We start from the raw sequence: 112,917 nt of genomic DNA, 5'->3' as shown, positions 1-112,917 counted from the left end.
TTCGGTGCGCAGCCAGCGGCACAGCGACAGGCCATCCTCGCCTGGCAGCATCAGGTCCAGGACCACCACATCGAAGGTTTCCAGTTGCAGGGCCTGACGCATTGCCGCGCCGTCGGTGACCCCAATGCCCTGGATGCTGAAACGGGCCAGGTAGTCGATCAGCAGTTCACGGATCGGAATATCGTCGTCGACGATCAGCGCGCGGACATTCCAGCGCTTGTCATCGCCCGGCGATAGCGTTTTGTTGACATCGGCCAGAGGAGCGGGAGTGTTCTGCATGCGTGTGATTATCTGCCGGTAAAGCCGCGAAGCGGGAAACGTTCCGCGAGGTTGTTGCACGTAGGGAGGGCCCGGCCCGCAGGCACGAGTGTCCATTTCAAGTGTAGCCGCGCGAGACGCTACAGGCGTCGCATGTTGAGCGGTTGTCGGTTATGTAACAGTTTCGACATAAAGCCCCGGCATCCGGCGCCCTGGCTGCGGGTTCCGGGGGTAGCGCCCTGCCGATTCTAGGGCGTAATGCCTCTGTAAACTGACTCTTTACGCCTTCTTTACGTATCGCCCCAGGCGTCGCTCTCGTTCCTTTACGGCCTTCCTTCCGACAATGCTCCCACACGCGGCAATCGCCGTATCACGGAGAAATCCCATGGGCATTCTGGACGCGGTGTCACTGCTGCTGGCAGTGGCGCTGTTCATCTATCTACTGGTTGCGCTGTTGCGCGCGGATCGGAACTAGGAGCGGCGGTTATGCAGGCTTATGACTATTGGCTGATCTTGGCCTTCCTGGCGCTGGTGCTGTTGCCTGCGCCCGCTCTGGGGCGGTTTTACTACAACGTGATGGAGGGGCGGCGTACCTGGCTGACGCCGGTATTGGGGCCGGTGGAGCGGGTCTGCTATCGCCTGTCCGGTGTCGATGACAAGGAGGAACAGAGCTGGCAGAAGTACACCCTGGCCCTGCTGGCCTTCAACTTCGCCGGTTTCGCACTGCTGTTCGCGATCCTGCTGTTCCAGCAATACCTGCCGCTCAACCCGCAGAACCTGCCGGGTCAGGAGTGGACGTTGGCGTTCAATACCGCGGTCAGTTTCATGACCAACACCAACTGGCAGAACTATAGCGGCGAGGCCTCCCTCAGCTACCTGAGCCAGATGGCCGGCCTGACCGTGCAGAACTTCGTCAGTGCCGCCACCGGCCTGGCTGTGCTGGTCGCGCTGTGTCGGGGTATCGCCCGTCGTTCGGCGGCAACCCTCGGCAACTTCTGGGTCGACATGACCCGCGCCACCCTCTATGGCCTGCTGCCGCTGTGTCTGTTGCTGGCGCTGTTCCTGGTATGGCAGGGCGTGCCGCAGACTTTCGCGCACTACGTCAATGCCGTGACCCTGCAGGGTGTCGACCAGGTGATTCCGCTCGGCCCGGCGGCCAGCCAGATCGCCATCAAGCAGTTGGGTACCAACGGCGGCGGTTTCTTCGGTGCCAACTCGGCGCACCCGTTCGAAAACCCGACGGCCTGGAGCGACCTGATCGAACTGGCCTCGATCATTCTGATCCCGGCGGCACTGGTGTTCACCTTCGGTCACTACGTCAAGGACCTGCGCCAGAGCCGCGCGATTCTCGGTTGTATGCTGGCCCTGCTGCTGATCGGTGGCGCGGTCTCGCTGTATGCCGAGTACCAGCCGAACCCGACGCTGAACAACCCGCTGGTGGAGCAGACCGCGCCGCTGGAAGGCAAGGAAACCCGTTTCGGCACCACCGGTACGGTGCTCTGGGCGGTGACCACCACCGCCGCGTCCAACGGTTCGGTCAACGCGATGCACGACAGCCTCAACCCGCTGAGCGGCATGGTCGCGCTGGTCAACATGATGGTCGGTGAAGTGATCTTCGGCGGCGTCGGCGCGGGCCTCTACGGCATGTTGCTGAACGTGCTGATCGCGGTGTTCCTCGCCGGCCTGATGATCGGTCGGACCCCGGAATATCTGGGCAAGAAACTCCAGGCCCGGGAAGTGCAACTGCTGGTGGTGACCCTGCTGGTGATGCCGATCGGCACCCTGGTGCTCGGTGCCATCGCCGCCAGCCTGCCTGGCCCGGCTGGTGCGGTCAGCAATCCCGGCGCCCATGGTTTCAGCCAGTTGCTGTACGCCTACACCTCGGCCAGTGCCAACAACGGCTCGGCGTTCGGCGGTTTCAGCGGCAACACCTCGTTCCACAATCTGATGCTGAGCCTCGCCATGCTGTTGGGTCGCTTCGGCTACATCCTCCCGGTGCTGGCCCTGGCAGGCAGCCTGGCTCTGAAGAAAACCGTGCCGGTCGGGCAGAACAGCTTTCCAACCCATGGCCCGCTGTTCGTCACCCTGTTGACCGTGACGATCCTGCTGGTGGGTGGCCTGACGTTCCTGCCGGCCTTGGCTCTGGGACCGATTGCAGAGCATTTGAGCCTGATTGTGCCTGGACTGAAGAACTGAGGATCTGATGATGAACATGCCGCTTCCCGCAACAAAACCGGCTGTCGTCGAACAGCCCAAGACCACTTTTGCCGACCTGTGGCGGCCGGCGCTGGTACAAGCTTTCGTCAAGCTCGACCCGCGCCAGTTGCAACGCGCGCCGGTGATGCTGGTGGTGGAACTGACAGCGATCCTGACCACTGTCCTCTGCCTGATCCCCAACAGCGCCGTGCCGACCTTCGTCGCGGTGCAGATCGCCATTTGGCTGTGGTTCACCGTGCTCTTCGCCAACTTCGCCGAAGCCCTTGCCGAAGGGCGGGGCAAGGCCCGCGCCGACAGCCTCAAGGCCGGCAGCGAGGGCTTGAGCGCACGGCGGCGCAAGGCTGACAACAGCTTCCAGGTGGTGCCCGCCAACAGCTTGCGCAAGGGGGATGTGGTGCGCGTCGAAGCCGGCGAAATGATTCCCGGCGACGGCGAGGTGATCGAGGGCATCGCCGCGGTGAACGAAGCAGCGATCACCGGTGAATCGGCACCGGTGATTCGCGAATCCGGCGGCGACCGTTCGGCTGTCACCGGCAACACTCGGCTGGTATCCGACTGGTTGTTGATACGCATCACCAGCAACCCCGGTGAGTCGACCCTGGACCGCATGATCGCCCTGGTGGAAGGCGCCAAGCGCCAGAAGACGCCCAATGAAGTTGCGCTGGACATCCTGCTGATCGGTCTGACGCTGATCTTCCTGCTGGTGGTGGTGACCCTGCAGCCGTTCGCCCACTTTGCCGGTGGCAGCCTGCCGCTGGTGTTCCTGGTGGCGCTGCTGGTGACGTTGATCCCGACCACCATTGGCGGTTTGCTGTCGGCCATCGGTATTGCCGGGATGGACCGCCTGGTGCGTCTGAACGTGATCGCCAAGTCTGGCCGGGCGGTGGAGGCGGCCGGCGACGTGCATGTGCTGTTGCTGGACAAGACCGGCACCATCACCTTCGGTAACCGCCGTTGCAGTGCGATTCATCCGGCGCCGGGTGTGCCGGTGCGCGAGTTGGCCCAAGGCGCCTTGCTGGCCTCGCTGGCCGACGAGACCGCTGAAGGCAAGTCGATCGTCGAATACCTGCGTGATCTTTATCCACAGCCGGAACCGGCGGCTACCGAACTGACCGCCGTGCCGTTCAGCGCCGAAACCCGCTTGTCCGGTGTCGACCATCAGGGCCGGGTGTATCGCAAGGGTGCGGTGGATTCGCTGCTGGCATTCCTGGGTCAGCAACGCAGTGACCTGCAACCGGCGCTGTCCCGGGAGATCGACAAGATTGCCCAGAGTGGCGGCACTCCCTTGCTGGTCTGTGGCGAAGGCAAGCTGCTTGGCGCTATTCATCTCAAGGACGTGGTCAAGCCGGGCATCCGCGAGCGCTTCGCCGAACTGCGCAAACTGGGGATCCGCACCGTCATGGTGACCGGCGACAACCCGCTGACGGCGGCGGCGATCGCTGCCGAGGCCGGGGTCGATGACGTACTGGCCGAGGCCACGCCGGAGAAGAAACTGGCGCGTATCCGTCTGGAACAGAACGACGGTCGCCTGGTGGCAATGTGCGGCGACGGCGCCAACGACGCCCCGGCACTGGCTCAGGCCGATGTCGGCATGGCGATGAACGATGGCACCCAGGCCGCGCGGGAAGCGGCGAACATGGTCGACCTCGACAGCGATCCGACCAAGTTGCTGGACGTGGTGCAGATCGGCAAGGAGTTGCTGGTGACCCGGGGTGCGTTGACCACCTTCTCGATCGCCAACGATGTGGCCAAGTACTTCGCGATCCTGCCGGCGCTGTTTGCGGCGATCTATCCACAGCTCGGGGTGCTCAACGTCATGCAGTTGGCCAGTCCGCAGAGCGCGATCCTCTCGGCGATCGTCTTTAACGCGCTGATCATCGTCGTGCTGATCCCGCTGGCGCTGCGTGGCGTAAGAGTGCAGGCGGCCAGCGCCGCGCAGCTGCTGCGACGCAACCTGCTGATCTATGGCCTGGGCGGGATTCTGGTGCCGTTCGTGGGCATCAAGGCCATCGACCTGCTGCTGACCGCGTTGCATCTGGTGTAGCCCCTCCAGCCCGCTCCCTTGCAGGCGCGGGCTGGCCTGGCCCAATCGCTGCATTACCCGAATTGAGGAACTGAACATGTCTACCGTATGGCGCCCAGCCCTGAGCCTGTTGGCCCTGATGACCCTGTTGACCGGTATTGCCTATCCGCTGGTGGTGACCGGTGTGGCCCAGGCCGTTTTCCCCGACCAGGCCAATGGCAGCCTGCTGATCGATGCCGATGGCAAGGTCCGCGGTTCGTCACTGATTGCCCAGGACTTCACTGGCGATGCCTGGTTCCACCCGCGCCCATCGGCCGGGGCCTTTGCCACGGTGTCCAGTAGCGCAAGCAACCTGGCCCCGAGCAACCCGGCGCTGGCGACGCGAATTTTCGATGATGCGGCCAAGCAGGCCGTACCAAGCCAGGGGCCGGTTCCCCTGGCGCTGCTGACCACGTCTGGCAGTGGCCTTGATCCGCACTTGCCACCCGCCGCCGTTCGCTATCAACTGGCGCGGGTGGCGCAGGCGCGCAACCTGCCGGCGGCCACCGTCGAAAAACTGCTGGAGGCGCACATCGAACAGCCGTTGATTGGCCCGCCGGTGGTCAATGTGCTTGCATTGAATGCGGCGCTGGCCGATCTCTCGAAATAACTCGGTGAGTGCTGTTGTTTGTGGGAAATTGGACAAGGTTGGCTGGCCTCTTCGCGGCTAACCGCCGCGAAGAGGCCTTCCAGCCCGACCCAAAACCCTAACCCCCTATCCGGGTGGCAGTATCCGTTCCAACAGTGAGAACCCCATACATGAGTGATTCCGGTCGCGCCGACGCGCTGTTAGCCGAACTGCCCCGCACCGGCCGTGGCCGGCTCAAGGTATTCCTGGGGGCCGCGCCGGGAGTGGGCAAGACCTACGCGATGTTGCAGGCGGCGCATACGCAATTGCGCCAGGGTGTGAAGCTGATCGTCGGCGTGGTCGAGACCCATGGCCGGGCAGAGACCGAGATGCTGCTCACCGGGCTGCCGCAACTGCCTCAGGTACGCTCCGAGTATCGTGGCGTACAGCTTGAGGAAATGGATCTCGACGGCCTGCTCAAGGCCCGCCCGACACTGGTGCTGGTCGACGAACTGGCCCACAGCAATGCCCCAGGCAGCCGCCATCTGAAACGCTGGCAGGATGTCCAGGAACTGCTCGCCGCCGGCATCGACGTGTTCACCACGGTCAACGTTCAGCACCTGGAAAGCCTCAATGACCAAGTGCGCGGCATCACCGGCGTGCAGGTGCGCGAGACGCTGCCGGATTGGGTCTTGCAGGAAGCCGACGAACTGTTGCTGATCGATTTGCCTCCACGGGAATTGCTCGAGCGCCTGCGCGACGGCAAGGTCTACGTACCGGAGCAGGCCCGGGCGGCAATCGACGCGTTTTTCACCCAGACCAATCTCAACGCCTTGCGCGAGCTGGCGATGCAGACCGCTGCCGCCCAGGTCGACAATGATCTGGCCCTGGGCTATCGGACCCTCGGTCAGGCCGCGCCGGCCATTCGCGGGCGGTTGTTGGTTGGCGTGGACGGCGATGCCCAGGCCGAGCGCCTGGTGCGGCATGCCAGCCGGGTCGCTCAGCGCCGTCATCTGCCCTGGAGCCTGGTGCATGTGGATAACGGTCGCCATCGTGACGAGCAGTCGCGGCTGCGTCTGCAAAGTGCCCAGCAACTGGCCGAGCGGCTCGGTGGCGAAGTGGTCCTGCTGCGGGCCGGGGAGGTGGCCAAGACGCTGATCCAGCATGCCGCCGAGCGTCGGGCCAGCCTGGTGCTGGTCGGCCAGTCCCGCCAGCGCCTGCGCCGCCGCTTGTTCGGCGGCGGATTGGCCGCGCGGCTGTTGCGTAATGCCCGTGGGCTGGAAATCAACGTCCTCGACAGCCTGGAGGAGCCGCACCCGCCGCGCGTTCGCGAACCCCAGGCGGTGGTCTGGCTCGACTACCTGCTGGCGCTGCTGGCAACGGTGTTGGCCAGTGGCCTGGCCTGGGGGGTGGCCAGTGTGTTGCCGCTGCCGAACATCTCCCTGGTATTCCTCGCTGCGGTGCTGCTGGTGGCGGTGCGCAGCAGTCTTGGCCCTTCCCTGGCCTGCGCGGTGCTGTCGTTCCTGACCTATGACTTCCTGTTCATCCCGCCGAACTTTTCCTTCGCCATCCAGCGCGAAGAGGATGTGCTGACGCTGCTGTTCTTCCTGATGATGGCGGCGTTGACCGGCAACCTGGCGGCCCGCCAGCGCCGACAATTGCAGGCGCTGCGCGATACCCAGGAGGAAACCAGCGAACTGCTCGACCTGTCGCGCAAGTTGACCGCTGCCACCGATCGCCAGGCGGTCATCAGTGCCGCGTCGCAACACCTCAGCGGTTGGGAGGAACTGGAGTTGTGCCTGCTCAATCGTGATGGTCAGGGGGGCTGGACTGTCGAGAGCGGTGGGGCGTTGGTGTTTTCCGAAGCCGAACGTGCTGCCGCCGACTGGGCCTGGCAGCACGACCAACCCGCTGGAATGGGTACCGGCACCTTGCCGTTCGGGCGTTGGTGGTGGTGGCCGCTGTCGGCGGAGGAGGGGCCGCTGGCGTTACTCGGTGTGCGTCCCCGCGAAGGCCAGGCGTTGACCGGCCAGCGCCGTCGCCTGCTGACCGCGTTGAGCCAACCACTGGCCCAGGCCCTGGCCCGGGCGCAACTGGCCGATGATCTGGAGGCGGCGCGTCTGCACGGGGAAACCGAGCAACTGCGCAGTGCCCTGCTGGCGTCGGTTTCCCATGACCTGCGCACGCCGCTGACTTCGATGCGTGGCAGTATCGACAGCCTGCTGGCCCTGGGCGAAGCGATTCCGCCGGACGATCGCCAGGAACTGCTGGAAGGCACCCGCGACGAGGCCGAACGGCTCGACCGCTATATCCAGAACCTGCTCGACATGACGCGCCTTGGTCACGGCGCGCTGAAACTGGCCCGGGACTGGGTAGCGCCGGCGGATATCGTCGGCAGCGCCCTGAATCGCTTGCGTGCGGTGCTGGCGCCGTTGCAGGTCAGCACGCGGGTGCCCGATGAGCTGCCGTTGCTCTACGTGCATGCGGCGCTGATCGAGCAGGCCCTGGTCAATGTCATGGAAAACGCCGCGCGGTTTTCGCCGAGCCAGGGTCGCCTGCAAATCGGTGCGGGAGCTGCCGACGGCGAACTGTTCTTCTCGGTCAGTGATGAAGGCCCGGGTATTCCAGAGGAGGAGCGGAGCAAGATCTTCGACATGTTCTATACCGCTGCTCGTGGTGATCGCGGCGGCCAGGGCACGGGGCTTGGACTGGCGATCTGTCAGGGTATGGTCGGTGCCCACGGCGGGCATATCGGCGTGGCAGAGGGGATCGACGGTCGGGGTACCTGTATCACCTTATTCCTGCCCTTGCAGGAGCAGCCGGGATTTGAAAGTGAAGCCTGATATGCTTCGACGATTCCTCATGACGATGCGCCAACCATGAATCCGATAGCGACCATTCTGGTCATCGACGACGAACCGCAGATTCGCAAGTTCCTGCGTATCAGCCTGGCTTCCCAGGGCTACAAGGTACTGGAGGCGGGTACCGGCACCGAAGGGCTGGCGCATGCCGCCTTGAACAAGCCCGACCTGCTGGTGCTCGACCTCGGGTTGCCGGACATGGACGGCCAGCAGGTGCTGCGCGAGTTTCGCGAATGGTCCGGCGCGCCGGTGCTGGTGCTGTCGGTGCGGGCCAGTGAAGCCCAGAAGGTCCAGGCCCTGGACGGTGGTGCCAATGACTATGTGACCAAGCCCTTTGGCATCCAGGAGTTTCTCGCGCGCATCCGTGCGCTGCTGCGCCAGGTGCCGGCTGGCGAGGTCCAGGAGGCGGCGCTGATATTCGGTCCGCTGACCGTCGACCTGGCGTATCGCCGGGTGTCGCTGGAAGGCGTGGAAGTGGCGTTGACCCGCAAGGAGTATGCGGTGCTTGCCCAGTTGGCACGGCATCCCGGGCGGGTCATCACCCAGCAGCAACTGCTCAAGGACATCTGGGGGCCGACCCATACCGAGGACAGCCACTACCTGCGGATCGTGGTCGGGCACCTGCGTCAGAAACTGGCGGATGACCCGACCTGCCCGCGTTTCATCGTCACCGAGGCCGGTATCGGCTATCGCCTGCTCGATAACCGGGGCTGATAACGGGCTGATTTTGGAGTGAAGGGGCGAGTGGGGCGAGGGCGGCTTGTGTGGCAGGCTGCTCACCTGCAACCTCAGCGGCGCTCCTCCTCGTAGCGATCGAGGGTATCGCGGGCGATCTCGCGCCCCAGGGCGATCAACTCGGGCGCCTTGTAGAACTCGAAGAACCGGCACACCCGCTTGGGCACGTTGATCAGGATATCCGGCGGATAACCGGCGATCTTGTACTGCGCCAGCGACGTCTGCATCACTTCGAAACTCTGGTTGATCAGGTCCAGCAATGACGCCGGGCCGACATTGTCGATGATGAACGAACCGGTCGCGGACTTCGGCGCACCAGCGTCCTGCGGTGCCGCCGCCGGTTGTTGAGCGGTCGGTTCGGCGGGGTCGAGCCAGGCGTTGGTGATGTCTGCCGCGTCCGCGGCGAGGGTCTGCTGCTCCAGGCGCAGCAACTCCTCGGCCTGCTTGCGCCGGAACGGCAGGCGCGAACCCATGGAACTGAGCAGCGCATTGAAGCGGCTCTTGAAGGCGGGCGGGCGCTGGATCACCGGCAGTTGGTACTGCTTCTGGTTGGTGGAGTTGAGGTTGACGGCGATGATCAGGTCGCAGTGGCTGGAGACCACCGGCACGATCGGCAGCGGGTTGAGAATGCCACCGTCGACCAGCATGCGATTACCCTGCATGACCGGGGTGAACAGGCTCGGAATGGCCGCCGAGGCGCGCATGGCCTGGTGCAGACAACCTTCCTGGAACCAGATCTCCTGTTGATTGGTCAGGTCGGCGGCGACTGCTGTGTAGGGAATCCGCAGGTTTTCGATATCGATTTCGCCGACGATCTTGCGGATCTGGCCGAAGACCTTTTCGCCACGGATCGCTCCCAGCCTGAAACTGACGTCGACCAGGCGCAGGACATCCAGATAGTCCAGGCTCTCGATCCAGTTGCGGTACTCGTCGAGCTTGCCGGCAGCATAGATACCGCCGACCACTGCGCCCATGGAGCAGCCGGCGATACAGGCGATCTCATAACCGCGCCTTTCGATCTCTTCGATCACCCCGATATGGGCGTAACCGCGGGCCCCACCCGAGCCCAGCACCAATGCGACACGTTTTTTCATCATGCACTCCTTTCCAGCCGGTCACCCACAATGCACCCAAGGCAGGCTGCGGTACAATCGCCGCGTCCTTGACGAGGACGGGCTGGCGCCGATTTCCATGGATTGGTTAAGCTTGCTGGAGCGGACAAGGCACTTTTTGCCTGGCGCGCCGTCATAAGCTGCACGACTGTTTTTTTCTTGAGGTGTCATCGATGAAAGCCTGGATCTGTGTGCCGTTGATTGCATTGTCGTTGGCCGGTTGTGCGGGCAAGACCGCTTACCGCGAAAGCTGCGGGACCCAGCTGGATGCGGCCTGGCATGAGCTGGACTTGGCCAAGGCCGAAGGCTTTGCCGGGACCGTGAGCTACTCCAAGGCGCTCTCGTTGCTGACCGGGGCCAAGACCCAGCAGCAGTTCGAAGCCTACGAGGGTTGCTCGGCCAAGGCCGAGAAGGCGCGGTTCTACATCCGTGAGTCGCGCGCGGGTCGTTGATCGGTATCGGGAGGCGGGGCGCCTGACGGTGTAGGAGCCCTTTCTCTGCAAGGGATTGGAATGCCTCTTGTGTGGCCGGTTTCATTCGCCAAGAGGGCGACGGGTGTTTTCAGCAAGACCTCGTCATCGTTCTTTGCGGATGAAGCCGGCTCTACAAGGGTAAGAGTGCTTGCCACAACGGCAGGGTAGAGCCTGGTTTTACCGGTTCGGTACTATCCTTGCTGTTTCCCCACGTTTGGATGTCTGCCGATGCGCAGTAAACTGCAAGCCTGCCTGCAAGCCGTCAATCAGGTGATATTGGGCAAGGATGCGCAGGTGCGTCTGGCGCTGACCTGCATTCTGGCCGACGGCCATCTGTTGATCGAAGACCTGCCCGGCATGGGCAAAACCACCCTCAGTCATACCCTGGCCAAGGTCCTTGGCCTGAGTTTCCAGCGTATCCAGTTCACTTCCGATCTGCTGCCCAGCGACATTCTCGGCACTTCGGTGTTCGACAAGGACAGCGGCGGCTTCGTGTTCCATCCCGGGCCGATTTTCGCCGAACTGGTATTGGCCGATGAAATCAACCGGGCCACGCCCAAGAGCCAGAGCGCCCTGCTCGAAGCCATGGAAGAAGGCCAGGTGACCATCGAAGGCGCCACCCGACCGCTACCGTCGCCGTTCTTTGTGATCGCCACGCAGAACCCCAGCACGCAGGGTGGCACCTTTGCCTTGCCCGAGTCGCAGCTCGATCGTTTCCTGATGCGTGTGTCTCTTGGCTACCCGGCCCAGGCGGCGGAAAAGGCCCTGCTGCTGGGGGCTTCGCGGCGTGACCTGCTACCTCGTCTGCCGCCGATCCTCAGTCATGGCGAACTGGCCGCCTTGCAGCAGGAGGTCAAGCAGGTGCGGGCCAGTGATCCGCTGGTGGACTACGTTCTGCGTCTGGTCGGCGCGACCCGTAGCGAAGCACAGTTCGCCTGGGGCCTTTCGCCCCGGGCGAGCCTGGCGATCCTCGCTGCAGCCCGGGCCTGGGCGTTACTGGCCGGGCGCGATTACGTGATTCCGGAGGATGTGCAGGCGGTGCTGCCGGCGGTGGTCGGCCATCGCCTGCGTGAGCGTGCCGACCCGACCGGCCTGGGCGGCGGCGCGCTGGTGCAATGGCTGCTGCGCGAGGTGTCGGCGCTTTGAGCGCCCGGCTGCGCAAGGTCTGGCAAGCCTGGCTGGCCCGGCGTCTGCCGCCGTCGGCACGGGTGGAACTGACCCAGCGGCGCATCTTCATCCTGCCCAACCGGGCGGGCGCGGTATTCGCGGCTCTGCTGTTGCTGATCCTGCTGGTGGCGATCAATTACCAGAACAGCCTCGCCTATGGCCTGTGTTTTCTGTTGTTGTCGGTGTTCGTCGTGGCGATCCTGCACACCTACCGCAACCTGCGGGGGCTGGTACTGAGTGCCGGGGTCGGGCCGGCGGTGTTCGTTGGTGAAGAGGCGCGCTTCGTGGTGCGCCTGGAAAGTACCGGGAAAAGCCATCAGGCGATCCACCTCGGTTGGTCGGCGCAACCGACGCAGCTCGCGGATGTACCGCCGACGGGCGTTCACGAGCTGCATCTGACCCGACCGACCCAGAAACGCGGCTGGCTGGTGGCCCCGCGTATCGGTGTGCACAGCAGTTTTCCCCTGGGTATTGTGCGGGCCTGGAGCTGGGTCGATCTGGGCCAGCAGGTGCTGGTTTATCCACAGCCGCTGGAAGGCGAACTGCCCATCCTGGCCAGCCTGACGGAAGACGAGCCGGAGGAGGGCGTGCGGGCTCACGGTCAGGGTGTCGACGATTATCAGGGCCTCAAACCCTACCAACCCGGCGACTCCTGGCGGCGCTTGCACTGGAAGGCCTATTCGCGTGGGCAAGGCTTGTTGATCAAGGACTTCGCCCGCCTTGAGGGGCAGGAGCATTGCCTGGATTTTCTTGCTTTGGGCGGTGATGTCGAGCAGCGTCTGTCGCGGCTGTGCCATTGGGTTCTGGAACTGACCCGGCGCGAGCAGCCGTTTGCCCTGCAGTTGCCGGGTCAACGTCTGGCGACCGATAGTGGTGCGGCCCATTGCGAGGCCTGCCTGCGCGCCCTGGCGCTGTTCGGAAAACCGGCGTGAACGGTGCGCCGACGATCTCTCGGGCCAGCCTGGTCTGGTTGCTGGTGGCCCAGGCTCTGGTCATGGTGCCGTTCTGGTTCCATGTGCCGGTTTGGATGGTTGCCTTCTGGCTCGGCTGCACGTTCTGGCGTATCCAGGTGTATCGCATGCGGGCGGCGTTTCCCGGGCGCTTGCTGGAATTGCTGTTGCTGCTGTTCACCATCGGCGGCATCTGGCTTTCCCGCAGCAGCCTGATCGGCCTGGACGCCGGCGCGGTGCTGCTGGTGGCGATGTTCATCCTCAAACTGGTGGAAACCCGCACCCATCGCGATGCGCTGGTCCTGATCTTTCTCGGGCTGTTCTGTGTAGCGGTGGCCTATCTGTTCGAAGACAGCCTGCCCTGGGCGCTCTACAGCCTGTTGCCGATCGGCGCACTGCTGGCGGCGCTGATCGGCTTGCAGCAAGGTCCCGAGACCCGGCCGCTGGCGACCTTGAGGCTGGCCGGTACCCTGCTGGCGCAAGCCTTGCCGCTGATGCTTGTGTTGTTCGTGTTCTTCCCGCGGATCGCGCCGTTGTGGTCGTTGCCGCTGCCGAGAGACAAGGGCCTGACGGGGTTGTCCGAGAGCATGTCGCCGGGCGATATCGCCGAACTCGGGCGCTCCGCCGACCTGGCGTTTCGTGCCAGCTTCGACGGTCCGCTGCCTGCGCGCCAGGAGCTGTACTGGCGCGCGTTGACCCTGGAGCAGTTCGATGGTCGACGCTGGAGCCAGTCGGCGGGGATCGCCTCCAGCCCGGCGCCGAAATGGCAGGCCAGTGGTGAGCCCTGGCGCTACAGCATCATCCTGCAACCGAGTGGCAAGCCCTGGCTGCCAACGCTTGATGTGGCCAGCAGCGACCTCGACGATGCGCGCCAGTTGGCGGACTATCGGCTGCAGCGCCAGCGACCGGTGCAGCAGGCGCTGCTCTATCGGACCAGTTCCTGGCCACAGGTGCCGCGCGATCCGCAGCTCGATGAGCGGGCGCGGCGCCGGACCCTGCAGTTGCCGGTCCAGGGCGATCCCCGGACGCGTCAGTGGGCGGCGCAATTGCGGCGCACTTATCCACAGCCTGACGCGTTGGTGGCGGCGCTGCTCAAGCACTTTCACGACGAGCCCTATCACTATACCCTCAGGCCGCCGACCCTGGGCGCCGACAGCGTCGACGGGTTCCTCTTCGACAGTCGTCAGGGCTTTTGCGCGCACTTCGCTGGCGCGATGACCTATGTACTGCGGGCGGCGGGTATTCCAGCCAGGGTCGTGGCCGGTTATCAGGGTGGCGAATTGAACACGGCGGGGCATTTCCTCGCGGTGCGCCAATACGACGCCCATGCCTGGGTCGAGTACTGGCAGGCTGGGCAGGGCTGGCGCAGTGTCGATCCGACCTACGCAGTGGCACCGCAGCGGATCGACCAGGGGCTGGAGCAGGCTCTGGCCGCCGATGAGGGCATGCCGGGCGTCTCGGCGTTCTCGCCGCTGCGTTACCGCCAACTGAGCTGGCTCAATGCATTGCGCCTGGGCTGGGATAATCTCAATTATGGTTGGCAACGCTGGGTTCTGGGTTATCAGGGCGAGCAGCAATTCAGCTTGCTGGGGCGCTGGTTCGGCGATCTGTCCGGGGTGCTGCTGCCGGTCGGACTGGTGCTGATTCTGGCACTCTTGTCGCTGTGGCTGCTGCGTCCCTGGCAGAGCAAGTCCGATCCGCAACTGCGCGCGTTCGCGACCTTCGAGAAGCTGCTAAGCCGTCGCGGCCTGGTGCGTGAGCCGGGCGAGGGCCCGTTGGCTTTCGTCGAGCGCGCGGCCTTGCGGTTGCCGCGCCAGGCGCAGAGTATTCGTGAGTTTGGCGAGTTGTTCGTCGGTCAACGTTATGCTGAACAAACCCCGTCGATGGATGCATTGCAACAGGCGTTGCGGTCATTGCGTCGTAGTCTTGGAAGTTCGATTTGGGAGTGATGTCGATGTCGGCCCTGGTGGATCATTTGGTGGTTCAGGTGGTGAATCTTGAGGTACGGTTGTTGGCCTGTCATGCACGGGTCGATGCGCTGACCGATGACGAAGGGCTGCACGATCTGCGTATCGCCGTGCGGCGCCTGCGCAGCCTGTTGCGGCCCTTGCGCGGTTTGCCGGGCGTCGAGCCATTGGAGCAGGCGGCGGCCGAAGTGGGGCGACTGACCACGCCGATCCGCGATCGTGAAGTGCTGGCAGCCTACCTGCACCGGCAGGGGCATCATGCTGCGGCCACGCGACGGACCGCGCAATTGGCCGAGGATTACTGGAAAGTCGCGCGTAGTCCGGAACTCAAGCATCTGCTCGATGTACTCGATGCCTTCCCTCGCTTCTTGCGGGCCGCTGAGCATCAGGGCCTGCTCAAGGGCTTGCGCAAGCGCATCGAGAATCGCCTGGCCAAGCAATGGCGGGCGCTGGACGAGGCCTTGCACGCTCCGGGTCACGACCGTCATCGTCTGCGGCTGCTGATCAAGCGGGTGCGTTACGCTGCCGAAGCCTACCCTGAACTGGACCGGCTGCCGGCCTCGGCATTGCGGCGGCTCAAGGCTGCCCAGGAAGCCCTGGGTGATTGGCATGACTGCTGGCAGTGGTTGGCCCAGGCGCAGACTCAGGAAGACCTGCAACCCTGCGTCAATGGCTGGCGCACGACCATGGCCCGCGCCGAAGAAAAGGCCGATCGGAGGCTGGAAAAACTCGGCGAAAGCTGCTTTGCCTGAGGCCACGACCTGTTTGACCGGTGATTTGGCGGCAATGGACGCTTTACCCGGCGGGGAGGCTGGTTAAGATCCCTTGTTGCTACGATGCACGCTGTGCAGCGGGTATCAGAGAATTCTTAGCCGAGGTGTGCATGGGTTTTTCAGATTTGCTCGAAGTGGTCCGTCGCGATCCCCAGGCTGTGGTCATTCCGGCCGACTGGGCCCAGGGCCGTGCCAGCTTTGGTGGCCTGGTGGTTGCGCTCCAGTACGAAGCCATGCGTGCGCGGGTGTCGCTCGAGCGTCCTGTGCGTTCATTGGCGGTGACCTTTGTCGGTCCGGTCGAGCCGTTGGTGCCGGTCAGTTTCGAGGTCGAGGTGCTGCGCGAGGGCAAGGCGGTCAGCCAAGTCCTGGGAAGGGCGGTGCAGAACGGCCAGGTGGTGACCCTGGTGCAGGGCAGTTTCGGTGCCTCGCGAGCGTCGGCGGTGGCGGTTGAGGCCGAGCCGGCTCCGCTAATCAAGCACTGGGAACAATGCCAGGAGATACCTTACGTCAAAGGCGTGACGCCGGAGTTCACGCAGCATTTGTCACTGCGTTGGGGCGTTGGTGGCTTTCCGTTCTCCGGCAATACCTCGCGGCAGATGGGCGGCTGGGCGCGCCTGCGCGGTGACGTCAGGGAAGAGCCGTTGAGCGAGACCCATCTGTTGGCCCTTGTTGACGCCTGGCCACCGGCGCTGTTGTCGCATCTGAAGCAGATGGCAGCCGGCAGCAGCCTGACCTGGACCATTGAGTTCGTTCAGCCGTTGCTGGAACTCACGACTCTGGACTGGTGCAAATACCTCGCCGTGATCGAACATGCCCGCGATGGCTACGGACATGTGGCGGCGGCCTTGTGGAGCCCGGACGACCGTTTGATCGCCCTGAGCCGGCAGACCGTCACCATCTTTGGCTAAGGTTGCGCCAGTTTTCGGGAGCCGGATCAAGGTTGCTCTAGGCCTCCAGCATATGGCGCTTGCGCTGCAGGCCGGCGGCGGCAACCAGGCCGATCACGCCGATGGCAACGTTGGTCGGGTCCTGGGTGAAGACCCCGCTGGCCACCAGCAGGAAGGCCAGGGCAAACAGGACCATCGACAGCAGTTGCAGGCCTTCGCGGGTACCGTCGCTCGAAATGCTCGGTGCCACGCGCCATTGCCAGGCGGGAAAATCAGGATGACGTTTGCCCATGGTGATGCTCCTTGGTTCGTTGATTCGATGGACCAAGGATAAGTCGGGCAAACGTCGGCGACGAATCAACTCTTGCTATCGCGTCTATAGCTTGAGTTGACCAATGGCCTTGTTCAATTCACCGGCCAGGGTTGCCAGCTCATTGCTGGTGCTGGTCGAGTCGACGGTCTGTTGTACGGTGTTTTCGGTGACATCGCGGATGCTCACCACGGCGCGATTCATTTCTTCCGCGACCTGGCTCTGTTGCTCGGCGGCCACGGCGATCTGGGTATTGCTCTCGCGCATCTGTGCCACTGCACCGGTGATTTCCGCCAGGGCGGCCCCGGCTTCCTGGGCCTGCTGGACGCAGTCGTCAGCCTTGAGCGAGCTTTCCTGCATGAAGTCCACCGCATCGCGGGTACCGGACTGCAACGCCGAGACCATGGTGGTGATTTCATCGGTGGAGGTCTGCACACGCTTGGCCAGGTTGCGCACCTCGTCGGCGACCACGGCGAAACCACGACCCATTTCCCCGGCCCGGGCGGCCTCGATGGCGGCGTTCAGGGCCAACAGGTTGGTCTGCTCGGCGATGCTGTGGATCACGTTGACCACGCTGTTGATCTTCTGGCTGTCCTCGGCCAGGCGCTGGATCATCTCGGCGGTCTGCTGCACACCGCTGGACAGGCCGGCGATCGACTGCTGGACGCGGTTGACCACTTCCTTGCCGCTGCCGGCCAGGGTATCGGCGGTCTTCGACAGATCGCGGGTAGCGCCGGCGTGCTGGGCAATGTGGTAGACCGTCGCGGTCATCTCGTTGATGGCGGTGGCGGCCTGGTCGGTTTCGCTTTGCTGGCCGAGCATGCCGTGCTGCACGTCGTTCATGCTCGAGGCCAGCCGCGCCGCACCGACATCCAACTGTGCGGCGGTGCGGGCGACGGTGCCGACCACGCGCTGGTAGCCGGCCTGCATGGCATTGAAGGCGCTGGCCATCTGGCCGACTTCGTCCTTGCAGGCCAGCGGTACGCGGGTAGACAGGTCGCCGGTCCGCTCCACGTGCAGCATCACGTCCTTGAGGGTGTTGAGCTGGCTGAGCAGGAAGCGGATCAGCAACTGCGAGGCGCCGAGCATCGCCAGCATCAGGATGAACACGGCCACGGCGTAATGGGTGAAACGGTCGCTGAACACTTGCGCCATGCTGGGCGCATAGGCGAGCACGGCCACCCGCTGGTTGCCATGGCTGAGCACTTCAGCGCCGAGCAGCGGGTTGTCGCCGAACAGTGGCATGTAGTCGTAGGTGACCCAGCCCTGGGCATCAGCCAGGCGTGGCAGCATCTGGCCGTTCAGGCTGGGGGTCTGGCCGCTCTGGAAGACGAGCAACTGGTCATTCTGTGGCAGGGGCTGGCCGGCGGGCCAACTGCCCAGCAGTCGTGCTTCGCTCTGGGCGGCCGTGCGCGCGGCGTCGGTGCGGGCCTGCTGCTCCAGCTGTACCGCGTACAGCACCAGCAACAGAGTGGTGACGAAGGCCACGGCGTTGACGGCCCAGAATTTGTATTTCAGCGAGATGTTGCTAAGCCAGGCACCCATGGAAGGTCTTCTCTGATTGAGCGGAAACAGTATTGGCAAGGTGACATCATTGTGCCACGCCCCCGGCGGTACTTCTTGATGTGGGTCAAGCAATCGATGGCAAACCAAAGAATGCCCGGGCGCAGGCGGTGCTGTGGGCCGCCAGGTCGGCTTCGCTTTCACCGCGATGCAGGGCGACCTCGCGCAGCACTTCAGTGAGGAAGGCCGGTTCGTTGCGACCGCTCTTCGGTTTGGGCCGCAGGCTGCGGGGCAACAGGTAGGGCGCATCGCTCTCCAGCATCAGGCGGCCCCGGGGAATCTCCCGTACCAGTGGGTGCAGGTGAGTGCCACGGCGCTCGTCGCAGATCCAGCCGGTGATGCCGATATGCAGGTCCAGGTCCAGATAGCTGAACAGTGCCCGTTGCTCGCCGGTAAAACAATGCACCACGGCGGCGGGCAGGCGGTCACGGTAGTCGCGCAGGATCTCCAGCATCCGTGAATTGGCATCGCGCTCGTGAAGGAACACCGGCAACTGCAGTTGCGCCGCCAGGGCCAGGTGTTCTTCGAGGACTTTTTCCTGTTGTGGGCGCGGCGAGAAATCGCGGTTGAAGTCCAGTCCGCATTCGCCGACTGCGCAGACATTCGTTTGCGTGAGCAGGTCTTTCAGACGAGCGGCGCTGTCGGCATTCCAGTCGCTGGCGGAATGCGGATGGATACCGGCCGTGGCGAACAGCTGAAGACCGCTTTCATCCAGCGTCCGGCATAGCTCCAGAGCCTGTTCGCTACCCTCGAGACTGGTGCCGGTCAGTACCAGTTGGCAGACCCCGGCGGCCTGGGCGCGGTCCAGTATTTCCCGGTGTTTTCCGGAAAAAGCCGAGTTGGTCAGGTTGACGCCGATATCGATGAGTTGCATGGTTCGTCCTCAGGCTACAGGCCCAAAAGCATATCAGAGCTGTAGATTTATAATAAAAACCAAGAACTACAACGAGTTATGACTGTCTTTCAAGACCGCGAGCCAGTAGCGGCCGTTTTCACGTCCGCTCGCGCCGCCGTCTTGTGCATTTTAATTCGGGTTCAACAGACGCCCGGTTTCCATCGACTCGTATCAGGCCTGGCGGCTTGCGGCGGGACAGTATTCTTTGCGGTGAACGGATGAAGCGAGCCTCGCTGTTGCTCCTGCTGTGCCTGTCCCTGCTGCCGCTGCCGGCGGTTGCGCGCCTGGCCGGCCCCCAGGAAGTCGGTCAGGCGGGGAAGGTCCGCGACCTGGCGGAAATCCGCAGCAGCCGCGTCCTGCGGGTGCTGGTCAACCAGAGTCGCAACAGCTCGGGAGAAATCCAGGGCGAGGCGATCGGTGTCGAGTATCACCGCCTGCGGGCTTTCGAGCTGTACCTGAACGGACATGCCCGGGACAACCAGGAAATCACCCTCAAGCTCATTCCCAAGGCCAAGGACCAGTTGCTGGGGGCGCTGCAGCGTGGTGAGGGCGACCTGGTCGCGCCGGGCGAACTGCTTGAGGCGCAACCGGGGCATGCGGTCAGTGCCAGTGAGCCGATCGGCAACCCGGTGCCGCTGCTGCTGGTGGGGCTCAAGGGCGAAAAGCGCGTTACCCGTGTGGAACAGCTTTCCGGGCGGACGCTGACCCTGAGCACCGGCAGCGCCGCCATCGATGTGCTGAACCAGATCAACCAGAAACTGGCGTTGCACAAGCTGCCACCGGTGAAGGTCGAATGGGTCGACCCGAGCCTGGCGGTAGAGGATGTGCTGGAGATGGTCCAGGGTGGGATCTTCCACCTGACCATCGTCGAACAGCCGATTGCCGAGCGCTGGGCCAAGGTCATGCCCAAGCTGCGTTTCGACCGGCAGATACTGGTCGGCGAGCCGGGACAGATGCATTGGTTCGTGCGGCGTGATGCCTCGATGCTGCTGGCCAGCATCGATCGTTTTTTCAAGACCTACAAATCGCCATCCGACCAGGATGTGGCGTTCCTGCGTATCTATCGACGGCTGTACCAGGTGCATTATCCATTGGCCCGCAGCGATCGGCAGAAGTTGGAGAAGCTGCGGCCGGTTCTGCAACGTCATGCCCAGGCCCAGGGCATCGACTGGTTGAACCTGGCAGCGCTGGCGTTCAAGGAGTCGGCGCTGGACCCCAACGCCCGTGGGGCGAGCGGTGCCACCGGATTGCTGCAGATCACCCCAGCGGCGGCGCAGCGGGTCGGCGTCGGTAATATCCAGAATGTCGATAACAATGTGCAGGCCGGGGCCAAGTACCTGGCGATGATCCGTCGCAAATTCTTCTCCAGCCCCAAGCTCAACGAGCGCGAACGCATGGCCTTTGTCCTGGCGGCCTACAACATGGGGCCCGAACGGGTTCAGGGCATGCGCACCGAGGCGCGGCGGCGCGGCTTGAATCCCAACCAGTGGTTCTTCCAGGTCGAGCGGGTCGCGATGGAGCAAGTGGGAATGGCTCCGGTCAACTATGTTAATAGCGTGAACAAGTATTACCTGGCGTTCGATCGCGAGCGTGGCTCGCTGGAAGGGGCTTCCCTGGAGCGAAATGGACGAAAGGTTGCTTCACGAAAATGATCTAATTTTTAGATTGTTATGTCGGGTTTTTTGCGCTTTTTCAATTTTAAAATCTGATTAATATGGCGCCATCAACTCGACATTTGAAGAAGGATTCAACCATGAGCACTCTGATCCAACGCGTTCTGAACACCCGTGCCGGCTACGGCCTGACTGCCCTGCGGATTCTGGTGGGGGTCATCTTCGCCGCCCACGGCGCCCAGAAACTCTTCGGTCTCTTCGGCGGCTACGGCCTTGAAGGCACCGCCCAATGGATGGAAAGCATCGGCCTGGCGCCGGGTCACCTGATGGCGCTGCTGGCTGGCGGTACCGAGTTCTTCGGCGGCCTGGCCCTGATCATCGGTCTGCTGGCGCGGCCTGCGGCGTTGGGTCTGAGCTTCACCCTGGTGGTGGCGATCTTCTCGGTGCACATCCACAACGGTCTGTTCATGAGTAACAACGGCTACGAATTCGCTCTGGCACTGCTGGGCGGTACCCTCGCAGTCCTGATCGAGGGTGCAGGCAAGGCTTCGATCGACGGTGCGATCAGTCGGTAATCTTTCCCCAAGGCTGCACAAAAATGGCCCGCATTCGCGGGCCTTTTTGTTGTAGGGCTTTTGTAGGACATCTGCCTGGCGCGATTCTTGACAGTGCCCCCAGGGCTTCTCTAGGATGTTCTGCATGCGCCGATTTAAACAGCTACTTGCGGGGCGCCAGAGGAGTCCACAGCACTCCGCCAGAAGCCTGATCCAGGTTTCGAAATACCGCTAAAGCGCTGGTTCGGTGTTGCCTCACACCTGCCCGGCAGATCGTTGAGGCGGAGACACGCACGTTGAACAACCCACGCCCTGTCATACGTCTGGTGCCGATCACGGCCAACCTTCCTGAACGGAATCCGAAAATTCTCCTGTGCGGCGAGAATCAGCCGACGCTGCTGCGTTGCCTGGATGGCTGGCCGCGCCGCAAGGGGCGTGCCTCGGCGTTCCTGATCCAGTTTGTCGACGACGGCGATTCGCTGGAGCGCTTTGCCGATGACAGCTTCGATATGGCGGTGATCCAGTCGCCGAGTGCGGAACAGGCCGAAGCGGTGATCCGCCAACTGACGCGCGTGGCGCGACAGGGACTGATCACCCGGCGTTGACCCTGGGTGGCTCTGTGGGGGCTGGGGTAACAAGCGCCTTAGCGCTCGCAATCCCGCGTGCCGTGGAGTCATCTGATCGTGGTTCGATCGTCCTGAAACCGAAGGCGGTAAAGAGCGTTCGCTAAACAACCCCTCCCGCGCAGGTGTGGCTAGCTGTCCATCATCTCGGCCGCTTGCTGGGTCGCCTGGCTGGTACGGGTGGCCAATTTGCGCACTTCATCGGCAACCACCGCAAACCCGCGCCCGGCATCACCGGCTCGCGCCGCTTCGATGGCCGCGTTCAACGCCAACAGGTTGGTCTGGCTGGCAATGCCCTGGATGGTGGAAACAATCTGCGTCAGCTTGCTGAGGGTTTCCTGCATCACTCGATGTTGTTGGGCCTGAGCCTCGCGCATCGTGCGTTCTTCATGGTGGGCATGGATATCGGTGATGGCGCCCACCACCCGTTGCGGTGAGCCGTCCTCTGCACGACGCGTTTGCCCACGGCCACGAAACCAGCGGTAAGTGCCATTTTTATGTTTGAGCCGATAATCCACATCGAACGGTGTCTTGCCGCTGCGGTCGTCAACATGGGCGATAAACGCATTGATGGCCCGCGCGCTATCGTCGGGATGCAAACGTGAGGTCCAGCTTTCCAGGGTGTTGGGGAATTCCTCAACCGTGTTGCACCCCAGCAGTCGGCGCATTTGCGACGACCACCAAATGGTATTTTTCGGGTTCGCCGGGCCGCCGGCCACCACCTCGATGTCCCTGAGCCCGTCATGCAGCATCTCCCGGGCAATATCGAAACGGGTGGAGGCCAGTTCAAGCGCCTCGTTGTGCAGGTGCTGTTCATGAATGTCACGAACGCTCCCACCGATGGCCAGCGCCACGCCTTGTCCGTCACGTCGGGACACACCGCTGACCCTGTACCAGCGATAGTCACCGCCCGATACCGGCTTCATCCGCACGTCCAACGCAAACGGCGTGCGCCCACTGCGATCGGCGAGATGCCGGGTGAGCGCCTCCCGATGCAGTTGCTGGTCAGCCGGGTGCAGCTGTTCGCTCCAACGGCCCAACTGATCAACACCTTGGACCTGGCTCGACGCAGACCCCGTCCATTGCATCGCACATTCCGGCGCGGGAGCAGTGCTTCCCTCCAGTTCCAGCGCCCAGAACAGTTCACCTGCGCCTTGGGTGATCAGGGCCCAGTGCGCCTCCAACTGGCGCAACTGTCTGTCGCGGTCGGCCAGGCGCTCATTCAATCGGGCGACTTCCTGGGCGAGTGTGTGGGTTTGATCCTTCAGGGTTCGCCGCTCATGCAGCAGTTGGTCTACACCGGCCAGGATGCGGCGTAATAACGGGTTATTCGACGACAGCGGCGTGTTGGCCTGGTCAGGCTGCTCCAGCCTGTTGGCGAGCGGTGCCAATACCCAGCGGGTGGTTCGGCTGAAAAAGAGCATGGAACACCTCTACCTCTTTCAAATGGGATCAACAGCAAGGCTTACGTCGGGCTGGCCGCCATGGCCCTGGTGTCAAAGGCTGTCGCCCCCGGCAGGGTTTGCCAGGTCGACGGGCCGGCGGCTATTTCCTGGACACTGAGCAGGCAGTGGTCGAGTTCGCGCTGCAACGCAGGGATATCGAGATCCTGGCCGATAAAGACCAACTCCTGCCGGCAATCGCCGACAATGCTGTTCCACTTGGTCATGATGCTCTGCAACCGATATTCATCCTGCGGCCACTGCGACTGTTCGATGAAGTTCCACCAGCGCGCGACATAGCCCCACTGGAACTGCCTGCCGCTTTGCACCAGCAGGCCGGTTTCCAGGTGCCGGCTGGCGAGCCAGAAGTAACCTTTGCTGCGCAGCAGACGCCCGTTGCGCCAGGGCTGTTCGAGAAAATCGAGCAAGCGCTGTGGGTGAAACGGAGCACGTTCGCGATACACCCACGATGTCACGCCATAGGTGTCCGACTCGGAGGCCGGTGTGTCGTCGGCCTCCATTTTCTTCATCCAGCCCGGCGATGCCGCAAGGCTGGGCAAATCAAACAGGTGGGTACCGAGGATGTCGGATAACTCAACGTTGCCGTGAGTCATCGGCACGATTCGCGCGCTGGGGTTGAGGCCGGCGAGGATCGCGTGCACGGCCTGGTAAGCAGGCTCATCGATCAGGTCGCGCTTGTTGACGAGAATGACGTTGGCGTACTCCACCTGCTCGAGCAGAAGGTCCGCCAGAGGGCGTCTGGCTGCGTCCTCCTGTGCGTCGTCGCGGGCCACGGTGTCCGGTGACTCCAGCAGCGCCTGAAACCGGCTGCCATCGACCACCGTCACCAGGGTATCGAGCCGCGCCAGTTCGCTGAGGCTGAAGCCCTCGGCGTCAAGGAAGGCGAACGTCTCCGCCACCGGCATCGGCTCCGAGATTCCCGTGGATTCGATGAGCAGGTAATCGAAGCGTTGCTGACGGGCCAGGGCACTGATCTGTTCGAGCAGGTCGGCGCGCAGCGTGCAGCAGATACAGCCATTGCTCATCTCGATCAATTCATCGCGGCCACGGTGCAGTGACACGTCGCGCTGCACCTCTGCGACATCGATGTTGACCTCGCTCATGTCATTGACGATGACCGCCACTCTCAGCCCTTCGCGATTGCGCAGGATATGGTTGAGCAGGGTGGTCTTGCCGGCGCCAAGGAAGCCGGAAAGCACGGTCACCGGCAGTCGGCCCGCCTGGGCGCCGTCAATCATGGGTTCACCGCTGGTTGGCTGGCGGCCTTGTCCAGGTAGCTTTCGAACAGGTCGACCACCACAAAACCCTCATCTGCCGCGTCGCCCCACAGATCTTGCGTGCGGAACTCGACATGGTAGGTCGGCTGATGCGCCGCGCTCGTATCTCCATGACCAATCGCGTCCGGGAATGGCCATTTTTCCGAGGTGCGATGCAACACCACGCCCTGCTTGCCGCGCACATAGGCCGGCATGCGGATATGTCCTGCCACGTACTCGTCCCGCACGACCACCCGGTCGCCGACCTCAAAGGGCGCGCGACCGGTGATCGCCGGGCGACCTGTGGCATGCGCGGGGTTCGCCAGCTTGAAGTGGGAGCCCAGGGCCTGATCAAGCTCGGCCTGGGTGATGACGCCGGTTTCGACCAGCAGCGTGGCGGTCGCAATGACATAGCGTTCGTAGTACTGGGTACCGACATGTTGGCGAACATCCAGGCGTTCGACGGCATGACGTACTTCGTCCACGCTGAATTTTTTCAGGTGGTCGACGCCGATGAACATCAAACTGTAGGCCAAGTGCTCCCAGTCCTGCTTGAACACGGGGTTGTAGCTCAGGCTGTTGATGGTATGGGGAACTTTGCCAAAGCCTTGGAAACCGCCGAGATCGTGGAAACCATCCATTGTGAGTACCTCTGAAAAGTGAAGGAAACAAAGCGTCCCGGCTACGCTACGCGCGGTAGCGCCACGCCGATCAGGACATCCTTGGTGATCAGTTTTCGAAGTGCCTCTTCATCCATGGAGTCGCTGCCCACAGGACGCATCGGCAACACCAGGTAGCGACTTTCAGCACTGGTATCCCACACCTTGACGGTGACCTCGTCCGGCAATTGCGTGCCCAGTTCCCGCAGGACGGTGCGCCCTTCGCGAACCAGGCGGGCACGGAATTCGAAGCCCTTGTACCACTCCGGTGGCAAGCCGAGGACGGGCCAATTGGTACAGGAGCAAAGGCTGCACACAATCACGTTTTTCAGCGTGGGCGTATCTTCCAGGGCAACGATGTATTCGCCCTGAGGGCCGGTATAGCCAAACTGGGCGCACGCGGCGGTACCGTCCCTGAGCAGCAGTTCACGAAATTGCGGGTCCACCCAGGCCTTGGCCACAACCCGAGCACCATTGTCCGGGCTCCATTGGTGTGCCATCAGTTGGGTCAGGTGTTCGATGTAACCCTCGGGGATCAGGTCCTTTTGCTTGAGCACTTGCAATAACGCATTGGCTCGCTCTCCCGGGGTTGATGGGGTGCCTGCATGTTGGGTCATCAATTGATTCCTCATCGTTGAATTTCGAAGCAGCGCCTGACGGCTTTATTGTTTTTGCGCTGCATGGGCCGCACTGGCTAAAGGTTTTTCCAGTCAACCGACGCCTCGAACGCCGCGGCGGCCTGGTAAATCGTGCCTTCGGCATAGTGCTTGCCAACCAGCATGAGCCCGACCGGCAAACAGTCCACCCGGCCACAGGGAATTGACATGGCCGGATGGCCGGTGATGTCCTGGGCCGAGGCATTGCCGATCATTTCCAGTGCTCGAGCCACGTAGTCGGTGATCGAGCAACCCGGTTCCGGGTGAGGCTGGGCAAGTATCGGAACGGTAGGCATCACCAGCAGGTCGTAGCGGGCCAATGCGGCGTCATAACCGGCACTGGCCAGGCGCCTGAGGTTTTGCGCCTTGGCGTAGAAACGGCCGTTGTAGCGCTGAAGGCCGTATTGCCCGACGAACATGCACAGCTTCAGAGAGGCGGACAGATCGTCCGCCTCATCACGCCAGCCGACTTGTTTGTCCAGCAAGGCGACGTCATACAGTCCCTTCCAGTTAAAACCGGCGCCGTTGCCGTGCATCATCTGCATGGTCAGGCCTTCGCAACCGATGGGATGCCACAGCGAACCGGCGATCTTGTGCTCAGGAACGGAGACTTCCTCGACCTGTGCGCCGAGCCGCGCAAACTGCGCGATTGCATTGCGTACCGATGAGGCTACCCGGGGATCGAGGTTGGGCAGTTCAAAGCCTTCCTTCAAGATGCCGATCCTGAGTCCGTTAACGCCACGCTCCAGGTAATCGCTGTAGTTGTCGACCTGGGGCGCGGCCTGGCGAGGATCGAGTTCATCCGGGCCCGCCATCACCTCCAGCATCAATGCGTTGTCCCGCACATTGGCGGTGATGGGGCCGGCATGGTCGATCGTCGCCTCGATGGCCATGATCCCGGTGTATGGCACCAGGCCGTGGGTCGGCTTCATGCCGTAGGTGCCGCAGAACGCCGAAGGAATCCGGATGGACCCACCCTGATCACCGCCAACCGCCAGATCGACTTCGCCCGCGGCAACCAGGACCGCGCTGCCGGAAGAGGAACCCCCGGCAGAAAAACCCTGACGGTGGGGGTTATGCACCGGGGCCGGATCAGAGGTGTGACTGCCGCCGGACAGGCAGTAGTGTTCGCATGTCGCCTTGCCGAGGATGGTTGCTCCGGCATCCAGCAAGCGGCTGACGACAGTGGCATCGAAGGACGGGACGAAGCCTTCAAGTGGCTTGGCACCATTCATCATGGGCACACCGGCCAGTGAGATATTGTCCTTGAGTGCAACGGTCTTACCCGCCAGTTTGCCTTCGCGGGTGCCGTTGACTTCGGTACGGAAATACCAGGCGTTGAACGGGTTGTGCTCAGCCGATGGACGATAGCTGGAACTGCGTTCGTAGCGTACAGGCGGGATGAAGTCGGGCAGTTCGTCAATCAGGTCATAGGCGTCGAAGCTGGACTGCATGAGGGCGAGGTATTCACTGGCTTGCTCGCTGTTGAGCTGCATGTGCAGGCTGTTCGCAATGTCCAGTAGCTGCTCAAGGGTGGGACGAACGATTGCCATGATGGGTTTGTCCTTACGGTAAGTGGCCGAATAGCACTGCAGGCTCGTCAAAGGAGTGGGGCTGGCGCTCAAGATAGTCCGCATCGCCAGTCGCAGGCTTGGTTGAAAAAGACATCGACTTGGTTGAGCCGGACACCCCTGCGCCGAGGCCGCAGGGGGCCTTGCCCGGTTGACGCTTGCGTCAAAAAACGCGGGCGTAACGCAGGTTTATGCGCAAGTCTTCCTTGGGGCCGTTGTCCACCGAGAGGTCCTTGCCCAATTGCAGTTGGATCTGGTCCTTGGGGGTGACGAATTTGGTGGCCGTCAGACGGAAGTTGGTGGTACCCAACTCGTTATCCTGATTGACGTGCTCGACGTTCGTCTCACCTCCCCAGGTACGCCCGAAGCCAATGCCAAATGCCGTGGTGGCGTCTGGCATGTAGCGCCCCATGATCTGTGCTGCGTAGGACACGTCCTGCTTCAGGCGGTCGGCATTTGCACCATAATCAGTGTTGTCGCCATACCATGTGGCGCCGCCGACCAGGTCCATAGCCCATTTTTCCGTGAAGTGCTTGACGTAGGCGCTCTGCAGTTCGAATTTCCAGCGGTTCTCGCCGATATTGAGCGCGTCGTCCTTGTCATAGGTGCCACTGGGGACATACAGATAGGGGGCGATACTGAGGGTGTCGCGGGCTTCGTTGAGCCGCCACTTGACCGGCGCGGTCAGGATCAAGTCGCCCACGCCACGCGTGCTGCCCAGCGCAGAAGCGTCACCTGTGCTGGAGACGTGGCCGAAAGGCAAAAGGAATTGCGGGTCGATGGTGACCGTATCACTGAGCGCGTAGACATGCAGCAGACGCAGGATGCCGACGTCTGAGGTCAACTTGAAGTCGGAGCTGGTCTTGTGCCCGTTGCTGTAAGCCGAGTCGGTGGTGGCGTGCTGGTAATAAATCGCCCCGATGGTCGCGCCGACCGGGTATTGCTCATAATCGCCAGGGGCAACCTCACCGGCGTTTGCGTGAAGCGCGGGCAACAGGGTGGAAAGTGTCAGCAAGCGGATCTTGTTCATCATTTATTTCTCGCACAGGGAGGCCGCACCACCCGAGGAGGGTGGCGAGGAGGCTGAAATTGGGCGGTGAAGGCCGATGGACCTCAGGCTGTTGGCGGCAGTGCGTCGCGCAACATGCCGGTCTGCGAGTGACAGTTGATGTACTCGAATATCTGGCTCTTGGCGTCCGAGACGGACACTTCGTGGTACAGCCGCAACTTTTTCAAACCTGCGGCCACGCGAAAGAACGTGACGAAAATACGCAGATGGGTAGGGTGCGACTCTGCCCAGCGCTCGAGTTTTTCGACTGAGCGCCAGTGACCGATGTTGTAGCTCAGATCGAGAAAGTTGCCATCCATATCGATATTCCGTACGAACCTGTTGCTGTAGCAGCCTAGGGGGCCGCCGTTGTCACGCAGGAAATCCATGCCGTCCTGCAAGGTCGGCAGAATTTCGTCGAGGTACAGCGAGCGCTCGTCCGCTTCGGCATCCGCCCAGTCCTGACCTGAGCGAATCAGCGTGAGATTGTCATGGCCCAGAACCACGACCCGGCCACCCTGGGTCGGGTCACCCACGGCCACTTGCAGCTCATTCGTGGGTTGCATCCAGTCTGTCTGGGAGATCGGGAAGCGGTCGCGCATCGAGCCCCAGTAACCGTGCTCTTCGATCTCGCCACTGATCGTATCCATGACGGCGCCGACACCGGGCAGGTTTTCCTGGAAGGCATACAAGGTCTCGAACTGCTCGGCGCGCGGGGCGGTGATTTCGCGGAAGTAGCCAAGGCCCTCACCCAGCCGCTCCGGCGAGCTCCACCAGTCATTCACCTGGGGTGAACACAACCAGCGGCAGTAGGCTGCAGGGTCTTTCCAGTATCCGACCACAATCAGATTATCAAAGCCGCTGTTGTCGGTGTGGTGGGTCAAGTCATGGGTCTGCGGGCCATCGGCCAGGCTGAAACTGCCGACGATGTGACGCATCGCCTGCAAGGCGGCCTCGCGCTGAGCATCGCCGCGATATTGCACGCCCAGGTAAGCCATCACCACCTGTACCAACTGCTCATCAGCCCGTGCCACCCACATCGGAAACGGCGGCTGGTACTCGTCGGGTACCCGACGGGACAGGGTGCGTGGGCATTTGAGATGTTTGTCGATTGCAGATTCCATCTTGAGCTCCTCGTTATTTTCGTTCAGGCCTACGGCTACGTATCAACGCTTCAGCGGCTGGCTGCGTTTGACGATCTGCCGTTGATGCAGCAGCTTCATGGCCGCCCATTCAATCAACCAATAAGCCGACTCTTCAGGGGCAAGGTCGCGCCTGTGCAGAAGCCAGGAGCAATCAGCCAATCGTTGTGAACACTGTCGATACATGGCGTGCCTCATCAGCGGGGTATGAGCTGCTGTGAGGTGGAAATTAGGCTGTACGCAGAAGGGGCGCTTGGTTCGTCGAGACAACCGTTTGGTTGGAAAAGACAGCTCTGGGCCTGACGCTCCAACGATGATCGGGGTTGGTGCGCCGGTGCCGAAGGTCGGCATTTTGTGCCTTGAAATGGGGAGGGTGAGGGATTCAAGAGTCTCTACGGCGTGGAGACAACCTCGATGAAAAAAACGCCGTTGCCCCCTCAAGGATGCCCGCGAGTGCGCTTGGCCTATTAATTGCTGTCAGTGACAAACCTGTTACACCTTCTCGAGCTCTTATTACGTCGCTGTACCGAGGTCCGTGTCATGAACCCAAGCACTCAGTATTCGACCCTTGCCGTTCCTGCACCACGTCGCTTTGAGTATTGGAAAGAAGTGGTTTGCCGCCATTGCCTGGCGGCCGATAGCAAACCCTTGTCCCAAAGCAGTTTCGATGGTGCACTCGCCGTCAATACCGTCGGCGATCTGGACCTCTGTTCGTTGTCATCGCCACTGCATTACTGGGAACGTTCCGAGCGTCACCTGCGCAGCGGTCCGGCAGAAGACTTATGGTTGGGTTTCGCTCGAAATGGCCATGGCCAAATTGAGCAGGGCGCAAGAAAAGCCAGCCTGGCAGCCGGGAATCTGTTTCTTTATGACGCAACTCAGGCGTTTCGCTTCAGCCTGGGTGGTACCGAAAACCACTTGGTCCGTATTCCGCGGGCCTTGCTCTGCGAGCGGCTACCGCGTATCGCGGAATACACCGCGATGGTCCTCGACGACCGGCGCCCCGGCGTAATCCCCCTGCGCGAGATGCTGCGTCAGGCCGCAAGTACGCCGGAGTCGTTGCAGGATGAGCACATCGCCAAGCGTTATTCCGCGGCGTTGATCGACCTGCTGGTGATCAGCCTGGAACTCCAGGACCTCAACACGACCCACCAGGAGATGGATCTCTACGGCCGCATCATGAAGTACATCCAGCGGCATTTGACCGAGCCAGACCTGTCGATCGAGGTCATCGCCCAGGCCCACAATGTATCCACCCGAACCGTTACGCGGGCGTTCGCGCGCTACCAGAAAACCCCCGTTGCAGAGATCTGGAAAGAACGCCTGAATGCCAGCCGTGAGGCGATCGAACGCGGTCAGGTCCGCAGCGTGTCCCAGGCCGCGCTGGACTTCGGCTTTTCTGACTTCTCCCACTTCAGTCATGCGTTTCGCAAGGCATTCGGCGTCGCGCCCAACACACTGCTACACCGAAATTGAGAGGGGGCGCTCAGGGAGAACCAGCCACCAGGGCTACGCGTGGCTGATGTGGAATTCAGCGCTCGTATGAGATGTGGTTAACGTACCAGGTGGCTTCGCCGTCAGGAATCTGCACGACACATTCATCGCCTTCTTCTTTCTTCAGCAGAGCCCTGGCCATGGGGGAGTCGATGGAAATGTAGTCATTTCTCTCGTAGATCTCGTCATACCCGACGATCCGAAGCTTTTTCTGTTCGCCTTCGTCGTTTTCTATCTCAACCCAGGCGCCAAAGAAGACCTTGCCTTCCTGCTCTGGGGAGTAATCCACGACCTTCACATCCTCCAGGCGTTTGCGCAGATACCTGACGCGTCGGTCAATCTCCCGCAGCAGCTTCTTGTTGTACTGGTAATCGGCGTTTTCGCTCCTGTCGCCCAGCGATGCTGCCCAGGCGACCTTCTGTGTGATCTCTGGCCGATACACGCGCCATAGGTGATCGAGTTCGCCTTTCAGCTTCTCGTGACCGGCTCGGGTGATGATGTTCGTGGCCAATCAATGATCTCCTTGAGGGTGTGTCTGCATGGGGTGAAGCCGTGCCTGAAAGTTTAACTGTCAGGTTATCGGGTGTCTTGAGGTCGGGTGGGCGGGCGCGAGGCTGTCAGCCCTCGCGCAGCACTGTCAGCGGGCTGGCATTCAGCGCCCGGCGGGTGCCGAACACGCCTGCACCGCCGACCAGCAGGGCACCGAGCAGCGGCAGCAGCAACAGCCACGGATGCGGATGCCAGGGCAGGTCGAAGGCGAATCGGTACAGCACCAGGCTCACCAGTTCCGCCCCCAGCGCGGCGAGCAGGCCGCTGGCGGCGCCCAGCAGGCCGAACTCGATACGCCGCGCCTTGACCAGCAACCGCCGCTCTGCACCTAGCGCCCGCAGCAGCGCGCCTTGGCGAATGCGCTCGTCCAGTGTCGCCTGCAGGCCGGAGAAAAGCACCGCCATGCCTGCCGCCAACACGAACAACAACACGTACTCCACCGCGATGGTGACCTGCGCGAGGATACTGCGCAGTTGTTCTAGCAGGGCCTCGACCTGCAGTATGGTCGTCGCCGGGAACGCCCGGGACAGCTCGACGATGTCCTTGTCGTGACCGGGCGCCAGATAGAAGCTGGTCAGGTACGTGGCCGGCAGGTCCTGCAGGGTGCCGGGCTGGAAGATCATGAAGAAGTTTGGCTGGAAGTTGTCCCAGTTGATGCTGCGCAGGCTGCTGACCTTGGCCTCGCGCTGGCTGCCGCCGACACTGAAGACCAGGTGATCGCCGAGCTTGAGCTTCAGGCTGGCGGCGACCTTGGCCTCCACTGACACCTCGGGAATGTCGCCGCCGGGCTGGTTCGACCACCAGCTGCCGGCCGTCAGTGTATTGCCCGGTGGCAGGTCGGCGGCCCAGGTCAGGCTGAGGTCGCGCTGGATCGCCCGGTCGCCGGCAGAGTCCTTGCTGACGATGTCCTGCACCGCCTCGCCGTTGATGCTGATCAGACGGCCTGGCACTACCGGATAGATCGGCGCCGACTGCGCGGCAAGTCTGCTCAGGTGATCGCGAAAGCCATCCTTGTCTGCGGGCAGGATATTCAGGGCGAAGTAATTCGGTGCATTTTTCGGCAACTGGTTCTGCCAGGTATCGAGCAGTTCGCCGCGCAGCAGCGCGATCAGGGCCATCGACAGCAGGATCAGGCCAAAGGCCAGGGACTGGCCGGCGGCGGCCAGTGGATGGCGCAGCAATTGGCCAAGGCCCAGGCGCCAGGGCAGCGAGGCCCTCGCCAACAGCCGGCGCAGGCTTTGCAGGCCCAGCAGCAACAGGCCACCGAGCACCAGCGCAGCAATCACGCCGCCGCCGAGCAGGGCGAAGGTCAGCACCAGGTCCAGGCTCAGGCGCCACATGATCAGGCCAAGCGCCAGCAGGGCCGTGCCGTAGACCATCCAGGTGCTGGCCGGGATCGGCAGCAGGTCGCGGCGCAGTACCCGCAGGGGTGGGACCCGGCCCAGTGCGGCCAGCGGCGGCAGGGCGAAGCCGGCCAGGGCCACCAGTCCGGTACCGATCCCGGCCAGGGCCGGTGTCAGGCCGCCGGGTGGTACATCGGCCGGCAGCAGGTCGTGGAGCAACTGGAACAGGCCCAACTGCGCCAGCCAGCCGAGCAGGGCGCCGCTGATGCTGGCCAGCAGACCCAGGATCGCCAGTTGCAGGCTGAACAGGGTCATGGTTTCCCGACGTGACAGCCCGAGACAGCGCAACAGGGCGCTGGCATCGAAGCGGCGGGCGGCGAAACGGGTGGCACTGAGGGCTACCGCCACACCGGACAGCAGCACCGCGACCAGGCTTGCCATGTTCAGGTAACGCTCGGCCTTGCCCAGCGCGCCACCGATCTGCTGGTTGCCGTCGCGGGCATCCAGCAGGCGCTGGTTTGCCGCCAACCCCGGTTTGACCAGTTCGCGGTAGGTCGCCAGGGCGCTGGCCGGCCCACGCCAGAGTTCGCGGAAAGTGACCCGGCTGCCGGGTTGCACCACGCCGGTGGCTTGCAGGTCCGCCAGGTTGATCAATACGCGTGGAGTCAGGCTGTAGAAATTGCCGGCCCGATCCGGCTCGTAGGTGAGCACCCGGGCCAGGCGTACGGTCTTCATGCCGACGTCGATGCTGTCGCCGATCTTCAGGTCCAGGGCGGTCATCAACCGGGCCTCGACCCACGCTTCGCCGGGCGCCGGACCGCCACCTGCGGTTGCGGCACCAAACGGCGCAGCGGCGCTCTTGAGTTCGCCGCGCAGGGGATAATCCTCGTCGGCGGCCTTGATGCTCGACAGCTGGATACCGTTGTCGGTGGCGATCACGCTGGAGAACTCAACGATCCGTGCGTGCTCGAGGCCGAGTTCGCGACCGCTCTGAATCTGCTCCGGGCGAGCTTGCGAGGTGCCGTCGAGGACCAGGTCGGCGGCGAGGAATTCGGTGGCGCGCAGCAGCATCGCGCCGTTCAGGCGGGCGCCGAAATAACCGATGGCGGTGCTGGCCGCTACCGCGACCAACAGGGCGAAGAACAGCACCCGCAATTCTCCGGCACGGGCATCGCGCTTGAGTTGGCGGACGGCGAGGCTGAACAGGCGCAACAGCGGCAGGCGTGCCATCAAGGCTCCAGGGGCGCGACCAACTGGCCGGCATCAAGGCGGATCAGGCGCCGGCAACGATGGGCCAGGCGTTCGTCATGGGTCACCAGCACCAGGGTGGTGCCGCGCTCCTGGTTCAACTCGAACAGCAGGTCGCTGATGCGCTCGCCGGTATGGCTGTCGAGGTTGCCGGTGGGTTCATCGGCGAACAGCACGTCCGGTTCGGCGGCGAAGGCCCGGGCTATGGCCACCCGTTGCTGTTCACCACCGGACAACTGGCGCGGTGAGTGGCTCAACCGCTTGCCCAGACCGACCCGCTCCAGCAGGCCGCGGGCGCGCTCGCGGGCGTCGCTGCGGCCGTCCAGTTCCAGCGGCAGCATGACATTTTCCAGGGCGTTGAGGCTGTCGAGCAACTGGAAACTCTGGAACACGAAGCCGACATGCTCGGCGCGGATACGCGCGCGCTGGTCTTCGTCGAGGTTGCTCAAGGCGCGTCCGGCCAGCGTCACCTCGCCGCCGCTGGGCAGGTCGAGGCCGGCCAGCAGACCGAGCAGGGTGGATTTGCCGGAGCCGGAGGCGCCGACAATCGCCAGGCTGTCACCTTTGTTCAGGTGCAGGCTAAGGGGGTGCAGGATGGTCAGTTCGCCTTCCGCGCTGGGAACCACTTTGCTAAGGTTCTGCGCGATTAGAATACTTTCGCCCATGGAGAATCCGATGCGAGTTTGGTTTTTGAGTGCCGGCCTGGCCTTGATGTGCATGGCTCAGAATGCGGCGGCGGGCACGGTCCTGATCGTTGGCGATAGTATCAGCGCTGCTTTCGGCCTGGATACCCGTGTCGGTTGGGTGGCATTGCTGGAGAAACGCCTCAGGGACGAAGGTTTCAAGGACCAGGTGGTCAATGCCTCGATCAGCGGCGACACCAGCGCGGGCGGCCAGGCGCGGCTGCCGGCGCTGCTTGCAGAGCACAAGCCTGAGCTGGTGATCATCGAGCTGGGCGGCAACGATGGCCTGCGTGGACAACTGCCGACGCAATTGAAACAAAATCTTGCATCGATGATCGACAACGCCCGCGCCAGCGGTGCCAAGGTCCTCTTGCTCGGCATGCAATTGCCACCCAACTACGGTGCTCGTTATACCAAGGCCTTCGCCGAGGTTTACCCGGCCCTGGCCGAGGAGAAAAACGTCGCGCTGGTGCCGTTTTTTCTTGAAGGCGTGGGCGGCCACCCGGAGCTGATGCAAGCCGACGGGATTCACCCGGGGCCCGCTGGTCAGGACAAGTTGCTCAATAACGTCTGGCCGACCCTGAAACCGCTGCTTTGAGCTTTTTAAGCGGCGGTTTTTCGGCTAAGGTGGCGCCCCCTGTCTGGAGCCCCCGATGCAGCGTCCCGCCTGGTCCCTTTTTGCCTATCAACTGATCGAGCCCGACGAGCAGCTGGATCTGTTCGCCTGCCAGGAAGTGCGGGTGCATCTGGTCGCGCGTCAGTTGGAACTGGGTGGCTCCGCCGATCGCACGCTCTGCGGCACGCTGCTGCCGGCGCAGCCGCGTTGGTCGGGGGTGGACAAGTCGATCTTCCGCGACCAGCGTCTGTGCCCCTTGTGCCGGGCGATTCTCGAATCCCAGAAGCGCGGTACGCCGCCGATCTGGCCGGAATTGCGTTTCGAACTGTAAAACCTGCCTGTCTGCCAGCTGAAGCGTCGCCAATGTCCTGCCGGGCGGCCTTCGGCAGGTGTACAATCTCGCTTTAATTTCTCCGTTGATCATGCGAAGGATTTCCCGGATGCTGTCGCGCTTTCCTGCCGTTACCCGTTGCCTGTCCATTGCCGCACTGTGTGCGGCGGGTCCCGTTTCCGCGCTGGAATTGCCATTGCCGCCGCCGGGCGAGGATATCGTCGGCCAGGTTCAGGTGATCAAGGCCAAGTATGAAGACACCTTTGCCGACCTGGGTACCACCTACGACCTGGGGTACTCGGAGATGGTCGCGGCCAACCCGGGTGTCGATGCCTGGTTGCCGGGCGCGGGTACCGATGTGGTCTTGCCGACCCGTTTCATCCTGCCGCCGGGACCGCGCGAAGGGATCGTGATCAACCTGGCCGAATATCGCCTGTACTACTTCCCCAAGGGCCGTAACGTGGTCTACACCTTCCCGCTGGGTATCGGGCGCGAGGGCTGGGGATCGCCGATCGCCCACACCACCATCATCGCCAAGACGCCGAACCCGACATGGACGCCGCCGGCCTCGATCAAGGCCGAGCACGCCGCCAACGGCGATCCGCTGCCCAATGTGGTGCCGGCCGGCCCGGACAACCCGCTGGGACCGTTCAAGTTCACCCTGGGCACTCCGGGTTACCTGATCCACGGTTCGAACATGAAATTCGGTATCGGTACCCGTACCAGCCATGGCTGCTTCCGCATGTTCAACAACAACGTGCTGGAAATGGCCGGCATGGTGCCGGTCGGCACCTCGGTACGGATCATCAACGAGGCGTACAAGTTCGGTATCAGTGGCGGCAAGGTCTACCTGGAGGCGCATACGCCGCTGGATGACAACGGCAACCCTTCGGTGGTCGACAAGCATACGGCGGTGATCAACGCCCTGCTCAAGCGTGACGACCTGGCCAAGAACCTGCGGGTGAACTGGGACGAAGTGCGCGACGTGGTCGCGGCCGAAGATGGGCTGCCGACCGAAATCGCCGTGCCGGGTACGGCGCCGGTGGCGTCGAACGCTCCGATCGACTTGCAGCAGTAAAAGGCTTCGAACGACCCGCCTGGGCCTTGCGCTTCAGGCGGGTTTTTCATGCCCGAGCACAAAGCGTGCGGGCACAAAAAAGCCGATCCAAGAATGGATCGGCTTGATAACAGCCCCGAGGGACTATTACTTGCGGCTTGCTTTTTCCAGCATACGCAGAGCGCGCTCGTTAGCTTCGTCAGCAGTCTGTTGTGCTTTTTGAGCAGCAGCCAGAGCTTCATCAGCTTTGCGGTAGGCTTCGTCAGCACGAGCCTGAGCACGAGCAGCTGCGTCTTCGGTAGCAGTCAGACGAGCTTCGGTTTCTTTGGATACGCTGCTGCAACCGGTAGCCAGAACTGCGGCCAGGGCCAGAGCAGAGAATTTCAGAACGTTGTTCATCGTGTTCCCCTTCAAGGACTTTCTAGTAATGACCATAACCCCAGAGTGAGGAAATAGTCGGCGTACATACTACCCATTACTTGTAGTAAGTAAACTGACGTTGCGCAAGAAGCAAAAAAAATTCTTGGTACAGAATGTTTTTCAGCTAACTTTTCATGGCGCTGTATAAAAAATATGCAGCTGTAACGCTCGTTCCGAGCGCTTTGTGCGATTTTGAACCGGCCTGATATGCTAGTGATGGCAAGGTCCGGTTTGTCTCCACGAGTCGTTCTAACTGCAGCGAGTGACTCTTGTTCTCTACTGTCGATGTGGCGGGGAGTACCTTTCGCTACTTGAAAAGTGACTTTAACCGCAAGCTTGCGTCATAGAACATGACATTCCGGCAATGTTTCAGGCCGCGTTCAGGTTTTCACCCGCAAGGGCTTGTTGGCCCGCGCTATGATCCGAACGGCGCTGGCTGACGTGACGAGCGTGCCTTGAGCATTTTCGCCAAGGGTGCCTACTATTTGATACGTGCTCGTGTGTTCAGGGAGCGGTCGGCTTTTCTCGTTGTCCAAACAGGCACGGGGTGGCGTAGAGGTTCCTTCGCCGGATAAACATCGGTAAGGTAGGGTCGAATACCAAGACCCGCGAGGAGTAGTGATGAGCGAGGCGTTGTCCATCCACCATGACCAGGCTGGTCATCAGTTCGAGACCAATGTGGACGGTCATCGTGCCTACCTGACCTATATGGATCTGGGTAAGCAGACCCTGGATATCTACCGCACGTTCGTGCCCAACGCGTTGCGCGGCCGTGGCATAGCGGCAGCGCTGACGGAACAGGCGCTGGAGTACGCCGAACGCATGGGCTACACGGTCATCCCTTCCTGCTCTTATGTGGAACGCTACATGGAGCGGCATCAGCGGCACGCCGCGAAGACCTGAGTCCATCGAACACCTGTAAAAACGCCGGGCATTGCCCGGCGTTTTTATTTGCCTGCAGTGGCTGCGCTATATCAGTTGCGGCCACGCTTGGGCAGGACATCCTTGAGCTTGGCATGCATGCTGCGCAAGGTTTTCTCGGTGCTCTCCCAGTCGATGCAGGCGTCGGTGATCGACACGCCGTATTGCAGGTCGGCGAGATCTTTCGGAATCGACTGGCAACCCCAGTTCAGATGGCTTTCGACCATCAGGCCGATGATCGACTGGTTGCCTTCGAGGATCTGGTTGGCGACGTTCTCCATGACCAGGGGTTGCAGCGCCGGGTCCTTGTTGGAGTTGGCGTGGCTGCAGTCGACCATGATGTTGTTCTGGATCCCGGCCTTGCTCAGCGCCTGTTCGCAGAGCGCAACGCTCACCGAGTCATAGTTGGGCTTGCCGTTGCCGCCACGCAGCACCACATGACCGTAGGCGTTGCCCTTGGTGGTGACGATCGAGACGCCGCCTTCCTGGTTGATGCCGAGGAAACGGTGCGGCTTGGAGACTGACTGCAGGGCGTTGATCGCCACGGTCAGGCCGCCGTCGGTGCCGTTCTTGAAACCGACCGCCGAGGACAGACCGGAGGCCATTTCGCGGTGGGTCTGGGATTCGGTGGTGCGCGCGCCAATGGCCGACCAACTGATCAGGTCCTGCAGGTATTGCGGCGAGATCGGGTCGAGGGCTTCGGTCGCGGTGGGCAGGCCCATCTCGGCCAGGTCCAGCAGCAGTTGACGACCGATGTGCAGGCCATCCTGGATCTTGAACGAGTCATCCAGGTACGGGTCGTTGATCAGGCCTTTCCAGCCGACCGTGGTCCGCGGCTTCTCGAAATACACGCGCATGACCAGGTACAGGCTGTCTGACACCTCGGCCGCGAGCACCTTGAGGCGTTCGGCATATTCGTGGGCGGCCTTGATGTCGTGGATCGAGCAGGGCCCGATGACGACGAACAGGCGATGGTCCTTGCCATCGAGAATGTTGCGAATCACCTCGCGGCCCCGGGTGACGGTGCGCAGGGCAGCCTCGCTCAGGGGAATGTCACGCTTGAGCTGATCAGGCGTGATCAGTGTCTCGTTGGAGGCGACGTTAAGGTCGTTGATCGGTAAATCAGCCATCGTGTTACTCGTCAGGTCACGGGTGCCGGTCGCCAGCCCCGCGCGGCGGAGCACAGCGATATGAGCGTGTCGGGGAGCCGAACCTTAGCGCGTTAGGCCGTGGCCGGGCAATGGGCAGAGAACTGTTTAATCCGACAAGGCTCTGGTGACGGTGACAGCCAGCGCAAATACCTGCTTGCGCTTCAGGCGCCAGGCCGGAGTAACATGCGGGCTAGTCTGGGCCCGGAGTACGCATCCGCAGGGCCGAGCCGTTCCGTCAGGCCTGCAGGCTTGCGGCAGACCCTGGCGCGTATTCCCGAGGAATTGCCATGACCGTTTCAACCAACAGGCCGCGTATCGGCATTATCGGCACCGGCGCGATCGGCGGCTTCTATGGGGTGATGCTGGCGCGTGCCGGGTTCGACGTGCACTTTCTATTGCGTAGCGAGTTTCGCGCGGTGGCCGACGACGGGCTGCATATCGACAGTGCCGTCCACGGCCAACTGCACCTCAATCCGGTCCAGGCTTATGTCTCGGCCGAGGACATGCCCCCCTGCGACTGGTTGCTGGTGGGTACCAAGACCACCGCCAATGCCGATCTTGCGCCGTTGATCGCCAGGGCTGCGGCACCCGGCGCCAAGGTGCTGTTACTGCAGAATGGCCTGGAGGTTGAAGAGGCGTTGCGCCCGTTGCTGCCCGACTCGCTGCATCTGCTCGGTGGGTTGTGTTTCATCTGTGTACATCGCCGTGGCCCCGGAGTGGTCGTGCACCAGGCGCTGGGCGCGGTGAATATCGGTTATCACAGTGGTCCGCTGCACAATGATGAAAGCGCTCGGCAGGCGCTGGTCGAAGAGGGCGCCGCGTTGTTCCGTCAGGCCGGCATCGAGTCCCACGCCATGGCCAACCTGCAGCAGGCCCGCTGGCAGAAGCTGGTGTGGAACGTGCCTTATAACGGCCTGTCGGTGTTGCTGCGGGCCAGTACCACACCGCTGATGGGCGATGCCAGCAGTCGCGAGCTGATCCAGACGCTGATGGCCGAAGTGGTGCGGGGCGCGCAGGCCTGTGGGCATGTGTTGCCGGCCGGCTATGCCGAGCATCTGTTCAATATTACGGAAAAGATGCCGGACTACTGGCCGAGCATGTATCACGATTTCGTCCACCAGCGGCCACTCGAGCTGGACGCGGTGTACGCCTGCCCGCTGGCCGCTGCCCGTGAGGCTGGCTGCGAGTTGCCGACGATTCGCGCCTTGTACCAGGCCCTGGGTTTCATCGACGCGAGCAATGCCTGAGGCTACGGATCAGCCCGACAGCAGGGTGCCGCACTGCCCGGCACGCTGCTAAGCTCAATCCATCTCCGCCATTCTGGTAATCGAGGAGGCCCCATGATTCGTTCGATGCTGTATGCCACCGACCTCGGGTTGTATGCACCTTACGTCATGCAGCATGCACTGGGTCTGGCACGAACGTTCAAGGCTGACCTGCATGTGGTGCATGCCGTGGAGCCGATGGGGCTGTTCGCGGAGTCGGTGTTGCAGAGCTATCTGGACGAGCAGGCATTGAACGAATTGCACAGCCAGGGTCTTAACACCGTGATGGCTAATATCGAGCAACGGGTATTGGACAGTTTTCGCGAGGAGTTGGGAGATGGGCAGCAGGATCTGGCAGTGATCCAGTCGGTCCAGGTGATCCAGGGGGATCCTTCGCAGGTCATTCTCGCTCACGCGCAACGGCTGGCCGTCGATCTGTTGATTGTCGGAAGTCACAGTCATGGTTCCGGCGCTGAGGAACACCTGGGTCGTACTGCGGCGCGGGTCGTGCAGTTGTCGCGGGTGCCGGTTTACCTCGTGCCGTTGGTGCAGCGTCGTCGGCATGACGACAGTTGAGGCGAAATTCAGAGGATTTATAAAAAGTTCTAGATTTATTCTTCAAACCTTCCATATAGTTATATATCGCCGCTGCTGCCTGTGGCGTCTACCTGCTTTGAGGGATACATATGAAGCTTCAACAACTGCGCTACATCTGGGAAGTGGCGCACCACGACCTCAACGTTTCTGCGACGGCGCAAAGCCTCTACACCTCCCAGCCAGGTATCAGCAAGCAGATCCGCCTGCTCGAAGACGAGTTGGGCGTCGAAGTTTTCGCTCGCAGCGGCAAGCATCTGACACGGGTCACTCCGGCCGGTGAACGTATCATCACCACGGCTGGCGAGATTCTGCGCAAGGTCGAGAGCATCAAGCAGATCGCCCAGGAATTCTCCAACGAAAAGAAGGGTACCCTGTCGATCGCCACCACCCATACCCAGGCGCGTTATGCCTTGCCGCCGGTCATCAGCAGCTTCATCAAGCAGTACCCGGATGTGGCGTTGCACATGCACCAGGGCTCGCCGATGCAGATCGCTGAAATGGCCGCCGATGGCACCGTGGACTTCGCCATCGCCACCGAGGCGCTGGAGCTGTTCGGTGACCTGGTGATGATGCCGTGCTACCGCTGGAACCGCTGCGTCGTGGTACCCCAGGGGCATCCGCTGACCAAGCTGCCGAAGCTGACCCTGGAGGCCCTGGCCGAATACCCGATCGTCACCTATGTATTCGGGTTCACCGGGCGCTCCAAGCTGGACGAAGCCTTCAGCCATCGCGGCCTGACCCCCAAGGTGGTATTCACCGCCGCTGACGCCGACGTGATCAAGACCTATGTCCGCCTGGGCCTGGGTGTGGGGATCGTGGCGAAGATGGCGGTTGATACCGTGCTCGACAAGGACCTGGTGGTCCTCGATGCCAGCGAGCTGTTCGAATCGAGCATCACCAAGATCGGCTTCCGTCGTGGCACCTTCCTGCGTGGTTTCATGTGCGATTTCATCGAGAAGTTCGCTCCCCACCTGACCCGCGAAGTCATGGCCAAGGCCATCCAGTGCCACAACAAGCAGGAACTGGAAGACCTGTTCGAGGGTGTCGAACTGCCAGTGCACTGATTTTCGGGTGCAAGCGCAGACATGAAAAAGCCCCGACGTGTTCGGGGCTTTTTCATGTCTGCCTGTCAGGGGCGGGCGGTGTGATCAGCCTTTGCTGATCAGGTTGCCGGCATGCAGGCCGCACTCTTTCTGCGTCGCTTCCTCCCACCACCAGCGGCCTTCGCGCTCGTGCTGGTTCGGCAGCACCGGGCGGGTGCAGGGCTCGCAGCCGATGCTGATGAAGCCGCGCTCATGCAGGCCGTTGTAGGGCAGTTCGAGCATGCGGATGTAGCTCCAGACTTCTTCGCTGGTCATCTGGGCCAATGGGTTGAACTTGTACAGGGTGCGTTCCGGGGTCGAGAAGGCGCTGTCGATTTCCAGTGCCGCCACCTGGCTGCGGGTACCCGGGCTCTGGTCGCGCCGCTGGCCGGTGGCCCAGGCCGTCACGTCGGACAGCTTGCGCCGCAGCGGTTCGATCTTGCGCACGCCGCAGCATTCGCCATGACCGTCCCTGTAGAAACTGAACAGGCCCTTTTCCTTGACGAAGGATTCGAGCCGGCTGTGGTCGGGAGAAATCAGCTCGATATCGATCTTGTAGAACTCGCGGACCTGTTCGATGAACCGATAGGTTTCCGGGTGCAGGCGGCCGGTGTCGAGGCTGAACACCTTGACGTTCTTGTTCAGTTTCCAGGCCATGTCCACCAGCACCACGTCCTCGGCACCGCTGAAAGATATCCACAGGTCGTCGCCAAACTGGGAGAAGGCCAGCTTGAGGATGTCCTGGGGTGATTTGTTGGCGTATGTCGCGGCGAGTTCGGCGACGTCGAACGATTGACTCATCAGGCGGTTCCTACAGTCATTGGCGCTTTGCGCTCATATTGGCGGCAATAGTAACAAAATCCTGCCTGTGGGAGATGCCAGGGTTGTGGGCCAGGCGTTGGGGCCTGTTCGCCGGCAAGCCTGGCTCCTGCAGGAGGGGGCGGGTACGCCAGTGGGGCTCAGAGTGTCTGCAGGGTGTCGAGCAGCACTTTGACCTTGGTAATGGATTCCTGGTACTCGGCTTGCCAGTCGGAGTCGGCGACGATGCCGCCACCGCCCCAGCAACTGATCTGGCCATCCTTGACCAGCAGGCTGCGGATCGCGATCGAACTGTCCATCTCGCCACGTACGTCCAGATACAGCAGCGAGCCGCAGTACAGGGCGCGGCGGGTCGGTTCGAGTTCGTCGATGATCTGCATGGCACGGATCTTCGGCGCGCCGGTGATCGAGCCGCCAGGAAAGCTGCCGGCGAGCAGGTCCAGTGCGTCTCGGCCGCTGGCCAGTTCGCCGGTCACGCTGCTGACCAGGTGATGCACGTTCGGGTAGCTTTCCAGGCTGAACAGCTCCGGCACCCGCACGCTGCCGATCTTGCAGGTGCGGCCGAGGTCATTGCGCAGCAGGTCGACGATCATCAGGTTTTCCGCGCGGTCCTTGCTGCTGCCCAGCAGCTCCTTGGCGTTGGCCGCATCTTCGCTGGCGTCGCGACCACGGGGCCGGGTGCCCTTGATGGGGCGGGTTTCCACCTGGCCGGCGCTGACCCGAACGAAGCGCTCTGGCGACAGGCTCAGCACCGCGTTATTGTCCGGCAGGCTCTGGAAGCCCGAGAACGGTGTCGGGCAGGCGGCTCGCAAGGCCAGATAGGCGACCCACGGATCGCCTTGGCAATGGGCCCGGAAACGCTGGGCGAAGTTGACCTGGTAGCAGTCGCCGGCCTGAATGTACTGCTGGATGCGTTCGAAGGCCTGGCGGTAGGCGTCGGCGTCAAGGTCGGCGGCCATCGGTGTCGTCAGTTGGAAGTGGCCTTGCTCGGCGGCGGGCGCCAGGCTGAACAGTTGCAACAGGCGCTGCCGTTCGTTCTGTTCGACGGTGGGATGGAAGACCAGTTGGCTGGTGGCCTGCTGGTGATCGCTGATCAGCGCCCAGGCGTACAGGCCAAAGCGCGCGTCGGGCAAATGCAGATCATCCCGGGCGCGACTGGGTAGCGCTTCGAGATGACGGCCGAAATCGTAGCTCAGGTAACCGATGAGGCCCCCGGCGAACGGCAGTTCGATGCCGGCGGGCAATTCGGCCCGACCCAGTTGCGTCAGGGTGTTTCGCAGGCGTGTGAGGAATACTTCGCCGCCTTCGTTCGGCAAGACCGCCAGTTGCTCCAGCGGCCAGGCGCTGAGCAGGTCATAGCGTCCACGCTCGGCCGCTGGCCGGCCGCTGTCGAGCAGCACCGCGCCGGGGGCGTGACGAATGGCCGCGAAATAACGGGCGGGATCGGGGGCGTAGGGCAGCGGGTGTACGGAGCAGGTCAGCATGCGCAGCGGATCAGCCTTTGGTGCGGGGAGGCGATTGTAGTCTCCTGTAGGAAATGCTCCTAGAGGCATGTCGGTAGTGGTTATATCCATGTCCCGACAAGCCTCCTCCACAGGTGTCAGATATTGTGCGGAGCTACGTGACCGAACAGACCCTGGACATAACGCACCCGCTCCTCCGCGGTTTCGCTGATGCCGGCTGCCGCCAGCTCCTCCAGGTGCGCCTCCACCGCCTGGGCGCGCGTGGTCAGGCCGCAGTCGTTGGCGATCTGGATGTTCAGCCCCGGACGGGCGTTGAGTTCGAGGATCAGCGGGCCCTTGTCCTGGTCCAGCACCATGTCCACGCCGATATAGCCCAGGCCGCACAATTCGTAGCAGCCAGCGGCCAGCTTCATGAAACCGTCCCAATTGGGCAGTTGCACGCCGTCCACTGCATTGGTGGTGTCGGGGTGCTTGCTGATGATGTTGTTCAGCCAGGTGCCACGCAGGGTCAGGCCGGTCGCCAGATCGACGCCGACGCCGATGGCGCCCTGGTGCAGGTTGGCCTTGCCGCTGGACTGACGGGTTGGCAGCCGGAGCATGGCCATGACGGGGTAGCCCATCAGCACGATGATGCGGATATCCGGTACGCCTTCGTAGCTGATGCTCTTGAAGATCTGGTCGGGGGTCACCCGGTATTCGATCAGCGCGCGGTCGCGGTGGCCACCCAGGGAGTAGAGTCCGGTGAGGATGCTGGACACCTGATGCTCGATTTCCTCATGGCTGATGATTCGTCCGGAAATGGTCCGATAACGCCCCTCGAAGCGGTCGGCGATCACCAGGATACCGTCGCCGCCAGCGCCTTGGGCCGGCTTGATGACGAAGTCGCTGCGTCCACCGATGATCTCGCCGAGCTTGTCGATGTCCTTTTCGGTGGAAATCACCCCGTACATTTCCGGTACGTGGATACCGGCGGCAATCGCTCGTTCCTTGGTGATGATCTTGTCATCGACGATCGGATACAGGCTGCGCTTGTTGTACTTGAGCACATAGTCGGCGTTACGCCGGTTGATCCCCATGATGCCCTTGGCTTCCAGGGCCTTCCAGGTTTTCCACAGGCCGAACATCAGGCGTCTTCCTTGAGAAAGGCCTTGAAGCGTACCAGTTCGGTCAGGCGGTAGCCGCGATAACGTCCCATGGCCAGCATGAAGCCGACCAGGATCAGCAGGATCGCCGGGAAGGTGAAGACGAAGTACACCAGTTCCGGCACGCTCATGATCAGGTGCGCCAGCGAGGCAGCGAACAGGGTGCCGATCGCGACTTTCATCGCATGGCCGCCACCGCGCTCTTCCCAGGTGATGGACAGGCGTTCGATGGTCATGGTCAGGATCACCATCGGGAACAGCGCCACCGACAGGCCGCGTTCCAGGCCGAGTTTGTGGCTGAACAGGCTGATGGCGGCGATCAGTACCACGACGAACGTCAGCACCACCGACAAGCGCGGCAGCATCTGCAGTTTCAGGTGTTCCAGATATGAGCGCAGCGACAGTCCGAGCGCAGTGATGATGGTAAATAACACGATCCCGAAGCCCAGCTGGGTCTCGCGAAATGCCAGGGCGATCAGTACCGGAGTGAAGGTGCCGAGGGTCTGCAGGCCGATCAGGTTGCGCAGGATCAGGATCACCAGCACGCCGATCGGGATCATCACCATGATCATGAAGGTCTGCTGGGTCTGCAGCGGCAGGCCGTAGAGCGAGTATTCGAGGAAGTTGGCGTCGGAGTTCTCGTCGGTCAGCTTGGCCAGACGGATGGCGTTCATTTCGCTGTTGTTCAGGCTGAAGTTGACGCTGGCCTTCTTGCCGCCTTCGACGCTGATCAGATTGTCGTCGCCGGTCCACCACACCAGACGGTCTTCAGGCAGGCCCTGTTCGCCGGTGTCCGGGTTGAAGTACAGCCAGTCACTGCCGTTGAAGCTGCGCAGCCAGAGTTCCGGGGTCTGCGGCTGGTCGGCGACCAGGCGGATGGTGTGGACCTTTTCCAGCGGCACGTGGGCAATCGACAGCAGCAGTTCGATGATCTGCGCCTTGTGCGCGGTCGACGGGTCGCCCGCCAGCAGCAGCTTGACGTTGTCGTCGCCGAGGTTGTTGACCCGCTTGATGGTTTCGCCAATGAAGGTCTCGACATCGGCCGAGTGCTGGCGGATTGGTGCCATCAGGGCTTCGGCGGCGACTTTTTCCGGGCCTTCGATGGCCATGCTGTCACGGAAAGTCGGGCCCTTGACCTTGGGCTTTTCGCCGGTATAGCGCTTGGTCAGCACGAGGCGGTAATAGAGTGTCTGTTTGCCGCTGACCCGGCGGGCCGACCAGGTGACCTTGCGGTTGCCGTCGGTGCGGTTGACGCTGACCCCGTAGTTGTTGGAGATGAAGCTCTCGTTGAGGCTCACGTAGTCGCGGCTCAGGGGCGGCACGAACATCTGGATCTTCACCGGGTCCTTGCTGGCGGCGACGAACTCGACCTTGGCGTCGATGTTCCACAGGTCGTCGGTGGCATCTTCGGTGACCGGAATTCCCAGGACAAAAATCTGATAGGCCGTGACTGAAATACCCAGCGCCACCAGGATGGCGATCAGGACTTTCAGATGAAGGGTAAGAGAACGCATGCAAATTACTCGGCGGTTTGAGCGTCGGCGATGCAGGCGGGTTTGCCGGCAGCGTATTTAAGGCTGGGATCTACCAGCGCGTCGAAGCGCTTGAGCGCTTCGGAGCCAATCAGAAGCGGGTATTGGAAAGCACTTCGGTCGGTCAAGTTCACTTCGATCGTGCGCAGGGCCGTACCCATGCAGATATTCAGGGTCACCACCGGACGGGCGGTGTAGGCCTTGCCCTCATCCGGGTCGTAATCGCCGGAGCGGCGCTTGATCTTGCTGACCCGGGCCAGCGGCAGTTCGATGGGGTGTGAATGGGCCGCGTCGATGGCCAGATAGAAGCGTACCCAGCTTTCGCCATCGCGCTTGAAGCGTTTTATGTCACGGGCACTGAGCGAGGCGGTCTTGGCGCCGGTATCGAGCTTGGCCGCGACTTCCAGGTCGATGCCGGCCAGGTTCGCGTATTCGTTCAGGCCGTACACGGTCTTTTCGGCGGCGAGGCCCAGGCCCGGCAGGCCGAGCAGGAACAAAGGCAATAGGGGGAAGGGCTTGAGTTTCATAAGTCCTGGCGCGTATTCAAGGTGACTGGCAATACCGCGCAAGCTTCCTTGTGCGTCTGTCAGATGAAGATGACAGGCATGGCATCGTCAGATGCGCGCGGCATTCTAACATGCTGATTTTATGGCGCCAGCGCCGTGGGTGTAGCGTGTCGAGGGGCTGTGGCATGACACGGTATTGGCCGGCGCTCTTAGACTATTGTCGACAATATCAATTAATTCTTTGACTGGTCTGCTGGTTTTGGCTAGTTTTGTGGTCATTGATCTTGAAGGTGTCGACAATATGTTGGAGCCGCTGCTGACTCTCCAGGAAGATTCGGAAACGCTGTCCGAGAACGTCTTCCGGCGTATCCAGGCGGCCATCGTCAAGGGTGAAATCGCCCCGGGCAGCAAGATCTCCGAACCGGAACTGGCGCGTACCTATGGCATCAGCCGTGGTCCGCTGCGCGAGGCCATTCACCGTCTGGAGGGGCAGCGCCTGCTGGTGCGGGTTCCCCATGTCGGCGCACGGGTGGTTTCGCTCAGTCACGCCGAGTTGATCGAACTCTACGAAATCCGCGAGTCCCTCGAAGGCATGGCCTGCCGTCTCGCCGCCGAGCGCATGACCAATGAAGAGATCGAGGAACTGCGCCAGGTGCTGCATACCCACGAGCGTGATGCGGCGTTCCAGGCCGGTGTCGGTTATTACCAGCAGGAAGGCGACTTCGACTTCCACTATCGGATCATCCAGGGGGCCGGTAACCGTACCCTGACCCAGATGCTCTGTGGCGAGCTGTACCAGCTCGTGCGCATGTACCGCATCCAGTTTTCCGCGACACCCAATCGGCCACGCCAGGCCTTTGCCGAGCATCACCGGATTCTCGATGCCATCGCCGATCGCGACGGTGAACTGGCCGAATTGTTGATGCGCCGTCACATCGGCGCCTCGAAACGCAATATTGCCCGTTACTACCAGGACGGCGCTAAACCGACAGCCACTCCACGAGGTGAGTCATGAGTCAGGGTTCCAACAACAATACGCCCGGCCAGCGTTTCCGCGATGCGGTCGCCAGCGAACATCCACTGCAGGTGGTCGGGGCGATCAATGCCAACCACGCGCTGTTGGCCAAGCGTGCCGGCTTCAAGGCGATCTACCTGTCGGGCGGCGGGGTCGCTGCCGGTTCCCTCGGTCTGCCGGACCTGGGCATCACTGGCCTGGACGACGTGCTGACCGATGTGCGGCGCATCACCGATGTCTGCGATCTGCCGTTGCTGGTGGATGTCGATACCGGTTTCGGTTCCTCGGCGTTCAACGTTGCACGTACCGTCAAGTCGATGATCAAGTTCGGCGCGGCGGCGATCCATATCGAGGATCAGGTCGGCGCCAAGCGTTGCGGGCACCGTCCGAACAAGGAAATCGTCTCCCGGCAGGAGATGGTCGACCGCATCAAGGCAGCCGTCGACGCTCGCACCGATGACAGTTTCGTGATCATGGCGCGCACCGATGCGCTGGCGGTGGAAGGTCTGGAGGCCGCTCTGGACCGGGCGGCTGCGTGCATCGAGGCCGGTGCCGACATGATTTTCCCGGAAGCCATTACCGAGCTGGACATGTACAAGCTGTTTGCCAATCGGGTGAAGGCGCCGATCCTGGCCAATATCACCGAGTTCGGCGCGACGCCGCTGTACACCACCGAACAACTGGCGAGCGCTGACGTCTCGCTGGTGCTGTACCCGCTCTCGGCGTTCCGGGCCATGAACAAGGCGGCGGAAAACGTCTACACCGCCATTCGTCGTGACGGTACCCAGCAGAACGTGATCGACACCATGCAGACACGTATGGAGCTTTACGATCGTATCGACTACCACACCTTCGAGCAGAAGCTCGATGCGCTGTTTGCCCAGAAGAAGGGCTGATTTGTTGCCCCGCCAGGAGCATGGCTTGAGGGCCCTTTCGCGGGCAAGCCGCGCTCCTGCAGGGTGTAGAGGCTGATAGATGCCAATTCCTGACAACCTACAAGAATTTTGGAGAGAGCAATGGCTGAAGCAAAAGTATTGAGTGGCGCCGGTCTGCGCGGCCAGGTCGCCGGGCAAACCGCCTTGTCCACCGTCGGCCAGGCCGGTGCCGGCCTGACCTATCGCGGTTATGACGTGCGTGAACTGGCTGCCGAGGCGCGCTTCGAGGAAGTGGCTTACCTGCTGCTGTACGGCGAACTGCCCAACGCCACCGAGCTGGCGGCCTACATGGGCAAGCTGCGTACCCTGCGCGATCTGCCGCAGGCGCTCAAAGAGGTGCTGGAGCGTATTCCGGCCGACGCCCATCCGATGGATGTGATGCGTACCGGCTGTTCCTTCCTGGGCAACATCGAGCCCGAAGGCGACTTCTCCCGTCAGCATGAAACCACCGACCGCCTGCTGGCCGCGTTCCCGGCGATCATGTGCTACTGGTATCGCTTCAGCCACGACGGCCAGCGGATCGACTGCGTGACCGACGAGGCCTCCATTGGCGGGCATTTCCTGCACCTGCTGCATGGCAAGGCGCCGAGCGAGCTGCACCGCAAGGTGATGGACGTGTCGCTGATCCTCTACGCGGAGCACGAGTTCAACGCCTCGACCTTTACCGCGCGGGTCTGTGCCTCGACCCTGTCCGACCTGTTCTCCTGCATCACTGCGGCCATCGGCTCGCTGCGCGGCCCGCTGCATGGTGGTGCCAACGAGGCGGCGATGGAAATGATCGAACGCTTCGGTTCGGCCCAGGAGGCCATTGACGGCACCCTCGGCATGCTGGCGCGCAAGGACAAGATCATGGGTTTTGGTCACGCGATCTACAAGGACAGCGATCCGCGCAACGAGGTGATCAAGGGCTGGTCGAAGAAGCTTGCCGATGAAGTCGGTGACACCGTGCTGTTCCCGGTTTCCGAAGCCATCGACAAGACCATGTGGGAACAGAAGAAGCTGTTCCCCAACGCCGATTTCTACCATGCCTCGGCGTATCACTTCATGGGCATTCCGACCAAGTTGTTCACGCCGATCTTCGTCTGCTCGCGCCTGACCGGCTGGGCTGCGCATGTGTTCGAACAGCGTGCCAACAACCGCATCATTCGTCCGAGCGCCGAGTACACCGGCGTTGAACAGCGCAAGTTCGTACCAATCGAACGTCGCTGACTGAAGAACGCACGGCCCGAGGCGGCCCTTGTCCTGTAGGCGCCGGGCTTGCCCGCGAAGCTTTTAGCGGTCTCAAGGCCCTCTTCGCGGGCAAGCCCGGCTCCGACAGCAGAGGTCGGGTCGACAAGCCGTGTGTGCTTTTGACTTAACCGTGATCGAGTCCCAGACCATGAATACCCAATACCGTAAACCGTTGCCCGGCAGTCATCTGGACTTCTTCGATGCCCGCGCGGCGGTCGATGCCATCCAGCCGGGTGCCTACGCCACGTTGCCCTACACTTCGCGTGTTCTGGCCGAAAACCTGGTACGTCGCTGCGAGCCGGCGACGCTCACCGATTCGCTCAAGCAACTGATCGAACGCAAGCGCGACCTGGACTTCCCCTGGTTCCCGGCCCGCGTGGTCTGCCACGACATTCTCGGCCAGACCGCGCTGGTGGACCTGGCTGGCCTGCGTGACGCGATCGCTTCCCAGGGCGGCGACCCGGCCCAGGTCAACCCGGTGGTGCCGACCCAACTGATCGTCGATCACTCGCTGGCGGTGGAGTGTGGCGGTTTCGACCCCGATGCGTTCGCCAAGAACCGCGCCATCGAGGATCGGCGCAACGAGGACCGTTTCCACTTCATCGACTGGACCAAAAAGGCCTTCAAGAACGTCGACGTGATCCCGCCGGGCAACGGCATCATGCACCAGATCAACCTGGAGAAAATGTCCCCGGTGATCCAGGCACGTGACGGCGTGGCCTTTCCCGATACCTGCGTCGGTACCGACAGCCATACCCCGCATGTCGATGCCCTGGGTGTGATCGCCATTGGTGTCGGCGGCCTCGAAGCCGAGAGCGTGATGCTCGGTCGGGCCTCCTGGATGCGCCTGCCGGAGATCGTCGGCGTCGAGCTGACCGGCAAGCTGCAACCGGGCATCACTGCCACCGACATGGTGTTGGCGTTGACCGAGTTCCTGCGCAAGCAGAAGGTGGTCGGGGCCTACCTGGAGTTCTTCGGCGAAGGCGCCAGTGCGCTGACTCTGGGCGACCGCGCGACCATTTCCAACATGGCCCCGGAGTACGGCGCCACGGCGGCGATGTTCTACATCGACCAGCAGACCATCGACTACCTGAAACTCACCGGCCGTGAAGACGATCAGGTGCAACTGGTCGAGACCTACGCCCGTCAGGCCGGCCTCTGGGCCGACAGCCTCAACGGCGCGCAGTACGAGCGTGGCCTGCAATTCGACCTGTCGTCAGTGGTGCGCAACATGGCCGGGCCCAGCAATCCGCATGCGCGGGTCGCCACCAGCGACCTGGCGGCCAAGGGCATCGCCGGGCCATGGAGCGAAGTGCCGGGGCAGATGCCCGACGGCGCGGTGATCATTGCCGCCATCACCAGTTGCACCAACACCAGCAACCCGCGCAACGTCATCGCTGCCGGCCTGCTGGCGCGTAATGCCAACCGGCTGGGGCTGACCCGCAAACCCTGGGTCAAGTCGTCGCTGGCGCCAGGCTCCCGGGCGGTGGCGCTGTACCTGGATGAAGCCGGGCTGACCGATGAGCTGGAACAACTGGGCTTTGGCGTGGTGGCTTTCGCCTGCACCACCTGCAACGGCATGTCCGGTGCGCTGGATCCGCTGATCCAGCAGGAAATCATCGACCGTGACCTCTACGCCACGGCCGTGCTCTCGGGTAACCGCAACTTTGATGGGCGTATCCACCCATACGCCAAACAGGCATTCCTAGCGTCGCCGCCGCTGGTGGTGGCCTATGCAATCGCCGGGACCATCCGCTTCGATATCGAGAAGGACGTGCTGGGCCGGGACGCGGATGGCAAGGAAATCCGCCTCAAGGACATCTGGCCGAGTGACGAGGAAATCGATGCGATGGTCAAGGCATCGGTCAAGCCCGAGCAGTTCCGCAAGGTCTATACGCCGATGTTCGCCATTCACGAGGACCGCGGGCCGAAGGTCGAGCCGCTCTATGACTGGCGGCCGATGAGCACCTACATCCGCCGTCCGCCTTACTGGGAAGGCGCACTGGCCGGTGCCCGGCCGCTCAAGGGCATGCGGCCGCTGGCCGTGCTTCCGGACAACATCACCACCGATCACCTGTCGCCGTCCAACGCCATCATGCTTGACAGTGCGGCGGGCGAGTACCTGGCGAAAATGGGCTTGCCGGAAGAAGATTTCAACTCTTACGCGACCCATCGGGGCGACCATCTCACCGCGCAGCGCGCCACCTTCGCCAACCCGAAACTGTTCAACGAAATGGTCGTGGAAAACGGCAAGGTCAAGCAGGGCTCACTGGCGCGGGTCGAGCCCGAAGGCCAGGTCATGCGCATGTGGGAAGCCATCGAAACCTACATGGAGCGCAAGCAGCCGCTGATCATCATTGCCGGTGCCGACTACGGCCAGGGCTCGTCCCGTGACTGGGCGGCCAAGGGCGTGCGGCTGGCCGGGGTCGAGGCGATTGCTGCCGAAGGCTTCGAGCGCATCCACCGCACCAACCTGGTGGGCATGGGCGTGTTGCCGCTGGAGTTCAAGCCGGGGACCGACCGCAAGACCCTCGGCATCGACGGCACCGAGACCTTCGACGTGATCGGCGAACGCACGCCTCGGGCGACGCTGACCCTGGTGATTCAGCGCAAGAACGGTGAGCGGGTCGATGTGCCGGTGACCTGTCGCCTGGATACCGCCGAAGAGGTTTCGATCTATGAGGCGGGTGGTGTCCTGCAGCGTTTTGCCCAGGACTTCCTCCAGTCGGCCACGGCAAGCTGATAACGGAAGCCTTTCAGGCGCCGGCTTGCTGGCGATACGGACGACGCGGTCTGGCAGTTGAAGCGCGTCGATGCCATCACTCGCAAGCCGGCTCCCTCGCAAGAGGGCGAGTTTCCCACTGGATAATTGCCAACCCATTCCGGTCTTGCCGCCAACCTGGCGTCCAGACCCCCGCAGGAGGCTTCATGGCCCACGCAGCACAAGTCCGCATTCCCGCCACCTATATGCGGGGCGGCACCAGCAAGGGGGTGTTCTTCAACCTCGCCGACCTGCCCGAGGCCGCGCAGTTGCCCGGCGCGGCGCGCGATGCGCTGCTGTTGCGGGTGATCGGCAGCCCCGACCCCTATGAAAAACAGATCGACGGCATGGGCGGGGCGACCTCCAGCACCAGCAAGACGGTGATCCTGTCGCGCAGCATCAAGGCTGAACATGACGTCGATTACCTGTTTGGGCAGGTCTCGATCGACAAACCGTTCATCGACTGGAGCGGCAACTGCGGCAATCTGTCGGCGGCGGTCGGCTCGTTTGCCATCAGCGCCGGCCTGGTGGATGCCGCGCGGATTCCACGTAATGGCGTGGCGGTGGTGCGGATCTGGCAGGTGAACATCGGCAAGACCATCATCGCCCATGTGCCGATCACCGAAGGCCGGGTGCAGGAAACCGGAGACTTCGAACTCGACGGCGTGACCTTTCCGGCTGCCGAGGTGCAACTGGAGTTCATGGACCCGGCGGCCGAGGAGGAGGGCGCTGGCGGTTCGATGTTCCCGACCGGCAACCTGGTGGATGACCTGGAAGTGCCAGGTGTCGGCACTTTCCGGGCGACCCTGATCAACGCCGGGATACCGACAATCTTCGTCAATGCCGCCGATATCGGTTACACCGGTACCGAGTTGCAAGGCGATATCAACGCTGATCCCAAGGCCTTGGCGCGGTTCGAGACCATCCGCGCCTACGGTGCGCTGCGCATGGGGTTGATCAGTCATATCGACGAGGCGGCCAAACGTCAGCACACGCCGAAAGTGGCATTCGTCGCGCCGCCGGCCGGTTATACCGCGTCGAGCGGCAAGCCGGTGGCGGCAGGTGATGTGGACCTGCTGGTGCGGGCGCTGTCGATGGGCAAGCTGCACCACGCCATGATGGGCACCGCAGCGGTGGCGATTGGCACTGCTGCGGCGATTCCCGGCACCCTGGTGAACCTGGCGGCGGGCGGCGGCGAACGCAGCTCGGTGCGTTTCGGTCACCCGTCCGGCACCTTGCGGGTCGGTGCCGAAGCGACTCGGGTCGACGGCGAGTGGACCGTGGTCAAGGCCATCATGAGCCGCAGTGCGCGGGTGCTGATGGAAGGCTGGGTGCGGGTGCCCGGTGATGCATTCTGAAGCGCAGGACAATGCCACGCAGTAAGGCTCGTCCTGTAGGAACCGGCTTGTCGGCGATGGCGTCCGCAAGGCTCAAGGGTCCTGTCGCTGGCCAACGGAGCGCCTCGCGGCCAGGTATTTCTCCAGCGGCAGCTTGGTGATCGCAAAACCGATCAGCAGGGTCGCCGAATACAGCATCAGGTCCCCGGACACCGGCAGGTCTTCGTACCAGGCGCCGATCAGCACGGCGAACACCGGGAAGATGATGAAGACGAACGACAGGATCACCGGGCTCAGCCGCTTGAGCAGCAGGAAGTAGACAAGAAAACCGCCGACTGATGCGACCAGCCCCAGGTAGAACAGCGCACCCCACGAACGTGGGGTGATCGCGTCGAAGTGCGGCGACTCGAGCCCCAGTCCCGCGACAAACAGCATCAGGCCGGCAATGCCGATGGGCAGGGTGTTGTAGGTGATCACGCTGATAGCCTGGCCCTTCTGCTTGGTGATCACGTAGCACAAGGCGTGCATCACCGCCGTCGCCAGGATCGCCAGGACCCCGAACAGCTCGGCGTGATCCAGGCGCAGGCCCTGGCTGCGCAGAATCATGAACAGGCTGGCAAACCCCATGACAATCCCGAAGACCTGAGACCGGTAGATCTTTTCCCTCAGCAGCAGCGCCGAGAAAATCAGGATGAACACGGGCATGCAACTGAACAGCAGCGCGCTCAGGCCCGAGGAAACATGCATTTCGCCGTAGTTCAGCAGGTAGTAAGGCAGACTGAAATAGCAGAGGGTGACGAACACGAAAAAGCCGCGGCGTTCCCGGGGAAAGCACAGCGGCTCTCGGCGCCAGACGGCAAAACCGAGGAACAGTGGGAAGGCGATCAGGAAGCGCAGTCCGGCGGCGGTCAATGGCGGTACGCTTTCCACGGCGATCTTGATCCCCAACCAAGTGGTGCCCCAGCACAGGCAGACAATCAGGAACAACAGGCTGGTCAGCAAGGCGGCGGCGTAGCGGCGCCGTTCGGCTGCGGGAAAGGCAAGGTTGGCTAAAATTGACATGGTGTCATTCCTGCGGAAATAGCGTGAATAAACCTTTCAGTCGGCTAATATGTTCAGTCGATGGGGCAAATTCACAGTATTGAGGTCGCCGATGACTGTCAAAAACTATAATGACATGGTGCCAATGTTGCGTGCCGGACTGCTCGACGGCCAAGGACTCAAGTACAAGCGCATCAGTGATGTGATCGAGCGGGGTATTGAAGACGGTGTCATTGTGCCCGGTACCAAGTTACCGCCCCATCGGCGGCTGTCCGACCAACTGGGCGTCACGGTGGCTACTGTCAGCCGCGCCTATGGCGAGCTCGAGCGCCTGGGACGGGTGGTGGCGCGGATCGGCGACGGTACCTTTGTCCGTGATCGTGCTCGCGAGCAGCAGCGCGACCGTGGTTTTCGCCATCCCGGCGAGGGCTCCCAGGCGTATTTCGACATGAGCCGCAACACGCATATTCCCGGTGCCGAGGCGCAGTGCTTTGCCCGTAGCCTGCAGGCTCTGGCCAGCGACCCGCAGGTCATCGCCGCGTTGGCCAACTATGCGCCGGAGGTCGGCTTCGAACGGCACCGCCAGGCCGGTGCCCAGTGGTTGAGTCACGGCGGCTTTGTCGCCAGTGCGCAGCAAGTGGTTTGCGTCAACGGCGGTCAGCACGGCTTGCTCAGTGCGATGCTCGGCTTGTTGAAATCGGGGGATGTGCTGGTCACGGAAAACCTGAGCTATCCGGGCCTGATCAGTGCGGCGCGGTTGTTGGGGATTCGTCTGATCGGCGCGCAAATGGATGCCGAAGGGCTGTTGCCGCAAGCGGTCGAAGAAGTGTGTCGCGGTCACCGGGTTTCAGCCGTGTATTGCACACCGACCTTGCAGAACCCGATCGCCAGCGTGCAATCGTTGGAGCGGCGCCAGGCGCTGGTCGAGGTCTGTCGCCGGCACAACCTGCTGATTATCGAGGATGAAACCCATGGCGTGCTGGTTCAGGACCGGCCGGAACCGCTGAGTTTTTTCGCCCCCGAGCGCACCCTGTTGATTGGTAGTCTGAGCAAGGCGGTGGCTGCCGGCCTGCGGGTCGGCTATGTGCATGGGCCGCAGGCGTTGATTGGACGGCTGGCCGCCGGCCTGCGTGCCAGTTGCTGGATGGCGACACCGTTGATGCATGAGCTGGCGGCACAGTGGATCGAGGACGGTGAGGCACGGGCGCTGCTGGAGCGGCAGGTGCTGGAAGTCAGTCGGCGCAAGGCGCTGGTCGAGGGGTTGCTGGCCGGGTTGGAGTACCGCACTCACCGCAACAGTCCGCATTTCTGGATCAGCGTGCCTGAATCCCTGCGCGCCTCGGAAGTGGAGACGGCGCTCAAGGAGCGGGGCTACCTGATCGCCACGGCGGAGGTCTTTGCCGTCGGTCACAGCGCGGCGGCGCAGTGCGTGCGGGCCAGCGTGTGCAATACCACGGGGGACGACGGGCAGTTGCTGGCCGGCTTCGAAACCCTGGCCCAGGTGCTGGGACAGGGGCGTGTGCCTTTGTACGGCGGCTGATTCGGCGGGGAGAGGCCGCCAGGGCCGACGCATAGCGGCGGCGGGCAAGGTTATTTGAAGCGGCGCTCCACGCCTTTCTCCACCAGAATCTTCGCCGAAATCTCCTCCACGGAAAAATGCGTGGAGTTGATGTGCGGGATATTTTCCCGGCGGAACAGGTTTTCCACCTCACGCACCTCGAATTCGCACTGGGCGTAGCTCGAATAGCGGCTGTTGGGCTTGCGCTCGTTGCGGATCGCGGTCAGGCGGTCCGGGTCGATGGTCAGGCCGAACAGCTTGTGCTGGTGTGCGCGCAGGGCCGTCGGCAACTGCAGGCGCTCCATGTCTTCCTCGGTCAACGGATAGTTGGCCGCACGGATGCCGAACTGCATCGCCATGTACAGGCACGTCGGTGTCTTGCCGCAGCGCGACACGCCGACCAGGATCAGGTCGGCCTTGTCGTAGTAGTGGGTGCGGGCGCCGTCGTCGTTGTCGAGGGCGAAATTCACCGCCTCGATCCGCTCCATATAGTTGGAGTTGCCGCCTATCGAGTGGGATTTGCCTACCGAGTACGAGGAGTGCTCGCTCAACTCCTGCTCCAGTGGGGCGAGGAAGGTGGAGAAAATGTCGATCATGAAACCATTGGACGTTGCGAGAATCTCACGAATGTCCTGATTGACAATGGTGTCGAAGATGATCGGACGGAAACCGTCCCGTTCTGCGGCGCTGTTGATCTTCTGGACCATGGCCCGGGCCTTGTCCACGCTGTCGATGTAGGGTTGCGTGGATTTGGCGAAGGTAATGTTCTCGAACTGCGCCAACAGGCTTTGACCCAGGGTTTCGGCGGTGATGCCGGTGCCATCGGAGATAAAGAAAGCAGATCGTTTCATTTGCGCCTTGGGCCTTAAGCTGATGACGATTCTTGGAGTATGATAGGCGGGATTTGCCGGCCTGGAGTGGCTGGCATTCTCACTTATTTTCCAGGTCCAGGCCACAGAGCGGACAGACCAGCCATCTCAGCATGGCCCGCTCCTGAGCTTTATCCAACACAGTCAGTGGAGAGATCACCTTGGTAGAGTACGTAGTTTCCCTCGATAAGCTCGGCGTCCATGATGTGGAGCACGTAGGGGGCAAGAACGCATCCCTTGGCGAGATGATCAGTAACCTCGCGGGCGCCGGTGTGTCGGTTCCCGGCGGCTTTGCCACTACGGCTCAGGCGTATCGTGATTTTCTCGAACTCAGCGGCCTGAACGACCAGATCCATGCAGCGCTCGACGCGCTGGATGTCGACGACGTCAATGCCCTGGCCAAAACCGGCGCGCAGATCCGCCAGTGGATCATGGAAGCCGAATTCCCCGAGCGTCTCAACAGCGAGATCCGCACCGCTTTCGCCGCGCTGTCGGCGGGCAATCCGGACATGGCCGTGGCCGTGCGTTCCTCGGCCACCGCCGAAGACCTGCCGGACGCCTCCTTCGCTGGCCAGCAGGAAACCTTCCTGAACATCCGCGGCGTCGAAAACGTCATCCGCGCGGCCAAGGAAGTGTTCGCTTCGCTGTTCAACGACCGCGCCATTTCCTACCGCGTGCACCAGGGCTTCGACCACAAGCTGGTGGCCCTGTCGGCTGGCGTGCAGCGCATGGTCCGTTCGGAAACCGGTACCGCCGGCGTGATGTTCACCCTCGACACCGAGTCGGGCTTTCGTGACGTGGTGTTCATCACCGGCGCCTACGGTCTGGGTGAAACCGTCGTGCAGGGTGCGGTCAACCCGGACGAGTTCTACGTTCACAAGAACACCCTGGCTGCCGGTCGCCCGGCGATCCTGCGCCGCAATCTGGGTAGCAAGGCAATCAAGATGATCTACGGCGACGAGGCCAAGGCCGGTCGTTCGGTCAAGACCGTCGACGTCGACAAGGCCGACCGCGCGCGCTTCTGCCTGAGTGACGCCGAAGTCAGCGAGCTGGCCAAGCAGGCGATGATCATCGAGAAGCACTATCAGTGCCCGATGGACATCGAGTGGGCCAAGGACGGTGACGACGGCAAGCTGTACATCGTCCAGGCGCGTCCGGAAACCGTGAAGAGCCGCACCCAGGCCAACGTCATGGAGCGCTACCTGCTCAAGGAAACCGGCACCGTGCTGGCCGAAGGTCGTGCCATTGGCCAGCGCATCGGCGCCGGCAAGGTGCGGATCATCAAGGACGTGTCCGAGATGGACAAGGTCCAGCCCGGCGACGTACTGGTCTCCGACATGACCGACCCGGACTGGGAACCGGTGATGAAGCGCGCCAGTGCCATCGTCACCAACCGTGGCGGGCGTACCTGCCACGCGGCGATCATCGCCCGTGAGCTGGGTATTCCGGCGGTGGTCGGTTGCGGCAACGCCACCGAACTGCTCAAGGACGGCCAGGGCGTCACCGTGTCCTGCGCCGAAGGCGACACCGGCTATATCTTCGAAGGCGAACTGGGCTTCGACATCAAGAAAAACTCCGTCGATGCCATGCCGGAACTGCCGTTCAAGATCATGATGAACGTCGGCAACCCGGATCGTGCCTTCGACTTTGCGCAGTTGCCGAACGCCGGTGTGGGCCTGGCCCGCCTGGAGTTCATCATCAACCGCATGATCGGTGTGCACCCCAAGGCGTTGCTGAACTACGCCGGGCTGCCGCTGGAAATCAAGGAAAGCGTCGACAAGCGCATCGCCGGCTACGACGACCCGGTCGGTTTTTATGTCGAGAAGCTGGTTGAAGGCATCAGCACCCTGGCGGCCGCATTCTGGCCGAAGAAGGTCATCGTGCGTCTGTCGGACTTCAAGTCCAACGAATACGCCAACCTGATCGGCGGCAAGCTCTACGAGCCGGAAGAAGAAAACCCGATGCTGGGCTTCCGTGGCGCTTCGCGCTACATCAGCGAATCGTTCCGTGACTGTTTCGAGCTGGAGTGCCGTGCACTCAAGCGTGTGCGTAACGAAATGGGCCTGACCAACGTCGAGATCATGGTGCCGTTCGTCCGTACCCTCGGCGAAGCCAGCCAGGTGGTCGAACTGCTGGCGGCCAACGGCCTGGCCCGCGGCCAGGACGGCCTGCGCGTGATCATGATGTGCGAGCTGCCGTCCAACGCGATTCTGGCCGACGAGTTCCTCGAACACTTCGACGGTTTCTCCATCGGCTCCAACGACCTGACCCAGCTGACCCTGGGCCTGGACCGCGACTCGGGGATCATCGCGCACCTGTTCGATGAGCGTAACCCGGCGGTGAAGAAGCTGCTGTCCAACGCCATCCAGGCCTGCAACAAGGCCGGCAAGTACATCGGTATCTGCGGCCAGGGGCCTTCCGACCATCCGGATCTGGCGCGCTGGCTGATGGAACAGGGCATCGAAAGCGTGTCCCTGAACCCCGATAGCGTGCTGGAAACCTGGTTCTTCCTGGCCGAAGGCCAGGCGTAATCCGAAAGAGGGGGTACCGGCGCCTCGGCGCGGGTACTTTGTGTCATATGGGGCGAAGCCGCGCAGGCATCGCCCTTTTTTGTGCAAGAGCCTTATGCAAAGCAGCAGTGATCTTTTTCCGGTGGCTTTGCTCAGCGCCGAGCGTCGTGGCGACCTGAGCGAAGATGTCTATCGTTTGAAACCGGGCAACAGCCCCGATCTCACCGTCGAGCTGGCGGTGACCCGCCTTGGGCTGGCCGACGAACCGCAGGCCCGTGGCGTGCCGGTCATTCTCCTGCATGGCAGTTTTTCCAACCGACGTTTCTGGTTCTCGCCCAAGGGCATTGGTCTGGGCGCCTATCTGGCGCGCGCCGGTTTCGATGTCTGGGTTGCGGAGATGCGCGGCCATGGCCTTTCCGTGCGCAACCAGGATTATCGCAAGAACCGCGTCGCCGATTACGCCCGTTACGATCTGCCGGCCATCGCGGCTTTCGTTCGTGAGCAGAGTGGCCAGATTCCCCACTGGATCGGCCACTCCCTGGGTGGCACGACCCTGGCGGCTGCTCTGGGCGGCCAGTACCTGGGCGCGCCAGCAGTGGCCTCGGCGGCCTTGTTCGGTTGCCAGGTCAGTCGTACCTATTGGCCCTTGAAGATTCCGCCGGTGGAGTGGAGCGGGCGTTTGCTGCTCAAGCGCTTCGCCCATCTGTCGGGCTCGCGTCTCAAACGCGGGCCGGAGGATGAGCCGATCGGCCTGGCGTTGGAAAGCATGCGTTGGTATGGCCTGTTCGGTCGTTTCGGTGACAAGGAGCGCAACTGGTGGGAGGGTCTGGCCGAGGTCGATGTACCGGTGCTGGCGGTGAGCGCCGAGGGTGACCGGCAGGACCCGGCATGGGCCTGTCGAAAGTTGTTCGAGCAGATCGGTTCGCCGCTCAAGCGCTTTATCTGCCTGGGTCGCGAGGCCGGGTTCAGCTCGCCATTCGGGCATGTCGAGATGTTGGTCAGCAAACCGGCGCAGGCCGAAGTCTGGCCGTTGGTTGCCGATTGGCTGCGCGATCCGCAGGCTTTTCTGCCGGTTCAGTCAGCCGAGGTTCAGCCAGCGCTCTGACAAGGGCATTTCGCTTCAAGATGGTTGCGGCTAACATATGACGCATTGAGCATTTCTGGTCATTGTCTAAACAATCGACTGGATAGAGCGTTTCTTCAAGCAGGTGCCGAGGATGCTGGGTACCTCGATTACGTTCTTTCACCGACAGGAGTTTGTCCATGAACCATTACGTCACTCCCGACCTGTGCGATGCCTATCCGGAGCTGGTGCAGGTGCTTGAGCCGATGTTCAGCAACTTCGGTGGCCGCGACTCCTTCGGTGGCGAGATCGTGACCATCAAGTGTTTCGAGGATAACTCCCTGGTCAAGGACCAGGCCGAGCTCAACGGCAATGGCAAGGTGCTTGTCGTCGATGGCGGTGGTTCGCTGCGGCGTGCGCTGCTTGGTGACATGATCGCCGAGAAAGCGGCGAAGAATGGTTGGGAAGGGCTGGTGATCTATGGCTGTATTCGCGATGTCGATGTGATCGCGCAGACCGACCTGGGGGTACAGGCCCTGGCCAGTCACCCGATGAAAACCGACAAGCGCGGTATCGGCGACCTGAACGTGCCGGTGACCTTCGCGGGTGTCACTTTCCGGCCGGGTGAATACGTGTATGCGGACAACAATGGGGTGATCGTCTCGCCCACTCCGCTGAAAATGCCTGAGTAATCTTTCGAAATAGACCACAGGGGTAGGGATGTTCGAGGAAGACAACGCGCAATGGGGGCTGGTGCATGCCCTGGTTCTCGATGGTAAGGGTGGTGCGCGCTCGATTGCTCGGACCGAGCTGGATGACCTGCAGTTGCAGCCTCAGGAAAGCCTCTGGCTGCATTGGGATCGCAGTCATCCGCAAACCCAGACCTGGCTGCGTAACTCCAGCGGCCTGAGTGATTTCAGTTGCAACCTGTTGCTGGAAGAGAACACCCGCCCGCGGCTGTTGCCGTTGCCGGACAGCGAATTGCTGCTGTTCCTGCGCGGAGTCAACCTCAATCCAGGCGCCGAGCCCGAGGACATGGTTTCGGTACGGATCTTCGCGGCGGCCCAGCGGGTGATTTCCCTGCGCCTGCGGCCATTGCGGGCAACCGATGAATTGCTGGTGCTGCTGGAAGAGGGACAGGGTCCGAAAACCGCTGCCGAACTCATTCTGTACATTGCCCAGCACCTGACGATGAAGGTTCAGGAATTGATCGGTGAGCTCTCGGAGGTGGTCGATGCCGAGGAAGAAAAGGCGGATTCCGACGAGCGGTATTGTCCCGAGCATGGGGCGGTCGTGCAGATCCGTCGTCGGGCTGCCGGACTCAAGCGTTTCCTCGCGCCGCAGCGGGATATTTTCGGCCAGTTGACGCGGATCAAACTGGGCTGGTTTGCCAGCGACGATGCCGACTACTGGAACGAATTGAACAACAGTCTGACCCGCTATCTCGAAGAGCTCGAATTGACCCGCGAGCGCGTGGGGCTGCTGCTTGAGGCCGAAGACCGGCGTCTGAACCAGCACATGAACAAGATCATGTACCGCTTCGGGATCATCACCGGGATCTTCCTGCCGATGAGTTTTCTCACCGGTCTTCTGGGGATCAACGTCGGTGGGATTCCAGGGTCCCAGGACCCCTATGGTTTTATCATCGCCTGCCTGCTGATCGTCGGCGTGGCGTTTGGGCAATGGTGGTTGTTTCGTCGTTTGCGCTGGTTCTGAAGGATGTTGCATGTGACCCGGAAAATCCCGATCGCGTCTTTTCAAGACAGTCCGAGAGGTGCATATGCACGATCCGTTTGAACAGTCTCTGCGTGACATGCTCAATGCTTCGCCGTCCACTCCACGTGATGACGATGCGTGCCTTGGGCGTGTGCTGAAAACCGCCAACCGCCAAGTTGGCGCGGGCGATCTCTTCAGTCTGCTGGGGCGTTGGTTGCAAGCGCTGATGATTGCCCTGAACAATGGATCGGCCCACGTGATGCCGGTTTCTCGTCGTACCCCTACTAGTCGCAGTGCGGATAAGGCTGATTGAATATGGAACTTGATCTCTGGACTCGGAGTCTGGTGACAGCGATGACAGCGTTGTGGACGAAGGTTGCGAACTTCATCCCGAACCTGTTTGGTGCTCTGGTTGTGGTGCTGCTGGGCTTCGTCGTGGCGAAGCTGCTCGATACCCTGTTGTCCAAATTGCTCGCCAAGCTGGGGCTGGACCGCCTGATGGCCGGTACCGGACTGACCAAGCTGCTCAGCCGGGCCGGCATGCAGGTGCCGATCTCGACGCTGATCGGCAAGATCGTCTACTGGTTCATCCTCCTGGTATTCCTGGTTTCGGCTGCGCAATCGCTGGGGCTGGAGCGTGTCTCCGCGACGCTCGACATGTTGGCGCTGTATCTGCCCAAGGTGTTCGGCGCGGCGCTGGTGCTGCTGGTCGGCATGCTGCTGGCGCAACTGGTCAATGGCCTGGTGCGTGGCGCCGCCGAGGGCGTGGGCCTGGATTATGCCAGCGGCCTGGGACGGGTAGCCCAGGGGTTGGTGGTGATCATCAGTATTTCGGTGGCGATCAGTCAGTTGGAGGTCAAGACCGACCTGCTGAACCATGTGATCGTGATCGTTCTGATTACCGTTGGTCTGGCCGTTGCATTGGCCATGGGCCTTGGAAGCAAGGAAATTGCCGGACAGATTCTGGCGGGAATTTATGTGCGTGAGTTGTACCAGGTTGGGCAACAAGTGCGAGTTGGCGAGGTCGAAGGTCAGATCGAAGAGATCGGCACGGTTAAAACCACACTGCTGACCGACGAGGGTGAGCTAGTCTCTCTCTCCAATCGGATCCTGCTGGAACAGCATGTGAGTAGCCGCTAACCCGGCAAACCCTGCTAATGTATGCCGCCGCAAAAAGCCCCCAGCCTGGGGCCGCGGCGGACATTGACCTGACTGTCGGCACGACTCGTTTTGAATAAAACCCAATCGCTATCCATGCGCTATGACCCCCGCGAGCTCACCGATGAGGAGCTGGTGGCGCGTTCGCATGCGGAGCTGTTTCACGTGACTCGCGCCTACGAAGAGTTGATGCGTCGCTATCAACGAACTTTGTTCAGCGTTTGTTCAAGGTATTTAGGGAACGATCGTGATGCGGACGATGTCTGTCAGGAAGTGATGTTGAAGGTCTTGTATGGCCTCAAGAACTTTGAGGGTAAATCGAAGTTCAAGACCTGGCTGTACAGCATCACCTACAACGAATGCATCACGCAGTACCGCAAAGAACGGCGCAAGCGTCGTCTCATGGATGCCTTGAGTCTCGATCCACTCGAGGAGGCGTCCGAGGAGAAGACACCGGCACCCGAAGAAAAGGGTGGGCTTGACCGCTGGCTGGTGCATGTGAATCCGATCGATCGGGAGATTCTGGTGCTACGTTTTGTCGCAGAGCTGGAATTCCAGGAGATCGCCGACATCATGCACATGGGCCTGAGTGCTACGAAAATGCGCTACAAAAGAGCGCTTGATAAATTGCGTGAGAAATTTGCGGGCATTGCTGAAACTTAGTTCGACGCAAATACCTCTTACGTTCAGACAAGTTCTGCTAGACTTGTCGCCGAGTTGTCCCCCGGTTTGGGGACTGATTCACAATCACCAGATGGGGATTTAACGGATGAAACTGAAAAACACCTTGGGCATTGCCGTTGGTACACTTGTAGCCGCAACTTCGTTCGGCGCTCTGGCACAAGGCCAAGGCGCGGTCGAGGGTGAAGTGTTCTACAAAAAGCAGTACAACGACAGCGTCAAGCACGTTGAAGACGGTTACAACCCAGGCGCTTCGCTGGGCTACTTCATCACTGACGACGTATCGGTCAACCTGACCTACGACAAAACCAACTACACCCGTTCGAACGACGGCACCGGCAGCCAGAAGCTGGGTGGTGACAAGTTCGGCCTGAAAGGTCAGTACCACTTCGGTACCGTTGGCGATGCAATCCGTCCATACGTTGAAGGCGGTGTTGCTCACGGCAGCCTGACCAACGTTGCTGCTGATGGCCACACTGGTCGTGATCAGTCGACTTTCCTGACCACCGGCGCTGGCGCCAAGTGGTACATCACCGACAACCTGTACGCTCGTGCCGGCGTTGAAGCTGACTACAAGCTGGACAACGGCAAGTGGGACTACGCTGCTCTGGTAGGCCTGGGTGTGAACTTCGGTGGCAGCGGTGGCAAGGTTGCTCCAGCACCTGCTCCAGCTCCAGTTGCTCAAGAGCCAGCTCCGGCTCCAGAAGCTCCAGTAGCTGAAGTGGTTAAAGTTGAGCTGGACGTGAAGTTCGACTTCAACAAGGCTGTGGTCAAGCCTAACAGCTACGGCGACGTGAAGAACCTGGCTGACTTCATGAAGCAGTACCCACAAACCACCACCGTGGTTTCGGGTCACACCGACAGCGTTGGTACCGACGCTTACAACCAGAAGCTGTCCCAGCGTCGTGCTGACGCTGTGAAACAAGTTCTGGTCAAGGACGGTATCGCTCCTAACCGCATCCAGTCGGTTGGCTACGGCAAAACCCGTCCAGTGGCTGACAACGCTACTGAAGCAGGTCGCGCTATCAACCGTCGCGTAGAAGCGTCCGTTGAAGCCCAAGCTAAGTAATTAGCCTGGTCGCATGGAAAAGCCCGGCTCAGGCCGGGCTTTTCTTTGCCTGCGATTTGTTCAGAACCTGTCGCTCAGCCTTTCAGTGCCCAGAGTAACAGGCCAAGGTTGACCAGCAGCGACAGCAGCGCCACCGTGCGCCAGACTTTCAGTGGTTCGCGTTCCAGCAAGGGCCGGGGGCGAACGCTCAGTACGTTGCGTTCGGCCTTTTCCAGCACCAGCAACCATTGTTCGGCGGTCTCGTAGCGTTGTCCGGGATCGACTGCGATGGCCTGCTCCAGACTGTGGGCCAGCCAGTCGGGAAGATCCGGGCGATAACGTCCGGCATTGACCGGTGGACCAAAACGCGGGCGTTGGAACGCCTCGATTTCGCCGTGCGGATAGTGTCCGGTCAGCAGGTAGAACAGGCTGACACCGACGCTGTAGAGGTCCTGGCGAACCTGCGGCGGTTGTCCCTCGAACGCTTCCGGAGCGATGTAGCCGGGTGTTCCGGGGAGTTCATGACTGGGCTTTTCGCTCAGGCCCGGACAATAGGCCAGGCCGAAATCCAGCAGACGCAACTCACCATCGGCACCCAGGTGCAGATTTTCCGGCTTGATATCGCGGTGCAGGATGTTGCGCCGGTGCAGCATGCCCACCGCCTGCAGGGTGCGTCTTGCCAGTTCCTGCCACTGCGCCAGCGGCAAGGGGCCCTCCTGCTGGAACAGTTCGGCGAGTGTCTGTCCCGGGTATTCGCGCATCAGGTAATACAGGTGCTGGCGCTGCGTCGCAGGGTGCACTTCGGGAAAGCAGCGCCCGGCGACCCGGCGCAGGAACCACTCTTCCAGCAGCAGGCCCTGGCCGGCCTCCGGTTCATCATGGCGGCTGGGCGGGAGGGTCTTGAGCAACCAGGCTTGCTGTTGCGCGTCCCGGACCCGGTAGAGCAATGATTGGCGGCTCTGCCCCAGAATGCATTCGACCTGCCAACCCTCGAACCACTGGCCAGGCTTGAGCAGCGGCGGCAGCGGCCATTGCTGCAACTGGAGCAAGGTGTCGCCGAGGCTGTTTTCCCCGGGCTGCTCGACCCTGACCAGCAAGGCACTGGCGTTATCCTGGCTGCCGGCCAGATGCGCGGCATTGACCAGCGTGGCGACCGCATCGTCGGGCTGTGGCTGTTCGCGCAGGATCGCTGCAATCGCCGCATCGCCCAGTGTGGCCCAGACGCCGTCGCTGAGCAGCACGAAGCTTTCGCCCTGGCGCAGCTCGCCGTCGAGGTAATCGACCACCAGATGCTGGTCCAGTCCCAGCGCGCGCTTGAGTACGTGTTGCATGTCCGGCTGTTCCCAGACATGGTCCTGACTGATTCGCTGCAACTGGTCGGCGTGCCAGCGATACACCCGGCAATCGCCGACGTGGGCCAGCGTGAAACGCCGACCGCGTAACACCACGGCGCTGAGGGTGGTCAGCAGCGGTTGCCCGCCGCCGTTGGCCTGTAGCCAGCGATTCTGCGCCAGCAACAGCCGGTCCAGCGCCTGGGCCACGCCCCAGGTGGGCGGCGTGGCGTAATAGTCGAGGGCCAGTGCCTGCAAGGTCGCCTGCGCTGCCAGCGCGCCATCGGCACACTGGCTGACCCCGTCGGCGATAGCGAACAGGTAGCCTTTGCTGGCCGCCAACTCCGGCGTGGGCGTGACCAGGCGCATGGCGTCCTGGTTTTCCGCGCGGGGGCCGGTGGCACTGGCCTGGGCGAAGTTCAGTTGCAGCTCCACGGCGGCTCAGACCCGCGCCGCGGTCACGGCTGCCGAGCCCCAGGTGGTCCGCCAGCGGCGCTTGACGCCGTGCAGGCCGAACCAGGCGAGAACGCCCAGGCTGGCGAACAGCCACAAGGCCACCTGATAGCTGCCGGTGCTCTGCTTGATCGCGCCCATGCCGGCCGCCAGGGCAAAACCGCCGATGCCGCCGGCCATGCCGATCAAGCCGGTCATCACGCCGATTTCCAGACGGAAACGTTGCGGCACCAATTGGAACACCGCGCCGTTGCCAGCGCCGAGGCCGAGCATCGCCATGACGAACAGCGCCAGGGCCGCATAGGAACTGGGCAGGTTGAAGCCGACGGCGGCGATGCAGATCGTCGCCACGGTATACATGCCCAGCAGCGTCCGGATGCCACCGAAGCGGTCAGCCAGGGCACCGCCCAGCGGGCGCATCAGGCTGCCGCCGAACACACAGGCGGCGGTGTAGTAGCCGGCGGTCACCGGGCTCAGGCTGTACTGGTCATTGAAGTAGCCGGGCAGTGCGCTGGCCAGGCCGATAAAACCGCCAAAGGTCACGCTGTAGAAAAACATGAACCACCAGCTGTCGCGATCACCCAGGGCTTTCATGTAGTCAGCCATGGACTTGGCCTTGGGTCGTTGCGGCGCGTTGCGGGCCAGCAGGACAAATACCAGCAGGGTGATGATCAGCGGAATCAGGGCGAAACCGAACACGTTGCTCCAGCCGAACGAGGCCGCCAGCAGCGGTGCGATCAGTGCGGCAAACACGGTGCCCGAGTTACCGGCACCGGCGATGCCCATGGCCTTGCCCTGATGCTGTGGCGGATACCATTGCGAGGCCAGCGGCAGGGCAACGGCGAACGAGGCGCCGGCCATGCCGAGGAACAACCCGAGCAGCAGCGCCTGTTCATAACTGTGGATACCCAATTGCCAGGCACCGAACAATGCGCCGATCACGCAGACCTGGCCGATGATGCCGGCGGTCTTGGGCGACAGCCGGTCTGCCAGCATGCCCATCAGGAAACGCAGCACGGCACCGGCCAGGATCGGCGTGGCCACCACCAGCCCGCGTTGCTGGGTGGTCAGGTGCAGGTCGGCGGCAATCTGCACTGCCAGAGGGCCGAGCAGGTACCAGACCATGAAACTCAGGTCGAAATACAGAAAGGCTGAAAACAGGGTCGGGGTATGGCCGGACTTCCAGAAGCTTGTATTCATCACGCACCTCAGCGGTAAGAGTCTCAAGGGGGCTATCGCAAGGGGGCTCTCGAGTGGTGCGCCGGCACGGCTGCACCACCGGCCCGCATTCACGGGACCAAAACGCAAAAGACGTCGCTACCCGCTGCGCTTGCGCGAAGGGGAGGCGACGTCTTTGTCGTAAAGTGGGGCAACCGCCGTTGGTTACCTGCAAGCATGAATAAGCAAGAGCCGGGCCAGAGTGGTTGACCAGACGGGCGCGTCAGCCGAGCAGTTCGCTCATGGCAATGATCTGTTCGGCGACCTGGATCAGCTTCTGCTGGCGGCTCATGGCCTGGCGCCGCATCAGGGTGTAGGCCTCCTCTTCCTTGCAATTCTTCATTTTCATCAACAGGCCCTTGGCCTGTTCGATGCGTTTGCGTTCGGCCAACTGCTGGTCGCGTGCCTGCAATTGGGCACGCAACGCCTGGTCGCTCTCGAAACGGGCCATGGCCACGTCGAGGATCGGCTGCAGGCGCTGGGCCTGGATGCCTTCGACGATATAGGCGCTGACACCGGACCTGATCGCCTGGCGCATCACATCCGGGTCGTGTTCGTCGGTGAACATCACGATGGGGTGGGGTTGGTCGCGACTGACCAGCACCACCTGTTCCAGCACATCGCGGCTGGGCGATTCGGTGTCGATCAGGATCACATCCGGGCGTACGCTTTCGACCCGTGCGGGCAGGTCGATGGTCAACCCCGATTCGTCGATGACATCGAAACCGGCCTCGACCAGGGCGGCCTTGAGCCGTCCGACTTTTTTCGCGGTATCGTTGATCAGCAGGATACGCAGCATGTCCAGGCCTCCGGTCAGTGACGCGCGAGCGCGTTTGGCGCGTCGCTCATGGCATGCAGGCGAAAACCATGGGCGTAGGACACCGGGTCGGTACCATCCCAGACCTGACCATCGATCAGTTGGCTGCTGCGCATCTCGGCACCGTGCTCGATGCCCAGTGCGTCGGCGGCCTGGCGATAGAGGGCCAGTTGTTGCACCTGACGGGCCACGCCGAGGTAATCGGGGTCCTCGCGCAGCAGCCCCCAGCGGCGGAACTGGGTCATGAACCACATGCCGTCGGACAGGTAGGGCAGGTTCACCGCGCCGGCATTGTGGAAACGCAAGGCGTGCGGGTCCTGCCAGTGCTGGCCGAGGCCGTCTTCGTAGTGGCCGAGCAGGCGTGGCTGGATATGCTCCAGCGGCGCATCGAGATAGTCGCCGCCACTGAGCAATTGTGCGGTACTGCGGCGGTTTTCCGGGCTCTGTTCGATGAACCGGCTGGCTTCGAGAACCGCCATCACCAGGGCTCGCGCGGTATTGGGGTACTGTTCGACGAACGCGCGGGTACAGCCCAGCACCTTTTCCGGGTGATCGGGCCAGATCGCCTGGCTGGTGGTGAGGGTAAAGCCCAGTCCCTGCCTGACCGCGCTGTCGCTCCAGGGCTCGCCGACGCAGAAACCGTCGATCCGTCCGGCCTGCAGGTGCGCGATCATTTGCGGTGGCGGCACCACCACACTGTTGACGTCGCGCAAGGGGTGAATGCCCTGGCTGGCCAGCCAGTAATACAACCACATGGCGTGGGTGCCGGTGGGGAACGTCTGGGCGAAGGTCAGCCTTGCGCCTTTCTGGTGCGCATGCCGGTCCAGTGCTTCAGGGCTGGTCACTCCGGCTTTCTGCAGGGCTGGCGACAGGTTGATGCTCTGGCCGTTCTGGTTCAGCCCCATCAGCACCGCCATGTCGGTGGCCGGACTGCCGCCGATGCCCAGGTGCACCGCATAGATCATGCCGTACAGGCTGTGGGCGGCATCCAGTTCGCCGCTGACCAGCTTGTCGCGCAGACTGGCCCAGGAGGGTTGGCGCTTGAGGTTCAGGGTCAGGCCGTATGGCTGGGCAAACCCCTGGGTGGCGGCGACCACCAGCGAGGCGCAGTCGCTCAGGGGCATGAAGCCGAGGTCCAGGCTGGGCTTTTCCGGCGCATCGCTGCCGTTGACCCAGGCGAGGGGGGAGACGGGAAGTTCGTTCATCGGCTTTTCACTCTGTCATAAAAAACGCCGTACCCGACCAGCACCTTGGGCTCTGGCGGGTTACGACGTCTTTGTCCTTGCAGCCCGGCCGCCGTTGGCCAGGGTTTGCAGGTTTCTAGCAAGGCATATGCCACTGTCGCCGGCAGTCCTGGGCGGCCATCAGCTTCTCATCATGATCTGGCACGCAAACCGGCCCATCATCGCCGCTGGTTGATCGACAGACAGGTGGATGCAGAGTGCAGGCTGACGAACGCTTCGCGATGATGTGTCCCGGAGGGCTCTCCGCGCAGCGAGTATCGTTCGTGCGGGCTGGCGCTGACGGTGTATGCCTGGCTTGCGATGAGCTGAGGGTCGGTTGCTACCTGCCGTCCGACTGGCAGGGGCTGGTGGTAGGGCGCAGTGCGCTGAGGGTGGTTTCCGGCGATTGGAGCAGTGCGGCGTTGCCCGGTACCTGCCTGATGAAGCTGCAGGTATTCATCGACATGGGCGTTGCCTTCGAACGTGACCGCGCCTGCGCGCAACCCTGGGCCGCCTTGCCGATGCCGTTCGTCGTGAGCCGCAGCCGGGCCACCCTGGAACGTTGGTATATCGAACAGGCCCTGCGTGACGATCCCGGCTATCAATTGTTTGCCAGCGTGCTGCGTCAGAGTGCGAGTTACTGGCTGGTGCGGTTTCTACTGGAGCAGGGTACCGCCAGCGAAAAACTGATCGGTCTGGCACGGCGCTATGGCGTTTCGGTCTCGCATTTTCGGCGCCTGTGCCACCAGGCACTGGGCGGCGCGGCCAAGCCGGAACTGCGTGACTGGCGCGCGGCCAAGGCGCTCCTGCGGATGATCCGTGGCGGCGGCTCGCTGACCGATGTGGCGCTGGAATACGGGTATGCATCGTCGTCGCATTTTTCCAAGGAAGTGCGCGAGTTGCTTGGCGTCGCTCCGAGTCGGCTGCTCGATCTCGTGGAGCAACCCGATTGACACCGTGCTGGCTGCGAGCGCTGCGGCGCGTGCTTTGCGCAGTGCTGCTGCTCTGTCCTCCGGGCGGAGGCGTCAGTGCCGCCCTAGGCAAGAGCGGCGACTACGTGGCCCGCGAGGAAGGCCTGCGCAGCTTCTTTTCGGCCTTGTCGGCGCCGTTGGGCAAACCGATCATCGTCAGCAAGGTGGCGGCCGGCAAGCGGATCAGCGGTGAATTCCCGCTGCATTCGGCCCGCCAGACGTTCGATCGTATCGTCGCCCAGTTGGGGCTGATCTGGTACAGCGACGGACAGGCCATCTATCTGTATGACGCATCCGAGGTGAAAAGCTCGGTGGTCGCGTTGCGGGTGATCAGTGTCGATACCCTCAAGCAGTTCCTGCGTCAGTCTGGCCTCGAAGACTCGCGTTATCCGCTGCGCAATGACGGGCGTCGGACATTCTATGTCTCCGGCCCGCCGATCTATGTCGACCTGGTCATGCAGGCGGCGCAACTGATGGACAACCGACCTTCGGAACTGCTGCTCGGCCAGCAGCGGATTGGTGTGATCCACCTGCTCAATACCTTCGTGGGTGACCGCGAGTACGAACAGCGCGATCGCAAAATCTCGATTCCCGGGATGGCGACGGTGATCGAGAGCCTGCTCAAGGGCGAGCCGGGTGGGGTCGAGCCGCAGGTCGAGGTCAAGACGGTGAGCGGCAGCCCCTTGCGCATGCCGCAGTTCCCCCTCGAAGGACTGGCGACGCCGATTTCCCCGGATGATCCCACCGCCCCGCGGGTTCTGGCCCGCGAGGCTGCCGCCGGGAACATCCGCGTGGTGGCGTACCCGGATACCAACAGCCTGCTGGTCAAGGGCCTGCCCGAGCAGGTGCGTTTCATCGAGAACCTGGTGGCGGCGCTGGATGTGCCCAAGCGTCATGTCGAGTTGTCGCTGTGGATCATCGACCTGAATCAGGACGAACTGAATCAGCTCGGAGTGAGCTGGCAAGGCGGGCTCAAGGTCGGCTCGCAACTGGAGCTATCGCTCAACGCGGGTTCGGTGACCACCCTGGATGGCATTTCCTTCATGGCCCGGGTCATGGCCCTGGCCCGGAAGAACCGCGCCAATGTGGTGGCGCGGCCGGTGATCCTGACCCAGGAGAATGTACCGGCGCTGTTCGACAACAATCGCACCTTCTACACCCAATTGCTCGGCGAGCGCAGTGTCGATCTGCAGAGCGTGACCTACGGCACCCTGGTCAGCGTGCTGCCGCGTTTCGCCATCGCCGATGAAATCGAGATGTCGTTGAACATCGAGGACGGCAGTGAGGTCGAGCGTGGCGAACACGAGGGGACGGCGCTGCCGGTGGTCGGGCGGACCCGGATCAATACGGTGGCCCGGGTGCCCCAGGGTAAGAGCCTGCTGGTGGGCGGTTTCACCCGTGACGATTACCGCGAGCAGGTCGCACGCATCCCGTTGCTCGGTTCGATTCCGTTGATTGGCGGCTTGTTTCGCTACCGGATCAACAGTTCGGCGAACACCGCCCGGGTGTTTCTGATCCAGCCCCGGGAGATTCTTGGCGCCTTGCAGGAGAGCACCGAGGAACTGGGCAAGGGCCTGATGAGTGCCGAGCAGCAGGAAGCGGTGCGCCGCGCCTTCATGCGTGCGGTGGATGGCTGATGGTATCGATCAATTCCGCCACGAGCCGCGCCTTCATGGCCCGTCTCGACGCCGCCCGGCAGGATGCGCAGGCACAAGCCGAGGTCGAGTCGACTGATCAGGACTCCAGCCCGGTGGCGTTGTTGCAACGTTTTATCCAGAACAGCGACGAGATGTCGGCGGCCCTGACCCGCTTTCGTCATCGTCGGCATTTCGAACTCAAGGCCGACAGTTGCCCGGAGAGTTTCGAGGCCGTGCTCGACGACGATGCGCTGCCCAAGGCGCAGCAGGTGCTGGCATTGGCACGGGTCGCCGACAAACCCGTCGAATGGCTGTTGCAGGCGGCTCGAGGGCTGTTTCCCGATGACAGCGATCTGGTGCTGGTGCTGCGCGAGCTGCTGCGGCGCGGCCAGTTGTCGGCCGATGCCCGCCAGCGCCTGGAGCGGCTGTTGGAGACAGTGGTAGCCCAAGCATCGCCCCGACGGCTCAAGGCCGGCATCAACAGTGCCCTGAAAGCCCGGCTGTTCGGTCGGGCGATGGCTCTGCGGGCGGGGTTGTTGCGTGAAGCCTATCGCGATTATCTGGAAAGCGAGGTCGGCGCCGCCTGTTGTTATGAAGATTGGGTGGCACTGTTCGGCGCCGCAAGGCGCGCCACGGTACTGGCCTTTATCGAGGCCGCGCTGCTGACGGATATCGCTGCCCAGGATCCCAGTTGTTCGCGTCGTGAGTTCGGGCCGCTGCTGGCCCGGCTCGCTGACCTGAAACGCCTGCGTTCGGCCGATTCGGCGTTTGTCGGCGGGATGTTGGCGGATGAATTCATGCGCCAGTACAACGGCGAGGAGTCCGATTGGCTGGTGTTTTTCTTCGGTGTGCTCAGATACCCCGATGAACTCGACTCGCTGTTGGCCGGGGTGCTCGGCGAGCGGGTGTTGCTGGCCTTGCACTGCCAGCGTTCGGCACTGCTGCAGGTGGTCCGCCGCGCCTGCCTGCAACTGCCCCACGAGCTTTTTGCCGACGACGATGCCTTGTCGCGATTGGCCGGGCAGTTCGTCGCGCTCGCCGACATAGCCCTGGCCCATGAGCGGATCGAGCGCCGGCAAGGTGCCGTGTCCCTCGACGGTGCAGGTGACTAGATGGCCCTATCCAATCGATTCCTGCGCGCCGTAGCGGCCCGTCCCGAACTGCTGATCCTGTCGTTGATGGTGATGATCATCGCGATGCTGATCATTCCCTTGCCGACGCCCCTGGTGGATTTCCTGATCGGGCTGAACATTGTCATTTCCCTGCTGATTTTCATGGGTTCGTTCTACATCGAACGTATCCTCGGTTTTTCCACCTTTCCGGCCCTGTTGCTGTTGACCACGCTGTTCCGTCTGGCGCTCTCGATCAGTACCAGCCGGCTGATCCTGACCCAGGCGGATGCCGGTGACATCATCGCCTCATTCGGCGAGTTCGTGATCGGCGAGAACCTGGTGGTGGGGTTCGTGATCTTCGCGATTGTCACCGTGGTGCAGTTCATCGTGATCACCAAGGGCTCGGAACGGGTGGCCGAGGTGGCGGCACGGTTTTCCCTCGACGGTATGCCGGGCAAGCAGATGAGTATCGACGGTGACCTCAAGGCCGGCGCCATCGACGCGGCCCAGGCCCGCGAGAAACGCAATGTGCTGGAGCGCGAAAGCCAGCTCTACGGTTCCTTCGATGGGGCGATGAAGTTCATCAAGGGCGATGCGATTGCCGGGATCATCATCATCTTCGTCAATTTTCTCGGCGGTATCGCCATTGGCGTCGGACAACTGGGCATGGACTTCGGCGCCGCCTTGTCGATCTACACCCTGCTGACCATCGGTGACGGACTGGTGGCGCAGATCCCGGCGCTGCTGATTGCCATCGGTGCCGGTTTCATCGTCACCCGGGTCAATGGCGACGAAGCCAACCTGGGACGCAACATGCTCGCGCAGATGTTCGCCAATCCTTTCGTGATCGGGGTGACTGCGTTGCTGGCGCTGGCGGTCGGGGCGCTGCCGGGCTTTCCGCTGGCCACCTTCGTGGTCATTGCCGGGGTGCTGGCGCTGGTGGTGTTCCTGCGCTGGCGCCAGCAGCGGGTGGATTCGGGCGACTCTCGTCCAGGTGAGCCGCAGGCGCCGGTCGAGGTTGAGCAGGTCGGTGAACTGGGGCTGCAGGGCAGTCTCGACGACATTGCGACCGAGACGGTGGCGCTGATGCTGCTGGTTCCCTCGTCAAGGCTGGAGGCGCTGCTTGACGCCAAGCTCGCCGAACGCTTTCGCAACCAGTTCTTCGTCGACTACGGCTTGAAGATCCCGCTACCGCAACTGCGTGCCTCCGAGGCGCTGCCCGGCCATCAGGTCGCGGTGCTGATCAACGAAGTACGTGCCGACCAGTTCGATATCCACTTCGAGCACTGGCGGGTACTCGACTACTCGCCAGAGCTGGCGGCCATGGGCCTGCCGCTGGTGCGTGGGCGCGACAGCAACAACCTGGAAAGCATCTGGGTCGCCGCCTCGGTCAAGGGCACCGCGACGGAGTTGGGTTATCAACTGCGGGCGGCCCATGACGAGTGCTACCGCTGCCTGGTGACCTTGCTGGCGCGCAATATCAACGAGTTCTTCGGGGTGCAGGAAACCAAGGCGCTGCTGGACGAAATGGAAGGGCGCTACCCGGACCTGCTCAAGGAAGTCTACCGCCACGTCACCGTGCAGAAGATTGCCGAGATCCTGCAGCGCCTGGTCGGTGAGCGGATCTCGGTGCGCAACATGAAGCTGATTCTCGAGTCCCTGGCGCACTGGGCTTCCAGGGAGAAGGACAGCATCACCCTGGTCGAGCATGTGCGCGGTGGCTTGGGCCGCTACATCAGCAACAAGTTTGCCCATGGCAACGACCTGCGTGTGCTGCTGCTGTCGCCGGAGTTCGAGGAAGTGGTGCGCAACGGTATCCGCCAGACCTCCGGCGGCAGCTTTCTGAACCTGGAGCCCGCGCAGTCGGAGGACCTGATCGATCGGCTGAGCCTGGGCCTTGAGGGCCTGCATGTGCCGCAGAAGGATCTGGTGCTGCTCTGTTCGGTGGACGTGCGGCGCTATATCAAAAAGCTGGTCGAAGGACGATTTCGCGAGCTGGACGTGATGTCCTTCGGCGAGATCAGCGAGACCATTTCCGTAAATGTCATCAAGACCCTCTGAAGGAAAAGTACCCATGCAGAATATGGATATCGCCGAACGCCTGCGGGCCGCGCTGTTGTACAGCGGTTGCACGGATGCGCAACTGGGACGGTTCGATAGCCACAGTACCATCGAGATGGAGATGAAGGAGCAGCCCAACATCTGCGTCGATGTCATCGACGGCGACATCTGGCTGTGGAGCGTCTTGGCACAGATGACCCCGGCAATTTTTGCCTACAGTGCCGAAGCGCTGTTGCGTTATCTGTTCAAGGGTAACGCCGATGCCCGCAGCGGGCAGTTGCAGTTGTTCGAGGTCGATGGGCAGTTCGAGGCCCGGTTGATGCTCGGCGAGCCGGCGCTGAGCAGCGACCGGTCTTTTGCCGAAGCGATCGACGGGTTCATGCAGGACACCGAAGAACTATGCCGCATCATTCGCCAATGAATGCCTTGCGGCTCGAACGCCGGGGCGCTCATCCACGGCGGCTCAGTGGTCCGCTGATCGAGGCGGCGTTGCGTGGGGTCTCCATCGGCGAAGTCTGCGAGGTGCGAAGGCACTGGGCTTCGACCGAGTTGCTGGCCAGGGCCCAGGTGATTGGCTTCAAGCCCGATGTGGTGGTGCTCAGCCTGCTGGGCGAAGCCCGCGGGCTGTCGCGCGAGTCGATGATCGTGCCGACCGGCTCGACGCTAAGGCTGTACTGCAGCGCTGCGATGCTGGGCAGTGTGCTCGACGCGCGCGGCACTATCGTCGAGCGCCTGGCCCCGGCGGCGGGGTTCGCTGGCCGGGATTATCCGGTGGATGCCGATCCGCCTTCTTACCAGCAGCGGCGGCCGGTGAACGAACCGCTGATGACTGGCATCCGCGCTATCGATGGTCTGTTGACCTGCGGCATCGGCCAGCGCCTGGGTATCTTCGCCGCCGCCGGTTCCGGCAAGACCTCGCTGATCAACATGCTGATCAGCCATACCGAGGCCGATGTGTTTGTCATCGGTCTGATTGGCGAGCGTGGGCGCGAGGTGACCGAGTTCATCGAGCACCTGCGCCACAGCCACAAGCGTGCGCGTTGCGTGGTGGTCTACGCGACCTCCGACCTGTCCTCGGTCGACCGTAGCAACGCGGCGCTGCAGGCGACGGCGGTCGCCGAGTATTTTCGCGACCAGGGGCACTGTGTGGTGCTGCTGCTCGACTCGCTGACGCGTTATGCCCGTGCTCGTCGCGACCTGGCCCTGGCAGCGGGCGAGATGCCGGCGCGACGGGGTTATCCGGCCTCGGTATTCGACGCCTTGCCGCGCCTGCTCGAGCGCCCGGGGCACACGGCGCGGGGCAGCATCACGGCTTTCTACACCGTGTTGCTGGAAAGTGATGATGAGCCCGATCCGATCGCCGAAGAGATCCGTTCGATCCTCGACGGCCATGTCTATCTGAGTCGCAGCCTGGCCGCCAAGGGCCATTTCCCGGCAATCGATGTGTTGCGCAGTGCCAGCCGGGTCGCGCCCCAGGTGACGAGTGAGCTGACGCAACGCCTGGCGATCGCGACCCGCGAAGTGTTGGCGCGGCTGGAAGCCTTGCAGGTGTTTCTTGATCTGGGCGAGTACAGCCCGGGCGCCGATGCGGCCAATGATCATGCCATCGCCTGTCGGGATGGCTTGCAGGCCTGGTTGCGTCAGGCCGCTGCCGAACCGAGCCAGCCGGACGAAACCCTGCGGAGTCTGCATGAACTCATTGGCTGAGATCGATCGACTGCTGGGTGTCGGCAACTGGCGCCTGCGTCGGCACGAGGTGACGCTGCTGCGGCTCAGGCAGCGGCGGGCGCAGTTGCTGTGCGAGTGGTCGGCGTTGGATCAGCAGGAGCAATCGCTGCGGGCGCTGCTCGACAGCCATCGGGTGATGAATCGCGTGCTCGATCACTGGCAGTTGCTGGAGACATTGCGGCGTCAGGCGGTGATTCGCCGGCAGATCCAGATCCTGCTGCTGGAGCGCCAACCCCTGCGTGAGCAGCAAGTGCAACTGGAGCAGGAAGCAGGGCAACGGCAGCAGGAGCTGGAAAGCCTGCAACGCAGGCAGTCCCGATACGCCGCCGTGCGCCAGCGCTTGAGCCGACAACTGCGGCTTGAGCGATTGCGCCGCGATGAATGTGAAATCGATGAACTGATTGGAGGTAAGCGATGAACGGCATTTCGCCTGTGTGGCCTGCCGTCGTGCCCGCTCCGGACGAGATGGATGGGCCGCAATGGATCGACCTCGGCAGGCACGGTCTCGACGAGGAAACGATACCCGAAGGGGTTGCCCTGCTGCTTGCGGTGTTTGAGCCACTGTCCGGGCTGGCTCGTCCACGGGACAAGCAGGCGTACCCGCAGGCGTTGATGCTGGCCCAGGCGGGCAAGCACCTGGCGACGGGTGACAGAGCTGGAGTGAGCGCTGAACTGAACTTGGCGATGAGCCCCGAGGCGGACGCCCTGGTCAGTGACGGCAGCCCTCTCACGCCGGCCGCGAAGAACCTGGGGTGGGCTGGAGAAGGCCTGTCCGCCGGCAACCGGGGGGCTGGCGGTGTCCCGGGGCCCGTTGTGGAGGTACCCGTTGCCCTGGCGCCCGGCCCGGATGGGCCGGTACCTGCAGGCAACCAGGGCGACGCGTCTGCCGGGCCGGCGCCGGAGGGGCTGCAGGAGCCTGCCTTGCGGGGCATCGGCGAACTGCTTCACGGCGTCACGCTGACCAGGCCAGAGCCCCAGGCACCGTCGATGCACACTCCGCCTGAGGGGGTGGCTGACGAACGAGCGGCGACCTCCGGACAGCAGGAGCATCCCCCGTCCGAATCCGCGGAGCAGGACGATGAAACGAACGGCAACTTCCTCCAGTTGCCCTTCAGTAATGAGCGTGCCCAGGGCCAGGTGCTGATCAGCCGGGAGGGACCAGGGGCTGGCGGGTTGTTGATCCGTGCGACCGATAGGCAGGTGTTCGAGCAACTCGAAGAACACTTCGCACAGGTCCGCAAGCCAGGCTGGCGATTGGAGGGGGCAACGCTCTCCACGCCGGGCCATGATGGGGTTCGATTATCGTGATCCGATCGTTCCCGACCTTGCGTCGGCTCGACCCGCAGGATTATGCGCGTAGGCAGGTCGTCGAGCGCTGGCAACAAGCGGGTTACCCGGTCGATCTGCATCGGCCGCCGCCGGCGGGGGGCTATCTGGAGTTTTGCGCCCAGGGCCGAGGCGGTGACTGGCAAGGGCTGGTCGACGCCCGGGAATGGCTCGACGGTCTGTTGCCAGCCTTGCAGGCGTTGCTGAAGGTGCCCTGTGCCATTGCGCGGATCGCCGAACTGTTCCAGGCCCTGGCGCGCCCGCTCGAGGTCGAGCTGGATGGGCTGGGTTACGAGCGGCTGTCATCGGTTGCGGTGAGCAACGCGTCGGCGCTGGCTCAGCCCTTGCCCAGGATCGCGACCCCCCGGGGCTCGTTGTGGCTGTTACGCCTGCCCGAGAGTCGGCCGCCACCCCTGTCATGCAGCCCGTGGCTGCTGAGTCTGCCGCAGTCCCTGCGGCTGACACTGGGCTACAGCCGGATACTGCCGGTTGCCCTGCACCCGCTCGCCAGGGGCGACGTGCTGCGGATCAGTCGCTTGACCCGGCAATGGCAACTCGCAGGCCAGCCGGTCGGCGAATTCACCTTCACCGAACAAGGCCTGCAGATGACCCTGTCACCCCCTTCGTCCGATACACCGCACGTCGAGCCTGTCGCGGCGCTGGGCAGTCTGCCCGTGCACTTGGAGTTCGTGTTGCATGAGCAACGTATCAGCCTGGCCGAGCTGGCGGCATTGATCGAGGGCCAGGTACTGACACTTGATTCATCGGTGCTGCGCGCTATCGAGATCCGCGCCAACGGCCGGACGCTGGCCCGGGGTGAGTTGGTGCAATTGGGTGAAAACCTCGGTGTGGAGCTGCAGCAGATCTTCCGGGAGCAGCCGGATGAACAATGATGTCTCGCTGATCGCGCTGCTGGCGTTTGCCTCGTTGCTGCCGTTTCTGGTGGCGGCAGGCACCTGTTATCTGAAGTTCTCCATCGTGTTCGTGATCGTGCGTAATGCGCTGGGGCTGCAGCAGGTGCCGTCGAATATGAGCCTTAATGCGATCGCGCTGTTACTGGCCGTGTTTGTGATGAGTCCGGTGGTGCAGCAGGGGTATGACTACTATCAGGACCACCAGGTGCGCCTGGACAGTGTCGGGTCGCTCATCGAGTTCAGCGAAAACGGTCTGGGCAGCTACAAGGACTACCTGCGCCGCTACACCGACCCCGAGTTGGCGGTGTTTTTCGAGCGTGCCCAGCAGGTCGGCGAGGCTGAGTCGATGGAACTGGCCGATGCGCAAATCGAGCCATCGCTGTTCGCCTTGCTGCCGGCCTACGCCCTGAGTGAAATCAAGAGCGCCTTCAAGATCGGTTTTTATCTGTACCTGCCCTTTGTCATCGTCGACCTGGTGATCTCCAGCATCCTGCTGGCGTTGGGCATGATGATGATGAGCCCGATGATCATCTCGGTGCCGATCAAGCTGGTGCTGTTTGTCGCCCTCGACGGCTGGGCGCTATTGTCCACCGGGCTGGTCGGGCAATACCTGACGTTGCTGGAATGAGCCGCGGATGAGCGACCTGGTGTATGCCGGCAACAAGACCCTGTACCTGATCCTGCTGATGGTCGCCTGGCCGATTGCCGTGGCGACCGTGGTCGGGCTGGTGGTTGGCCTGATCCAGACCGTTACCCAACTCCAGGAACAGACCTTGCCGTTCGCCCTCAAGCTGCTGGCGGTCGCGGCGTGCCTGTTCCTGTTGTCTGGGTGGTACGGCGAAACGCTGTTGGGCTTCAGCCGGGAAATCATGCGCCTGGCGTTGAGGTGAGGCGTTCGTGTCGATAGCCTGGTTTTTCGATCTGCACGGCTGGCTTGCGGCGGCGATCATCGGATTTGCCCGCCTGGCGCCGGTCTTTTTCATGCTGCCGTTTCTCAACAGTGGGTTGCTGAGCGGGCCGCCGCGCCAGGCGGTGATCATCATCGTGGCCCTGGGGTTCTGGCCCAGCAGCGGCCTGGCCCTGCCGGCGCTGGACAGCCTGGCCTTCTTCGGCCTGCTGATACGTGAAGTGGGGATCGGCACGCTGCTGGGCTGCCTGTTGTGCTGGCCGTTCTGGGTCTTGCACGGCATGGGCAACCTGATCGACAACCAGCGCGGAGCGCTGCTCAGCAGCACGGTCGATCCGGCCAACGGCGTGGACACCTCGGAGTTGGCGAACTTTCTCCAGTGGTTTGCGGCGGCGGTGTATCTCGAAGGGGGCGGCCTGCGACTGATGGTCGAAACCGTGGCCCATAGCTACAGGTTGTGCGCGCCGGGTCTGGATTGCCAGGTGAATCTGGCGCGGCTGATGGCACTGCTCGATGATGTGCTGGGCAAGATTCTGGTCATCAGTGCGCCGGTGGTCGCCAGCCTGCTGATCAGTGAGGCGCTGCTGGGCTTGTTGTCGCGCTACGCACCGCAGATGAATGCCTTTTCCGTTTCGCTGACGATCAAGAGCCTGGTGGCGCTGGGTGTGCTGATGCTGTACTTCGGCACTTATGTGCCGGATGAGATCCTGCGCATGAGTCAATCGCTGGACAGGGTGACGACTCACCTGGGCGATCCGGGGGGCCATTGACATGTCTTCCAGTGCCTCGAAGACCGAGCAACCCACACCCAAGCGCCTGCGTGATTCGGCGCGCAAGGGCCAGACCTTCAAGGCCAAGGATCTGGTCATCAGTTGCATGATGTTGTGCGCGATCCTGTTTCTGGTTTCCGGATTGTCGTTGCTGGAAGTGATGGAGGTCTATCGGCGGATCATCGCTGCCGGTCTTGCCGACGACACCCAGGGGTATACCGCGCAACTGCTCAAGCTGGCCTTGCTGTGCATCCTGCCGCTGGCGTTGGTCTGCGTGTTGAGCAGTGCGCTGCCGGCGCTGTTGCAAAGCGGTTTCGCCCTGGCCAGCGAGGCCCTGAAATTGAACCTGGGGGCGCTCAATCCGCTCAACGGATTCAAGAAGCTGTTCAGCCTGCGCACCCTCAAGGACAGCATCAAGGCGGTGCTTTACCTGGGCAGCTTCGCTGTGGCCCTCTGGATGGTCTGGCATTCGGAGCGCCAGGCGTTGTTCGCCCAACTGTTCGTCGAGCCACTTGAACTGTTCCCGCTATGGGGACGCATGCTGCTGACCCTGTTGTTGTCCTTCATGGCCTGTGCGTCGTTGATCGTGCTGCTCGATGCCCTGTGCGAGTACTGGCTGCATATCAAGGACCTGAAGATGGACCTGCACTCGGTCAAGCGCGAACACAAGGAACAGGACGGCGATCCGCAGATCAAGCAAAAGCGCCGTCACTTGCACCTTGAGCTGCTTTCCGAGCAGGTCCGCTCGGACATTCGGGGTTCGCGGGTCATCGTCGCCAACCCGACGCATATCGCCATCGGCATCTACTTCCGTCCGGACATCAGCTTCATCCCTCTGGTCAGTGTGATCGAGACCAACCAGCGGGCTCTCGCAGTGCGTGCCTACGCCCGGGAAATGGGCATTGCGGTGGTCAGTGATATCCGCCTGGCGCGGCGGATCTATCGCACGCACCAGCGCTACAGCTTCATCCAACTGGAGGAAATCGAGGAGGTCCTGCGTTTGCTGATCTGGCTTGAACAGGTCGAGCAGGCCTGAACCGGTTTCGACTCGCACAGGCCGGCATGAGCGCATTTTGGCGGTGGCGGGGTGGGGATTTTGGCTCAATGCGGGCGTCAATCAGGCTGGCGCCATCTTCAGGAGTGTGGCCGATGAGTCGCAAAGATACGCGAGAGGACGAACAGATGGCTTTCGAGGCGGTGCAGGCCGTCCTGGAAGGCATGCCGCTCAAGGATGTGCGCGGGATCAGCAACGAGCAGATGGATAGCCTTTATGCCTATGCCTATGAGTTCTACGAGCAGGGGAGACTGGATGACGCGGAGAAGTTCTTCCATTTCCTGTGCATCTACGACTTCTACAACAGCCAGTACTGGATGGGCCTGGCGGCGGTGCATCAGCTCAGGAACAACCACCACAAAGCCATCGAGCTGTATGCCGTGGCCTTTGCCCAGAGCAAGGACGACTACCGCCCGATGTTCTACACCGGCCAGTGCCAGCTCGCTCTCGGGCAGGGTGGCAAGGCCAGGCTGTGTTTCGAGTATGTACTCGAACGGGTCACCCACGATGACTTGCGCAGGCAGGCCGAGATTTACCTCGATGCCTTGAGTCATCTCGATAGCCGAGCAACGGAGGATCAGCAATGACCGATATCAATGGAGTTCTGGGCTCCGCTCCCCTGGTTGTTCCTGACGCGAGCCCCTACGCCGAAGCGGCCCGCAAGGCGGCCAGGACCGACGATTTCCAGCGGCTCAATCATGAGCTGCTGGCCAGTCTGGAGTCGGTGGACTACGAGTCTGCCGGCGGAGCCAGGAACGATGCCCGACCCAGGCTGCAGGTGCCGCCCACGCGAGTGGGAGAAGATCGCCTGAATGCCGAAGGCGAGTTCGTGCGCTTGATCGCCTCGCTGGTCGAACTGCTGGGCAATACCAGCCTTGAGACCCTGAAAAACCGGCTGTCGCTGCTGCGTTCCGTGGCGCAGGCCTCCCAGCAGTCGCTGCAGCGGCTGTCGGCCGATTATGCACAGTCGTTGGCCGAGCTGGCGGCGGCCCAGGGAGCGGTCGATAGCAGCCAGGAGCGGTTGGAGGCGTTGAAGGCCCGGCTCGACCAGGCCCAGTTCGAGCTGGAAGCCGCTGAGTCGCACCTGGCGTCCCTCGATCCCTCGTCACCGGAATACGCCGGGGCGCTGGCCCGACGCGACCGGGCGATGGGCGTTGTCGACACTCTGCAACAGGGCTTCAGGCCGGTCGCAGAGGCCCATGTACGGTTGCTCGATACCGCCAAGGTTGCGGCCGTCAAGGCCGAAGCGCTGGTCAGGCAGATTCAGGACCTGGCCGTCAGGCACCCGGCCACCGACGAGGCAGGCCAGGAACACCTGAACGCCGCCGGAGCGCTGGTCCTGGCGATGGCGAGATTGATCGAACTGCTGGGCGATGCGGCCGACAGGCAGTTGCAGGCCGACCAGGAGCTGTTCCTGACCATGCAGGCCACCCGCCAGGATTTCATGCGGATCAAGTCCGAGGAATATCAGGAGGAAGTACGCAAGGCCGAGGCGGCCCAGAAGGCCATGGGCTGTATCGGCAAGATCCTTGGCTGGCTGGTGCTGGCGGTCAGTGCGGTGGTGGCGGTGGTCAGTACCGTCGCCACGCTGGGCGCTGCGGCACCGGCCGCCGGCGCGTTGATCGGGGCGGCGATCGGCGTGGTCGGGGTGCTGGCCTCGCTGTCGGACATGATCGTCAAGGAGGTGACCGGAAACTCCTACATGGAGAAGGCGATGAAGCCGGTGATGGAGGTGTTCCAGAAGCTGGTCAAGGTGATGGCCGATATGTACACCCAGGTCCTGATGACGATGGGCGTCGCCGAGGAAAAGGCCAAGATGGCCGGTGCGATCATCGGCGCCATTGCCGCCGTGGCCACGGTGATCGCGGCGGCGGTCGTGAGGATCCAGGCGGCAGGGCCGGTGCTTGGCACGGTGATGAACAAAGTCATGGAAAAGCTCGGCGACGCCTTCTCCCGGCTGGTGCCGGAACTGCTCAAACAGGCGGCCACCAGCGTCGGCAGGGGCCTGTCCCGGCTGGTTGAACAATTGCGTGGGCTGGTGGCCTCCGCCAGCGATGACGTCACGCTGAGCCAGTTGAAGAACCGCCTCGAAGTGCTCCTGGCGACGGTCCAGACTGCAGGCACCGCCAGCCAGGCCGGGCTGCAGGTCAAGAGCGCCGTGCATCAGCAACAGGGGGCGGAGCATCTGGCCGATATCCGCGTCAGCATGGCGATCGTCGACTCGCTGGGGGACTACCTCGAGGAAGCGCTGGGGGCATTCGCCCGGTTGATCGAGCACAAGGACGAGCAGATGAGGCGCTTCATGAGCGATATGCAGCACCGTCACGGCGCGGCCCTTCAGGTCGCCCGCAATATCAGGCTTTGAACGGAGGTAGCCGCCATGCTCGAAATTTCCGCTGGACCGCTGATGCAACCCGTGACCGCCGAGGTGGTCCCGCCCGAGTCACCCGCAACGCCATCCTCGCCCCTGACGAAGTCTGCTCTGGAGGGCGCGCTTTTGCAGGACAGTCTCGATAGACAGGTCACGCCCGGTCGGGTGGCCCAACTGAGTGTCCTTCGGTCGAGCGTCATGGGCGAGTTGAAACGATCGTTGGAGGGTTTGGGTTTCAGCGACGTTCAGGTGGCAGCCCTGACCAGGCAGATAGATGAGCAGCAACTTGAAACGTTGCGGACACTCGGCTCGTTCGGGCATGCCGAATTGGTCAGCCTGATCGGCCAACTGGACGACCAGGCGTTTCAACGGCTGACCGATGTCAGCGAATTCAGCGAGGCCGACCTGGACATTTTGCGGCGTGAAGTCGCCCGGCAAGCCGGCGATGCGCAATTGGAGTCGTCGGGCTTTGACCCGAGGGTCTGGGAACAGCATGTCGGCGTGCTGCTGACGGCCATCATCGCCTTGAATATCGCGCGGGTGGCCAACGCCCAGTTGCGCGGGCACTTCAGTGTGATGGCGGCGAATGCCGCAGTAGAGCAGGGCAAGGCGATCCGCGAGGGCGGTAATGCCAGCCTGTACGCGGCCCTCGGTGGGGCGATGGTTGCCGGTGCCTTGTCGGTGGGGGGCCTGGCCCTGACGCTCAAGAGCTATCAGGGCAAGCACGCCGATATCGTCAGCAACAAGCGTGAAGCCCTGAACGCCGGGCGCCTGGAAACCGATCTGCGCCGGCAGTTGCGCGAGTCCGACAAGCTGAATGTGTCCACGCCGGAAGATCGCCAGGCCTATCGAAGCTGGCTGGAGGACCGGATCATCGATGCCGGCAAGCGTCGGGAGAATGCGCTGTGGCTGAGTGAGTTGGGTTCGCGCCGACCGGATCGATTGATCGCGATGGGTACCAGCATGAATTCGATGGCCATGGTCATCAGCAACGTGTTGAGCGCGGCCATTCGTCTCGACGAGATCGCTCAACATGAGCGTGAGGTCCTGCAGCAGAGCAATCAGAACGTCCAGAAGAGCCTGGCGGATGAAGAAAACCAGGTCGATGCCAGGGACACGGCGTTGCTGCAGAAGCTGCTGGACATCATCCAGCAGATCACCCAGTCGCGTAACAGCGTCATCGAAGCCCTGGTGCGAGCCTGATGGAAATTTCAAACCACACCACTACCGCGATTGCCAACCTGGATATCGATGCTGCCGTCGTGCAGGCGGCATCTGAGCCGCAAGAGCCGGTTCCGGTAGCGGCGCCGAACGAACCGTTGGATGCCGTGTTGAGAGACATCCAGGGGCAGTTGGAACGACTGCGCCCGAAAAACCTGCACGGCGCGCGACAATTGCTGGAGGCGGCGAAAGCAGCGCAGGGCGCATCACCCCACGAGGCATCGGAGCTGACGCCTTACCTGGCGTGTGTCGAACAGGTCCAGCGCTGGCAGGATGATCTGTTGCAGTCGGGCGACACGATGCGCAAGGTGATTGCGCTGCTGGACGAGAACAGCAACAGTCGCCAATACGGCGAGAAGGTGCTGGGCCAGCGTCAGAAGGTCCTTGAACAGTTATCCACCGCGATGATCGAAGGCACCGACGGCAGGGCGGCTATCGCCACCTGGCAAGCATCGGTCATCGAGCAACTGAGTGGTCTGCTTCCGGGCGAGATTCGTGCGCAGGGGGACAAGATGCAGGTGCAGGTGCCGGCGTTTTTTGACCAGTTGATCGAGTTGATCGATCTGATCGGCGACGGCTATCTGAGTGTCCACCAGAATATCGTGCGCAAGTACTCGGCGTTTTTCGACACGTTCAACAGTAAGATTACCTCCAAACTCCAGCAGTGGATGACGGCGGTCAATGAAGGCAAGGACATCGAACTCGATGTGGCCGAGCTGAAAAAGGCGCTGCAGGAGCTGATGGCGGATCTGGACGGCGTATTGTTCAACGGCTCCAAGGCGGATGCGAAAAACTGGTGCGAGGCGTTGGGGTTGCCGGCCACTAGCCTGAAGGAAAATGCCGATGGAACATGGTCGGTGATGATCGACCTGAGCCCGCTCGAGCAGATGATCGAGGATCTGGACAAATTTGACCTCGATGACCAGGGTAAGGTCGTGCTCGACAGCGCAAGCTTCCAGGCCTGGCAGTCCGGTTTCAACGCTCAGACCGATCGTCTGAAAAACAAGCTCCAGGAATTCACGCAGAAGTATTCCAGTGCCAACTCTACCTACGACAACTTCATCAAGGTTCTGTCCAACCATATCAACCAGTTCGCCGATATGTTGAAGGCCATGGCCCATTTCTGATTCACCCGCCTGAACCCTTTCACTACTGCTTTGAGACGAAGCCTGCGGAACTGTCCGTCGGCTTCGTCCTGCCTTGGAGAAACAACCGATGAGCTATCTGATACCGGGCAATTGCGAGTACTTCATCGAGCAACAGGTCATGGTGCTGCTGGCGGGCTATTTTCAACTGGAGCGGCGAAAGGTTCTGCTCGACTCACGATTGATCGAGGACCTGTACCTGAATTCGATGGGCATCATCGAGATGGCGATGTTGCTTAACGACGCCTTCGAGATTGATTTGCCCGAGAGCGGCGTGGCCGGCTGGCGCACGGTTGCGGACGTGTGTCGGCTTGTAGGAATTACCCAACAGAAAAGTAAAGTTGGGGAAGTAGATTGCGTGCGGTAAAGACTTTTCTTTTGTTGTCTGTCCGTCGTTGCGTGAAGTTTTTTGAATCTTCAAACCTTGTGGTGTTTTTCTTGTTTTTATGGAGAAACGTCCTACGGATTGTTGTTGGTCAAGTTTCTATAGTCGTTGGGTTCCTCGTGACGAGTCCTGGTTGCCCAAGGCTCGTTTTTGAATGTCAGTCCATCTGCATAGAGATTTCAAGATTGATATGGGTCTTGCCACTGATAACTTCCTGAAACAATCGTTCGCGTTCGACGAATGGATACTGCAAGGCGATGGAGTGCTGTTGCGCAATGGAAAGACCGTTCATCTGCCACCTAAAGAGTTGCAGGTTCTGCGTCTGTTGCTCGCGGGGGCTGGTCGGTTGGTCACCAAGGACTATTTGCTGGACTGCGCATGGGCGGGCAGCGATGCGGCCGAGGAGTCGTTGACGCGCTGCATCTATGCCCTGCGCAAATTGCTCGGACCGGGTCGTGGTCATATCACGACGGTCTACGGCAAGGGCTATCGTTTTTCCGGGGGGGTTGTGCCATTGGCTCCCACGCTTGAGGAATCTCCGCTGGCGCTCACGTTGGCGGTGTTGCCGTTTCGTCACGCGGATGAGTCGGCGGCGGCGAATCTTCAGGAGGCCATGATTCGGCAACTGAAGGCGGCTTTCGACGGTGCCCTGAGGATTCTACCGGCGGCGCTGACGATGCCTGGGCCTGGCGCGGTCGATACCCGGCAACTGATGGAGCAACTGGCTCCTGACTACTACCTGAGTGGCCGTTTTCATACCTGGGGCGATCAGTTGGAACTGTCGGTGGAGCTGATCCGGGGAAACCGTCACCACCTGGTCCATGGCCCGATGGCCGTCAAGGGGACGTTCGACGACCTGCTCCAGTCGGTGGTGTCGATGGTGGCTCACCATTTGCCCAACCTGCGTCCTGCCGTCGGAGGGTGTTCGTCCTACCCTGTGGCTTTGGCTTTTCTCAAGGGTGTGTACGGTTTGCAGCGGTGCACCCCACACAGCGTGAGGGAGGCTCTGCTGTATTTTCGCCAGTGCGTGCAAATGGATGCGAGCTACGTCCCGCCCTGGTGCGGTGTGGCCGACGCCTACCTGGCGCTGGCACTGCTGGAGTTGGTCGATCGGCAGAGCGCCGTGGACCATGCGCGTGATGCGGTGGTTCAGGCCCTGTCCCTGGAGCCGGGAAACGTGGCGGCGCTGGCGCGGCTGGCCCTGGTCACCAGCTTGCAGGGTTGCGACGATGCTGCCCAGGTACTGTTCCAGCGCTGTCTGCTGGGTTGCGATCGGGCTGACATTCATTATCTGCACGCCTGGCATCACTGGGCGGGCGGTCGTCATGAGCGGGCGCTGGAATGCCTGGATACGGTGCTGCGGCAGGATCCTTCCTCGATTCCCGCGCAACTGATGCGTATCCGGATCGCCTTGGCCCACGACCCCCGTGCCGCTTTGGCGATGACCCGTGAGGTGCTGGATGGGCAGGCCGATGAACATCCGGTGTTGCGGGATCAGTATGCCTCGATCCTGGCCCACTGTGCCCGCTTGGGCCCCTGTCTGAAGTCGTCAGCCGAGCATCACCCAGGCGAGGCATGAACCGCCGATACCGGAACGTGGCCTGGTTACTGTTGGCCTGGTCAGGGACGGCGCCGGCTTTCTGCTGGGACAGCGCCGGACGCGATCATGGCATCGAGCCTGCGCTGCTGTATGCCATTGCCCATGTCGAAAGTGGCCTGCGGCCGCAGGCGATGAACCATAACCCGGATGGCAGCCGCGACATCGGTCTGATGCAGATCAACAGCCTGCACCTGCCGCACCTGGCCGCACAGGGCATTACCGAGCAACGGTTGCTGGAGGACCCGTGTCTGAGCGTACGGGTCGGTGCCTCGATCCTGGCGCGGTTCATCGTGCGCCATGGCTACGGCTGGACCGCCGTGGGGGCCTATAACGCCGGTAGCGCCGAGGATCGCCATGGCACGCGGCGGCGTTATGCACACAAGGTCTGGCGTTTCTATCGGGTACTGGTGCCGTGAGTTTGGGACGATTCTGATTGGAATATGGCCCAGGCAGTGAGTAGGCGATCAGGATCGGTCAGGTTGGCCTGACTAACATCGGCGCACGCTTTCCCTATCGAAGAGGGTGGTGATGTCGGATAACGCCTTTTTACCTTGTGTGCTGAGAGTGGGCAGTGGCCTGTTACAGGGTTGTGAGTTCAGGCTTTGCAACAGCCGCACGCTGTTCATCGTCGGCACCACTGATCTGCTTGGCGACGATGGACTGGCTGCTGCCGTTCCCGATGAGGCGATCTTCGTCCCGCTGGAGCAACGCGGCTGCAATTTCGAAGTGTTGCTTGGCCCACAAGGCGTGAGCCTGCGAATACTCGGCGAGGAAATCGAAGAGCGCGCCGTGGTGTTCCAGCGCAGCGAGCGGATCGGCGAGCTGGTCATTGCCTTGCGGCCCGAGGGCGAGCCTTGGGTGCCGGGACTGTTCAATGCCGTGGCGCCTGCCGAGCCAACAAAGAGCGCCCGCAACAGGCGGCCCGTGCTCAAGAGAATGGTCGTCACGGTTCTGCTGTTCATCCTGCTGGCGGTCTGCGCGGCGGTTTCGTCCCTGCCGATGGAGAACTCCCGGACGGATATCGCCGCCCTGGTCGCCGGTACCCGCGCAGCGACTAACGTGTTGCAGGGGCGGGATGGGCGGATCTATGTGTTCGTGACCTCGCAATACGATGCGGACTGGAGCCGTCAGGTGCTGATGCGCCAGCGTATTTCCAGCTCGGTACTGGACGTGCTGGAAGAGGGCCGGCGCCTGGAAGGGTTGCTGGCCGAACGGATTCCCGCCTTGAAGGTTCGGCGTATCGACCTGTCGCAGCCCACCAGCGTGCGGGTGCTTCATGGTACGGCGCAGGGGCCGCCCGATGCTGAACTCAGGCAGCAGGTCTCGCGACTCCTGCTGGGCGAGGCCGCCTATCTGCGGCAGGTGGATTTTGAAGGACTCGATGAGCGCTTGCCCGACACCCAGGCAGCCCAGGGCCTGGAGCAATTGGGGCTGGCGTTCGAGCGGATCGAACAGGGCGATGGCACGCTGTTCACGATCGCTGGCGACCTGCGTGATGCCGAGCGCGAAGAGGCTCGGCGCTTTGTCGATGAGTTCTACCGACGTTGGGGCAGCCGCCACGTGCGCTTCAACATCGAGCTTCGCGACGACCCGTTCAAGGGCCGCTCGTTTCAGCTTGGCCCCGAGGGTTACATCAAGACGAGCCAATCGTCCTGGCATTTTCCAACGACGCAACAAGTGAGGTGATGGATGGATGTCCCAAAACGTATCGAATTTGCCGACGATTTCCTCGGCAAGCAGGCCGCCGCTTTCGAGTCGGGGGCCCAGGACCTCAAGGACATACTCGACAGAGCGCTGGCCACGTTGAAGGACGATCCTTCGAATCCGGGGTTGCTGGCCAGTTACCAGTCGGCGTTTTCCTCCTACACCGTGTTCCGCAATGTCCAGACCAACACGGTCAAGGGCTTCAAGGACACCAGTCAGACCATCATCCAGGCGGCGCGCTGACGCTTCGCCACGATTCGGCCGGCGGCGCTCGCCGGCCATTGCGAGTAATGACCATGTTCCATTCCAGCCAGTCTGTCGGTCTGCTTGAACAGATCGATGCGGTCGAGTTGCGCAGTCCCCAGGACAGTTCGGCAATCTCCCTGGAGTCGCGCCTGATCGCGGGGCTTGCCGGTTCCGTGGTGGATTCGGCAGGGCAGGTGGACGGGATCTGGCAGATCCTCAACGGGCCGGATGTCACCCATCCCGAGCGGTTGGCGCTGTTGCAGGAACGGCTCGGGCAGTACAGCGTCGACATCAACCTGCTCAATACCCTGGTACGCAAGGCCGTGGGCACGGCAGAAACCCTGCTGCGTTCGTCATGAAAGCGTACGCCTGGTTCATGCTGCTGTGCGTGGCCCTGGTGGGGTGTCGTCAGCCCGACCTGCTCGAAGGGCTCGACCAGCAACAGGCCAACGAGGTGGTGGCGGTGCTGCAACGCAACAACATCGGCATCACCAAGCAGGACAACGGCAAGTCCGGCTACAGCGTCAAGGTGGCACGGGTGGATTTTCCGGCAGCGGTGGACCTGCTGAGCCTCTATTCCCTGCCGTCCAGGCCGCGCCTGGAGGTGGCCGAGCTGTTTCCCGCCGACTCGCTGGTCGCCTCTCCCCGGGCGGAAAAGGCCCGGCTCTATTCTGCGCTGGAGCAACGGTTGGAACAGTCCCTGAGGCTGCTCGAAGGCGTGGTCTCGGCGCGGGTACACGTCAGCTACGACCTGGATGCCGGGGACGGCGGTCGCAAGGCCTCGCCCGTGCATCTGTCCGCGCTGGCGGTGCATGAACGTGACGTTGAGCCGGGCTTGTTGATCAGCGATATCAAGCGTTTGCTGAAGAACAGTTTCGCCGCACTCGAATACGAGCACATTTCGGTGGTGCTCAGTCGTCGAGCCCCCATTCAGCACGTGGCACCGACCGCCGTCGAGCCGCAGGGCGATGGCTTGTGGATGGGCGCAGCGATACTTGTCACGATCCTCGGGCTGCTGGCCGCTGCTGGCTGGCTCTACCCCTGGTGGGTGAAGCAGGGACGCGCATGAGCGAACTGGACGAATGCCTGCGGCAGATTCTCTGGCAGCCGCTGGACTATCTCGAAAGCGGCCGTTTGGGGCTGCCTGCGGCGTTCGACGAGGAGCCGGCCCGAGAGGTGCTCAATCGTATGCTGCTGGAAGGGCTGCAACTGCGCCTGTCGATGCCGACCTTGGGGGCATTCGCTGCCGTCTGGATTCGCCACTGGCGGCATCTGCCACATATCGCCCGCTTGATCGGCGCACAACGGCTATGGCCGCAGTTGGCGCGGGGGGCACGAATGGCGCGGCTGTCCACCGAGGTCCGGGATTTTGCCCGTTGTGCCCTCGGCCCGAGATTGTCCTGGGAACTGAGCCCTGAATCTGCGTTGTTGCCGCAGGTGGATGGGGTGGGGCTGGCCCACCTGCTGGCCTTTGGCGAAGTGTTGCCGGCAGCCTTGTACGAGCGCCTGGTGTTGCTGTTTCCCCAGACGGTGATCGCCTGGCAGGTACGGTTGCCAACACTGGCGCCTGATCCTGCGCTGTTTTTTCTGGCGGTACAGCATGCTCGACACCATTCGTAGTCTCGACGAGCTACCGGCGGACGATACCGACACGGTGCATATCAGTCGCCGAGAGTTGGTGACGGCTCGCCGCTGCCGGGCGTTGGAGCGCCAGGCGCAGCGCCGTGCCCGTGAGTTGCTCGACGAGGCCCAGGGCCAGGTCGAGGCGATCCAGGAGGCGGCTTTTGCCGAAGGTTATGGCCAGGGACTGGTTCAGGCGGCGGTCGATCTGGCCCGTGGGTTGTGCGAGTCCCAACGCCTGGCCGGTCAGTTGCACAGGCAAATGGCTGAGGCGGTCCGGCAATTGCTCAAACATTTGTTGGACGATCCGCGCTGGTTCGACGAAATGCTCGAACACTGGTTGGCGGAGCAGGTCGATCCCCCGCAGATGACCTTGCAGGTGTTGTTGCCGCAGCGTTGCCGGCGCCGGGTGGCGGTCTTGCGCGAGCAACTGGCACAAACGGCGGTGACCTCGGTCACGTTCGAGTTTTCGGAACAGGAGCGGTATGTCGTGCGCCTCGGCGAGCAGTTGTTCGAGTTCGAACTCGAGCCGGCCCGCGAACAGTTGGCGCCGCGTGTACTGAGCCAACTGGCGGCCCTGCCCGACAGCGTGCGTGAACTCGATGAGCAGGCTCGACACGCCTTGGCGAGACTGGTCACGACGTTCACCGGCAACCCTGCAACGCTCCAGGAAATCGATGATGAGGATTGAAAACAACCCGGGACATTCGTTGATCGCAGCTCCGGCAGAGCTTGCCGCTCCCGCCAGGGAACAGCGAGTGAGCGCAGCCGAGCCCGCAGAACAGGGCTTCGAGGATTTCTATCAGCACTTGTTGGCGCGCTCAGGTAGCGGTGAACAGGCGATCCTGCAATTCATCGGCACTTATCGTGGCAGTGGCGACGGCCAGCCTGACTATCACACCGTCAATGAGCAATTGAAGGTTGTCGGACAGGCCCTGGCGCGTTTCAAGGAGGAAGGCCTGGCGGGCTCGGACCAGGAACGCGAGCTGCGTGGGGTGATGACCCGGCTGCTGGGCAGCAGTCTGTTCATCAACCAGTACATGCACCAGATATTCCAGCCACCGGATGACGATAGTTGGGAAAACGCGGACTGGTGACCTCGCTTGTCAGGGAACAGCCCGGTTATAATCGCCGGTTCAATTCGCCGCCATCCGAGTCATGTCCGCCCATGTATAACCTGGCCCGCCAGCTGCTGTTCAAACTTTCCCCGGAAACCTCTCACGATTTGTCCCTGGACCTGATCGGTGCGGGTGGCCGGTTGGGGCTCAACGGCCTGCTGTGCAAGGCGCCTGCCGCGAACCCCGTGACCGTCATGGGGCTGAATTTTCCGAACCCGGTGGGTCTGGCTGCGGGCCTGGACAAGAATGGCGCGGCCATCGACGGTTTCTCCCAACTGGGATTCGGTTTCGTTGAAATCGGCACGGTGACGCCACGGCCGCAGCCGGGCAACCCCAAGCCACGGATCTTCCGTCTGCCCGAGGCCGAGGCGATCATCAATCGCATGGGCTTCAACAACCTGGGGGTGGACAACCTGCTGGCCCGGGTTCGTGCTGCACGCTACAGCGGCATCCTCGGGATCAACATCGGCAAGAATTTCGATACCCCGGTGGAGCGTGCGGTCGACGATTACCTGATCTGCCTGGACAAGGTTTATGCCCACGCCAGCTATGTCACGGTCAACGTCAGTTCGCCCAACACCCCGGGCCTGCGCAGCCTGCAGTTCGGCGATTCGCTCAAGCAGTTGCTCGAGGCACTGCAGCGACGCCAGCAGGAACTGGCCGGGCAACACGGCAGGCACGTGCCCCTGGCGATCAAGATCGCCCCGGACATGACCGATGAGGAAACCGTGCTGGTGGCCCAGGCGCTGCTGGAGTCGGGGATGGATGCGGTCATCGCCACCAACACCACCCTGAGCCGGGTGGGTGTCGAAGGCCTGGCCCATGGTGACGAGGCCGGTGGTCTGTCCGGTGCGCCGGTGCGTGAGAAGAGCACCCACACGGTCAAGGTCCTGGCGGCAGAGCTGGCTGGACGTCTACCGATCATCGCCGCCGGCGGGATCACCGAGGGCGAACACGCGGCCGAGAAAATCGCCGCCGGTGCGAGCCTGGTGCAGTTGTATTCGGGGTTCATCTACAAGGGCCCGGCGCTGATCCGCGAATCGGTGGATGCCATCGCAGCCTATCGTCGCTGAAACGGGACGGATGAATCGCGGGAATTAAAAAGGGCTCCACCTGGAGCCCCTGGGCCGAAGCCCGCCGCCCGGATGGGGCGTGCTTGGTTAAATGGTCATGCTCAAATTGTGGTGTCGGAGTCTGCCCTGATCAGCCGACAGCGTGAAGTTCGTTGAGTCTGTGGATGCCCGCGGTGCCGGTCATACCGTCCCAGTTGTCGCCACGTCCTTCTCGCCAGCCGTTGATCCAGGCTTGGCGTACCGACGGTAGAGTAAAAGGGCAAAGCTCGCGGGATTTGCCGTTAACGCCGTATTGATATCCGCGTAAAAATGCTCTTTCCAACGGATCACGCTTAAGTCTTCTCATAGGGTGTTGCCCTCACTGGTTGACTGTTATATGTCCCGTCGACCTCTCGTCGAGGCCGGGCAGATCTCATCTGCGGGTGCCCGCTGCCGGCGTGGCGGGCTCCGCTCCGTACGAAACGACCCGCGCACGTTGGTGGGCGAGTTCCGTCAGGAGCGGGATGTTGACGCCATTGCGACGTCAACCTGAGTTGATTTCTAACCAATGCGCAGGTGCATGTGAATGATCGTTTTGTCATAAGAACGTAACTATATGGATGTTAAGGCCATAAGATTGGCTGGTCATTTGCTCGGTCATCGGCAGAAAATCCAGCTATGATCAGCCCTTGCATGAACAGTGGGTTTAATTCGCCATTGCGAATACCGACCCGTTGCACTCAGGTATTATTCGACGAAGGGTCACGATGTGACTTTTTGTTACGGAAAGATTGAACTGCTCTGGCGTTCAATTTCATTTGCCCCCTGTTTTTTCAAGCATCCGGGCGATGGAATCAGTCGGGGTGGAACGGCGTAATGGTGCGCCACACGAGCACTCTTCGAGAAAAGTGCTCGATCGAAACCGAGCGGGCGATGCGTCGCCCGTTCATTGACTGCTCAAGGCCCTGGAATTCCCATGTCGGATCGTTACGAACTCTTCCTCACTTGTCCCAAAGGTCTTGAAGGCCTGCTCCTTGAGGAAGCCATCGGGCTTGGCCTTGAGGAGGCGCGGGAGCACACCTCGGCCATTCGCGGCCAGGCTTCCATGGAGACCGCCTACCGGCTGTGCCTCTGGTCACGTTTGGCTAACCGCGTCTTGTTGGTGCTCAAGCGTTTTGCCATGAAGGACGCCGAAGACCTCTACCATGGCGTGCTGGATGTCGACTGGCAGGACCATATGCTGGCCGATGGCACCCTGGCGGTGGAGTTCAGCGGCCATGGTTCGGGTATCGATAACACTCATTTCGGCGCGCTCAAGGTCAAGGATGCCATTGTCGACAAGCTGCGCACGCCGTCCGGCGCCCGTCCGAGCATCGACAAGGTCAGTCCGGACCTGCGTATCCATCTGCGCCTGGACCGTGGCGAAGCGATCCTCTCGCTCGACCTGTCCGGGCACAGCCTGCACCAGCGCGGCTATCGCCTGCAGCAAGGTGCGGCGCCGCTCAAGGAAAACCTTGCGGCTGCCGTGCTGATCCGCGCCGGCTGGCCGCGCATTGCCGCCGAAGGCGGCGCCCTGGCCGACCCGATGTGCGGTGTGGGGACCTTCCTGGTGGAAGCGGCGATGATCGCCGCCGACATCGCACCTAACCTCAACCGTATCCATTGGGGCTTCGACGCGTGGCTGGGGCATGTGCCGGCCGTGTGGAAAAAGGTCCATGCCGAGGCCGAGGCCCGTGCCGAAGCCGGCCTGGCCAAGCCACCGCTGTGGATTCGCGGTTATGAAGCCGACCCGCGGCTGATCCAGCCAGGTCGCAACAACGTCGAGCGCGCGGGCCTGAGCGACTGGATCAAGATCTACCAGGGCGAGGTCGGAACCTTCGAACCGCGTCCCGACCAGAACCAGAAGGGGCTGGTGATCTGCAATCCGCCGTACGGCGAGCGTCTGGGTGACGAGGCGAGCCTGCTGTATCTCTATCAGAACCTCGGCGAACGTCTGCGTCAGGCCTGCTTGAACTGGGAGGCGGCGGTGTTTACCGGCGCCCCGGACCTGGGCAAGCGCATGGGCATTCGCAGCCACAAGCAGTATGCCTTCTGGAACGGCGCCTTGCCGTGCAAGCTGCTGCTGATCAAGGTCAGCCCCGATCAGTTTGTCACCGGCGAACGCCGCACGGCCGAGCAGCGTCAGGCCGAGCGTGACCTGGTCGAAGCTGGCGAAGAAGCCCCGATCGCGGCACCGGCCAGCGAACCGGCGCGCTTGAGCGAAGGCGGGCAGATGTTTGCCAATCGCCTGCAGAAGAACCTCAAGCAGTTGGGCAAGTGGACCAAGCGCGAAGGCGTGGACTGCTACCGGATCTACGATGCCGACATGCCGGAATATGCCCTGGCGATCGACCTGTATCATGACTGGGTGCACGTCCAGGAATATGCCGCGCCCAAGTCGGTCGATCCGGAAAAGGCCCAGGCCCGGCTGTTCGATGCCCTGGCAGCGATTCCCCAGGCACTCAACGTCGACAAGAATCGGGTGATCATCAAGCGCCGCGAGCGCCAGAGTGGCACCCGCCAGTACGAGCGTCAGGGCGCCCAGGGCAAGTTCACCGAGGTCAATGAGGGCGGGGTGAAGCTGCTGGTCAACCTGACCGACTACCTCGACACCGGCCTGTTCCTCGATCATCGGCCGATGCGCCTGCGGATTCAGAAGGAAGCGGCCGGCAAGCGTTTCCTCAACCTGTTCTGCTACACCGCGACCGCCAGTGTGCACGCGGCCAAGGGCGGTGCGCGCACCACCACCAGTGTCGACCTGTCGAAAACCTACCTGGATTGGGCGCGACGCAACCTGTCGCTGAACGGTTTCTCCGACAAGAACCGGCTGGAGCAGGGTGATGTGATGGCCTGGCTCGAAGGCAATCGCGACGAGTTCGACCTGATCTTTATCGATCCGCCGACCTTCTCCAACTCCAAGCGTATGGAAGGGGTATTCGACGTTCAGCGTGATCATGTGCAACTGCTCGATCTGGCCATGGCCCGTCTGGCACCGGGTGGCGTGCTGTACTTCTCCAACAACTTCCGCAAGTTCCAGTTGGAAGAGAACCTCACCGCACGTTACGCCGTCGAGGAAATCAGCGGCCAGACCCTGGACCCGGACTTTGCCCGCAACAGCAAAATCCACCGCGCCTGGAAGATCACCGCCCGCTGATTCATCAGTGGCCTCGGAGTCCTGTTTTTTGTGGGCTCCGAGGTTTTTCGGACTGGCTAATCTGCTGGCTAATAGCTATAACTCAGTCCAAGCCAAAGTGATGTAAACACACCGGCGTGATGAGTTGTCGCCTATGTCGTCGCATGCCGTACGCCCCAAGATTCTTGGCTTTATCAGCGAAGAGGCCTCTGCCTGGCTGGTCGCCATGCTGGTGTTGCTGCTGGGTGGGCTGTTGACGCTGCTGCTGGCCGTGGGCACTCGTGATCTTTCCCGGCGCCAGTTGCAACAGCGTTTCGAACTGCTTGCCAGTGAGCGTTTCAGCCGTATCGAGGAGCGTTTCGAGGATCAGGAACAGCGTCTCGACAGCCTGCGACGGTTCTTCATCAATTCCGATAGTGTCTCGCGTCGCGAGTTCGCCGGTTATGCCCGGCCGTTGCTGTTGCGTACCCAGGCCTATGGCTGGGCGCCACGGGTCGGTGGCAACGCACGGGCACTGTTCGAACAACGGGTACGGGCCGAGGGCCTGGATGATTTTGCCATTCGTGAGCTGGATGCCCAGGGGAACCTGCGTCTGGCGAGCGTGCGTGACCAGTACGTGCCGGTGCTCTACAGCGAGACCCAGAGCCCTCTCGGCTCGCCGCTGGGCTACGATCTGTTGGCGCAACCGTTGCGTCGGGAGGCCCTGGAGCGTGCTCACGATTCGGGTGTCATGGCTATTTCGCAGCCATTGAATCTGGTGGGCGTCGAGCCGGGTTATGATCGGGGTGCGTTGCTGGTGGCGCCGGTGGTCATGTCCGCAGCCGTCGGGCAGCCGCAACCGGGGCCGCTCGGTTATGTACTGGCGGTGATCAGCATGCGGCAACTGGTGGCCGATGGTTTACCAACGCCGGACCAGGACAACCTGTCGATGCGTATCCTCGACATGTCGACCGAAGGCGAAAACGCGCTGTTGTACCAGTCGCCCAATCCGCCCGTGGACAGTGCGCTGGTTGCTGTTCGTCTGTTGCGGCTGGCCGACCGCGATTATGAGGTGACCATCAGCCCCAGCGAGGCGTTCATGCAGGCCAATCACTCTTCGGTGATCAGTCTGGTGGTGCTGGGTGGTTTGTTGAGCCTGATGCTCAGCGCCTTGCTGTACAACCTGGTCAGTCAACGCCAGCGTGCCTTGCGTCTGGTGCAACAGCGGACCGCGCAGTTGCAGGTACGTGACCGGCTGTTGGAAAAGCTCGGTGCGCACATTCCCGGCAGTATTTATCAGTATCAGCTCAATCTCGATGGCAGCGCATATTTCGTTTACGCCAGCGCCGGCACGAGAGACATTTTCGAGGTCGATATCCAGCGTCTGCGGGAGGATGCTGAACCGGCGTTCGCCCGCGTGCATCCGGATGACCTGCAGTCGTTGCGGGCATCGATCCAGATGTCCGCCGCGCAGTTGAGCCCTTGGCGCGAGGAGTTCCGCGTGGTGTTGCCCTTGCGCGGCCTGCGCTGGTTGCGTGGGGAGGCCACGCCCGAGCGACTGTCCACGGGCGAGGTGCTCTGGCACGGCTATCTCTCGGATATCTCCGACCTCAAGCGGGTCGAGGAGGAGCTACGGGCCTTGTCGGTTACCGATTCGCTGACCGGCATCTACAACCGGCGCTATTTCCAGGAGCGGCTCCTGGCCGAGCTGGCGCGGGCCCAGCGTGGGGGCGGGAGCCTGGCGGTGATCATGCTCGATATCGATCATTTCAAACGCATCAACGACCAATACGGCCACGCCGAGGGTGATCGGGTACTTCAGGAATTGTGCCTGCGGATCAATCATCGCCTGCGGCGCACCGATGTGTTCTGCCGGCTGGGTGGCGAAGAATTCATGGTGCTGTGCCCCGACACCAACGCCGGCCAGGCCGCGACCCTGGCGCTGGAACTGTGGCACGAGCTGCGCGCCACGCCGTTCGAGCGGGTGGGGCAGGTAACGGCCAGTTTTGGTATCGCCGGTTGGCGGGCGGACGAAGGCGCGGATGCGCTCTTGTTGCGCGCGGACTCGGGGGTGTACTCGGCCAAGCAGAATGGCCGGGATCGGGTGGTGCTGGAGCAGGCCTGACGATCCGCCTGGAATGTTGTGCCCTGGCGGCGGTCAGGCTTGTGGGAGCGGCGTGCTCCCACAAGGGGCGCGGCGGTTATTCGGCGGAGCTGACTGGCCGTGGCTGGCGATACAGGTCAAGCAACACCTGGTCGAGTATCGATGAGGCGCCCCATGGCTTCGGATCGTTGAGAATCGCCACCACCGCCCAGGTCGTGCCGTTGCTGTCGCGGCTGAAGCCGGCAATCGCCCGAACCGTGTTCAGGGTGCCGGTCTTGATATGCGCCTCGCCCGACATCGCCGTGTGCTTCAGGCGCTTGCGCATGGTGCCGTCCAGGCCGGTGATCGGCAGCGAACTGATGAACTCTGCGGCATAAGGGCTTTTCCAGGCCGCCTGTAGCATGCTCGCCATTTCCCGGGCACTGACGCGCTCGGCACGGGACAGCCCGGAACCGTTTTCCATCACCAGGTGCGGCGCGGTAATGCCCTTCTGTGCCAGCCACTGGCGGATGACCCGCTGGGCGGCCTTGGCATCGTCGCCGTCGGCCTCGTTGCGAAACTTCGCGCCCAGGCTGAGGAACAACTGCTGGGCCATGGTGTTGTTACTGTACTTGTTGATGTCGCGGATGATTTCGGTCAGGTCCGGCGAGAAGGCGCGGGCGAGGAGTTTGGCGTTCTTGGGCACCACGTCCTGACGGTCCTTGCCCTGGATGCTACCGCCCAGTTCCTGCCAGATGGCGCGCACGGCACCGGCGGTATAGGTCGGATGATCGAGCAGCGACAGGTAGGTCTGGGAACTGCAGCCCTCGGCCAACTGGCCGCTGACGGTAACGAGGGTCGAACCGTCGGCCTGCGGTACCGGGTTGTAGCGCACGTCGCCGCTGCACTGCTTGGCATTGATTACCTTGACCTGGTTGTCGATGCGGATGCTGGCGATCGGTGGCTCGACCGACACCAGCACCTTGCCCGAATCGTTGCGGGCCACGAAGCGCAATGCCTTGAGGTTGACCAGCAATGCATCGGGCTTGACCAGGAACGGCCGGTTTTCGTCGTTGCCGTCGTCGTTGAACTCCGGCAGTTGTTGCGGGGGCACGAAGAAGCTGCGGTCGAGCACCAGGTCGCCGGTCACCTGGGTCACGCCGTTGGCCCGCAGGTCGCGCATCAGCAGCCAGAGTTTTTCCATGTTCAACTTGGGGTCGCCGCCGCCCTTGAGGTACAGGTTGCCGTTGAGAATGCCGTCGCTCAGGGTTCCGTCGGTGTAGAACTCGGTTTTCCACTGGTGGTTGGGGCCGAGCATTTCCAGGGCGGAGTAGGTGGTGATCAGCTTCATGGTCGAGGCCGGGTTCACCGACACGTCGGCGTTGAACACCGTCGGTGTGCCGGGACCGTCGAGGGGTAGCATGACCAGCGACAAGGCGTCATCCTGCAGCTTGTTGGCCTTGATCGCTTGTTGGACTTTGGGGGACAGGGTGGTATTGACGGGAGCGGCGTAAGTGGGGAGTGCCACAGGAAACAGCAGACTGGCGAGTACCAATGGGCGCAAAGATTTGATCATATGAAATAAAGCCCTACATCCGAGGGGGAAATACGAGGGCATGGATGAAAAAGCCCTCAACGCTCATGAAAGTGACGGCATTATGCATCAGGCGGGTGCCAGTGGGGGCTAGCCGGTTATGGCGTTTGCGCGATTTTTTCCTGCCGTTCGGTCGGTGCTGCGCATAGATCCGGGCAATTGTGCCCTTAAACTGCTAAAGTGCCGGCCGTTATTATTTTTGAGGATTTTTTCATGGCGACCAACCGTTCCCGGCGTCTGCGCAAAAAGCTGTGCGTTGATGAGTTTCAGGAGCTGGGTTTCGAGCTGAACCTGGATTTCAAAGAAGACCTGAGTGAAGAGGCTATCGACACTTTCCTCGACGCTTTCCTGAAAGAAGCCATGGAAGCCAACGGTCTTGGTTACGTCGGCGGCGACGACTTCGGTCTGGTCTGCCTGATCAAGCGTGGCTCGGTTTCCGAAGAGCAGCGCACTGCCGTTGAGGCATGGCTCAAGTCCCGTAGCGAACTGACCTCGGTTGAAGTCAGCCCGCTGCTGGACGTCTGGTACCCGGAAAAGCCGCTGAATCCGGTAGCCTGATGCCTTTCGGGCATTTGCTCGAGGCACAAAAAAGGACACGTCAAAGCGTGTCCTTTTTTATGAGCTGATTTTTCTGAATCTGACCCCGCCCCGCAGAAATCAGCCTCAGTCGTAAATGGCCTTCTTCTTCCAGTCAGCGTCTACTTCCTTGAGCCCCTGGGTCAGTTCGTTCACATCATCTTCAGCCGGTTTGGTCGTCGCCAGCACCAGCGCATTGGCCCGAGCCAGCAGTTTTTCCATCAGTTGCAGTTGTTCGGCATAAACCGCCGGTTCCGGCTGTTTGCGCAGGTACTGTGCGCCCCGCTCGAAGGCCAGGCGGGCTTGTCCCGGTTGTTCCTGTTGCAGAGCCTGCTGACCGAGGTTATTGAAGAACTCGATATGCAACAGCACCAGGATATGGCGAACCTCACGAACCCAATGCTTGGCTTCGTTGGCTGGCAGGAAACCTTCCTGCGCCGCCCGGGTGATCTGACCATGCAGGGCTTCCAACAGGAAACGTACATCCTTGGCCTTGGCTTCGGTCTGGATCGGGCCGGGTGGATTATTGACCGGGATCGATTCGCCCTGGGCAACCAGGCCACTGAGTTCGGCGACCCGGGCCTTGAGGCGGTCGTTGCCTTTATCCATGTTCAGCAGGCGCTGGGTGGCATTGAGTTCCAGGCGCGTGAGCAGCAGCTTGAGTCCTGGACTCATGAACTGGCCTGGGAATGTTTCGGTCAGTTCCCCGCAACGACGCAGGCGGTCACTGAGTTCGACCTTGAGACGAGCCTTTTCCAGCTTGCTGTTCTCAGCCATATGGTTGAGGAAGCCAATGCCGATCAGGAGAAAGATCCCGGCTGCGACCAGCAGGGTGATCATGAGTGGTGTCACCGTTAAGACCTCTTCAAGGTGTAATGCATAATCAGTGTAGTGGCTTGGCGTTAGGGCTGATAGGGTTGATTGATGTATTGCACGGCGCCCACGTGCTTTTCCAAGGATATATGCACATTGCCACTATTTGTGGCGGTGGACTATAGCGTCTTGTCGAGCGCCAGAATACAGGCGTCAATCCAGAGACGCGAGGTTGGCCCCAAAAGGGCCGTGAACCGGGGCGAAGTCATTGATTTAAATAAATTTATCGTTGGGGGTTGACGACTTCCCGATCCGTCCCTAGAATGCGCGCCACTTGCAGCGTAAAGCACACAGCGTAACGCGGCCGGGAGTGAATGTTGTAGTGTGTCCCCTTCGTCTAGTGGCCTAGGACACCGCCCTTTCACGGCGGTAACAGGGGTTCGAGTCCCCTAGGGGACGCCAATGCGGGAATAGCTCAGTTGGTAGAGCACGACCTTGCCAAGGTCGGGGTCGCGAGTTCGAGTCTCGTTTCCCGCTCCAATTTTAAACAGTCTTGCTTTCGGGCGTGGCTGAGTGAAACCAGAGTCAGGTCTTCGGATGTGATACTGGACACCGAAACACACACCATGTGTTCCGGGTAGCGTGTCCCCTTCGTCTAGTGGCCTAGGACACCGCCCTTTCACGGCGGTAACAGGGGTTCGAGTCCCCTAGGGGACGCCATTTGCGGGAATAGCTCAGTTGGTAGAGCACGACCTTGCCAAGGTCGGGGTCGCGAGTTCGAGTCTCGTTTCCCGCTCCATATTCAATGAAAACGCCGCTCAATGATGAGCGGCGTTTTTGTTCGTGCGCGTTATTTGAGGGCGTAACGCGCGACCCGGCAGTCGGCTAGGCCTTCAGGCTAATCCTTCAAGAAGTTGAGAATCGCCGTGCGGGTTTCTTCGGTTTTCTCTTCCAGCACAAAATGCGCACTGTTTTTTATGATCAGGGATTGAGGATGTTCGGCAATCTGCGGCATCTGCTCTGCCAGGGTTTTGCCGCGCGAATACTCGCCACCGATCGACAGGACTGGCATTTCGAGTTTTTGTCGGGCGTATGCCTGATTGTCAGGTGCGTCATTTGTCGTCCATGTCGAGTAAAGCGCAAATGCCGCTTCCATCCGCCCTGGTCTTGCGTAACCCTTGGCCAGTGCGTCCCTGTCGACTTCGGGGACGGAGGGATTGCCAGGCACGACAAAGTCATTCCAGAACATATCCACATAGATACGCTCACGGCCCTTTATCAACTGCAAGGCCGTATCGCCAAAGAATCGGAAGTGCCACTTGCCCGGGCGGCCATCATAGCCTTGTTCCCAACCAGGAATGCCGGGCAAGAAAGAGTCCATGAGTATCAGTTTTTTGACCTCGGTCGGAAACTGCGCTGCATACAGATAGGCAATATTGGTACCTATATCGTGACCCACGATCGCCGTTTCCTTGAAGCCGAGACTGTTCATGAGTGCGCGCATATCCTGGGCCATGGTTTTCTTATCGTAGCCGGTGGGCGAAATGGACGATTCACCGGCACCGCGAAAGTCTGGAACCACGGCTGTGTAACCTTGACTGACCAACTGTCCCATCAGCAGCTTCCAGTTTCTCCAGTCTCCCGGAAAACCGTGTATCAATAACACCGGCTTTCGCCCGTCGCCTGCAATCAGATAATGCATTCGCATACCGTTGATATCGGCAAATCCATGTTTGAATCGTTCGCCTTCTATGACTTGAGATTTGTTGCTCTCGGTGGCGTAAGCCGTGTTGAAAGCACAGAAAAACAGGCTGGCAGCCAGGGCGGCGGTTTTGGGCAGGTGTAGCGTAAACATGTTCATTGCTCCTTTTAATGGATGCTCTGATCTCTGCAAGAAAGCGTTGACTGTCTGCGGCACGTGTAGGAACGCAATGTTGAACATCTGGTAAACAGATTCAACACGGTATTCATACCGCATAAGGGTCATTGGCACTTCTTCAACTACGCCTGATCTCTGAATATAGCAGATCGGCCCAATTGCAGAGTCTTATCCTCGGGCGCGGGGTTGCGCTGAGGTCCTGTATAGATACAGGCGAGAGAGTGGTGTAGGGGATGTTTTCGGCTTTATCGGCTTATCGTGTCTTGACGAGGTTATCATTATATTTTTTAAGTTTTCGGTTTCGAATATTTCTGAATATTTTAAATTACATAAAGTAAAAGCAGCGGGTAAATCATCGTGGTTGATAAAGACTGTCTGCCTTTAAGGAACTAATGAGAGTGAACGCCCGGCTGGTCGCTTCGGGCTGCATCACTGACCTGCCACAACGGTTGAGCAGTGACTACAACGACAGCATCAGTCTTCCGGCGAACAGAATCAGCACCACACCCATGCTGCGTTCGAACCAGTGACCCATTTTCAGAAAGGCCAGGCGCACCCGTTCGCTGGAAAACAGCAGGCTGACCAAAATGAACCAGAGCGCATTGACGCCGCACATCCACAGGCCATAGAACGCCTGGATCGGCAGCGGTGTCGAGGCACTGACCACCGTGGTAAAAATCGCCAGGAAGAACAGCGTGGCCTTGGGATTGGTGGCGTTGGTCAGGAAGCCTGTCGAGAAGGCTCTCAGCAGGCCCTGGCGTGACGCATTGTCTGCTGGTTGCAAGGCAATGTCCGTCGTTGCTGCCTGCGGTTTGCTTCTGAGCAGGTTGATGCCCAGGTAAAGGATGTAACCGCCACCGATGAGCTTGGCGACAGGCAGCAGCCAGGGCGCACTGTGCATCAGTGCGCCGACGCCGAGCAGCGTGTACAGCACGTGCACCGAGATGCCTGCGCCAATACCGACGGCGGTCAGTAGCCCGACCAGCCGGCCGAAGCGCACGCTCTGGCGGATGGTCACGGCAAAGTCCGGGCCGGGAGCGACCACGGCGATAAAGTGGATGGTCGCCAGGGCGATGAATTCATGGAGGTACTGGGAATACATGACGGTTTCCAGGAGAGCAGGTCATTGAGAGACGGAGGTTGAGATCACCGATAGGCAGGCTTTCTTCTGTGTCGTCAGAGGGTGTGGCGTTGGGCTGTGCCAGCGATCTACCTTGTCGATGGCCAGTATAAAAATGGCCAGAACCTGTGATAATCCATTCAAATCTCAATGGACCTGTGCGTCATGAGCATCAATCCGCCGCTGGCATTGCTCGGTGAAATGGCGATTTTCGTCAAGGTGGTCGAAACAGGCAGTTTTTCCGAAGCGGCCCGCCAGATGGGTTCGTCACCGTCGGCGGTCAGCCGCTCGATTGCCCGTCTGGAAAAGGCCCTGGCGACCCGGCTGTTACAGCGCACCACGCGCAAACTACGTCTGAGCGACAGTGGCGAGGAAACCTTCAGGCGTTGCCGGGAGATGGTCAATGCCGCCCGCTCGGTCATGGCAATCAGCGGTCAGTACACCGATGAGGCACAAGGCCTGGTGCGGGTCAGTGTGCCCAAGGCAGTAGGGCGCTTCGTGGTGCACCCGTACATGCCGGCGTTCCTGCGACGTTATCCACAGGTCGATGTGCAGATGATCCTCGAAGACCGGCCCGTCGATCTGATCGAGGATAATGTCGACCTGATTCTGCGCATCACCGATCACCCGCCCGTCGGTCTGGTGGGGCGTCAATTGATGCCCATCGAGCACCTGTTGTGCGCGACTCCGCACTACCTGGCCGAGCATGGCACGCCGCAGCATCCCCACGATCTGCTCGACCACAGCTGTATCTACGTGGGGGACACGCCCAACGATGCGCGCTGGAAATTCAGGCGGGGCGGCAAGACGCTGACGGTCGCGGTGCGCGGTCGTTATGCCGCCAATCACACGGGGGTGCGACTGGACGCGGTGCAGCAGCATATCGGGATTGGCAGCCTGCCGTATTTCACGGCGCGGCATGCCTTGGAGCAGGGGCTGCTGGTGCAGGTGTTGCCAGCCTGGACCTTTCTAGCGTCCTACCATGGCGGCTTGTGGCTGCTGTATCCACCCACACCTTATCAGTCGCCCAAACTGCGGGTGTTCATCGACTACCTGGTGGAGTGCCTGGCGCGGGAGCCGACGCTGAAGTCAACGCAGTCCCAGACTTTGTAGGCGCGGGGCTTGCCTGCGAAGAACGATGATGCGATCTGCCTGAAAGACCGCAGTGTTTTCTTCGCGGGCAAGCCCTGCTCCTGCAGGCGCGGGTCAAACCACAGAAATGGGTTTTACCGGGGGCTCGGGATCAGTGCTTGCTGCCCTGTTCCGACAGCGCCAGCAACTGCTTTTCCTGGTTCCAGTCGAAGGGCTCGTCGTTCTGTTCGGCTTCGTAGCGGCGCTCTTCCAGGGTCTGGTACAGCTCCAGTTCCTCGTCGGGCATGTAGTGCAGGCAGTCACCGCCGAAAAACCACAGCAGGTCGCGTGGCACCAGATGAGCGATCTGCGGGTAGCGCTGGATCACCTGGCACAGCAGGTCCTGGCCCAGGTACTGGCTTTCGATAGGGTCGACTGGCAATTGTGCACGCAGTTCATCGAAGCGCTCCAGGAACAATGCGTGGCTTTCCTCGGGCACCTGTTCGGCTTCGCCGACGGCGACCAGGATGCTGCGCAGGTGGTCGAGCAGGACCAGGTGATCGGCAAGTACGTTGGACATGGCGGGGGCCTCAAGAACAAAAACAGGCGCGGGAGTATAAAGCTCCGCACGCCTGTTGTCCCGTTGGGCTCGGTGCGGCGACGGACGGGACGTCGCCAGACCTGTGCAGCGTTAGCGCACCTTGCCGGTGCTCGGGCTCAGTTCCTCCTTGCTGAAGTCGTCCACGTCGATCACCTTGCGTCGCGCCGTCTCGGCCTCATGCAGGGTTTGCGCCTCACTCGGTTGCAGGACACCGGCTTGCAGCGCGGTGTCAATTGCCGATGCCCCGGGCGCTGGCTCAAGCTGGCCGCTCTTGAGCGCCGTGTGCAGTTTTTTCTGCGCGTCGTGGCTGGCACGCAGCAGGTCGTGGGCATGCTGCAAGGCGCCCACCGGATCGTCCGCCGATTGCGGGCGGTAGCAGCCGGCGAGGATCGCTTCCAGGGCCGGATCGCCCTTGGCCCGGCCCAGCACGGCGGCGACTTCGGCATCGAGGGCGTCCGAAGGTCCGGTATGTCGGCGACCGAACGGGAACACGATGACCCGCAACAGGCAACCCAGTACCCGGCTGGGGAAGTTGCGCAGCAGTTCGTCCAGGGCCCGTTCCGCGTGGCCGAGGCTTTCCTCCATGGCCCAGGCGAGCAGCGGGTCGAGCGCCTCGGGTGAGTTCAGGTCGTGGTAACGCTTGAGCGCCGCCGAGGCCAGGTAGAGGTGGCTGAGCACATCGCCCAGGCGGGCCGACAGCCGCTCGCGGCGTTTCAGTTCGCCGCCGAGCAGCATCATGCTCAGGTCGGCCAGCAGGGCGAAGGCCGCTGCCTGGCGATTCAGGGCGCGGAAGTACTTCTGGCTCAGGCGATTGCCCGGCGGCGCCTCGAAATGCCCGAGCCCGAGGTTGAGCAGCAGGGTGCTGCCGGCATTGCCCACGGCAAAACCGATATGCCGCAGCAGCAGGCTGTCGAACTCCTGCAGCGCCTGGTCGTGGTCCTCGCGGGCGGCCAGGGACATTTCCTTGAGTACAAACGGATGGCAGCGAATCGCACCCTGGCCGAAGATCATCAGGTTGCGCGAGAGGATATTCGCGCCTTCCACGGTGATGAAGATCGGCGCGCCTTGCCAACTGCGGCCCAGGTAGTTGTTGGGGCCCATGATGATGCCCTTGCCACCGTGCACATCCATGGCGTGGCCGATGCATTCACGGCCGCGTTCGGTCAGGTGGTACTTGAGGATCGCTGACAGTACCGAGGGCTTCTCACCCAGATCCACCGCATTGGCGGTGAGCATGCGTGCACTGTCCATCAGCCAGGCATTGCCGCCGATCCGCGCGAGGGCTTCCTGGATACCTTCGAAGGCGGCCAGCGGTACGTTGAACTGTTCGCGGATCTGCGTGTACTGGCCGGTCACCAGGCTGGTGAACTTGGCCGCGCCGGTACCGACCGCCGGCAGGGAGATCGAACGTCCCACCGACAGGCAGTTCATCAGCATCATCCAGCCCTTGCCGAGCATGTCCCGGCCGCCGATGAGATAGTCCAGGGGGATGAACACATCCTTGCCTGAGTTCGGGCCATTCATGAAGGCGGCGCCCAGCGGCAGGTGGCGCCGGCCGATCTCGACGCCGGGGGTATCGGTGGGGATCAGCGCCAGGCTGATGCCCAGGTCTTCCTGCTCACCGAGCAGGTGGTCCGGGTCATGGGCCTTGAACGCCAGGCCAAGCAGGGTGGCGACGGGGCCGAGGGTGATATAGCGCTTCTCCCAGTTCAAGCGCAGGCCCAGCACTTGCTCGCCGTTCCATTCGCCCTTGCAGATGACCCCGGTGTCCGGCATCGCCCCCGCATCGGAACCTGCCAGTGGCCCGGTCAGGGCGAAGCAGGGGATGTCGTCGCCGCGAGCCAGGCGTGGCAGGTAATGGTCGCGTTGGGCTTGGGTGCCGTAATGCAGCAGCAGTTCCGCCGGGCCGAGGGAGTTGGGGACCATGACGGTAGAGGCCAGGTCGCCGCTGCGGGTCGCCAGTTTCATCGCCACCTGGGAGTGGGCGTAGGCGGAGAAACCCTTGCCGCCATATTCCTTGGGGATGATCAAGGCAAAGAAACCGTGCTGCTTGATATGGGCCCAGGCTTCGGGGGGCAGATCCATGTCCTGGCCGATCTGCCAGTCGCTGACCATGGCGCAGAGTTCTTCGGTCGGGCCGTCGATGAAGGCCTGTTCTTCCTCGGTCAATTGCGCCTTGGGATAGGCCAGCAGCTTGTCCCAGTCCGGGCGGCCACTGAACAGTTCGCCATCCCACCAGACGGTGCCGGCGTCGATGGCATCGCGTTCGGTCGCGGACATCGGCGGCAGGACCTTGCGGAACCAGGCGAACAGCGGGGCGCTGAAGAACCGGCGCCGCAGGTCGGGTAGCAAGAGTGGTACGGCGACCGCCGCGAGTACCAGCCAGAGCACCAGCATCAGGCCGCCAGGAGCATGACCGAGGGTCCCCATCGCGAGAAGATACAGCGCCACCACGCCAAGGGCAGGCAGGGCGGCGATGCGCCGGTGCGCCAGGTAGGCGGCGCCGAGCAGCAGAACCAGTATCCACAACAGCAGCATATTCAATCCTCCGTGAGACAGGGCAAAAACACTTCAGAGCTTAGCCGGCATCCGGCGAGTCGGACGTCGAGGTGTGTATCCAGCTAACTGCATTCAGGACGCTTCATCGATAGTGACCACCCGGCGGTGGTGGAGTTCGTCGAAAGCGCGTTGCGCGCCAGCGACGATGATTGGGCGTAGACTGCGTCGGCATTTATCCTGTGAGAGGTCGTCATGCTGAAGATCTGGGGTCGGAAGAATTCATCGAATGTCAGGAAGGTACTGTGGATTGCCGAAGAGTTGGGGCTGTCCTACGAGTCCATCGATGCCGGTGGGGCCTTTGGTGTCGTGAACACTGCGCAATACCTTGAAAAGAATCCCAATGGCCTGGTGCCGATGATCGAGGATGGTGACTTCGTCCTGTGGGAGTCCAACACCATCGTCCGCTACCTGGCGGCCAAGCATGCCGCCCACTCCGCCTGGTCGCCGACGGATTTGCAGGTGCGGGCCCACGCCGAGAAGTGGATGGACTGGACCACGTCGTCATTCGCTGCACCGTTTCGCACGGTGTTCCTGGGTGTCTTGCGCACGCCGGTCGAGCAGCAGGACTGGACCGCCATCAACGCGGCCTTGAAAACCTGTGGTGAGCTGCTGGCCATGGTCGAGCGGACTCTGGCTGAACAACCCTACCTGTCGGGCCAGGAAATCGGCATGGGTGACATTCCCCTGGGCAGCTTTATCTACGCCTGGTTCGAAATGCCCATCGAACGGCCAGCACTGCCTCATTTGAGTGCCTGGTACGAGCGGCTGAAACAGCGCCCGGCCTACCAGCGTGCAGTGATGACCGCGTTGACCTGATAAGTACTATTAACGCCGGTTGCTGTACTTGTGCGGCGTAGCCAAGCACCATATCGCTGGCTCGCCGCTGTTGTTCCTGATCCGGCGTGCCCTTATGCGGGGCTATGGAAGGCCGGCCATGCGGTTGGTTTTCGTGCAGTTTCCCG

The 112,917-nt window shown here is 62.1% G+C and carries 105 protein-coding genes, 4 tRNA genes and 2 pseudogenes (1 of these 111 only partly in view); 74 read left to right on the top strand and 37 right to left on the bottom strand.

Features of this window, described 5'->3' with window-relative positions; translation table 11 throughout:
- Positions 1-279 carry the 5' end (the start) of a response regulator gene (locus BLU37_RS28640; RefSeq protein WP_010449018.1) on the bottom strand. Its footprint begins 486 nt before the window's first position, so the window shows 279 of its 765 coding nt (coding positions 1-279); it begins with the start codon at positions 277-279; the stop codon falls past the left edge of the window.
- Between the two features lie 364 nt (positions 280-643).
- On the opposite strand from BLU37_RS28640, the gene kdpF reads away from it, so the two are divergent.
- The 6 genes from kdpF (at position 644) to BLU37_RS28610 (ending at position 8,680) form a co-directional block, all read left to right on the top strand.
- The gene (gene kdpF, locus BLU37_RS28635) at positions 644-733 is read left to right on the top strand and encodes a K(+)-transporting ATPase subunit F (RefSeq protein WP_017902697.1); all 90 of its coding nucleotides are present in this window, start codon (positions 644-646) and stop codon (positions 731-733) included.
- A gap of 11 nt (positions 734-744) precedes the next feature.
- Positions 745-2,454 carry a potassium-transporting ATPase subunit KdpA gene (gene kdpA, locus BLU37_RS28630; RefSeq protein ID WP_090210841.1) on the top strand — a complete coding sequence of 570 codons (1,710 nt, stop codon included), beginning with the start codon at positions 745-747 and terminating at the stop codon, positions 2,452-2,454.
- 16 nt (positions 2,455-2,470) lie between these two features.
- Positions 2,471-4,519, top strand: a complete 2,049-nt coding sequence (gene kdpB / locus BLU37_RS28625; RefSeq protein WP_408003691.1) for a potassium-transporting ATPase subunit KdpB — start codon at positions 2,471-2,473, stop codon at positions 4,517-4,519.
- 76 nt (positions 4,520-4,595) lie between these two features.
- Entirely contained in the window at positions 4,596-5,147 is a 552-nt protein-coding gene (gene kdpC / locus BLU37_RS28620; protein WP_090210837.1) for a potassium-transporting ATPase subunit KdpC, read from the top strand.
- Positions 5,148-5,296: 149 nt separating this feature from the next.
- On the top strand, positions 5,297-7,948 hold the full coding sequence (locus tag BLU37_RS28615; RefSeq protein ID WP_090210835.1) for a sensor histidine kinase: 2,652 nt from the start codon (positions 5,297-5,299) through the stop codon (positions 7,946-7,948).
- 36 nt (positions 7,949-7,984) lie between these two features.
- The gene (locus BLU37_RS28610) at positions 7,985-8,680 is read left to right on the top strand and encodes a response regulator (RefSeq protein WP_019360341.1); all 696 of its coding nucleotides are present in this window, start codon (positions 7,985-7,987) and stop codon (positions 8,678-8,680) included.
- Positions 8,681-8,754: 74 nt separating this feature from the next.
- Here BLU37_RS28610 and BLU37_RS28605 read toward each other — a convergent pair whose 3' ends face one another.
- Complete coding sequence (locus tag BLU37_RS28605) at positions 8,755-9,795, bottom strand: patatin-like phospholipase family protein (RefSeq protein WP_010449012.1); 1,041 nt, start codon at positions 9,793-9,795, stop codon at positions 8,755-8,757.
- 191 nt (positions 9,796-9,986) lie between these two features.
- Between BLU37_RS28605 and BLU37_RS28600 the strand changes: the two genes are divergently transcribed.
- From BLU37_RS28600 to BLU37_RS28575, 6 genes are all read left to right on the top strand, one after another.
- A complete protein-coding gene (locus tag BLU37_RS28600) occupies positions 9,987-10,265 on the top strand; it encodes a hypothetical protein (protein ID WP_010449011.1) in 279 nt (92 codons plus the stop codon).
- A 249-nt stretch (positions 10,266-10,514) separates the two neighbouring features.
- A complete protein-coding gene (locus BLU37_RS28595) occupies positions 10,515-11,432 on the top strand; it encodes an AAA family ATPase (protein WP_090210833.1) in 918 nt (305 codons plus the stop codon).
- On the top strand, positions 11,402-12,385 hold the full coding sequence (locus BLU37_RS28590; RefSeq protein ID WP_172833071.1) for a DUF58 domain-containing protein: 984 nt from the start codon (positions 11,402-11,404) through the stop codon (positions 12,383-12,385). The genes BLU37_RS28595 and BLU37_RS28590 overlap by 31 nt, the downstream gene beginning before the upstream one ends.
- Positions 12,382-14,352, top strand: coding sequence for a transglutaminase TgpA family protein (locus BLU37_RS28585; RefSeq protein ID WP_090210829.1), 1,971 nt, complete (start codon positions 12,382-12,384; stop codon positions 14,350-14,352). The genes BLU37_RS28590 and BLU37_RS28585 overlap by 4 nt, the downstream gene beginning before the upstream one ends.
- Before the next feature lie 5 nt (positions 14,353-14,357).
- Positions 14,358-15,122 (top strand): CHAD domain-containing protein, encoded by a 765-nt coding sequence (locus BLU37_RS28580; protein WP_172833070.1) that lies wholly within the window; start codon positions 14,358-14,360, stop codon positions 15,120-15,122.
- A gap of 131 nt (positions 15,123-15,253) precedes the next feature.
- Positions 15,254-16,051, top strand: a complete 798-nt coding sequence (locus BLU37_RS28575; protein WP_010449006.1) for an acyl-CoA thioesterase — start codon at positions 15,254-15,256, stop codon at positions 16,049-16,051.
- Between the two features lie 37 nt (positions 16,052-16,088).
- On the opposite strand, the gene BLU37_RS28570 is transcribed toward BLU37_RS28575, so the two are convergent.
- The 3 genes from BLU37_RS28570 to BLU37_RS28560 all read right to left on the bottom strand — a co-directional run bounded on the left by BLU37_RS28570 (position 16,089) and on the right by BLU37_RS28560 (position 18,777).
- Positions 16,089-16,322 carry a hypothetical protein gene (locus BLU37_RS28570; RefSeq protein ID WP_010449005.1) on the bottom strand — a complete coding sequence of 78 codons (234 nt, stop codon included), beginning with the start codon at positions 16,320-16,322 and terminating at the stop codon, positions 16,089-16,091.
- Between the two features lie 84 nt (positions 16,323-16,406).
- The gene (locus tag BLU37_RS28565) at positions 16,407-17,885 is read right to left on the bottom strand and encodes a methyl-accepting chemotaxis protein (RefSeq protein WP_081354404.1); all 1,479 of its coding nucleotides are present in this window, start codon (positions 17,883-17,885) and stop codon (positions 16,407-16,409) included.
- An 85-nt stretch (positions 17,886-17,970) separates the two neighbouring features.
- Positions 17,971-18,777 (bottom strand): TatD family hydrolase, encoded by an 807-nt coding sequence (locus BLU37_RS28560; protein ID WP_010449003.1) that lies wholly within the window; start codon positions 18,775-18,777, stop codon positions 17,971-17,973.
- A gap of 239 nt (positions 18,778-19,016) precedes the next feature.
- On the opposite strand from BLU37_RS28560, the gene BLU37_RS28555 reads away from it, so the two are divergent.
- The 3 genes from BLU37_RS28555 to BLU37_RS28545 all read left to right on the top strand — a co-directional run bounded on the left by BLU37_RS28555 (position 19,017) and on the right by BLU37_RS28545 (position 21,570).
- On the top strand, positions 19,017-20,450 hold the full coding sequence (locus BLU37_RS28555; RefSeq protein WP_090210825.1) for an MltF family protein: 1,434 nt from the start codon (positions 19,017-19,019) through the stop codon (positions 20,448-20,450).
- A gap of 101 nt (positions 20,451-20,551) precedes the next feature.
- On the top strand, positions 20,552-20,986 hold the full coding sequence (locus tag BLU37_RS28550; RefSeq protein WP_090210823.1) for a DoxX family protein: 435 nt from the start codon (positions 20,552-20,554) through the stop codon (positions 20,984-20,986).
- Between the two features lie 275 nt (positions 20,987-21,261).
- Positions 21,262-21,570 (top strand): hypothetical protein, encoded by a 309-nt coding sequence (locus BLU37_RS28545; RefSeq protein ID WP_010449000.1) that lies wholly within the window; start codon positions 21,262-21,264, stop codon positions 21,568-21,570.
- 173 nt (positions 21,571-21,743) lie between these two features.
- On the opposite strand, the pseudogene BLU37_RS30120 reads toward BLU37_RS28545, so the two are convergent.
- The 9 genes and pseudogenes from BLU37_RS30120 to BLU37_RS29200 all read right to left on the bottom strand — a co-directional run.
- Positions 21,744-21,935, bottom strand: a pseudogene (locus tag BLU37_RS30120) (methyl-accepting chemotaxis protein); the annotation flags it as partial.
- Between the two features lie 78 nt (positions 21,936-22,013).
- Positions 22,014-22,676, bottom strand: a pseudogene (locus BLU37_RS30115) (PAS domain-containing protein); the annotation flags it as partial.
- A gap of 377 nt (positions 22,677-23,053) precedes the next feature.
- Positions 23,054-24,289: a GTP-binding protein gene (locus BLU37_RS28535; RefSeq protein WP_090210819.1), complete on the bottom strand. Its 1,236-nt coding sequence runs from the start codon at positions 24,287-24,289 to the stop codon at positions 23,054-23,056.
- Complete coding sequence (nthB, locus tag BLU37_RS28530; protein WP_010448997.1) at positions 24,286-24,948, bottom strand: nitrile hydratase subunit beta; 663 nt, start codon at positions 24,946-24,948, stop codon at positions 24,286-24,288. Before nthB ends, BLU37_RS28535 begins: the two co-directional genes overlap by 4 nt.
- A 41-nt stretch (positions 24,949-24,989) precedes the next feature.
- Complete coding sequence (gene nthA, locus BLU37_RS28525; RefSeq protein WP_090210815.1) at positions 24,990-25,583, bottom strand: nitrile hydratase subunit alpha; 594 nt, start codon at positions 25,581-25,583, stop codon at positions 24,990-24,992.
- 77 nt (positions 25,584-25,660) lie between these two features.
- Positions 25,661-27,175 carry an amidase gene (locus BLU37_RS28520; protein ID WP_090210813.1) on the bottom strand — a complete coding sequence of 505 codons (1,515 nt, stop codon included), beginning with the start codon at positions 27,173-27,175 and terminating at the stop codon, positions 25,661-25,663.
- 181 nt (positions 27,176-27,356) lie between these two features.
- The gene (locus BLU37_RS28515) at positions 27,357-28,223 is read right to left on the bottom strand and encodes a transporter (RefSeq protein WP_090210811.1); all 867 of its coding nucleotides are present in this window, start codon (positions 28,221-28,223) and stop codon (positions 27,357-27,359) included.
- Positions 28,224-28,306: 83 nt separating this feature from the next.
- A complete protein-coding gene (oxdA, locus tag BLU37_RS28510; protein WP_090210809.1) occupies positions 28,307-29,365 on the bottom strand; it encodes an aliphatic aldoxime dehydratase in 1,059 nt (352 codons plus the stop codon).
- A gap of 42 nt (positions 29,366-29,407) precedes the next feature.
- The gene (locus tag BLU37_RS29200; protein WP_157696421.1) at positions 29,408-29,734 is read right to left on the bottom strand and encodes a hypothetical protein; all 327 of its coding nucleotides are present in this window, start codon (positions 29,732-29,734) and stop codon (positions 29,408-29,410) included.
- Between the two features lie 189 nt (positions 29,735-29,923).
- On the opposite strand from BLU37_RS29200, the gene BLU37_RS28505 reads away from it, so the two are divergent.
- Positions 29,924-30,859, top strand: coding sequence for an AraC-like ligand-binding domain-containing protein (locus BLU37_RS28505; protein ID WP_090210807.1), 936 nt, complete (start codon positions 29,924-29,926; stop codon positions 30,857-30,859).
- Positions 30,860-30,914: 55 nt separating this feature from the next.
- On the opposite strand, the gene greB is transcribed toward BLU37_RS28505, so the two are convergent.
- The 3 genes from greB to BLU37_RS28490 form a co-directional block, all read right to left on the bottom strand.
- The gene (greB, locus tag BLU37_RS28500) at positions 30,915-31,388 is read right to left on the bottom strand and encodes a transcription elongation factor GreB (protein ID WP_019360329.1); all 474 of its coding nucleotides are present in this window, start codon (positions 31,386-31,388) and stop codon (positions 30,915-30,917) included.
- A 106-nt stretch (positions 31,389-31,494) separates the two neighbouring features.
- Positions 31,495-33,999 (bottom strand): ABC transporter permease, encoded by a 2,505-nt coding sequence (locus BLU37_RS28495; protein ID WP_090210805.1) that lies wholly within the window; start codon positions 33,997-33,999, stop codon positions 31,495-31,497.
- Complete coding sequence (locus tag BLU37_RS28490) at positions 33,999-34,682, bottom strand: ABC transporter ATP-binding protein (protein ID WP_010448989.1); 684 nt, start codon at positions 34,680-34,682, stop codon at positions 33,999-34,001. The genes BLU37_RS28495 and BLU37_RS28490 overlap by 1 nt, the downstream gene beginning before the upstream one ends.
- 10 nt (positions 34,683-34,692) lie before the next feature.
- Between BLU37_RS28490 and BLU37_RS28485 the strand changes: the two genes are divergently transcribed.
- From BLU37_RS28485 to BLU37_RS28475, 3 genes are all read left to right on the top strand, one after another.
- Positions 34,693-35,298, top strand: a complete 606-nt coding sequence (locus BLU37_RS28485; protein WP_010448988.1) for an arylesterase — start codon at positions 34,693-34,695, stop codon at positions 35,296-35,298.
- Between the two features lie 55 nt (positions 35,299-35,353).
- A complete protein-coding gene (locus BLU37_RS28480; protein ID WP_010448987.1) occupies positions 35,354-35,647 on the top strand; it encodes a hypothetical protein in 294 nt (97 codons plus the stop codon).
- A gap of 109 nt (positions 35,648-35,756) precedes the next feature.
- Complete coding sequence (locus tag BLU37_RS28475; protein ID WP_010448986.1) at positions 35,757-36,725, top strand: L,D-transpeptidase family protein; 969 nt, start codon at positions 35,757-35,759, stop codon at positions 36,723-36,725.
- Between the two features lie 126 nt (positions 36,726-36,851).
- On the opposite strand, the gene oprI is transcribed toward BLU37_RS28475, so the two are convergent.
- A complete protein-coding gene (gene oprI / locus BLU37_RS28470; RefSeq protein WP_003448337.1) occupies positions 36,852-37,103 on the bottom strand; it encodes an outer membrane lipoprotei OprI in 252 nt (83 codons plus the stop codon).
- A gap of 642 nt (positions 37,104-37,745) precedes the next feature.
- Here oprI and BLU37_RS28465 point away from each other — a divergent pair.
- Positions 37,746-38,027: a GNAT family N-acetyltransferase gene (locus BLU37_RS28465; RefSeq protein ID WP_010448985.1), complete on the top strand. Its 282-nt coding sequence runs from the start codon at positions 37,746-37,748 to the stop codon at positions 38,025-38,027.
- A gap of 71 nt (positions 38,028-38,098) precedes the next feature.
- On the opposite strand, the gene BLU37_RS28460 is transcribed toward BLU37_RS28465, so the two are convergent.
- Positions 38,099-39,175 (bottom strand): 3-deoxy-7-phosphoheptulonate synthase, encoded by a 1,077-nt coding sequence (locus BLU37_RS28460; RefSeq protein WP_010448984.1) that lies wholly within the window; start codon positions 39,173-39,175, stop codon positions 38,099-38,101.
- Between the two features lie 308 nt (positions 39,176-39,483).
- Between BLU37_RS28460 and BLU37_RS28455 the strand changes: the two genes are divergently transcribed.
- From BLU37_RS28455 to cysB, 3 genes are all read left to right on the top strand, one after another.
- Entirely contained in the window at positions 39,484-40,443 is a 960-nt protein-coding gene (locus BLU37_RS28455; protein ID WP_090210802.1) for a putative 2-dehydropantoate 2-reductase, read from the top strand.
- Between the two features lie 93 nt (positions 40,444-40,536).
- Positions 40,537-41,037 carry a universal stress protein gene (locus BLU37_RS28450; RefSeq protein ID WP_090210800.1) on the top strand — a complete coding sequence of 167 codons (501 nt, stop codon included), beginning with the start codon at positions 40,537-40,539 and terminating at the stop codon, positions 41,035-41,037.
- 110 nt (positions 41,038-41,147) lie between these two features.
- Entirely contained in the window at positions 41,148-42,122 is a 975-nt protein-coding gene (cysB, locus tag BLU37_RS28445) for an HTH-type transcriptional regulator CysB (protein ID WP_010448978.1), read from the top strand.
- 84 nt (positions 42,123-42,206) lie between these two features.
- On the opposite strand, the gene BLU37_RS28440 is transcribed toward cysB, so the two are convergent.
- The 5 genes from BLU37_RS28440 to rloA all read right to left on the bottom strand — a co-directional run bounded on the left by BLU37_RS28440 (position 42,207) and on the right by rloA (position 47,623).
- Complete coding sequence (locus BLU37_RS28440) at positions 42,207-42,941, bottom strand: phosphoadenylyl-sulfate reductase (RefSeq protein WP_010448976.1); 735 nt, start codon at positions 42,939-42,941, stop codon at positions 42,207-42,209.
- Between the two features lie 158 nt (positions 42,942-43,099).
- Complete coding sequence (pabB, locus tag BLU37_RS28435; protein WP_090210799.1) at positions 43,100-44,443, bottom strand: aminodeoxychorismate synthase component I; 1,344 nt, start codon at positions 44,441-44,443, stop codon at positions 43,100-43,102.
- 116 nt (positions 44,444-44,559) lie between these two features.
- Positions 44,560-45,546: an alpha-L-glutamate ligase-like protein gene (locus BLU37_RS28430; RefSeq protein WP_019360323.1), complete on the bottom strand. Its 987-nt coding sequence runs from the start codon at positions 45,544-45,546 to the stop codon at positions 44,560-44,562.
- Positions 45,546-47,078 carry an osmotic stress tolerance membrane protein RloB gene (gene rloB, locus BLU37_RS28425; protein ID WP_010448970.1) on the bottom strand — a complete coding sequence of 511 codons (1,533 nt, stop codon included), beginning with the start codon at positions 47,076-47,078 and terminating at the stop codon, positions 45,546-45,548. Before rloB ends, BLU37_RS28430 begins: the two co-directional genes overlap by 1 nt.
- A gap of 5 nt (positions 47,079-47,083) precedes the next feature.
- Complete coding sequence (rloA, locus tag BLU37_RS28420) at positions 47,084-47,623, bottom strand: retropepsin-like aspartic peptidase RloA (protein WP_010448968.1); 540 nt, start codon at positions 47,621-47,623, stop codon at positions 47,084-47,086.
- A 280-nt stretch (positions 47,624-47,903) separates the two neighbouring features.
- Here rloA and BLU37_RS28415 point away from each other — a divergent pair, with 280 nt between their 5' ends.
- The 5 genes from BLU37_RS28415 to prpF all read left to right on the top strand — a co-directional run bounded on the left by BLU37_RS28415 (position 47,904) and on the right by prpF (position 54,901).
- Positions 47,904-48,617, top strand: a complete 714-nt coding sequence (locus tag BLU37_RS28415) for a GntR family transcriptional regulator (RefSeq protein WP_010448966.1) — start codon at positions 47,904-47,906, stop codon at positions 48,615-48,617.
- Positions 48,614-49,513: a methylisocitrate lyase gene (gene prpB, locus BLU37_RS28410; RefSeq protein WP_090210797.1), complete on the top strand. Its 900-nt coding sequence runs from the start codon at positions 48,614-48,616 to the stop codon at positions 49,511-49,513. Before BLU37_RS28415 ends, prpB begins: the two co-directional genes overlap by 4 nt.
- Before the next feature lie 120 nt (positions 49,514-49,633).
- On the top strand, positions 49,634-50,761 hold the full coding sequence (prpC, locus tag BLU37_RS28405; RefSeq protein ID WP_010448963.1) for a bifunctional 2-methylcitrate synthase/citrate synthase: 1,128 nt from the start codon (positions 49,634-49,636) through the stop codon (positions 50,759-50,761).
- Positions 50,762-50,930: 169 nt separating this feature from the next.
- Positions 50,931-53,525, top strand: coding sequence for a Fe/S-dependent 2-methylisocitrate dehydratase AcnD (gene acnD / locus BLU37_RS28400; protein ID WP_090210795.1), 2,595 nt, complete (start codon positions 50,931-50,933; stop codon positions 53,523-53,525).
- A gap of 185 nt (positions 53,526-53,710) precedes the next feature.
- Positions 53,711-54,901, top strand: coding sequence for a 2-methylaconitate cis-trans isomerase PrpF (prpF, locus tag BLU37_RS28395; RefSeq protein ID WP_090210793.1), 1,191 nt, complete (start codon positions 53,711-53,713; stop codon positions 54,899-54,901).
- Positions 54,902-54,973: 72 nt separating this feature from the next.
- Here the strand turns inward: prpF and BLU37_RS28390 are convergent, their stop codons facing one another.
- Positions 54,974-55,942 carry a DMT family transporter gene (locus BLU37_RS28390; RefSeq protein WP_090210791.1) on the bottom strand — a complete coding sequence of 323 codons (969 nt, stop codon included), beginning with the start codon at positions 55,940-55,942 and terminating at the stop codon, positions 54,974-54,976.
- Between the two features lie 91 nt (positions 55,943-56,033).
- Between BLU37_RS28390 and BLU37_RS28385 the strand changes: the two genes are divergently transcribed.
- Positions 56,034-57,461: an aminotransferase-like domain-containing protein gene (locus BLU37_RS28385; RefSeq protein ID WP_090210789.1), complete on the top strand. Its 1,428-nt coding sequence runs from the start codon at positions 56,034-56,036 to the stop codon at positions 57,459-57,461.
- 50 nt (positions 57,462-57,511) lie between these two features.
- Here the strand turns inward: BLU37_RS28385 and ppsR are convergent, their stop codons facing one another.
- Positions 57,512-58,330, bottom strand: coding sequence for a posphoenolpyruvate synthetase regulatory kinase/phosphorylase PpsR (gene ppsR, locus BLU37_RS28380; RefSeq protein ID WP_010448956.1), 819 nt, complete (start codon positions 58,328-58,330; stop codon positions 57,512-57,514).
- 179 nt (positions 58,331-58,509) lie between these two features.
- On the opposite strand from ppsR, the gene ppsA reads away from it, so the two are divergent.
- From ppsA to BLU37_RS28340, 8 genes are all read left to right on the top strand, one after another.
- Positions 58,510-60,879 (top strand): phosphoenolpyruvate synthase, encoded by a 2,370-nt coding sequence (ppsA, locus tag BLU37_RS28375; RefSeq protein WP_026007355.1) that lies wholly within the window; start codon positions 58,510-58,512, stop codon positions 60,877-60,879.
- Positions 60,880-60,973: 94 nt separating this feature from the next.
- The gene (locus BLU37_RS28370) at positions 60,974-61,963 is read left to right on the top strand and encodes an alpha/beta fold hydrolase (protein ID WP_019360320.1); all 990 of its coding nucleotides are present in this window, start codon (positions 60,974-60,976) and stop codon (positions 61,961-61,963) included.
- 158 nt (positions 61,964-62,121) lie between these two features.
- Positions 62,122-62,613, top strand: a complete 492-nt coding sequence (gene rraA, locus BLU37_RS28365; protein WP_090210788.1) for a ribonuclease E activity regulator RraA — start codon at positions 62,122-62,124, stop codon at positions 62,611-62,613.
- Positions 62,614-62,641: 28 nt separating this feature from the next.
- Positions 62,642-63,637, top strand: a complete 996-nt coding sequence (locus tag BLU37_RS28360) for a zinc transporter ZntB (protein WP_019360319.1) — start codon at positions 62,642-62,644, stop codon at positions 63,635-63,637.
- 64 nt (positions 63,638-63,701) lie between these two features.
- Entirely contained in the window at positions 63,702-63,950 is a 249-nt protein-coding gene (locus BLU37_RS28355; RefSeq protein ID WP_010448951.1) for a hypothetical protein, read from the top strand.
- Between the two features lie 2 nt (positions 63,951-63,952).
- The gene (locus BLU37_RS28350) at positions 63,953-64,777 is read left to right on the top strand and encodes a mechanosensitive ion channel family protein (protein WP_010448950.1); all 825 of its coding nucleotides are present in this window, start codon (positions 63,953-63,955) and stop codon (positions 64,775-64,777) included.
- 90 nt (positions 64,778-64,867) lie between these two features.
- Positions 64,868-65,458 carry an RNA polymerase sigma factor SigX gene (sigX, locus tag BLU37_RS28345; RefSeq protein WP_026007354.1) on the top strand — a complete coding sequence of 197 codons (591 nt, stop codon included), beginning with the start codon at positions 64,868-64,870 and terminating at the stop codon, positions 65,456-65,458.
- 106 nt (positions 65,459-65,564) lie between these two features.
- Positions 65,565-66,545, top strand: a complete 981-nt coding sequence (locus tag BLU37_RS28340; protein WP_010448947.1) for an OmpA family protein — start codon at positions 65,565-65,567, stop codon at positions 66,543-66,545.
- Between the two features lie 74 nt (positions 66,546-66,619).
- Here the strand turns inward: BLU37_RS28340 and BLU37_RS28335 are convergent, their stop codons facing one another.
- From BLU37_RS28335 to BLU37_RS28320, 4 genes are all read right to left on the bottom strand, one after another.
- The gene (locus tag BLU37_RS28335) at positions 66,620-68,290 is read right to left on the bottom strand and encodes a bifunctional protein-serine/threonine kinase/phosphatase (RefSeq protein WP_090210786.1); all 1,671 of its coding nucleotides are present in this window, start codon (positions 68,288-68,290) and stop codon (positions 66,620-66,622) included.
- A gap of 6 nt (positions 68,291-68,296) precedes the next feature.
- Positions 68,297-69,508: a nitrate/nitrite transporter gene (locus BLU37_RS28330; RefSeq protein WP_090210785.1), complete on the bottom strand. Its 1,212-nt coding sequence runs from the start codon at positions 69,506-69,508 to the stop codon at positions 68,297-68,299.
- Positions 69,509-69,749: 241 nt separating this feature from the next.
- On the bottom strand, positions 69,750-70,325 hold the full coding sequence (locus BLU37_RS28325; protein ID WP_090210783.1) for an ANTAR domain-containing response regulator: 576 nt from the start codon (positions 70,323-70,325) through the stop codon (positions 69,750-69,752).
- 14 nt (positions 70,326-70,339) lie between these two features.
- Complete coding sequence (locus BLU37_RS28320; protein WP_090210781.1) at positions 70,340-71,548, bottom strand: CmpA/NrtA family ABC transporter substrate-binding protein; 1,209 nt, start codon at positions 71,546-71,548, stop codon at positions 70,340-70,342.
- Positions 71,549-71,811: 263 nt separating this feature from the next.
- Between BLU37_RS28320 and BLU37_RS28315 the strand changes: the two genes are divergently transcribed.
- From BLU37_RS28315 to BLU37_RS28180, 28 genes are all read left to right on the top strand, one after another.
- Positions 71,812-72,519, top strand: coding sequence for a helix-turn-helix domain-containing protein (locus tag BLU37_RS28315; RefSeq protein WP_090211025.1), 708 nt, complete (start codon positions 71,812-71,814; stop codon positions 72,517-72,519).
- Positions 72,516-74,174 carry a type III secretion system outer membrane ring subunit SctC gene (gene sctC / locus BLU37_RS28310; RefSeq protein WP_090210779.1) on the top strand — a complete coding sequence of 553 codons (1,659 nt, stop codon included), beginning with the start codon at positions 72,516-72,518 and terminating at the stop codon, positions 74,172-74,174. The genes BLU37_RS28315 and sctC overlap by 4 nt, the downstream gene beginning before the upstream one ends.
- Positions 74,174-75,286: a type III secretion system gatekeeper subunit SctW gene (sctW, locus tag BLU37_RS28305; RefSeq protein ID WP_090210777.1), complete on the top strand. Its 1,113-nt coding sequence runs from the start codon at positions 74,174-74,176 to the stop codon at positions 75,284-75,286. Before sctC ends, sctW begins: the two co-directional genes overlap by 1 nt.
- Positions 75,287-77,347, top strand: a complete 2,061-nt coding sequence (locus BLU37_RS28300) for an EscV/YscV/HrcV family type III secretion system export apparatus protein (RefSeq protein WP_090210775.1) — start codon at positions 75,287-75,289, stop codon at positions 77,345-77,347.
- 13 nt (positions 77,348-77,360) lie between these two features.
- Entirely contained in the window at positions 77,361-77,768 is a 408-nt protein-coding gene (locus tag BLU37_RS28295) for an InvB/SpaK family type III secretion system chaperone (protein WP_090210773.1), read from the top strand.
- Complete coding sequence (gene sctN / locus BLU37_RS28290) at positions 77,765-79,054, top strand: type III secretion system ATPase SctN (protein WP_090210771.1); 1,290 nt, start codon at positions 77,765-77,767, stop codon at positions 79,052-79,054. Before BLU37_RS28295 ends, sctN begins: the two co-directional genes overlap by 4 nt.
- Entirely contained in the window at positions 79,038-79,493 is a 456-nt protein-coding gene (locus BLU37_RS28285) for a protein SpaM (RefSeq protein ID WP_090210769.1), read from the top strand. Before sctN ends, BLU37_RS28285 begins: the two co-directional genes overlap by 17 nt.
- Before the next feature lie 47 nt (positions 79,494-79,540).
- Complete coding sequence (locus tag BLU37_RS28280) at positions 79,541-80,383, top strand: hypothetical protein (protein ID WP_232000441.1); 843 nt, start codon at positions 79,541-79,543, stop codon at positions 80,381-80,383.
- Entirely contained in the window at positions 80,380-81,294 is a 915-nt protein-coding gene (locus BLU37_RS28275) for a FliM/FliN family flagellar motor switch protein (RefSeq protein WP_090210768.1), read from the top strand. Before BLU37_RS28280 ends, BLU37_RS28275 begins: the two co-directional genes overlap by 4 nt.
- Positions 81,284-81,943: an EscR/YscR/HrcR family type III secretion system export apparatus protein gene (locus BLU37_RS28270; RefSeq protein WP_010448918.1), complete on the top strand. Its 660-nt coding sequence runs from the start codon at positions 81,284-81,286 to the stop codon at positions 81,941-81,943. Before BLU37_RS28275 ends, BLU37_RS28270 begins: the two co-directional genes overlap by 11 nt.
- Before the next feature lie 7 nt (positions 81,944-81,950).
- The gene (locus BLU37_RS28265; protein WP_010448916.1) at positions 81,951-82,205 is read left to right on the top strand and encodes an EscS/YscS/HrcS family type III secretion system export apparatus protein; all 255 of its coding nucleotides are present in this window, start codon (positions 81,951-81,953) and stop codon (positions 82,203-82,205) included.
- Positions 82,206-82,212: 7 nt separating this feature from the next.
- Positions 82,213-82,992: a type III secretion system export apparatus subunit SctT gene (gene sctT / locus BLU37_RS28260; RefSeq protein WP_090210766.1), complete on the top strand. Its 780-nt coding sequence runs from the start codon at positions 82,213-82,215 to the stop codon at positions 82,990-82,992.
- Between the two features lies 1 nt (position 82,993).
- Complete coding sequence (locus tag BLU37_RS28255) at positions 82,994-84,028, top strand: EscU/YscU/HrcU family type III secretion system export apparatus switch protein (RefSeq protein ID WP_090210764.1); 1,035 nt, start codon at positions 82,994-82,996, stop codon at positions 84,026-84,028.
- 113 nt (positions 84,029-84,141) lie between these two features.
- Entirely contained in the window at positions 84,142-84,633 is a 492-nt protein-coding gene (gene sicA / locus BLU37_RS28250; protein WP_010448910.1) for a type III secretion system translocator chaperone SicA, read from the top strand.
- Positions 84,630-86,411 carry a type III secretion system translocon subunit SctE gene (gene sctE, locus BLU37_RS28245; protein ID WP_090210762.1) on the top strand — a complete coding sequence of 594 codons (1,782 nt, stop codon included), beginning with the start codon at positions 84,630-84,632 and terminating at the stop codon, positions 86,409-86,411. Before sicA ends, sctE begins: the two co-directional genes overlap by 4 nt.
- A gap of 15 nt (positions 86,412-86,426) precedes the next feature.
- Positions 86,427-87,620, top strand: coding sequence for an IpaC/SipC family type III secretion system effector (locus tag BLU37_RS28240; RefSeq protein ID WP_232000440.1), 1,194 nt, complete (start codon positions 86,427-86,429; stop codon positions 87,618-87,620).
- Positions 87,620-88,765: an IpaD/SipD/SspD family type III secretion system needle tip protein gene (locus BLU37_RS28235; protein ID WP_090210758.1), complete on the top strand. Its 1,146-nt coding sequence runs from the start codon at positions 87,620-87,622 to the stop codon at positions 88,763-88,765. The genes BLU37_RS28240 and BLU37_RS28235 overlap by 1 nt, the downstream gene beginning before the upstream one ends.
- Before the next feature lie 88 nt (positions 88,766-88,853).
- Positions 88,854-89,150, top strand: a complete 297-nt coding sequence (locus tag BLU37_RS28230; RefSeq protein WP_090210756.1) for a phosphopantetheine-binding protein — start codon at positions 88,854-88,856, stop codon at positions 89,148-89,150.
- Positions 89,151-89,358: 208 nt separating this feature from the next.
- Positions 89,359-90,747 carry a winged helix-turn-helix domain-containing protein gene (locus tag BLU37_RS28225; RefSeq protein WP_090210754.1) on the top strand — a complete coding sequence of 463 codons (1,389 nt, stop codon included), beginning with the start codon at positions 89,359-89,361 and terminating at the stop codon, positions 90,745-90,747.
- Positions 90,744-91,184, top strand: coding sequence for a transglycosylase SLT domain-containing protein (locus tag BLU37_RS28220; RefSeq protein WP_090210752.1), 441 nt, complete (start codon positions 90,744-90,746; stop codon positions 91,182-91,184). The genes BLU37_RS28225 and BLU37_RS28220 overlap by 4 nt, the downstream gene beginning before the upstream one ends.
- 112 nt (positions 91,185-91,296) lie before the next feature.
- The gene (locus BLU37_RS28215) at positions 91,297-92,454 is read left to right on the top strand and encodes a PrgH/EprH family type III secretion apparatus protein (RefSeq protein ID WP_232000438.1); all 1,158 of its coding nucleotides are present in this window, start codon (positions 91,297-91,299) and stop codon (positions 92,452-92,454) included.
- 3 nt (positions 92,455-92,457) lie between these two features.
- Complete coding sequence (sctF, locus tag BLU37_RS28210; protein ID WP_090210747.1) at positions 92,458-92,715, top strand: type III secretion system needle filament subunit SctF; 258 nt, start codon at positions 92,458-92,460, stop codon at positions 92,713-92,715.
- A 53-nt stretch (positions 92,716-92,768) separates the two neighbouring features.
- Entirely contained in the window at positions 92,769-93,077 is a 309-nt protein-coding gene (gene sctI / locus BLU37_RS28205) for a type III secretion system inner rod subunit SctI (RefSeq protein ID WP_010448892.1), read from the top strand.
- Positions 93,074-93,787 (top strand): EscJ/YscJ/HrcJ family type III secretion inner membrane ring protein, encoded by a 714-nt coding sequence (locus BLU37_RS28200; protein WP_090210744.1) that lies wholly within the window; start codon positions 93,074-93,076, stop codon positions 93,785-93,787. Before sctI ends, BLU37_RS28200 begins: the two co-directional genes overlap by 4 nt.
- The gene (locus tag BLU37_RS28195) at positions 93,784-94,338 is read left to right on the top strand and encodes a protein OrgA (protein WP_090210742.1); all 555 of its coding nucleotides are present in this window, start codon (positions 93,784-93,786) and stop codon (positions 94,336-94,338) included. The genes BLU37_RS28200 and BLU37_RS28195 overlap by 4 nt, the downstream gene beginning before the upstream one ends.
- Positions 94,319-95,029: an invasion protein OrgB gene (locus tag BLU37_RS28190; protein ID WP_090210740.1), complete on the top strand. Its 711-nt coding sequence runs from the start codon at positions 94,319-94,321 to the stop codon at positions 95,027-95,029. The genes BLU37_RS28195 and BLU37_RS28190 overlap by 20 nt, the downstream gene beginning before the upstream one ends.
- On the top strand, positions 95,019-95,435 hold the full coding sequence (locus BLU37_RS28185) for a hypothetical protein (RefSeq protein ID WP_232000436.1): 417 nt from the start codon (positions 95,019-95,021) through the stop codon (positions 95,433-95,435). Before BLU37_RS28190 ends, BLU37_RS28185 begins: the two co-directional genes overlap by 11 nt.
- Positions 95,436-95,506: 71 nt before the next feature.
- Positions 95,507-96,529 (top strand): quinone-dependent dihydroorotate dehydrogenase, encoded by a 1,023-nt coding sequence (locus tag BLU37_RS28180; protein ID WP_029532377.1) that lies wholly within the window; start codon positions 95,507-95,509, stop codon positions 96,527-96,529.
- Between the two features lie 130 nt (positions 96,530-96,659).
- Here BLU37_RS28180 and rmf read toward each other — a convergent pair whose 3' ends face one another.
- Positions 96,660-96,875 carry a ribosome modulation factor gene (gene rmf, locus BLU37_RS28175; RefSeq protein ID WP_010448881.1) on the bottom strand — a complete coding sequence of 72 codons (216 nt, stop codon included), beginning with the start codon at positions 96,873-96,875 and terminating at the stop codon, positions 96,660-96,662.
- 609 nt (positions 96,876-97,484) lie between these two features.
- Between rmf and rlmKL the strand changes: the two genes are divergently transcribed.
- Both rlmKL and BLU37_RS28165 read left to right on the top strand, forming a co-directional pair.
- Complete coding sequence (gene rlmKL, locus BLU37_RS28170) at positions 97,485-99,701, top strand: bifunctional 23S rRNA (guanine(2069)-N(7))-methyltransferase RlmK/23S rRNA (guanine(2445)-N(2))-methyltransferase RlmL (protein ID WP_090210736.1); 2,217 nt, start codon at positions 97,485-97,487, stop codon at positions 99,699-99,701.
- A gap of 133 nt (positions 99,702-99,834) precedes the next feature.
- Entirely contained in the window at positions 99,835-101,784 is a 1,950-nt protein-coding gene (locus tag BLU37_RS28165) for a sensor domain-containing diguanylate cyclase (protein WP_090210734.1), read from the top strand.
- A gap of 76 nt (positions 101,785-101,860) precedes the next feature.
- Here BLU37_RS28165 and dacB read toward each other — a convergent pair whose 3' ends face one another.
- Complete coding sequence (dacB, locus tag BLU37_RS28160; protein ID WP_010448876.1) at positions 101,861-103,318, bottom strand: D-alanyl-D-alanine carboxypeptidase/D-alanyl-D-alanine endopeptidase; 1,458 nt, start codon at positions 103,316-103,318, stop codon at positions 101,861-101,863.
- A gap of 231 nt (positions 103,319-103,549) precedes the next feature.
- Here dacB and BLU37_RS28155 point away from each other — a divergent pair, with 231 nt between their 5' ends.
- Positions 103,550-103,894: a YggL family protein gene (locus BLU37_RS28155; RefSeq protein ID WP_010448874.1), complete on the top strand. Its 345-nt coding sequence runs from the start codon at positions 103,550-103,552 to the stop codon at positions 103,892-103,894.
- A gap of 105 nt (positions 103,895-103,999) precedes the next feature.
- Here the strand turns inward: BLU37_RS28155 and BLU37_RS28150 are convergent, their stop codons facing one another.
- On the bottom strand, positions 104,000-104,752 hold the full coding sequence (locus BLU37_RS28150) for a hypothetical protein (RefSeq protein WP_090210732.1): 753 nt from the start codon (positions 104,750-104,752) through the stop codon (positions 104,000-104,002).
- 359 nt (positions 104,753-105,111) lie between these two features.
- On the opposite strand from BLU37_RS28150, the gene BLU37_RS28145 reads away from it, so the two are divergent.
- The 4 genes from BLU37_RS28145 to BLU37_RS28130 all read left to right on the top strand — a co-directional run bounded on the left by BLU37_RS28145 (position 105,112) and on the right by BLU37_RS28130 (position 105,524).
- Positions 105,112-105,187 (top strand) — tRNA-Glu (locus BLU37_RS28145).
- Between the two features lie 2 nt (positions 105,188-105,189).
- Positions 105,190-105,265: transfer RNA gene (locus BLU37_RS28140), tRNA-Gly, on the top strand.
- A gap of 104 nt (positions 105,266-105,369) precedes the next feature.
- A tRNA-Glu gene (locus tag BLU37_RS28135) sits at positions 105,370-105,445 on the top strand.
- 3 nt (positions 105,446-105,448) lie between these two features.
- Positions 105,449-105,524: transfer RNA gene (locus BLU37_RS28130), tRNA-Gly, on the top strand.
- A 99-nt stretch (positions 105,525-105,623) separates the two neighbouring features.
- On the opposite strand, the gene BLU37_RS28125 is transcribed toward BLU37_RS28130, so the two are convergent.
- Together BLU37_RS28125 and BLU37_RS28120 are read right to left on the bottom strand one after the other, a co-directional pair.
- Positions 105,624-106,580 carry an alpha/beta fold hydrolase gene (locus tag BLU37_RS28125; RefSeq protein WP_090211023.1) on the bottom strand — a complete coding sequence of 319 codons (957 nt, stop codon included), beginning with the start codon at positions 106,578-106,580 and terminating at the stop codon, positions 105,624-105,626.
- Positions 106,581-107,064: 484 nt separating this feature from the next.
- On the bottom strand, positions 107,065-107,706 hold the full coding sequence (locus BLU37_RS28120; protein ID WP_090210730.1) for a LysE family translocator: 642 nt from the start codon (positions 107,704-107,706) through the stop codon (positions 107,065-107,067).
- A gap of 183 nt (positions 107,707-107,889) precedes the next feature.
- Between BLU37_RS28120 and BLU37_RS28115 the strand changes: the two genes are divergently transcribed.
- On the top strand, positions 107,890-108,837 hold the full coding sequence (locus tag BLU37_RS28115; protein WP_090210728.1) for a LysR family transcriptional regulator: 948 nt from the start codon (positions 107,890-107,892) through the stop codon (positions 108,835-108,837).
- 130 nt (positions 108,838-108,967) lie between these two features.
- On the opposite strand, the gene BLU37_RS28110 is transcribed toward BLU37_RS28115, so the two are convergent.
- Positions 108,968-109,375: a PA2817 family protein gene (locus BLU37_RS28110; protein ID WP_090210727.1), complete on the bottom strand. Its 408-nt coding sequence runs from the start codon at positions 109,373-109,375 to the stop codon at positions 108,968-108,970.
- A gap of 111 nt (positions 109,376-109,486) precedes the next feature.
- Positions 109,487-111,934: an acyl-CoA dehydrogenase gene (locus tag BLU37_RS28105; RefSeq protein ID WP_090210724.1), complete on the bottom strand. Its 2,448-nt coding sequence runs from the start codon at positions 111,932-111,934 to the stop codon at positions 109,487-109,489.
- A gap of 213 nt (positions 111,935-112,147) precedes the next feature.
- Here BLU37_RS28105 and BLU37_RS28100 point away from each other — a divergent pair, with 213 nt between their 5' ends.
- Positions 112,148-112,771: a glutathione S-transferase family protein gene (locus tag BLU37_RS28100; protein WP_090210721.1), complete on the top strand. Its 624-nt coding sequence runs from the start codon at positions 112,148-112,150 to the stop codon at positions 112,769-112,771.
- The last annotated feature ends 146 nt before the right edge of the window (positions 112,772-112,917 follow it).

The sequence above is a fragment of the Pseudomonas asplenii genome, assembly GCF_900105475.1.
GTDB classification, from domain to species: domain Bacteria; phylum Pseudomonadota; class Gammaproteobacteria; order Pseudomonadales; family Pseudomonadaceae; genus Aquipseudomonas; species Aquipseudomonas asplenii.
This window is presented reverse-complemented; position numbering and strand designations above follow the sequence as displayed.

Excerpts from the sequence above, each read along its gene's own strand:
- BLU37_RS28330 (WP_090210785.1), bottom strand. The coding sequence starts at position 69,508 with ATGAATACAAGCTTCTGGAAGTCCGGCCATACCCCGACCCTGTTTTCA.
- BLU37_RS28360 (WP_019360319.1), top strand. The coding sequence starts at position 62,642 with ATGTTCGAGGAAGACAACGCGCAATGGGGGCTGGTGCATGCCCTGGTT.
- kdpC (WP_090210837.1), top strand. The coding sequence starts at position 4,596 with ATGTCTACCGTATGGCGCCCAGCCCTGAGCCTGTTGGCCCTGATGACC.
- BLU37_RS28320 (WP_090210781.1), bottom strand. The coding sequence starts at position 71,548 with ATGAACGAACTTCCCGTCTCCCCCCTCGCCTGGGTCAACGGCAGCGAT.
- BLU37_RS28440 (WP_010448976.1), bottom strand. The coding sequence starts at position 42,941 with ATGAGTCAATCGTTCGACGTCGCCGAACTCGCCGCGACATACGCCAAC.
- BLU37_RS28550 (WP_090210823.1), top strand. The coding sequence starts at position 20,552 with ATGAGCACTCTGATCCAACGCGTTCTGAACACCCGTGCCGGCTACGGC.
- BLU37_RS28235 (WP_090210758.1), top strand. The coding sequence starts at position 87,620 with ATGGAAATTTCAAACCACACCACTACCGCGATTGCCAACCTGGATATC.
- BLU37_RS28460 (WP_010448984.1), bottom strand. The coding sequence starts at position 39,175 with ATGGCTGATTTACCGATCAACGACCTTAACGTCGCCTCCAACGAGACA.
- BLU37_RS28315 (WP_090211025.1), top strand. The coding sequence starts at position 71,812 with ATGTGTCCCGGAGGGCTCTCCGCGCAGCGAGTATCGTTCGTGCGGGCT.
- rmf (WP_010448881.1), bottom strand. The coding sequence starts at position 96,875 with ATGAGAAGACTTAAGCGTGATCCGTTGGAAAGAGCATTTTTACGCGGA.
- BLU37_RS28190 (WP_090210740.1), top strand. The coding sequence starts at position 94,319 with ATGCTCGACACCATTCGTAGTCTCGACGAGCTACCGGCGGACGATACC.
- nthB (WP_010448997.1), bottom strand. The coding sequence starts at position 24,948 with ATGGATGGTTTCCACGATCTCGGCGGTTTCCAAGGCTTTGGCAAAGTT.
- BLU37_RS28125 (WP_090211023.1), bottom strand. The coding sequence starts at position 106,580 with ATGTTTACGCTACACCTGCCCAAAACCGCCGCCCTGGCTGCCAGCCTG.
- prpC (WP_010448963.1), top strand. The coding sequence starts at position 49,634 with ATGGCTGAAGCAAAAGTATTGAGTGGCGCCGGTCTGCGCGGCCAGGTC.
- BLU37_RS28280 (WP_232000441.1), top strand. The coding sequence starts at position 79,541 with ATGGATGGGCCGCAATGGATCGACCTCGGCAGGCACGGTCTCGACGAG.
- cysB (WP_010448978.1), top strand. The coding sequence starts at position 41,148 with ATGAAGCTTCAACAACTGCGCTACATCTGGGAAGTGGCGCACCACGAC.
- rloA (WP_010448968.1), bottom strand. The coding sequence starts at position 47,623 with ATGAAACTCAAGCCCTTCCCCCTATTGCCTTTGTTCCTGCTCGGCCTG.
- BLU37_RS28450 (WP_090210800.1), top strand. The coding sequence starts at position 40,537 with ATGATTCGTTCGATGCTGTATGCCACCGACCTCGGGTTGTATGCACCT.
- sicA (WP_010448910.1), top strand. The coding sequence starts at position 84,142 with ATGAGTCGCAAAGATACGCGAGAGGACGAACAGATGGCTTTCGAGGCG.
- BLU37_RS28295 (WP_090210773.1), top strand. The coding sequence starts at position 77,361 with ATGCAGAATATGGATATCGCCGAACGCCTGCGGGCCGCGCTGTTGTAC.
- BLU37_RS28230 (WP_090210756.1), top strand. The coding sequence starts at position 88,854 with ATGAGCTATCTGATACCGGGCAATTGCGAGTACTTCATCGAGCAACAG.
- BLU37_RS28415 (WP_010448966.1), top strand. The coding sequence starts at position 47,904 with ATGTTGGAGCCGCTGCTGACTCTCCAGGAAGATTCGGAAACGCTGTCC.
- BLU37_RS28390 (WP_090210791.1), bottom strand. The coding sequence starts at position 55,942 with ATGTCAATTTTAGCCAACCTTGCCTTTCCCGCAGCCGAACGGCGCCGC.
- BLU37_RS28580 (WP_172833070.1), top strand. The coding sequence starts at position 14,358 with ATGTCGGCCCTGGTGGATCATTTGGTGGTTCAGGTGGTGAATCTTGAG.
- acnD (WP_090210795.1), top strand. The coding sequence starts at position 50,931 with ATGAATACCCAATACCGTAAACCGTTGCCCGGCAGTCATCTGGACTTC.
- BLU37_RS28265 (WP_010448916.1), top strand. The coding sequence starts at position 81,951 with ATGAGCGACCTGGTGTATGCCGGCAACAAGACCCTGTACCTGATCCTG.
- BLU37_RS28495 (WP_090210805.1), bottom strand. The coding sequence starts at position 33,999 with ATGGCACGCCTGCCGCTGTTGCGCCTGTTCAGCCTCGCCGTCCGCCAA.
- kdpA (WP_090210841.1), top strand. The coding sequence starts at position 745 with ATGCAGGCTTATGACTATTGGCTGATCTTGGCCTTCCTGGCGCTGGTG.
- BLU37_RS28200 (WP_090210744.1), top strand. The coding sequence starts at position 93,074 with ATGAAAGCGTACGCCTGGTTCATGCTGCTGTGCGTGGCCCTGGTGGGG.
- BLU37_RS28465 (WP_010448985.1), top strand. The coding sequence starts at position 37,746 with ATGAGCGAGGCGTTGTCCATCCACCATGACCAGGCTGGTCATCAGTTC.
- oxdA (WP_090210809.1), bottom strand. The coding sequence starts at position 29,365 with ATGGAATCTGCAATCGACAAACATCTCAAATGCCCACGCACCCTGTCC.
- sctF (WP_090210747.1), top strand. The coding sequence starts at position 92,458 with ATGGATGTCCCAAAACGTATCGAATTTGCCGACGATTTCCTCGGCAAG.
- BLU37_RS28555 (WP_090210825.1), top strand. The coding sequence starts at position 19,017 with ATGAAGCGAGCCTCGCTGTTGCTCCTGCTGTGCCTGTCCCTGCTGCCG.
- prpF (WP_090210793.1), top strand. The coding sequence starts at position 53,711 with ATGGCCCACGCAGCACAAGTCCGCATTCCCGCCACCTATATGCGGGGC.
- pabB (WP_090210799.1), bottom strand. The coding sequence starts at position 44,443 with ATGCTGACCTGCTCCGTACACCCGCTGCCCTACGCCCCCGATCCCGCC.
- BLU37_RS28610 (WP_019360341.1), top strand. The coding sequence starts at position 7,985 with ATGAATCCGATAGCGACCATTCTGGTCATCGACGACGAACCGCAGATT.
- BLU37_RS28565 (WP_081354404.1), bottom strand. The coding sequence starts at position 17,885 with ATGGGTGCCTGGCTTAGCAACATCTCGCTGAAATACAAATTCTGGGCC.
- BLU37_RS28300 (WP_090210775.1), top strand. The coding sequence starts at position 75,287 with ATGGCCCTATCCAATCGATTCCTGCGCGCCGTAGCGGCCCGTCCCGAA.
- BLU37_RS28370 (WP_019360320.1), top strand. The coding sequence starts at position 60,974 with ATGCAAAGCAGCAGTGATCTTTTTCCGGTGGCTTTGCTCAGCGCCGAG.
- sctW (WP_090210777.1), top strand. The coding sequence starts at position 74,174 with ATGGTATCGATCAATTCCGCCACGAGCCGCGCCTTCATGGCCCGTCTC.
- BLU37_RS28350 (WP_010448950.1), top strand. The coding sequence starts at position 63,953 with ATGGAACTTGATCTCTGGACTCGGAGTCTGGTGACAGCGATGACAGCG.
- BLU37_RS28225 (WP_090210754.1), top strand. The coding sequence starts at position 89,359 with ATGGGTCTTGCCACTGATAACTTCCTGAAACAATCGTTCGCGTTCGAC.
- sctE (WP_090210762.1), top strand. The coding sequence starts at position 84,630 with ATGACCGATATCAATGGAGTTCTGGGCTCCGCTCCCCTGGTTGTTCCT.
- BLU37_RS28340 (WP_010448947.1), top strand. The coding sequence starts at position 65,565 with ATGAAACTGAAAAACACCTTGGGCATTGCCGTTGGTACACTTGTAGCC.
- BLU37_RS28100 (WP_090210721.1), top strand. The coding sequence starts at position 112,148 with ATGCTGAAGATCTGGGGTCGGAAGAATTCATCGAATGTCAGGAAGGTA.
- BLU37_RS28570 (WP_010449005.1), bottom strand. The coding sequence starts at position 16,322 with ATGGGCAAACGTCATCCTGATTTTCCCGCCTGGCAATGGCGCGTGGCA.
- dacB (WP_010448876.1), bottom strand. The coding sequence starts at position 103,318 with ATGATCAAATCTTTGCGCCCATTGGTACTCGCCAGTCTGCTGTTTCCT.
- BLU37_RS28195 (WP_090210742.1), top strand. The coding sequence starts at position 93,784 with ATGAGCGAACTGGACGAATGCCTGCGGCAGATTCTCTGGCAGCCGCTG.
- BLU37_RS28240 (WP_232000440.1), top strand. The coding sequence starts at position 86,427 with ATGCTCGAAATTTCCGCTGGACCGCTGATGCAACCCGTGACCGCCGAG.
- BLU37_RS28480 (WP_010448987.1), top strand. The coding sequence starts at position 35,354 with ATGCAGCGTCCCGCCTGGTCCCTTTTTGCCTATCAACTGATCGAGCCC.
- BLU37_RS28520 (WP_090210813.1), bottom strand. The coding sequence starts at position 27,175 with ATGGCAATCGTTCGTCCCACCCTTGAGCAGCTACTGGACATTGCGAAC.
- BLU37_RS28120 (WP_090210730.1), bottom strand. The coding sequence starts at position 107,706 with ATGTATTCCCAGTACCTCCATGAATTCATCGCCCTGGCGACCATCCAC.
- BLU37_RS28535 (WP_090210819.1), bottom strand. The coding sequence starts at position 24,289 with ATGATTGACGGCGCCCAGGCGGGCCGACTGCCGGTGACCGTGCTTTCC.
- BLU37_RS28325 (WP_090210783.1), bottom strand. The coding sequence starts at position 70,325 with ATGCTGCGTATCCTGCTGATCAACGATACCGCGAAAAAAGTCGGACGG.
- BLU37_RS28215 (WP_232000438.1), top strand. The coding sequence starts at position 91,297 with ATGTCGGATAACGCCTTTTTACCTTGTGTGCTGAGAGTGGGCAGTGGC.
- BLU37_RS28255 (WP_090210764.1), top strand. The coding sequence starts at position 82,994 with ATGTCTTCCAGTGCCTCGAAGACCGAGCAACCCACACCCAAGCGCCTG.
- BLU37_RS28505 (WP_090210807.1), top strand. The coding sequence starts at position 29,924 with ATGAACCCAAGCACTCAGTATTCGACCCTTGCCGTTCCTGCACCACGT.
- BLU37_RS28150 (WP_090210732.1), bottom strand. The coding sequence starts at position 104,752 with ATGATCACCCTGCTGGTCGCAGCCGGGATCTTTCTCCTGATCGGCATT.
- BLU37_RS28385 (WP_090210789.1), top strand. The coding sequence starts at position 56,034 with ATGACTGTCAAAAACTATAATGACATGGTGCCAATGTTGCGTGCCGGA.
- BLU37_RS28180 (WP_029532377.1), top strand. The coding sequence starts at position 95,507 with ATGTATAACCTGGCCCGCCAGCTGCTGTTCAAACTTTCCCCGGAAACC.
- BLU37_RS28490 (WP_010448989.1), bottom strand. The coding sequence starts at position 34,682 with ATGGGCGAAAGTATTCTAATCGCGCAGAACCTTAGCAAAGTGGTTCCC.
- oprI (WP_003448337.1), bottom strand. The coding sequence starts at position 37,103 with ATGAACAACGTTCTGAAATTCTCTGCTCTGGCCCTGGCCGCAGTTCTG.
- rlmKL (WP_090210736.1), top strand. The coding sequence starts at position 97,485 with ATGTCGGATCGTTACGAACTCTTCCTCACTTGTCCCAAAGGTCTTGAA.
- BLU37_RS28430 (WP_019360323.1), bottom strand. The coding sequence starts at position 45,546 with ATGTTCGGCCTGTGGAAAACCTGGAAGGCCCTGGAAGCCAAGGGCATC.
- rraA (WP_090210788.1), top strand. The coding sequence starts at position 62,122 with ATGAACCATTACGTCACTCCCGACCTGTGCGATGCCTATCCGGAGCTG.
- kdpF (WP_017902697.1), top strand. The coding sequence starts at position 644 with ATGGGCATTCTGGACGCGGTGTCACTGCTGCTGGCAGTGGCGCTGTTC.
- BLU37_RS28590 (WP_172833071.1), top strand. The coding sequence starts at position 11,402 with ATGGCTGCTGCGCGAGGTGTCGGCGCTTTGAGCGCCCGGCTGCGCAAG.
- sctI (WP_010448892.1), top strand. The coding sequence starts at position 92,769 with ATGTTCCATTCCAGCCAGTCTGTCGGTCTGCTTGAACAGATCGATGCG.
- BLU37_RS28595 (WP_090210833.1), top strand. The coding sequence starts at position 10,515 with ATGCGCAGTAAACTGCAAGCCTGCCTGCAAGCCGTCAATCAGGTGATA.
- sctN (WP_090210771.1), top strand. The coding sequence starts at position 77,765 with ATGAATGCCTTGCGGCTCGAACGCCGGGGCGCTCATCCACGGCGGCTC.
- BLU37_RS28285 (WP_090210769.1), top strand. The coding sequence starts at position 79,038 with ATGAACTCATTGGCTGAGATCGATCGACTGCTGGGTGTCGGCAACTGG.
- BLU37_RS28615 (WP_090210835.1), top strand. The coding sequence starts at position 5,297 with ATGAGTGATTCCGGTCGCGCCGACGCGCTGTTAGCCGAACTGCCCCGC.
- BLU37_RS28575 (WP_010449006.1), top strand. The coding sequence starts at position 15,254 with ATGGGTTTTTCAGATTTGCTCGAAGTGGTCCGTCGCGATCCCCAGGCT.
- ppsR (WP_010448956.1), bottom strand. The coding sequence starts at position 58,330 with ATGAAACGATCTGCTTTCTTTATCTCCGATGGCACCGGCATCACCGCC.
- BLU37_RS28110 (WP_090210727.1), bottom strand. The coding sequence starts at position 109,375 with ATGTCCAACGTACTTGCCGATCACCTGGTCCTGCTCGACCACCTGCGC.
- BLU37_RS28155 (WP_010448874.1), top strand. The coding sequence starts at position 103,550 with ATGGCGACCAACCGTTCCCGGCGTCTGCGCAAAAAGCTGTGCGTTGAT.
- kdpB (WP_408003691.1), top strand. The coding sequence starts at position 2,471 with ATGCCGCTTCCCGCAACAAAACCGGCTGTCGTCGAACAGCCCAAGACC.
- nthA (WP_090210815.1), bottom strand. The coding sequence starts at position 25,583 with ATGACCCAACATGCAGGCACCCCATCAACCCCGGGAGAGCGAGCCAAT.
- BLU37_RS29200 (WP_157696421.1), bottom strand. The coding sequence starts at position 29,734 with ATGCCGACCTTCGGCACCGGCGCACCAACCCCGATCATCGTTGGAGCG.
- BLU37_RS28270 (WP_010448918.1), top strand. The coding sequence starts at position 81,284 with ATGAACAATGATGTCTCGCTGATCGCGCTGCTGGCGTTTGCCTCGTTG.
- BLU37_RS28600 (WP_010449011.1), top strand. The coding sequence starts at position 9,987 with ATGAAAGCCTGGATCTGTGTGCCGTTGATTGCATTGTCGTTGGCCGGT.
- BLU37_RS28165 (WP_090210734.1), top strand. The coding sequence starts at position 99,835 with ATGTCGTCGCATGCCGTACGCCCCAAGATTCTTGGCTTTATCAGCGAA.
- BLU37_RS28605 (WP_010449012.1), bottom strand. The coding sequence starts at position 9,795 with ATGAAAAAACGTGTCGCATTGGTGCTGGGCTCGGGTGGGGCCCGCGGT.
- prpB (WP_090210797.1), top strand. The coding sequence starts at position 48,614 with ATGAGTCAGGGTTCCAACAACAATACGCCCGGCCAGCGTTTCCGCGAT.
- BLU37_RS28185 (WP_232000436.1), top strand. The coding sequence starts at position 95,019 with ATGAGGATTGAAAACAACCCGGGACATTCGTTGATCGCAGCTCCGGCA.
- BLU37_RS28485 (WP_010448988.1), top strand. The coding sequence starts at position 34,693 with ATGCGAGTTTGGTTTTTGAGTGCCGGCCTGGCCTTGATGTGCATGGCT.
- rloB (WP_010448970.1), bottom strand. The coding sequence starts at position 47,078 with ATGCGTTCTCTTACCCTTCATCTGAAAGTCCTGATCGCCATCCTGGTG.
- BLU37_RS28455 (WP_090210802.1), top strand. The coding sequence starts at position 39,484 with ATGACCGTTTCAACCAACAGGCCGCGTATCGGCATTATCGGCACCGGC.
- BLU37_RS28355 (WP_010448951.1), top strand. The coding sequence starts at position 63,702 with ATGCACGATCCGTTTGAACAGTCTCTGCGTGACATGCTCAATGCTTCG.
- BLU37_RS28220 (WP_090210752.1), top strand. The coding sequence starts at position 90,744 with ATGAACCGCCGATACCGGAACGTGGCCTGGTTACTGTTGGCCTGGTCA.
- BLU37_RS28560 (WP_010449003.1), bottom strand. The coding sequence starts at position 18,777 with ATGCAACTCATCGATATCGGCGTCAACCTGACCAACTCGGCTTTTTCC.
- BLU37_RS28105 (WP_090210724.1), bottom strand. The coding sequence starts at position 111,934 with ATGCTGCTGTTGTGGATACTGGTTCTGCTGCTCGGCGCCGCCTACCTG.
- BLU37_RS28475 (WP_010448986.1), top strand. The coding sequence starts at position 35,757 with ATGCTGTCGCGCTTTCCTGCCGTTACCCGTTGCCTGTCCATTGCCGCA.
- BLU37_RS28115 (WP_090210728.1), top strand. The coding sequence starts at position 107,890 with ATGAGCATCAATCCGCCGCTGGCATTGCTCGGTGAAATGGCGATTTTC.
- BLU37_RS28515 (WP_090210811.1), bottom strand. The coding sequence starts at position 28,223 with ATGAACAAGATCCGCTTGCTGACACTTTCCACCCTGTTGCCCGCGCTT.